General features: G+C 60.3%; 68 protein-coding genes. 33 read left to right on the top strand and 35 right to left on the bottom strand.

Annotation, left to right across the window (positions count from 1 at the left end; genetic code table 11):
• Positions 1 to 66 precede the first annotated feature (66 nt).
• The 5 genes from glgB to GSQ93_RS11285 all read right to left on the bottom strand — a co-directional run bounded on the left by glgB (position 67) and on the right by GSQ93_RS11285 (position 12,300).
• On the bottom strand, positions 67 to 2,283 hold the full coding sequence (glgB, locus tag GSQ93_RS11305; protein WP_158935735.1) for a 1,4-alpha-glucan branching protein GlgB: 2,217 nt from the start codon (positions 2,281 to 2,283) through the stop codon (positions 67 to 69).
• Positions 2,276 to 5,665 (bottom strand): maltose alpha-D-glucosyltransferase, encoded by a 3,390-nt coding sequence (gene treS / locus GSQ93_RS11300; protein ID WP_174254605.1) that lies wholly within the window; start codon positions 5,663 to 5,665, stop codon positions 2,276 to 2,278. The genes glgB and treS overlap by 8 nt, the downstream gene beginning before the upstream one ends.
• Positions 5,666 to 5,765: 100 nt before the next feature.
• Positions 5,766 to 9,161, bottom strand: coding sequence for a maltotransferase domain-containing protein (locus GSQ93_RS11295; protein ID WP_158935734.1), 3,396 nt, complete (start codon positions 9,159 to 9,161; stop codon positions 5,766 to 5,768).
• A gap of 414 nt (positions 9,162 to 9,575) precedes the next feature.
• Positions 9,576 to 11,237 carry a glycogen synthase GlgA gene (glgA, locus tag GSQ93_RS11290; protein WP_158935733.1) on the bottom strand — a complete coding sequence of 554 codons (1,662 nt, stop codon included), beginning with the start codon at positions 11,235 to 11,237 and terminating at the stop codon, positions 9,576 to 9,578.
• A gap of 406 nt (positions 11,238 to 11,643) precedes the next feature.
• The gene (locus GSQ93_RS11285) at positions 11,644 to 12,300 is read right to left on the bottom strand and encodes a DUF1345 domain-containing protein (RefSeq protein WP_158935732.1); all 657 of its coding nucleotides are present in this window, start codon (positions 12,298 to 12,300) and stop codon (positions 11,644 to 11,646) included.
• A 291-nt stretch (positions 12,301 to 12,591) separates the two neighbouring features.
• Here GSQ93_RS11285 and GSQ93_RS11280 point away from each other — a divergent pair, with 291 nt between their 5' ends.
• The 5 genes from GSQ93_RS11280 (at position 12,592) to GSQ93_RS11260 (ending at position 18,526) form a co-directional block, all read left to right on the top strand.
• Complete coding sequence (locus GSQ93_RS11280) at positions 12,592 to 13,146, top strand: sugar dehydrogenase complex small subunit (RefSeq protein ID WP_158935731.1); 555 nt, start codon at positions 12,592 to 12,594, stop codon at positions 13,144 to 13,146.
• Positions 13,147 to 13,247: 101 nt separating this feature from the next.
• Positions 13,248 to 14,849 carry a GMC family oxidoreductase gene (locus GSQ93_RS11275; RefSeq protein WP_158935730.1) on the top strand — a complete coding sequence of 534 codons (1,602 nt, stop codon included), beginning with the start codon at positions 13,248 to 13,250 and terminating at the stop codon, positions 14,847 to 14,849.
• 23 nt (positions 14,850 to 14,872) lie between these two features.
• Entirely contained in the window at positions 14,873 to 16,246 is a 1,374-nt protein-coding gene (locus GSQ93_RS11270) for a cytochrome c (protein WP_158935729.1), read from the top strand.
• A gap of 154 nt (positions 16,247 to 16,400) precedes the next feature.
• Positions 16,401 to 17,138, top strand: a complete 738-nt coding sequence (locus GSQ93_RS11265) for a metallophosphoesterase (RefSeq protein WP_158935728.1) — start codon at positions 16,401 to 16,403, stop codon at positions 17,136 to 17,138.
• Positions 17,139 to 17,209: 71 nt separating this feature from the next.
• Entirely contained in the window at positions 17,210 to 18,526 is a 1,317-nt protein-coding gene (locus GSQ93_RS11260) for a DNA topoisomerase IB (RefSeq protein ID WP_254073840.1), read from the top strand.
• A 27-nt stretch (positions 18,527 to 18,553) separates the two neighbouring features.
• Here GSQ93_RS11260 and GSQ93_RS11255 read toward each other — a convergent pair whose 3' ends face one another.
• The 3 genes from GSQ93_RS11255 to GSQ93_RS11245 form a co-directional block, all read right to left on the bottom strand.
• Positions 18,554 to 19,273 (bottom strand): RES family NAD+ phosphorylase, encoded by a 720-nt coding sequence (locus tag GSQ93_RS11255; protein ID WP_158935739.1) that lies wholly within the window; start codon positions 19,271 to 19,273, stop codon positions 18,554 to 18,556.
• A 14-nt stretch (positions 19,274 to 19,287) separates the two neighbouring features.
• The gene (locus GSQ93_RS11250) at positions 19,288 to 19,710 is read right to left on the bottom strand and encodes an MbcA/ParS/Xre antitoxin family protein (RefSeq protein ID WP_158935727.1); all 423 of its coding nucleotides are present in this window, start codon (positions 19,708 to 19,710) and stop codon (positions 19,288 to 19,290) included.
• Between the two features lie 184 nt (positions 19,711 to 19,894).
• Positions 19,895 to 20,167 carry a DUF2866 domain-containing protein gene (locus tag GSQ93_RS11245; RefSeq protein ID WP_158935726.1) on the bottom strand — a complete coding sequence of 91 codons (273 nt, stop codon included), beginning with the start codon at positions 20,165 to 20,167 and terminating at the stop codon, positions 19,895 to 19,897.
• Positions 20,168 to 20,378: 211 nt separating this feature from the next.
• On the opposite strand from GSQ93_RS11245, the gene GSQ93_RS11240 reads away from it, so the two are divergent.
• Complete coding sequence (locus tag GSQ93_RS11240; protein WP_158935725.1) at positions 20,379 to 20,600, top strand: hypothetical protein; 222 nt, start codon at positions 20,379 to 20,381, stop codon at positions 20,598 to 20,600.
• A 19-nt stretch (positions 20,601 to 20,619) separates the two neighbouring features.
• Positions 20,620 to 20,982, top strand: a complete 363-nt coding sequence (locus GSQ93_RS11235; protein ID WP_158935724.1) for a hypothetical protein — start codon at positions 20,620 to 20,622, stop codon at positions 20,980 to 20,982.
• A 24-nt stretch (positions 20,983 to 21,006) separates the two neighbouring features.
• Here GSQ93_RS11235 and GSQ93_RS11230 read toward each other — a convergent pair whose 3' ends face one another.
• From GSQ93_RS11230 to GSQ93_RS11220, 3 genes are all read right to left on the bottom strand, one after another.
• Positions 21,007 to 21,795, bottom strand: coding sequence for an SDR family NAD(P)-dependent oxidoreductase (locus tag GSQ93_RS11230; RefSeq protein ID WP_158935723.1), 789 nt, complete (start codon positions 21,793 to 21,795; stop codon positions 21,007 to 21,009).
• Between the two features lie 237 nt (positions 21,796 to 22,032).
• Positions 22,033 to 22,188, bottom strand: coding sequence for a DUF3309 family protein (locus tag GSQ93_RS11225; RefSeq protein ID WP_158935722.1), 156 nt, complete (start codon positions 22,186 to 22,188; stop codon positions 22,033 to 22,035).
• Positions 22,189 to 22,532: 344 nt separating this feature from the next.
• Complete coding sequence (locus tag GSQ93_RS11220; RefSeq protein WP_158935721.1) at positions 22,533 to 24,128, bottom strand: inorganic phosphate transporter; 1,596 nt, start codon at positions 24,126 to 24,128, stop codon at positions 22,533 to 22,535.
• 240 nt (positions 24,129 to 24,368) lie between these two features.
• On the opposite strand from GSQ93_RS11220, the gene GSQ93_RS11215 reads away from it, so the two are divergent.
• Positions 24,369 to 25,790 carry a CHAD domain-containing protein gene (locus GSQ93_RS11215; protein WP_158935720.1) on the top strand — a complete coding sequence of 474 codons (1,422 nt, stop codon included), beginning with the start codon at positions 24,369 to 24,371 and terminating at the stop codon, positions 25,788 to 25,790.
• Positions 25,791 to 25,847: 57 nt separating this feature from the next.
• Complete coding sequence (locus tag GSQ93_RS11210; RefSeq protein ID WP_158935719.1) at positions 25,848 to 26,690, top strand: TOBE domain-containing protein; 843 nt, start codon at positions 25,848 to 25,850, stop codon at positions 26,688 to 26,690.
• Here GSQ93_RS11210 and GSQ93_RS11205 read toward each other — a convergent pair.
• From GSQ93_RS11205 to GSQ93_RS11190, 4 genes are all read right to left on the bottom strand, one after another.
• Entirely contained in the window at positions 26,653 to 27,375 is a 723-nt protein-coding gene (locus GSQ93_RS11205; RefSeq protein ID WP_158935718.1) for an ATP-binding cassette domain-containing protein, read from the bottom strand. The two genes, GSQ93_RS11210 and GSQ93_RS11205, sit on opposite strands and share 38 nt — an antisense overlap.
• An 11-nt stretch (positions 27,376 to 27,386) precedes the next feature.
• Positions 27,387 to 28,061: a molybdate ABC transporter permease subunit gene (gene modB, locus GSQ93_RS11200; protein WP_158935717.1), complete on the bottom strand. Its 675-nt coding sequence runs from the start codon at positions 28,059 to 28,061 to the stop codon at positions 27,387 to 27,389.
• 35 nt (positions 28,062 to 28,096) lie between these two features.
• Entirely contained in the window at positions 28,097 to 28,858 is a 762-nt protein-coding gene (modA, locus tag GSQ93_RS11195; RefSeq protein ID WP_254073839.1) for a molybdate ABC transporter substrate-binding protein, read from the bottom strand.
• Between the two features lie 151 nt (positions 28,859 to 29,009).
• On the bottom strand, positions 29,010 to 29,705 hold the full coding sequence (locus GSQ93_RS11190) for a phosphatase PAP2 family protein (RefSeq protein ID WP_158935716.1): 696 nt from the start codon (positions 29,703 to 29,705) through the stop codon (positions 29,010 to 29,012).
• Positions 29,706 to 29,976: 271 nt separating this feature from the next.
• Here GSQ93_RS11190 and GSQ93_RS11185 point away from each other — a divergent pair, with 271 nt between their 5' ends.
• Positions 29,977 to 31,128 (top strand): PHB depolymerase family esterase, encoded by a 1,152-nt coding sequence (locus tag GSQ93_RS11185; RefSeq protein WP_158935715.1) that lies wholly within the window; start codon positions 29,977 to 29,979, stop codon positions 31,126 to 31,128.
• A 130-nt stretch (positions 31,129 to 31,258) separates the two neighbouring features.
• Positions 31,259 to 31,432: a DUF3563 family protein gene (locus GSQ93_RS11180; protein ID WP_089160376.1), complete on the top strand. Its 174-nt coding sequence runs from the start codon at positions 31,259 to 31,261 to the stop codon at positions 31,430 to 31,432.
• A 185-nt stretch (positions 31,433 to 31,617) separates the two neighbouring features.
• Here GSQ93_RS11180 and GSQ93_RS11175 read toward each other — a convergent pair whose 3' ends face one another.
• The 5 genes from GSQ93_RS11175 to GSQ93_RS11155 form a co-directional block, all read right to left on the bottom strand.
• Positions 31,618 to 32,037, bottom strand: coding sequence for an organic hydroperoxide resistance protein (locus GSQ93_RS11175; RefSeq protein ID WP_158935714.1), 420 nt, complete (start codon positions 32,035 to 32,037; stop codon positions 31,618 to 31,620).
• A gap of 159 nt (positions 32,038 to 32,196) precedes the next feature.
• Positions 32,197 to 32,649 (bottom strand): MarR family winged helix-turn-helix transcriptional regulator, encoded by a 453-nt coding sequence (locus GSQ93_RS11170; RefSeq protein WP_158935713.1) that lies wholly within the window; start codon positions 32,647 to 32,649, stop codon positions 32,197 to 32,199.
• A 169-nt stretch (positions 32,650 to 32,818) separates the two neighbouring features.
• Positions 32,819 to 33,637 (bottom strand): BPSS1780 family membrane protein, encoded by an 819-nt coding sequence (locus GSQ93_RS11165; protein ID WP_158935712.1) that lies wholly within the window; start codon positions 33,635 to 33,637, stop codon positions 32,819 to 32,821.
• Positions 33,638 to 33,640: 3 nt separating this feature from the next.
• Complete coding sequence (locus GSQ93_RS11160) at positions 33,641 to 34,618, bottom strand: homoserine kinase (protein WP_158935711.1); 978 nt, start codon at positions 34,616 to 34,618, stop codon at positions 33,641 to 33,643.
• 158 nt (positions 34,619 to 34,776) lie between these two features.
• A complete protein-coding gene (locus GSQ93_RS11155) occupies positions 34,777 to 35,175 on the bottom strand; it encodes a hypothetical protein (protein WP_158935710.1) in 399 nt (132 codons plus the stop codon).
• A gap of 211 nt (positions 35,176 to 35,386) precedes the next feature.
• Here GSQ93_RS11155 and GSQ93_RS11150 point away from each other — a divergent pair, with 211 nt between their 5' ends.
• A complete protein-coding gene (locus tag GSQ93_RS11150; RefSeq protein WP_158935709.1) occupies positions 35,387 to 36,919 on the top strand; it encodes an AMP nucleosidase in 1,533 nt (510 codons plus the stop codon).
• Between the two features lie 90 nt (positions 36,920 to 37,009).
• Here GSQ93_RS11150 and GSQ93_RS11145 read toward each other — a convergent pair whose 3' ends face one another.
• On the bottom strand, positions 37,010 to 37,759 hold the full coding sequence (locus tag GSQ93_RS11145; RefSeq protein WP_089160369.1) for a TIGR00730 family Rossman fold protein: 750 nt from the start codon (positions 37,757 to 37,759) through the stop codon (positions 37,010 to 37,012).
• 1 nt (position 37,760) lies between these two features.
• Here GSQ93_RS11145 and polA point away from each other — a divergent pair, with 1 nt between their 5' ends.
• The 3 genes from polA to GSQ93_RS11130 all read left to right on the top strand — a co-directional run bounded on the left by polA (position 37,761) and on the right by GSQ93_RS11130 (position 43,006).
• Positions 37,761 to 40,499, top strand: a complete 2,739-nt coding sequence (polA, locus tag GSQ93_RS11140) for a DNA polymerase I (protein ID WP_158935708.1) — start codon at positions 37,761 to 37,763, stop codon at positions 40,497 to 40,499.
• Between the two features lie 76 nt (positions 40,500 to 40,575).
• Positions 40,576 to 41,934, top strand: coding sequence for an NAD(P)/FAD-dependent oxidoreductase (locus GSQ93_RS11135; protein ID WP_158935707.1), 1,359 nt, complete (start codon positions 40,576 to 40,578; stop codon positions 41,932 to 41,934).
• Between the two features lie 196 nt (positions 41,935 to 42,130).
• On the top strand, positions 42,131 to 43,006 hold the full coding sequence (locus GSQ93_RS11130; RefSeq protein WP_158935706.1) for a dienelactone hydrolase family protein: 876 nt from the start codon (positions 42,131 to 42,133) through the stop codon (positions 43,004 to 43,006).
• A 243-nt stretch (positions 43,007 to 43,249) separates the two neighbouring features.
• Here GSQ93_RS11130 and GSQ93_RS11125 read toward each other — a convergent pair whose 3' ends face one another.
• Positions 43,250 to 44,119, bottom strand: coding sequence for a sulfurtransferase (locus GSQ93_RS11125; RefSeq protein ID WP_158935705.1), 870 nt, complete (start codon positions 44,117 to 44,119; stop codon positions 43,250 to 43,252).
• Between the two features lie 365 nt (positions 44,120 to 44,484).
• Between GSQ93_RS11125 and GSQ93_RS11120 the strand changes: the two genes are divergently transcribed.
• Positions 44,485 to 45,561: a hypothetical protein gene (locus tag GSQ93_RS11120; RefSeq protein WP_216857617.1), complete on the top strand. Its 1,077-nt coding sequence runs from the start codon at positions 44,485 to 44,487 to the stop codon at positions 45,559 to 45,561.
• On the opposite strand, the gene GSQ93_RS11115 is transcribed toward GSQ93_RS11120, so the two are convergent.
• Positions 45,508 to 46,614 carry an aromatic ring-hydroxylating dioxygenase subunit alpha gene (locus GSQ93_RS11115; RefSeq protein WP_158935704.1) on the bottom strand — a complete coding sequence of 369 codons (1,107 nt, stop codon included), beginning with the start codon at positions 46,612 to 46,614 and terminating at the stop codon, positions 45,508 to 45,510. The genes GSQ93_RS11120 and GSQ93_RS11115 overlap by 54 nt on opposite strands.
• A gap of 297 nt (positions 46,615 to 46,911) precedes the next feature.
• Here GSQ93_RS11115 and GSQ93_RS11110 point away from each other — a divergent pair, with 297 nt between their 5' ends.
• The 4 genes from GSQ93_RS11110 to folE2 all read left to right on the top strand — a co-directional run bounded on the left by GSQ93_RS11110 (position 46,912) and on the right by folE2 (position 51,085).
• Positions 46,912 to 47,223 (top strand): exodeoxyribonuclease VII small subunit, encoded by a 312-nt coding sequence (locus GSQ93_RS11110; protein WP_158935703.1) that lies wholly within the window; start codon positions 46,912 to 46,914, stop codon positions 47,221 to 47,223.
• Positions 47,220 to 48,104 carry a polyprenyl synthetase family protein gene (locus GSQ93_RS11105; protein ID WP_158935702.1) on the top strand — a complete coding sequence of 295 codons (885 nt, stop codon included), beginning with the start codon at positions 47,220 to 47,222 and terminating at the stop codon, positions 48,102 to 48,104. Before GSQ93_RS11110 ends, GSQ93_RS11105 begins: the two co-directional genes overlap by 4 nt.
• Before the next feature lie 126 nt (positions 48,105 to 48,230).
• Entirely contained in the window at positions 48,231 to 50,147 is a 1,917-nt protein-coding gene (dxs, locus tag GSQ93_RS11100) for a 1-deoxy-D-xylulose-5-phosphate synthase (RefSeq protein WP_158935701.1), read from the top strand.
• A 119-nt stretch (positions 50,148 to 50,266) separates the two neighbouring features.
• Positions 50,267 to 51,085 (top strand): GTP cyclohydrolase FolE2, encoded by an 819-nt coding sequence (gene folE2 / locus GSQ93_RS11095; RefSeq protein ID WP_158935700.1) that lies wholly within the window; start codon positions 50,267 to 50,269, stop codon positions 51,083 to 51,085.
• 41 nt (positions 51,086 to 51,126) lie between these two features.
• Here the strand turns inward: folE2 and tsaD are convergent, their stop codons facing one another.
• Positions 51,127 to 52,155 (bottom strand): tRNA (adenosine(37)-N6)-threonylcarbamoyltransferase complex transferase subunit TsaD, encoded by a 1,029-nt coding sequence (gene tsaD / locus GSQ93_RS11090; RefSeq protein WP_158935699.1) that lies wholly within the window; start codon positions 52,153 to 52,155, stop codon positions 51,127 to 51,129.
• Positions 52,156 to 52,303: 148 nt separating this feature from the next.
• On the opposite strand from tsaD, the gene GSQ93_RS11085 reads away from it, so the two are divergent.
• From GSQ93_RS11085 to rpoD, 4 genes are all read left to right on the top strand, one after another.
• Complete coding sequence (locus GSQ93_RS11085) at positions 52,304 to 53,515, top strand: NAD(P)/FAD-dependent oxidoreductase (RefSeq protein WP_158935698.1); 1,212 nt, start codon at positions 52,304 to 52,306, stop codon at positions 53,513 to 53,515.
• Positions 53,516 to 53,926: 411 nt separating this feature from the next.
• On the top strand, positions 53,927 to 54,373 hold the full coding sequence (locus tag GSQ93_RS11080) for a GatB/YqeY domain-containing protein (RefSeq protein ID WP_158935697.1): 447 nt from the start codon (positions 53,927 to 53,929) through the stop codon (positions 54,371 to 54,373).
• Positions 54,374 to 54,456: 83 nt separating this feature from the next.
• Positions 54,457 to 56,346 carry a DNA primase gene (gene dnaG / locus GSQ93_RS11075; protein ID WP_158935696.1) on the top strand — a complete coding sequence of 630 codons (1,890 nt, stop codon included), beginning with the start codon at positions 54,457 to 54,459 and terminating at the stop codon, positions 56,344 to 56,346.
• Positions 56,347 to 56,712: 366 nt separating this feature from the next.
• Complete coding sequence (gene rpoD / locus GSQ93_RS11070; protein ID WP_158935737.1) at positions 56,713 to 59,076, top strand: RNA polymerase sigma factor RpoD; 2,364 nt, start codon at positions 56,713 to 56,715, stop codon at positions 59,074 to 59,076.
• Between the two features lie 846 nt (positions 59,077 to 59,922).
• Here the strand turns inward: rpoD and GSQ93_RS11065 are convergent.
• The 3 genes from GSQ93_RS11065 to GSQ93_RS11055 all read right to left on the bottom strand — a co-directional run bounded on the left by GSQ93_RS11065 (position 59,923) and on the right by GSQ93_RS11055 (position 63,490).
• Entirely contained in the window at positions 59,923 to 61,695 is a 1,773-nt protein-coding gene (locus tag GSQ93_RS11065) for a chloride channel protein (protein WP_158935695.1), read from the bottom strand.
• Positions 61,696 to 61,782: 87 nt separating this feature from the next.
• Positions 61,783 to 62,196 (bottom strand): MarR family winged helix-turn-helix transcriptional regulator, encoded by a 414-nt coding sequence (locus GSQ93_RS11060; RefSeq protein WP_158935694.1) that lies wholly within the window; start codon positions 62,194 to 62,196, stop codon positions 61,783 to 61,785.
• A 154-nt stretch (positions 62,197 to 62,350) separates the two neighbouring features.
• Positions 62,351 to 63,490, bottom strand: coding sequence for an HPP family protein (locus tag GSQ93_RS11055; protein WP_158935693.1), 1,140 nt, complete (start codon positions 63,488 to 63,490; stop codon positions 62,351 to 62,353).
• 1,192 nt (positions 63,491 to 64,682) lie between these two features.
• Between GSQ93_RS11055 and GSQ93_RS11050 the strand changes: the two genes are divergently transcribed.
• The 3 genes from GSQ93_RS11050 to GSQ93_RS11040 all read left to right on the top strand — a co-directional run bounded on the left by GSQ93_RS11050 (position 64,683) and on the right by GSQ93_RS11040 (position 67,328).
• The gene (locus GSQ93_RS11050; RefSeq protein WP_158935692.1) at positions 64,683 to 65,408 is read left to right on the top strand and encodes a type IV pili methyl-accepting chemotaxis transducer N-terminal domain-containing protein; all 726 of its coding nucleotides are present in this window, start codon (positions 64,683 to 64,685) and stop codon (positions 65,406 to 65,408) included.
• 23 nt (positions 65,409 to 65,431) lie between these two features.
• Entirely contained in the window at positions 65,432 to 66,832 is a 1,401-nt protein-coding gene (locus GSQ93_RS11045; RefSeq protein ID WP_158935691.1) for an MFS transporter, read from the top strand.
• Between the two features lie 202 nt (positions 66,833 to 67,034).
• The gene (locus tag GSQ93_RS11040; RefSeq protein ID WP_158935690.1) at positions 67,035 to 67,328 is read left to right on the top strand and encodes a GYD domain-containing protein; all 294 of its coding nucleotides are present in this window, start codon (positions 67,035 to 67,037) and stop codon (positions 67,326 to 67,328) included.
• 13 nt (positions 67,329 to 67,341) lie between these two features.
• Here the strand turns inward: GSQ93_RS11040 and GSQ93_RS11035 are convergent, their stop codons facing one another.
• Positions 67,342 to 68,787, bottom strand: coding sequence for a short-chain fatty acid transporter (locus GSQ93_RS11035; RefSeq protein ID WP_158935689.1), 1,446 nt, complete (start codon positions 68,785 to 68,787; stop codon positions 67,342 to 67,344).
• A gap of 96 nt (positions 68,788 to 68,883) precedes the next feature.
• Complete coding sequence (locus tag GSQ93_RS11030) at positions 68,884 to 72,297, bottom strand: molybdopterin-dependent oxidoreductase (protein WP_254073838.1); 3,414 nt, start codon at positions 72,295 to 72,297, stop codon at positions 68,884 to 68,886.
• A gap of 74 nt (positions 72,298 to 72,371) precedes the next feature.
• Here GSQ93_RS11030 and GSQ93_RS11025 point away from each other — a divergent pair, with 74 nt between their 5' ends.
• Positions 72,372 to 73,274, top strand: coding sequence for a LysR family transcriptional regulator (locus tag GSQ93_RS11025; RefSeq protein WP_158935687.1), 903 nt, complete (start codon positions 72,372 to 72,374; stop codon positions 73,272 to 73,274).
• Positions 73,275 to 73,307: 33 nt separating this feature from the next.
• On the opposite strand, the gene ggt is transcribed toward GSQ93_RS11025, so the two are convergent.
• From ggt to GSQ93_RS11005, 4 genes are read right to left on the bottom strand one after another with little or no spacing between them, the layout of a single operon-like run.
• The gene (ggt, locus tag GSQ93_RS11020; protein ID WP_158935686.1) at positions 73,308 to 74,894 is read right to left on the bottom strand and encodes a gamma-glutamyltransferase; all 1,587 of its coding nucleotides are present in this window, start codon (positions 74,892 to 74,894) and stop codon (positions 73,308 to 73,310) included.
• Between the two features lie 15 nt (positions 74,895 to 74,909).
• Positions 74,910 to 75,500 carry a flavin reductase family protein gene (locus tag GSQ93_RS11015; protein ID WP_158935685.1) on the bottom strand — a complete coding sequence of 197 codons (591 nt, stop codon included), beginning with the start codon at positions 75,498 to 75,500 and terminating at the stop codon, positions 74,910 to 74,912.
• Between the two features lie 40 nt (positions 75,501 to 75,540).
• Positions 75,541 to 76,272 carry a GntR family transcriptional regulator gene (locus GSQ93_RS11010; protein WP_158935684.1) on the bottom strand — a complete coding sequence of 244 codons (732 nt, stop codon included), beginning with the start codon at positions 76,270 to 76,272 and terminating at the stop codon, positions 75,541 to 75,543.
• A complete protein-coding gene (locus GSQ93_RS11005; RefSeq protein WP_158935683.1) occupies positions 76,269 to 77,255 on the bottom strand; it encodes a polysaccharide deacetylase family protein in 987 nt (328 codons plus the stop codon). Before GSQ93_RS11005 ends, GSQ93_RS11010 begins: the two co-directional genes overlap by 4 nt.
• Before the next feature lie 314 nt (positions 77,256 to 77,569).
• Here GSQ93_RS11005 and GSQ93_RS11000 point away from each other — a divergent pair, with 314 nt between their 5' ends.
• The 4 genes from GSQ93_RS11000 to GSQ93_RS10985 all read left to right on the top strand — a co-directional run bounded on the left by GSQ93_RS11000 (position 77,570) and on the right by GSQ93_RS10985 (position 81,927).
• The gene (locus GSQ93_RS11000) at positions 77,570 to 78,628 is read left to right on the top strand and encodes an ABC transporter ATP-binding protein (RefSeq protein ID WP_158935682.1); all 1,059 of its coding nucleotides are present in this window, start codon (positions 77,570 to 77,572) and stop codon (positions 78,626 to 78,628) included.
• A gap of 150 nt (positions 78,629 to 78,778) precedes the next feature.
• Entirely contained in the window at positions 78,779 to 80,017 is a 1,239-nt protein-coding gene (locus GSQ93_RS10995; protein WP_158935736.1) for a PotD/PotF family extracellular solute-binding protein, read from the top strand.
• Positions 80,018 to 80,099: 82 nt separating this feature from the next.
• Complete coding sequence (locus GSQ93_RS10990; RefSeq protein WP_158935681.1) at positions 80,100 to 81,014, top strand: ABC transporter permease; 915 nt, start codon at positions 80,100 to 80,102, stop codon at positions 81,012 to 81,014.
• 1 nt (position 81,015) lies between these two features.
• Positions 81,016 to 81,927, top strand: coding sequence for an ABC transporter permease (locus tag GSQ93_RS10985; RefSeq protein ID WP_158935680.1), 912 nt, complete (start codon positions 81,016 to 81,018; stop codon positions 81,925 to 81,927).
• Positions 81,928 to 81,948: 21 nt separating this feature from the next.
• On the opposite strand, the gene GSQ93_RS10980 is transcribed toward GSQ93_RS10985, so the two are convergent.
• Together GSQ93_RS10980 and GSQ93_RS10975 are read right to left on the bottom strand one after the other, a co-directional pair.
• The gene (locus GSQ93_RS10980) at positions 81,949 to 83,187 is read right to left on the bottom strand and encodes an alanine--glyoxylate aminotransferase family protein (protein WP_158935679.1); all 1,239 of its coding nucleotides are present in this window, start codon (positions 83,185 to 83,187) and stop codon (positions 81,949 to 81,951) included.
• Between the two features lie 74 nt (positions 83,188 to 83,261).
• The gene (locus GSQ93_RS10975) at positions 83,262 to 83,570 is read right to left on the bottom strand and encodes a DUF2917 domain-containing protein (protein WP_158935678.1); all 309 of its coding nucleotides are present in this window, start codon (positions 83,568 to 83,570) and stop codon (positions 83,262 to 83,264) included.
• A gap of 146 nt (positions 83,571 to 83,716) precedes the next feature.
• Between GSQ93_RS10975 and GSQ93_RS10970 the strand changes: the two genes are divergently transcribed.
• Positions 83,717 to 85,117, top strand: a complete 1,401-nt coding sequence (locus GSQ93_RS10970; protein ID WP_158935677.1) for a PLP-dependent aminotransferase family protein — start codon at positions 83,717 to 83,719, stop codon at positions 85,115 to 85,117.
• Positions 85,118 to 85,891: the final 774 nt, after the last annotated feature.

The following is an 85,891-nucleotide window of genomic DNA, read 5'->3' as shown; positions in this document are numbered from 1 at the left end:
ACCACCCGCCCCCACCATCACCCGCCCCACCAAACCCCAAAATCAAGTGCGAACGAACCCCCCGGCCTAATCGGCCCTAAGAACGATGGTCGCCAACGGCGGTAAAGTCAAAGCAGCAGACCATTCCCGCCCATGACTCGAAACATTCTCGGCGTGAATCACGCCCCCATTCCCCATATTCGATCCGCCATACACCGACGCATCCGAATTCACAATTTCACTCCACTTCCCACCTCTCGGCAACCCGACCCGAAACCCCAGCCGCGGCACCGGCGTCATATTCGATATCACCACGCACTCTCGCCCCTCACCATCCGTACGCCGGAACGCAAACACACTATTGGCCGCGTCATCGCCGATCAACCAGTCAAACCCGTGAGGATCACTATCAAGCTTGTAAAGCGCCGGCTCCTCTCCATACACCCGGTTCAAATCGCGAACAAGCTTCTGCAAGCCACCATGAAACGCATCGTCAAGCAAATGCCAGTGCGGCGATGCATCGTGATTAAACTCGCCAAACTGACCAAACTCACCACCCATGAATAACAACTTCTTGCCCGGATGCGTCCACATAAATCCCAGATAAGCACGCAGATTCGCAAACTTCTGCCAGTGATCCCCCGGCATCTTCCCAATCAACGATCCCTTGCCATGAACCACCTCATCATGTGAAAGCGGCAACACAAATCGCTCGGAATACGCATACACCATCCCGAACGTAAACATATTGTGGTGGTACTTCCGATTGACCGGATCCTCTTCCATGTAGTGCAACGTGTCATGCATCCAGCCCATGTTCCACTTGAAATCGAAACCAAGCCCACCGTGCTCAAGCGATGCCGTGACACCCGGCCATGCTGTCGACTCCTCAGCAATCGTAATCGCCCCAGGAATCTGACGGACTTCGTGGTTAAGGCGCTTGAGAAAAGCGATCGACTCCAGATTTTCACGGCCGCCATACATGTTCGGCACCCACTCGCCCGCCTTGCGCGAATAGTCCCGATACAACATGGAAGCCACCGCGTCCACGCGCAATCCATCGACGTGATAACGCTTCAACCAAGCCAGCCCCGACGCCACGAGGAACGCGCTAACCTCGTTACGGCCGAGGTTGTAGATCATCGTGTTCCAGTCCTGGTGGTAACCCTCTCGCGGGTCCGAATGCTCGTAAAGCGGCGTGCCGTCGAACTCGATCAAGCCATGAGCGTCGTTCGGGAAATGCGCCGGAACCCAGTCGAGAATGATGCCCAGCTCCGCCTCATGCGCGCGATTCACGAACTCGGCAAATTGCTGAGGCGTCCCAAACCGCGCCGACGGCGCAAATTGCCCCAACGGCTGATAGCCCCACGAGCCGCCAAACGGATGCTCCGCAATCGGCATGAACTCCAGATGCGTGAATCCCATGCTCTTCGCGTACGGAATCAGGCGCTCGGCAAGCTCATGCCAGTTCAAACCACGATTGCCTTCCTCCGGCACCCGCAGCCACGATTCCGCATGCACCTCGTACACGGAGATCGGCGCATGCATGGTCTGCCGCGGTCCGCGTGAGTTCATCCACTCGCTATCGGTCCACGCGTATCCATCGATAGCCTCAGCATCCGCCACCACCGACGCCGTCGCTGGCGGCAACTCGCTCTGCATCGCGCACGGATCGGCCTTCAGCGGCAACGCGTGGCCTTCTCGCGTGACAATCTCATACTTGTAGCGCGTGCCCGCACCGAGTCCCGGCACGAACAGTTCCCAGACGCCGGCGCTGTGGCGCAGGCGCATGGGATGCCGGCGGCCGTCCCACGAGTTGAAGTCGCCGACCACCGAGACACGCCGCGCATTCGGTGCCCATACGGCAAAGCGCACACCGGCCACGTCGCCATGCACGACCGGCCGCGAGCCCAGGCACTCCATCACCGCATACGGGTCCCCGCCGGAGATGCGGTTCAACGCTTCATCGTTTAATACGGGGCCGAACGAATAGGTATCGGCGACTTCTTGCGGCGTGCCGTGCCAATCGATATTGAGCCGGTACGCCTGCATCTCATCGATAAACCCGATAAACAACCCCGCCGGATGAACCTGCGTCAGCGTGCCGAGCGGCTTGCTGCTGTCGCGCTCGAGCACCTGCACGCCGGTTGCGCCGGGCAACAGCACCCGAACCACGGGACCGGCATCTGTCTGATGCAGCCCGAGCTTCGAAAACGGATCGGGATGGCGAGCTTCGACCAGCGCGTCGATATCGAGCGGATGCAGACCTTCGGTCAGCAGCCTGTCGTCTGTGCGCTTATTCATGTTCGTTTCCATCAGAGGTGTCCTTGAGTGCGGCGTCCACGGGTCGCGAGCCGGGGGCGGGCGGTGCGCCCGTATCGCCAAGCAGGCGGCTCGCCAGCGACGCGAGGCCACGCAACGGCAAGCCGATCCAGGTCGGACGGTTCGCCGCTTCATAGCGGATTTCGTAGGCGGCCTTCTCGATCAGGAAAAGATCGAGCAGGGCGGCAAATGTGGCTTCATCGCCGGCAACGGGTTGCGGTGAAGCGGCCACCGCCGCTTGATATTCAAGCAGGAACGCTTCCTCGCCATGACCGCGCAGGCGCTCGAACAACGCGCGCTTACGATCGGCCGTTGCCTGCGGTGCGTTTCCGGTCGTCGGCTGCGCGGCAGCGCTGGCATAGGACAAGGAACGCAATAAGCCGGCCACGTCCCGCAATGGGCTCGATTTCTTGCGTCGTTCTTCCAGTGGACGTGCCGGTTCACCCTCGAAGTCGATCAGGAAAGCGTCGCCTTGCGCCATCAGCACCTGCCCGAGGTGGAAGTCGCCGTGGATACGGATGCGCAATGCAGTGGCGTCTTCCGGCACGAGCTTTTGCACTGCCGCGAGTAGCAAGTCGCGGCGATCGAGCAGGCTTTGCGCCATCGCCCGGTCATGCTCGCTGAATTCCAGTAATTTGGCCGCCAGGATGTCGAGCGCCGTCACGAGCAGCGTGTGCGTGCCGTCGTTCCAGCCGCGCACGTCCTTCTTCGACGCCTTTTCGGGCGCAAAAGCCGGGTCGTCGGAAGGTTGCGCGAGCGCGACATGCAGTTCGCCCAGCCGCTGCCCGATGATCCCCGTGACCTTTCTGTAGCCTTCGATACCCAGCATTTCCTTCTCGCGGTCCATCGAATGGTCGTCGGTATCCACTGCCAGCGCGAGTTCATCGACGGTGCGGCGCAGGTAATCGAGCGCGTAGTTCCATGCATCGCCCTGGTTATCGATAAACCCTTGCAAGATGCACAGCGTATGCGGCACGCCTTCCGGGTCCACACGCACGACTTCTCCGAACAACGGCCCCGTGTTCTGATAACCGAGCTTCGTCAGATGCCGGCTCATTTCGGCTTCCGGATGAATCCCGCCAACCAGGCGACGCACCAGTTTCAGCACGATCTGATCGCCGATCACAAGGGAGCTGTTGCTCTGCTCCGCCGCCAGCCAGCGAATTTCCGGCGGCGGTTCCCCCGGTCTGAAATTGGCCGCGAGTGCGTCGAGGCGTTCGGTCGGAATAAAGCGGATCTCGCTCTTCTGCACGGTGGGAACGACCGCCCGCTGCAGGAGTTTCTTCAGCACGCCATAGGTGAAGTTTGGAACAGCAAAGGCGTCGGTGATATGGCCAATATTACGCACCTGGCGCACTCGCGCGAGCGCGAGCTGCATATAAAGCGGCGAGGTAGTCTCAGTGCCCCACGCAATCGTGAGCGGCAGCACGTAGCGTTCGACGTGATCGCCGAGATCGGCTTCGATCTCCGTGAACGCGAAACCTGCTTCCGGAATGGTCGTCAACGCAGCGAGACGCACGCCGAGCAGCTTCTTGTCCTTCGATGCAAACCAGCGCCGCTTGCTCAAATAAGACGGCAGCACTTCGGATTCAAGCAAGCGTACGTTTTCCGGTGTCGGACCGGTCTGGCCGGCGCGGATCACCATCGTCACGAATTCGGGCAATTGCTCGGACGGCGCCTGGCTCCATGCCGGACGCTGATTGCCCGGGCACAACTGGAACCACAGGAAACCGTACGGCGGGAAAGTCAGCAAATACGTGAGCTGACCGATCGGCGGAAACGCGGAATCCGCCGTCATTTCGAGCGGCACCGAACCGGCGTACTCGGACAAATCGAGTTCCACGGCCTGCGGCGCGCGCGACAGATTCGCCACGCACAGGATCGGCGGTTCGCCTTCAACCTCACGCAGATACGCAAGGATCTTGCGGTTGTTCGGACGCAGGAAACGGATCGTGCCCCGGCCGAATGCCTGTTTCCCGCGACGCACCGTCAGCATCTTGCGGGTCCAGTTGAGCAGCGAGTGCGGGTCGCGGCTCTGCGATTCCACGTTTACAGCGTCATACCCGTAGAGCGCGCCCATGACGGGCGGCAGCACGAGTTGCTCCGGATCGGCGCGCGAGAATCCGCCATTTCTATCCGATGACCATTGCATCGGCGTACGCACGCCGTCACGGTCGCCCAGGTGAATGTTGTCGCCCATGCCGAGTTCATCGCCGTAATAGATCACGGGCGTACCGGGCATGGAAAGCAGCAGCGAATTGATCAGCTCAATCCGCCGACGGTCGCGTTCCATCAGCGGCGCAAGACGTCGGCGAATGCCGAGATTCAGCCGTGCGCGCCGATCGCTCGCGTACGTGTTCCACAAATAATCGCGCTCGGAATCCGTGACCATTTCCAGCGTGAGTTCGTCGTGATTGCGCAGGAAAATGGCCCACTGGTTGGTCGGCGCGAGATCCGGCGTCTGGCGCATGATGTCCGTGATCGGGAAGCGGTCCTCGCTCGCAATCGACATATAGATGCGCGGCATCAGCGGGAAGTGGAAGGCCATGTGGCATTCGTCTTCGTCGCCGAAATACTCTTTCACGTCTTCCGGCCATTGGTTCGCTTCGGCCAGCAACATACGGTTCGGGTATTCCGCGTCGATCGTCGCGCGGATCTTCTTCAAGATCGCGTGCGTTTCCGGCAGATTTTCGTTGTTCGTGCCTTCGCGTTCAACCAGATAGGGCACGGCGTCCAGCCGCAAACCGTCGATGCCCATATCGAGCCAGAAGCGCATCACCTGAAGCACTTCCTTCAGCACGGCGGGGTTATCGAAGTTCAGGTCCGGCTGGTGGTTAAAGAAGCGGTGCCAGTAATACTGGCCGGCGACCGGATCATGCGTCCAGTTGGACGGCTCCGAATCGATAAAAATAATCCGCGTGTCTTCGTACTTCTTGTCGGTATCCGACCAGACGTAGTAGTTGCGATGATTCGAGCCCGGCTTCGCGAGGCGAGCGCGCTGGAACCACGGGTGCTGGTCGGACGTGTGATTAATGACGAGTTCAGTGATCACGCGAATGCCGCGCGCGTGCGCTTCTTGAATGAACCGCTTCACGTCGGCGAGCGTGCCGTAATCGGGGTGCACGTTGCGATAATCGGCGATGTCGTAACCGTCGTCGCGCCGTGGTGACGGATAGAACGGCAGCAGCCAGATCGTATCGACGCCGAGTTCGGAGATGTAGTCGAGCTTCGCGAGCAGGCCGGGGAAATCGCCGATGCCGTCGTTGTTCGCATCGAAGAAGGACTTGATGTGGATCTGATAAATGATCGCGTCTTTGTACCAGAGCGGATCGTTGCTGAGAGTCGAGTTCTTGTTACGCTTCACGTGTCGCTCCTTGAGCCGCGACGGTGTTTTGTCCCGGCTGTATGAGTTGTTCTGTGCCACGTCGGCGAGTGCCGTCGTGATGATGACTGTCAGGTGACGCTCAGAGGGGTGTTGGTGCCCGCGGCAATCCCCAGGTCGGCGCGATTCTCCATATCGCAAACGGCCGCGTGTTTGGATCGAGGCGGATATGCTGCTTTTTGCCGCGCCATTCGAACCGCTCGCCTGTCATCTGGTCCTCCACGGCCAGCGCGTCCCATTCCTGCACGCCCCAATTATTCAACGTCTGCCACGGCAGTTCCACGTCCGCGCCTTGTTCGTTGAACGGATCAAGATTGATCGCGACCAGCACGATGTTGTCGCGTGCTGCATTCGCTTTCTCGAAGAACAGGATGTTGTCGTTGTGAGCGGGAAGGAAGCTGACGCCGAGATGCGAATGCAGCGCCGGATTCGCCTTCCTGATCCGGTTCAGCGCGGTGATTTCTCCAACAATATTCCCCGGCCGGTTCCAGTCCCATGCCCGGATCTGATACTTCTCGGAGTCGAGATATTCCTCGCTGTTCGGCAGCGCGGCAGCTTCGCAGAGTTCGAAGCCGCTATACACGCCCCACAGCCCGGATAACGTCGCGGCGAGCGCGGCGCGGATCACGAAACCGGCGCGGCCCGCGCGTTGCAGGAAGCGCGGGTTGATATCGGGCGTATTGACGAAGAAGTTCGGGCGGAAATAATCCTTCGCGTCCGTCTGCGTCAGATCATGCATGTATTCGAGGAAATCGCGCTTCGACTCGCGCCACGTGAAGTACGTGTACGACTGCGAAAAACCGAGCTTGGCGAGGCGGTTCATCACGCGCGGACGCGTGAACGCTTCGGCCAGGAACATGACATCGGGATGACGCGAACGTACATCGCCAATCACCCATTCCCAGAACGGCATGGGTTTGGTGTGCGGATTATCGACGCGGAAAATCTTCACGCCTGCCGCGATCCAGAACAGGAAAACGTCGCGCAATGAAAGCCAGAGTTCCGGCTTTGCGTCCTGCGCGTAGAAGTCAGGATTCACGATGTCCTGATACTTCTTCGGCGGATTTTCCGCATAACGCAACGTGCCGTCCGGGCGCCATGCAAACCATGTGGGATGCTCCTTTAGCCACGGATGATCCGGTGCGCATTGCACGGCGAAATCGAGTGCGATCTCCAGACCGTGGGCACGCGCCGCTTCCAGCATCTGCTTGAAGTCGTCCAGGTTGCCGAGTTCCGGATGCACGGCGTCGTGGCCGCCTTCCTTGCCGCCGATCGCGTAGGGGCTGCCCACGTCGCCGGGTAGCGCGGTGAGCGTATTGTTCTTGCCCTTGCGGTTCGCCACGCCAATGGGGTTGATCGGCGGGAAGTACAGCACGTCGAAACCCATCTCGCGAATGCGCGGCATTTTGCCGATCACATCGACGAACGTGCCGTGGCGATTTTCGTCGTCGCTCATGGAGCGCGGGAAGATCTCGTACCAGCTTGCAAAGCGCGCGGCGGCGCGTTCGGCGTCGATGCGATATGTCACAGGATCACGCGACAGGAACGGCCGGTGCCGCGCCGCCTCAATCGCCTGCGCGGTTTCCGGCGCGAGCGCCAACGTGAGGCGCGTGTCGGCGTCGGCTTTGGCGAAATGCTTGACGATCCCTTCCAGCGGTTCCGTCTGCGCGCCTTCGGTGGTTTTCACCTCGGCCAGGATCAGCGCGAATAAATGCCGCAATTCCTCCAGTTCAAGTTCAACTGTCTGGCCGGCCTTCAGCTTCTTCTGCATGTGATCGATCAGCGAAGCGAAGTCGTCACGCCACGCGATCACGGTGAATTCATGACGGCCCAGGCGATCGATTGGAATGTGCGTGATCCACAGGTCGTTGCCGAGCGGCAGGACCGGGACCATGGGCGCTTCGTGCCAGTCGGTTTCATCGGCGGCGCGCCATTGCACGGCAGCCGCGATCTTGTCGTGGCCTTCCGCGAAAATCGCCGCCGTGACTTCAACCGCTTCGCCCACGATCCGCTTCGCCGGAAAGCGGCCGTGATCGACCGATGGCGTCACGCTTTCGATCGCCACCCGCGGCGCCACTAACGCTTCGTTCACGGACTTCTTGTCGGCCGCCTTGGCACCGCGCTTGACCTGCGGCTGTGCCAGCAAGATGGGCGGCTCGGCCGCGCCGCGCAGCAGGCGCACTTCGCCGGGCTGCAACAGGAAAGGCGCGAGCGGCAGCGGCGTTTCCGTCGTGTCCTCGTCGATTGCCCGAAACCGCGTGAAGTTGCCCGGTGCGCCGTCCAGCAGATGGCGCGTATCGACATAAACCGGCGTGGTGAGATCCGGATTCAGCACAATCAACGCCGCTTCGGCCGCGACCCGCAGGTCCGGGCCGCTGCCACGCAGAATGGCTGCGTAGGGCGTGCCTGCGCCCGTCAGCGCGCGCAGTTCACCCGTGCTCGCCAGCGCCGCCGAGTTGCGTTGCAACGCGTTGGCGTGGGCCACTTCCGCCGATACATTAAAACGCGCCCCTTCCCGGGCGCGACGGAATTCTTCCGCGCTGCCGTGGTTGTAAGTGAGCGGCTGAGTGACGCCGTATTCGAAGCCCATAGGCACGAGCAGGCCCGTGCCTATGCCTGCCGCTGTGTACAACGCGCGCCGGTAGGCTCGCTCCACCAGCGACGAGTCGCCGGTGTCAGGCAGATCGTGCAGCAGGCGTGAGCCGTAAGGCTCTTCCGGAAACGCAATGGGCGGCGCGATGCGAAACAGCGCGGCGTGTTCGTCGAAGAGCCAGTTGCCCTGATAGTCCCACCATCGCGACGATGAAAACACCGAGTCGAAACCGGCGTCGGCGAGCGCGGCGAGGTCCTGACGGCTGATGCCGACGGTCCATGCAAGCCATTTCGTTTGCGGATGACGTTCACGAACAGCCGCGCCGAGCCTGCGCCATACGTGCGCCGGCACCTTGTGCGGCGCCTCGAAGCGAAAGCCGCCAATGCCGGCATCGGCCAGCAGCATCAACTCGCGCGCCCACCATTCGGTGAGCGCCTGGGCTGCTTCGCCATCGCCGAAATTTGCATGCGCAACGCTTTCTTCATGCGGCGCGTGACGCGGGTCGAGCCGGGCTTCAGCCGCTTCAAACGGATGAAACCAGTGGCGGTTGTCCTGGAACAAACCGCCTTCGGCGCTGACCTGGTCGAGCGTGATATCGACCAGCAAGGTCAGGCCGTGCTTGGTCGCCTGGCTTGCAAGCACGCGCAGGCCTTCGCTCGCGGGCGCGTCGGATTCGAATACGGAGTGAAGCTTGTGATGGTCGGCCACGGCCTGTCTGTGGCCGCTGCTGCCCGGCTGGAACGGTGCGCCGATCAGGACGTGATCGAAGCCCAGCGCGGCGGCATGCTCGAATTGTGCGGACCACTCAGGTAATGGTCCGACGAGAAGCGGGTCGATGAAATAAATTCTTGGCGCATACGCTTGAAGCATGTGATGGTGTTCCATCGGTCGTCTTTTCCAGTTCGTCCTGCTATGGCGTGGATGCGGGAAAACGCGATCGCGCTCAACCAGGCAATAAACCAAACCGCAAGAACGGCTACGGCAGACGAGCCTCAGACAGTCTTCAAAGCACCAATTCCGGGGTGACGAGTGCGGTGCGTATCGACCATGGACGACAGACGTCAAGTCATCAGGCGATACGCCGTTCGGTGCGGCGCCAGGGTCGCTTGAGGGATACAGCACGTAGCGTGCCGCGCCTCTCTCACGTTTCCTGACGTATGTCGGAGCCTGAGCGTAGCCAATGGTTCGCGACCAGCATGCGGGTTCAGTCAGACGACATGCGTTCGCCGCGCACCGCAATCAATGCACGGCGAACGGCCAACCCTGTAACCGTACCATCGAAAAGGGGTGCGTGGAACGTCAGGCGCTGCGTGCGACGAATTGCGCCAATTGTGCCTGTTGCGCTTCCCGACGATCTGCCTCGGCCACCGAAATGACCGGGACCGCCCGAACCGTGACCGGCACGCGACGTGTGCGCAACGGTGCTTTGGCAGGACGCGCGTCGGTGAGACCCGCGTATAGCTGGACATATTTCGCTACCGCCTGGTTCCATCCGTAGTCGCGTGCCATCGCGTTGCGTTGAAGCGTGCGCCATTGTTGCGGACGCATGAAGGCGTCGATGGCGCGGGCCGCGGCGGCGATCACATCCTGGACACGGTCGCCGTCGAACAGGAAACCGGTCGCCGGGCGCGAGGACATTGCGCCCTCGAAGCCGCCTAGGGGAGATGCCTGGAAACCCGTCTGATGCCCCGCCGTGTCAGCTGCTTCGGCCGCATCCACGATCGTGTCCGCCAGGCCGCCCACGCGCGATGCCACGGGCAACGTGCCATAACGCATGGCGTAGATCTGCGTGAGGCCGCAGGGCTCGAAGCGGCTGCCATGCAGCAGGATGTCAGCACCGGCATGCAGCGCATGCGCGCGGCGCTCGTCGTAACCTATATAGACACCCACGCGATCCGGCCAGGTCTGCGCCAGCCGCTGGAACGCGGCTTCTATATGCGCTTCACCTTTGCCGAGCACCGCAATCTGCAGACGCGGATACTGTTCCAGCAGCGCGGGAATGGCTTCCACGGCGACATCGGCCATTTTTTGCGATGTCATCCGGCTGCCGAGCGCGAGCACCGGCGCGAAGGGATCGGTGGGAAGGCCGAACATCTGCTGCAATTCGCGCTTGCAGGCGTGCTTGCCGCGCATATCGTCGAAACAATAATGGCGAGCGATTTGCGGATCGGTCTTGGGGTCCCAGGTATCGACATCAATACCGTTAATGATCCCCGACAGCTTGCCCGCGCAACTTTGCAGCACGCCTTCCATCAGGTGGCCGAAGCGCGGCGTGAGGATTTCGCGGGCATACGTTTCGCTGACGGTAGCAACGTGGTCGGCATGGACAATGCCGGCTTTCATCAGACTCAACGCACCATAAAATTCGATGCTTTTCGGTTCGGTCAACGCCGGCACGAGCCACTTGGCAGGCACGTTGAGCGCTGCACCAAGCGAGAGCGAATAGTTGCCCTGGAACGCCAGATTGTGGATCGTGAAAACGCTTTTTGCGTGCACGCCAGCTTGCTTCATCAAGAGCGGCGTGAGTCCTGAATGCCAGTCATGTGCGTGCACGATGTCCGGCTTCTTGAAGCCTCGAACGCCTTCCGCGATCTTCACCGCCGCCGCCGATAACGACGCGAAACGAATCGCGTTGTCTTCGTAGTCGCGTCCTTTCGCGTCTTGATAGAGCCCTTCTCGAGCATACAAATGATCCATGCGCAGCAGGATCACTGGCACGCCGGTATCGGGCATGCGGCCGCGATACAACGCGCCATCTCCGCCCGGGAGCCCCGTCACTGAAGCAACCTTCTGTAATCCCTCGACCATCTGCAGCGCGTTCGGATAGGCCGGAATGAGGATCGCGGCATCGACTCCGGCTTCACGCAATGCAACGGCATACGCGCTGACCATGTCACCCAGTCCGCCGGTTTTGGCTAGCGGTACAGCCTCGGAAGCGACAAGCAAGACGTTCAAGGACAAGGCTGACTCCTGGCGTTTGATGGATGAAAAGCGATGGGATGCGCTCGCGGCAGAAGAATCTGCGGCGCATGCGTCCGGTGCTTTTATCGGAGGGAAGAGGGATGCGGAATAGCTAGAGCAAGGCGTGTGCCATGTTCTTGAAATTCTGTTGAAACCGGGGGAAAGCGATAGGCTCTGATGCGCGTCGTGGGTCGACCTCATGCGGAACTGCAGAGCCGTGTAAAAAAGCACGCGCTGCCAGCGGCGTTTTTACACGGGGTGTTCGGGAATCGTTATACGAAAGACGGGCTTGCGGTGCGCTAGCCCGTTGTCAAAAATTGTCAGCCATCCCGACTAATTTATTCCATACGGAAATTACGCCCGAAGCCAACCATACGTGACGGCAATATTTGCTTCTCTGATCGTCTCAAGGTCCAAGCAAACTGGCTGCCGTGTTGACACATAAACCAATCACCGCAGCATTAAAGAAGAACGAAAGGACGGACTGGGCGAGCGCCGCCCGCCGGACTTCGTTGGAGCAGAGCACGACATCCGAAGTCTGCGACGCCACGGCGATCGTGAACGAGAAATAGAGGAAGTCCCAATAGTCCGGCTTGAGATGGGCATCGGGAAATTTCAGCGATGTCTCCTCGCCCGCTGACTGATAGTAGTGGCGCGCGTAGTGGAGCGTGAAGATGGTCGGGATGAGGAACCACGCCCCCAGCATGGTGAATGCTGTCAGCAGATAGTGGAGCAACGCGCCGTGCCCGCCGAGGTTCTTCGCAGCGGCCAGTTCGAAAACAATAGCGATAAGACTGGCGATGGCGGCCAGGCTGATGATCAGCAATACCATGCCTGCGTTTTCATCCTCGCGTTCAGCGAGCTTCTGCACTTTGTCCTGACGCGCAAGTCCCATCTGAATCCAGATAAGCGCGAGATACAGCCATACGGTACTGTCCCATCCGATGAGTCCGCGCACGATCGGTGTGAAGTCATGTGGAACCAAAAGCGCCACGATCACACCAACCACGAGGGCAATCACCGCCCGCGGGCGATAGCGAAGTACCTGGGGAACGAAATTCATTTTTTATAGTGGTCTGGTTATAGCGTTAAGCGGGTTCGGCGCGGTATCGTGCAAGCGATCGAAAGATGCCGGCGTGTCTTATGCTTCAAGTGCCGCGATTATTGCCCGTGCGCCTTTCAATTGCCAACGACCAAAGGGCTGGTTGTTATCCGCTTCATCGTGCATGCTTCGGCCGCGCGCAATGAGTCGCAATGAGTGCTCAAGGCAAGCCTTCAAAAAATTAGTCGGGGGATATCGACAGGTGCAATCGATCATCACCTCTTTGAACAACGCGAATTGGGACCTCACCACATGACACAACTCGACCACCCCATAACGCACGCACAGTCGGCCGCTCGCCGGCGTTTTGTTCTTGGCGCGTGTGCGTCAGCAGTCGCGCTCGCGTTCACTTCCGCGGGGTTCGGTTTCCCAACATTCTTCACCCAGGCTTTCGCCGATACCCCGCCTGCGGGTCTGGACGGCTTCCTGCTGCTCTCGCGCAAACTGACCGGCCGCACCGCCTTCGATCCTGCGCTGGCTCAGCGCGTGTATGACGCGCTGTCGAAGTCGGACAGCGAGTTTGCCGGCAACGTGAGCGCCCTGAATGTCTGGCTCGCGGCGCATGGCGGCGTGCCGTCGGATACGGTGACGCAGGCGCTCAAGGCTGACACGCCCAAGCTCGCCGGCACGGTCACCGCGATCATGCGGGCGTGGTATCTCGGTCTTGTCGGCGATGCCCCGCGCGTGAGCGTGGTCGCCTACGAACGCGCGCTGATGTTCGATCCCGTCAACGACGTGCTGACCATTCCATCGTATTGCCGCGACGTGCCGTTCTACTGGACGCAGAAGCCGCCCGGCGCGGCCTGAACACATCAAGAGAACAGCATCAAGCCGGCGCGCTGCCTGGCAAACAGCATTGACAGCGCGACCGAAGCAAATAAAAACCACCCCTCACAGGACAACAACAAATGGCAAATTCGAATTCGGCCGATGTCGTGGTCGTCGGATCGGGGGTTGCGGGCGGACTCGTCGCGCATCAGCTCGCGACCGCGGGCGCATCCGTAATCCTGCTCGAAGGCGGGCCGCGCATTCCGCGCTGGCAGATCGTCGAGAATTTTCGTAACTCGCCGGCGAAAGCCGATTTCGCTACACCGTATCCGTCGACGCTTTACGCGCCGCATCCCGAGTATTCGCCCGAGAACAACTACCTGATCCAGAAGGGCGAGTACCCGTACGCGTCGCAATACTTGCGGCTCGTAGGGGGGACGACCTGGCACTGGGCCGCTGCTGCATGGCGCTTGCTGCCTGCCGATTTCAAGCTGAAGACGCTGTATGGCGTAGGTCGTGACTGGCCGATCCCGTATGAGACCATTGAGCCGTGGTACTTCGCCGCCGAGGTACAGCTTGGCGTGTCGGGGCCGGGCAACAACGTTGATCTTGGCTCGCCGCGTTCCAAGCCCTACCCCATGGATATGCTGCCGCTGTCCTACATGGACCAGCGTTTCGCCGATGTCCTCAACGCACAGAATTATCACGTGGTGCCGGAGCCGGTCGCGCGCAACAGCCGCCCGTATGACGCCCGCCCGACTTGCTGCGGCAATAACAATTGCATGCCGATCTGCCCGATCGCCGCCATGTACAACGGCATCACGCATGCGGAGAAAGCCGAGCGCGCGGGTGCGAAGCTGATCGCGCAAGCGGTCGTCTACAAGATCGAGAGCGACGATAAAGGCCTGATCACCGCCGTCCATTACAAGGACCCGAACGGCAACAGCACGCGTGTCACGGGCAAGCTCTTCGTGCTCGCGGCTAACGGTATTGAAACGCCGAAGCTGATGTTGCAGTCGGTGTCCGACCGGTTCAAGAGCGGCATTGGCAACAGTTCGGATCAGGTCGGACGCAACCTGATGGATCACCCCGGCACCGGCGTGACCTTCCTCGCCAATGAACCGGTGTGGCCAGGACGCGGGCCGATGGAAATGACCTCCGTCGTGAATTTCCGTGACGGCGCTTTCCGCTCGGAATACTCGGCGAAGAAGCTGCATTTGTCGAATGGCGTACCCACCATGTCGGTCACGGCTGACTTGATCGCGAAGGGCATGACGGGGGCCGAGCTCGACCGGCAGATCCGCGACCGTGCCGCGCGCACGATGAACATCAACAGCTTCCATGAGCATCTGGCCGAGCCGCAGAACCGTGTGATTCCCTCGTCGGATCACAAGGATTCGCTTGGCATCCCGCAGCCCGAGATCTATTACTCGATCAACGACTACGTGAAGAAAAGCGCAGTGGACACCCGTGCGCAGTATGCGCGGATCGCGGAATTGTTCGGCGGCACGGAGATTACCTTCGACGATAAATTCGCTCCGAACAACCACATCATGGGGACGACCATCATGGGGGCGGACCCGAAGGATTCCGTCGTGGATTCCGAATGCCGCACGCACGACCACGCGAACCTCTTCATTGCCGGCAGCGCGGTAATGCCGACGGCGGCATCGGTGAATTGCACGCTGACGTTGTCCGCGTTGTCGCTGCGTCTCGCCGACAAGCTGAAGAAAGAACTTTGATAGCGCGCCGACGGAGATCCACGATGAAGAACCCCAAACCTCGCGACGCGAAACGCTGTAACACACTCGGCAAACGCCTGGGCGGCGCGCTCGCCGTTCTTGCGCTCGCCATCACGGGCGTGAGTTTTCACACGCTGATTCAGTCCGCGCACGCGCAGACCACCGCGACGGAGCCCATGGTCGTGCAGCGCGACACGCTGGCCGGCGCGGACCTGATCAAGCGCGGCGAATACCTTGCGCGCGCGGGCGATTGCGTGGCGTGCCACACCGCCGATAAAGGCCGTCCGTTCGCGGGCGGTCTGCCGATCAGCACGCCGTTCGGGACGATCTATACGCCCAATATCACGAGCGATCCGGATACCGGCATTGGCCGATGGAGCGACACCGACTTCCTCCGCGCAATGCATGAAGGCATTGGCAAGAGCGGTGAGCGCTTGTACCCGGCTTTCCCGTACGCCGAATATACGAAGGTCACCGACGCAGACGTCCTCGCGATCCGTGCCTATCTGAACACGCTTACGCCAATCCACTACACGCCGCCTCGCAACGCGCTGTCGTTTCCGTTCAACCAGCGCTGGCTGATGGTGTTCTGGAACATGTTCAATTTCAAGGAAGGCCGTTTTGTGCCCGACCCGCAGCAGAGCGCGGAATGGAATCGGGGCGCTTATCTGGTTGGCGGTCTCGCGCATTGCGAGGAATGCCATACGCCTAGAAATGTGATGCAGGGCCTGAAGACCAGCGAGCGTCTCAGCGGCGCCGAACTATCCGGCTGGCACGCGTTCAATGTCACGCCGGACAAGAACGCGGGCGTTGGCGGATGGACCGACGACGAGCTGACGCAATATCTCGCGACGGGCGTGGCACATGGCCGGGCGAATGCGGCTGGCCCGATGGCGGATGTCGTGCAGAACAGCACGCAGTACATGACGCCCGAGGATTTGCGTTCGATCGTGGTGTACCTGCGTTCGGTGCCGGCGCAGAGCGGTGGCGACATCCATCCGCGTGATTCCTTCGGTAAGCCAACTAATGCGGACGTCACGGCAATGCGCGGCACGGCGATCAGCGGCGTGAACGGTGCGCAATTGTTTATCGCCAACTGTGCGACGTGCCATAGCTGGACGGGCGAAGGACGGGGCGGCAGCGCGGCGGGGGCTTATCCGTCGCTGATTCATAACAGCGTGGTCGGGACATCAGCAGCTAACAATCTGACAATGGTCATGCTGCACGGCGTGAGTCGTCAGACGAAAGATGCCAACGTTTTTATGCCCGCGTTCGCGAATGAACTCAATGATGAACAGATTGCCGCGATCAGCAACTATGTGACAAAGACATTTGGCAATCCACAATCGACGACGTCCGCCGATCAGGTCGCCAAACTCCGTTCAACGCCGCAATAAATGCGCTGTCGTCCATCTGAGCGCGGCAATTATTGCCGCGCTCAGATGGACGTATTGCGCATTGGTATTGGCCGTTCCAGAATGTGGGCTGTTAATTGCTGGTAAGCGGGTTGGTGCGCGTAACCCTGTGTTTTGTAAGCTTAAAATTGCTGCTATGACTGCTTCTACTCATCCTGTCGTTTGCTGGCATCCGGCGAACAAAGTTGGTCGTGACCTTGTGGTCGGCGATCTGCATGGCTGCGTCGACGCCCTGCGTTATCTGCTCAGCGAAATTGGTTTCGACGGATCGCGTGATCGCCTGTTTTCCGTCGGCGATCTGGTCGATCGCGGCAGTGATTCGCTTGGCGGTATCGACCTGCTCGACAAACCCTGGTTCTACCCTGTGCTTGGCAATCACGAAGACGCGTTGTGCGCGGTCGCGGCGGGCAAGATGCAGCGCCATGTGTGGTATTCAATTGGCGGAGCGTGGGCGGCGAACCTGACCGACGATCAATTGCAGGGGATTGCCGCGAAGCTGGCGAGCGTTCCTTTGGTGCGAATTGTGGGTGACGGTCCGACGCGGTTCAACGTGCTGCATGCCGAGTTTTTTGGCAGCGACGCTGATCTGGAAGTCGCGTATTTTCCCGACGATGTCCGCCAGCAGATGCTGTGGGGACGCTCGCTTGCGCTGGGAACAGCGAAGGCTGCATGGCAGCGGGGGTTATCGCCGACCTATTGCGGGCACACGCCCATGAAGGCGATCAAGCAGATCGGGTCGCAGATTTTTATCGACACGGGTGCTTATACCGACGACGGGCGTCTCACGATTGTCGAGGCCGGCACGGAGCAGCGCTGGTCGGTCAAGCAGGGTTGGGCGAGTGCGGAAGGGGCAAAAGAGCTGGCATTACCGTAGGTTGATAGAGCCGTAGGTATGGGCTTTGCTTGAATCCCGGCTAATCGAGCGAGATCCAAGCGAGGCACGCAGTGACATCAACCCTGGACCCACAACCGCAGAGCGAGATCAAGGGCTGTCCGGAAGACCTGCCCCCAGGTTTGCGCTACGTCGATGACGCCCGCCCCGGCTACACGCGGGCGTGGAAAAACGGCGCCTTCGTCTACTTCAATACCCAGGGCAATCCCCTCTCTGACGACGCCGACATCAAGCGGATCAACGCACTCGCCATCCCGCCTGCTTATACCGACGTCTGGATTTGCCCCGACTCACGCGGGTATCTGCAAGCTACCGGCCGCGATGCCCGCGGCCGCAAGCAATATCGATATCACCCGCATTGGCGCGAAACCCGCGACGCAACCAAGTACGAACGGATGCTGGCGTTCAGCGCCGTACTACCAAAACTGCGTGCACGCGTCACCCGGGACCTCGAACTCGACGGCATGCCCCGCGACAAGGTCTTGGCCACAGTGGTCAGGCTCCTCGACACCACGCTGATTCGCGTAGGCAGCGAAGAATACGCGCGCGACAATAAATCGTATGGACTCACCACGCTGCGCAAGAAACACCTGAGCGTCAAATCGGGCACGCTGCGCTTCCAGTTCCGCGGCAAGAGCGGGATCGAACACGATGTCTCGGTGAGCGACCCGCGCATTGCCAGGATCATAAAACGCTGCATGGACCTGCCGGGCCACGACTTGTTCCAGTACCTCGATGCGAGCGGCGAACGCCACACGGTCAGTTCCTCCGATATCAACGACTACCTTCACGACATCACCGGCGCCGACTTTACTGCTAAGGACTACCGGACATGGGCCGGCAGCGTGTTCGCCCTGGCGGCGTTGCGCAAGCTTGCGTGGGAAACCGTGACCGAAGCGCGCAAGCATGTGGTCGGCACGATCAAGGAAGTATCGAAGATATTGCGCAACACACCGGCCGTGTGCCGCAAATGTTATGTCCATCCGGCGGTGATCGAAGCGTTCGAAGCCGGTGAGCTTGCCGATGAACTGCCGCCTTCCCGCCGATCCGGCCTGAAAACCGACGAAGCTGTGCTCGCTATTTTTCTGGAGAAAGACGCAAAGCGCCGCGCTCGCGAAGCAGCCCGAGGTCGCAAGAGTCAGGCGAATGGCGCGGATCCACGGCTCGCCCGGCTGCTCGCCAAGTCCAGTCAAAAGGCGAAAGCGGCTGCGCTAAAGAACTCGTCGAAAGACGTCAGGACGGAATCGCTGGCGATGGTGTCAAAACGCGCTGCATCGAAAAGCGCATCAAAAACCGCGTCGACGGCCGCACGTCCTGCGACCAAGAAGATCGCGCGCGTACGGTCGTCGACGGCGGTGGCTATCAGTTAGTTCGATCAGCGAGTTGAGACGTCCGGCTTAACCGACCTTGCTCATTTCGAAGACGTTGGTCACGGCCTCGCCATTCCACTCGTATTCCAGGTACGCGGCGTGATGGCAATCGCGCAGCAGGGTAGTGCGGAAAGCGGCGAGGCATTCGCCGCCGTGGTCCCGCACCGACGGATACGCGATCCCCGGTGCGCCCGCTTCCCGTGCAGCCCGTCCCATCGCTTGGCCCGCGACGTAACTGGATGGCGAAAGAATCGCGGGATCGAGCGCGGCTTGTTCCAGTCGACCCTTGCATAGATCGATGACATCGCCCTGCGCCAATACCGTGTAGAGCCGCATCTGCTGACGCAGCGGCGCTTGTTTCGTATCCGCGAGGAACAGCGCCGAGTGATAACGGGTCTCCTCAATCGCCGTGCGCCGGTCGCGTGCGCAATAAAACACGCCGTAGCTGCCATCGGAGAAACGGCTGCCGTTCGGGTTCAGATGGGTGAAGGCGGCCATGATCGGGCCGTAACCCGCGCCGAACTGGCGCTCGGCGAGCGGCACCAGATCCAGGTCGCCCACTTCCGTACGCAGGCGGTCATTGGTCATGGCCTCGAGCGCGTAAAGGGCATCGAAATCCTGGGGTGACGCAACCCGATCGAACAGGTTCACGGCGGGAAAACGCGTGGGAATCACCCGATAGGCTGGCGACCAGTTGAGGTCGGTGTGCGGCCACTCAGCATGCCAGTCGTTTTCGGCTTGCGGCAAATTGGATAGATCGCTCACGCCCAGCCGCCTCGCATCGCATCGAGATATTGGCGAACCGCCACAAGATCGCTCACGTTGCCCGCGAGCATGCGGTCGAGGGCACGCCGTCCGCCAAATGGTGGCGCGGTATTTGCGCGCTTGATCCAGCCATCGGCGGCTTCGGCTTGCGGCAACAGGATCTGAAGGGCCTTGTAAATGCCGAGAATCAGCGAGAGCCGCTCTAGCGTGTCGCGCCCGAGACGCGCCGTCTGCGGCGTGGCTTTCCACTTGAAGAACGTGGACCGCCCGGGCGAGCCGAGCAAAACAATCTGCTCATCGGCCGACAAGGTCCAGTCGCGCGCGATATTGAAAAACGCACGCAAGCCCGCTGCGGACATGTCCGCTATGGAAGGCTGTGGCGGCGGAATGGGGCGCGGGACGCGTTGAGCGCGTGGCATAGATAAGTCTCGTTAAGAACTTGATTCACATATTAGTCCATTTGTGGACTATATCAAGTTTTAACTATAACCCGGAGCCGCGTCGAACGCTGCGTCCGTCTTTATCCCGTTTTTATCCGCCTTTTCCGTTGCGCAGCGGCCAAAAGCGCCGCTGCTGGTGTTTAATTCGCACTCGGAAGCGTGGTCATTCCTGGACCGTTCCGTCCGAGTCCGTGGGACCGTAGCGCCGCCCCGAAACGTGGGCGCGCAATACTTCCGCAATCTCGGAGGTGGTGAACTCTGCCGGCACGACGCTCAACTGACTGCAGGGATCGCTTTTGCGCGCCCATTCGACCATTCGATATGGCTTGCCCCACGGCCTTTCCACGGCCTCGGAAAGCCGGCATTCGTGCAGCGGCAGGGCGTGATCGGTTTTCATCGTGGACTTGATGTTCTGAAACGATGCGCTGGCGGCCATGACGTGTCCTCGCGGTGAAAGCCTTGATTCAAAAGCCGCCATTGGTGACGGCGATAAAAGCTCGCGTTTGTAATGTGCCCTCAGACAATTAAGTGCAACTTAAAACCAGACGGGTTTACGTGCACACTGCTCATCGCCGCACGAATCCTTTTCGGTCGTGCGCCATTACTGTATATTCATACAGGTGAATGCTTATGCATGGACACGAAACATGAACAGTCATTCTTCTGCTGAAGCCGCTGCGCTCGTGCGATACGTGCAGGCTACGCGCGCGGTATCGGCTGCTTTTGACGCTACGCGCAGCGAACCGGAACTGAACGCGGACGGCTGCACGGTCGCGTTGGCGCTGCAACGGCTGGACAGCGCGTTGCTTGAACTCGACACATCGCAGCGCTCGCTGGACGCTATACTTTCGCGCGCTGGCGGACACTGAACACTCTGGAGCACTTGTTGTGAGATCTGCTTTATCCACATTTTCTTCGAACGTCGTGCTTGTGGTCCTGGCCGCATTCATGGGTTTGGGCTCGCTCGCAGCGGTCGCCGCTCAGCGGTACGTCGAAGTCTGGAATCCGCCCGAAGCGCAGATGCATAAATCGAAGGCCAAGCCGCGTGGGGTGCAGTCCGCGCAGGTAAAGAAGAAGCGCAAGAGCGGCCCGGCCGTCAAGCAAGTCGCCGATAAAACCAACCTCGCGCCCCCGGCGCTCACCTCTGCCCCGGCGAACCCGGGACACGCAAAAACGGCGCCCAAAGGCACGGACTCAACACCGCGCCTGCCGCCGCTCATCGGGCCGGACGGACGTGTATTGCGCGTGTGATTGCGCTTGCGCGGCGCCCATCGCCTAAAAAGCAGACCGCACAACGCCGCCGTCCACTCGCAGCGCAGCGCCATTTGTAGCCGACGACGCTTCCGAGCACACATACACCACCATATTTGCTACTTCCTCCGTCGTGGCAAATCGCTTGAGCAGCGAACTCGGTCGTTCGGTTTCGAAGAAGCCTTTCTCGAACTCCGCGAACGACTTGTTGCCCATGCCCTTCGCGGCCATTTCGTCGAGACCATCGGAATGCGTCGGACCGGGTAATACCGCGTTCACCGTTACGCCCGTGCCTGCACAATGTTCGGCAAGGCCACGGGACAATCCCAGTTGCGCCGTTTTCGTCACGCCGTAATGAATCATTTCGACGGGAATCTGAATGCCGCTCTCGCTGCTGATGAACACCACACGGCCCCAGTTCTTCGCTTTCATCTTCGGCAGATAGGCGCGCGCCAAGCGTACGCCGGACATCACGTTGGTATCGAAGAAACGCAGCCATTCGTCGTCCGGAATTTCCTCGAACGGCTTTGGATCGAAGATACCCAGGTTGTTCACCAGAATGTCGACGGCCGGATAGCGCGTAACCAGCGCATCGATCTGGCTGGCGTCGGAGAGATCACCGGCGAAACCTTCCGCGTTCGCGCCGGACACTTGGGCACGTAGTTTTGCCAGGGCTTCATCTACGGATGTTTGCTTGCGCCCGTTCACGATCACGCGCGCGCCTTCACGCGCCAGTCCGGTGGCAATGGCGAGGCCAATGCCCTTCGTCGATCCCGAGACGAGTGCGAGTTTCCCTTCCAAGTGGAGGTCCATGAAATGTGTACTCCTTGATTGGCGGATATTGATGAGCTGCCAGCGGCTAATGAAAATCGGCCAAGTAAAACGGCCAATTGAAAACCGCCCGCCATGAGGGATGCTCTCCTTCTGGCGGGCGATAACACATCGGTTTAGAGCATTCTGTTAAGGCGCAGCTACGCTCAAAGCGCCTCCGGTTTCGAGCCAGCGCCGGACCACAGGCCGAGCGGCTGACACACTGGTCCGACTGCCACGCTAGATTCGTCCCATGAGCAGCAGCACGATCACGATGATCACGACCACGCCCAGGATCCCGCTTGGGCCATACCCCCAGCTACGGCTGTGCGGCCATGAGGGGAAAGCGCCGAGCAACAGCAGGACCAACACGACAAGCAAGATTGTTCCGATCATTCCACTTCTCCTTAGTTATTAAAGTCTGCTGAAGAGTGAATGGCGATGCCGCGTTTGGTGCGGCGTGAGTATCGGCGGATTGCTTCAGGTTACGTGTCCGCAGCGCCAATACCCTCGCGATTGCCGCTTTCATTGAGCAAGCGCTGTGCCTACACGTGGGATGAACGCTGCGTCAGGAGGGTGGCCGGAGGAGGGAACCAGCCGGTGGCTATCGGCAAATTCTGCAAGCGCGAGCGATTTGAAAAAATCGCTCGCGCTTTAACGTGAGGCTAACGTGCAGCGGGCTAAACCGCGTTTGGAATAGCCCGCACTGGCTACCTATGCTCGGCGTTGAAGACCCGCACTTAGAACAACCCGCGGAACACCCAGAACAATCCTGCCGCGAGTGCGATCGAAACGGGCAAGGTCAAGATCCAGGCAAGCGCGAGGCTGCGCACCGTGCGCCATTGCAGCCCGGAACCGTTTGCCGCCATGGTCCCGGCCACGCCCGACGACAGCACGTGAGTCGTACTGACCGGCAAGCCGTAGACGTCCGCCGCGCCAATGGTCAACATGGCGACGAGTTCCGCCGACGCCCCTTGCCCGTATGTTAAATGGGTCTTGCCGATCCGCTCACCGACCGTCACCACGATCCGCTTCCAGCCAACCATGGTGCCCAAACCGAGCGCCACCGCCACGGCCACTTTCACCCACGTCGGAATGAACTTGGTCGAATGGTCGAGCTGGCCTTTGAAGTTCTTGAGCACGGCGGCGTCATCGGCGGCAAAACTGGGGGCGTTTTGCTTGTCCATCAGGCGCAGCGCTTCGGAGGCCACATACATGTTGTTGCGCACGTTATTCACAATATTTTGCGGCACGGTCGCCATCGACGAAGACGGCCCGACTTGTCCGTCGATGATATCGGTGAGCTGCTTGAGCGCGACCACGGTGTCCGGCTCGACCGTCTTGGTCTGCACATAGTGCTGCACCGTTGCGCGCGGGTCGGCGACGGGCGCGGCGCCGTTGGTGTACTTGCCAAGCACTTCGGACGCGTGATGGCCGACCGACAGGAAGGTCTGCGTCTCAGCGGGCGTAACGGCCTTGTTCAGCGCATAGGCGGTCGGCACGGTGCCGATCAGGATCAGCATGATGAGGCCCATGCCTTTCTGGCCGTCATTCGAACCGTGCGCGAACGACACGCCCGTGCAGGTCAGGATCAACAGGCAGCGAATCCAGAACGGCGGCGGCGTGTTTTTCTTCGGCTCTTTATAGAGCGCGGGAACGCGCACCACGAGCTTCATCACGTAGAGCAGCAAGCCCGCCAGGACGAAGCCGACCAGCGGCGAGAACAGCAGCGATTTGCCGACCGCGAGCGCCTGGCCCCAGTCGACGCCCGATGTTCCCGACGGCCCGTGCATCATCTGGTTCATCAGGCCGACGCCGATCACCGAGCCAATCAGCGTATGGGAGCTCGATGAAGGAATGCCGAGCGCCCAGGTGCCGAGGTTCCAGATGATCGCGGCGATCAGCAAGGCGAAGACCATCGCGAAACCCTGCGATGTCCCCACGCCAAGGATCAGTTCCACCGGCAGCAGTTGCAGGATGCCGAACGCCACGGCACCGCTCGATACCAGCACGCCGAGAAAATTCCATGCACCCGACCAGACGACGGCGAGGTTCGGCGCGAGCGAATGCGTATAGATGACGGTGGCGACGGCGTTTGCCGTATCGTGGAAACCATTTACGAATTCGAACCCAAGCGCGATCATCAAGGCGACGCCGAGCAGGAGGTACGGCAGTATTGAAGACTGTTGGACCGACTCCAGATCGTGCATCAGGTGCGTCACGCAATAGATAATGCCAACGCCGATCACGACAAGGAATATCGGCATGCTCAGCCGTCGTCCGAGCGAGCGGGGTCCGTTGCTGTCGTTGCTGTCGGGGAGAGTCAGGTCAGGCATGGAACGTCCTTTGAGCTAGAGGCTGCGCGTGTAACGTAAGGGGATTCAGGCGTAAGGAAACACTGAAAGGCGTTGCTTCTGGCATGGCGCCGACCATGTTTGCACACGGTTTATGGCGTTTTGATGACACGTGAAAGAATTGAAATTCGTCTGATCTGAAGGTGCGGCGTGGCGACTTGCTGCCCGGCAAGGACACCCGCTCATGATGGGGAAGTTATGTTGCAACTCGTCGAGTTGAGGATGGTTTCTTTGGATGCGCTGAACGGTCCGCCGGACGAAGCGCTGGCGCGACTGAGCCGTTTCGCTACGGCGCGCCGGACGGATTTCGTGCTGCGATCACAAAAAGCCGGGACGAATCTGGCTTCGAATCTGACCGAGTGGGAAGTCGGGATCGAGACGCATGATGACCATCGGGTTTTCGTGGCAATGCACCGTGACTGGCCGCTGATCCGGCGGATCGAAACCGAGGCGGGGCCGTTTGACACGCTGCATGGCTGGATCAAGTCGGAGGCAGTGCTGAGCGATCTGAAGACCCTGCTCGGCGATGCCAGCTTTACATTGAGTGAGGCCACCGAGACGGCGATCGTCGAGTGGGATACGCCCGGTGAGATGGATACCGGGGTGCACGTGCGCGCCACGCTGCAGCTTGACCCGGATCGCCCGGCCATGCTGACGCTGACGGCTGCCCCCGACGCACGCGAGGCGCTGTTCGCGACCGCGCATGAGATTGCAGAGACGCTGCCGTTCCTGATCGTGCCGATTGTTATCGACAGCTCCTTGCGCGAGCCGGTCAAGGCCAACAAGCTGAAGTTGCCGAAAGACGCGAGTCCGACCGATGCTTTCGTCGCGATCGGCCAGTCAGTTGCGGCGCAGTGGTTCGGCAACGACGCTGCGTCGCGCAGCGGGCTCGAGGTGGAGCATGTGCATCAATTGCGTGTCGCGCAGCGCCGCTTGAAGACGGCGCTCAAGCTTTTCCCCGAATGGATCGACAACACGTGGACTACCCGTGTCGCACCCGATATGAAATGGTTCGGCGATTTGCTAGGCGATGCCCGCGATTGGGACGTCTTCACCGACACCACGCTTGCTGCCTACGCGGCGTCAGATGACCCTCAGCACAAGGACGCGTGGAAACCAACGCAACTCGCCGCCGAGAGCGACCGCATCGCTGCACGCCAACGCCTGCAAGACGCAATGAATTCCCCGCGCTACGCTCGGCTCGCGCTGTCGTTTGTCGAGTGGTTCGGCACGCTTGAAGCGCCCCCGGACCAAGCGGACCAGACACTCGCCGCGTATGCGCAGAAGCGCATCACGAAGCATTATCGGAAGATCGAACGTGCGCCGGATCTCACCACGCTCGATGCCCGCACGCGGCACAAAGTGCGGATACATGCCAAGCGCTTGCGTTACGCGCTCGAATTTTTCCGCTCGCTGCTGACCCGGAAAACGCGCAAGCAAGTTGAAGAGGCATTGGGGAATCTGCAAAGTGTCCTGGGCGATGGCAACGATGCCGCCGTCGCTGCGCAACGCCTGGCCGATCTGAAAGAAGCTGGCGATTTCCAGAAGGGTTTGGCGAAGGGCTTCGCCGTCAACGCGCAACGGATGAGCGCGATGGAAGGCGAACGCATTCTGCGCAAGATAAAACCACCGCGGATCAAGTGAATGCATGCATCGATATAATCGTCGCACTCTCTTATCACTCTGCTCGGCGTTCGCCCCATGACCGAAGAATCCTGTAGTACACCGCACGATGCTATCGAAGTAGACGGATCAGTCTGGTTCCGCAGCGGCGCGGCCACGCTCGGCGGCGCGGCGCGCATCGCGTTGCTCGCGGCCATCCAGCAGACCGGGTCGATCACGGGCGCGGCGAAGGCCGTCGGCATGAGTTATAAGGCGGCGTGGGACGCCATCGACACCATGAACAACCTCGCCGGCACCTCGCTCGTCGTGCGTGCCACGGGTGGGAAGGGCGGCGGCGGGACCACGCTGACGGCGAAGGCGCTGAGACTGATCGATACCTATCGGATGATCGAACGGGAGCATCAGGCGTTTCTGGCGCGCGCGGGCGCGGCCATTGAAGGTTTCGCGCAGGACTGGCGGCTCATTGGAAGGATCGGCATGAAAACCAGCGCACGCAACCAGCTGTTTGGCACGGTTCGGAAAGTCACGCGCGGTTCTGTTAACCACGAGGTCGAGCTGACGTTGTCCGGTGGCCAATCGATTGTCGCTGTGGTCACGCACGAAAGTACCGAGTCGCTCGGTCTCAAGGAAGGCGTTGAGGCGTTCGCGCTCGTGAAGGCGTCATGGGTGATGCTGATGGTCGATGAAGGCAATGAATCCGCTGCGCCCATGCGGATCTCGGCGCGAAACCAGTTGCGCGGCAAGGTGTCGAGCGTGACGCCGGGCGCGGTGAATGCGGAGGTTTCTCTGGCACTCGACGACGCCACTACCGTCACGGCCATCATCACCAACGAGAGCGTGACGGCGCTCGGCCTCGCGCAAGGTCGGGCTGCCATCGCCGCGTTCAAGGCGTCGAGCGTGATTCTTGGCGTGACGGACTGAGGGTGTTGAGGGCATCGTCTGGTTGCACGATGCCTTCGCGCAAACTCACGACCTGATCGCCGAACATGGCGACGTCGTCGGGATCGTGCGTGATGAGCACCATCGGAATATCCAGGCGGCTTTGAAGGTCAGCCAGTTCCTGGCGCATGCGCTGGCGCAAGGTCATGTCGAGCGCTGAAAAAGGCTCGTCGAGCAGCAGCAATTGCGGATGCGGAACCAGCGCACGCGCCAGCGCAACACGTTGCTTTTGCCCACCCGATAATTGCGCCGGAAACTGCCGCGCAACCTGCATCAGATCGAACGCATTCAGCCAGTAGTCGACATCGGCGTGCGCCACGTGTTTCGATGGATTCCACCAGCCGCGTTTGAGCCCAAAGGCGATGTTCTGGCGCACGTTCAAGTGCGGAAACAGCGCGTAGTCCTGAAACAGATACGCGATCCGACGCGCTTGCGGGCTCAGGTCGATTGCGTTGGCCGTATCCAGCAACGTTGTTCCGTTCAGGACGATCTCGCCCTCGTCCGGCGTGATCAGACCAGCGATGGTTTGCAGCGTCAGGCTTTTGCCCGCACCCGATGGCCCGAACAGCACGATGCGCTGACTGCTTGAACGAAACGCGATATCGAGCATGAAATCGCGCTCGGGCGTGATGAAATGCTTGCGCAGGCGGACGGTGAGAGCGGTCATGGCGGTCATCTTCAGCGCACCGACGCCGTGGAGCGCTGCGGCAGCAGCCGTCCGGCTGCGAGCAGGATGACCACGCACGTAACCGAGGTGACGATCACGAGGATGTTCGCGGTGCCGTCGTCGCCGGCCTGGACTGCGGCATAGACGGCGACCGAGAGCGTTTGCGTCCTGCCGGGCAAGTTCCCCGCGATCATCAGCGTGGCACCGAATTCACCCAATGCCCGCGCAAATGCGAGCAGCGCGCCGGCCAGGATGCCGCGTGCGGCGAGCGGGAGCGTCACGCGGAAGAACACAGCGGCTTCACTGACGCCAAGTGTGCGTGCGGCGCGTTCGAATTGTGGATCGACAGTTTCAAACGCAGTACGCGCCGACTTCAGCACGAGCGGAAATGCGACCACGGCGGACGCGATCACCGCGCCTTGCCAGGTGAACACCAACTGGATGTCGAACTTGTCGAGCCATGCCCCGATCACGCCGCGTCGGCCTAGCAGCACGAGCAGGTAATAACCGAGCACGGTGGGTGGCATGACCAGCGGCAGCGTCAGCAACGAGTCGACAAGCTCACGCGCCGACGAACGCCAGCGCGACAAACCGAATGCCACCGCGACGCCGAGCACGACATCGATTGCTGTCGCCCATCCCGCTACTTTGAGCGACAACAGCAGTGGGATCCACGCCTGGTCCATGGTCTTCGTTCGGTGGTTCTACGTTATAAGCAGCGTTATTTCACCGGCGGTTTGAAGCCGAATTGCGCGAGCGTTTTCTGCCCGTCCGGTGACAACACGTACGCGATGAACTGCTGGGCATCGGCGGCGTGTTTGCTCTGCGCAACTTGAGCGATAGGGTAGGTAATCGATGTTTGTGTCGGCACGCTCAGCGCCACTTTCACGCGATCCGGCATCACGGCGGCGTCGGTGCTGAATACGAAGCCGGCGTCCACTTCGCCGCGCGCCACGTAGTCCAGGCTTTGACGCACGTTGGCCGCGAGCACGCCCTTGGCGCTGACCGCGTCCCATACGCCCGCTTCCTTCAACGCGCCTTCGGTATAGCGGCCGACCGGCACCGATGCCGGATCGCCGTAAGCCACGCGTTTCACGCTGGCGGCCGTGAGGTCCTTGACGCTGGCGGGCGCAAACATGCTGTCTTTCGGCACGATCAGGACGAGCGAGTTGGCGGCAAAGTCGCGGCGCGAGTCCGTGACGATAACCTTTTCGTCGATGGCCTTGTCCATGGCTTTCTTATCGGCTGAGGCGAACACATCGGCCGGTGCGCCCTTCACGATTTGCTGCATCAATACATCGGAGGCGCCGAAGTTCATCAGGACTTTGGTGCCGGGATGCTGTTTCTCATAGGCATCGCCGATGGCTTTGAACGCATTGGTCAGGCTTGCCGCGGCGGACACGACGATTTCATCGGCGTGGGCGGCGGATTGCAGCGTGAAGGCGAAGACAGCGACGATCAGCGAGCGTTTGAGATTGAACACGATGGACAGGTCGAAGGAAATGGAAAGCGTATCGTAATATAATTGGGGTTATAACGATAGGCGGTTCATTTCCACTGTTTGGCGGGTGCTCGGTTGCATTGAACCTTGAAGCGGGCATCGGCCTGGCACCCGTTCAACGAGCGAAAGCCCCCTACGATTCCGACGTCCCCGAAAACCGCACATCGATACGTTGTGCCGGATGTGCAACCGGCTTGTCATAGCGACCCGCTTTCCATCGAGCGCGAATATAAGGTTGCTCGCGGCCGGACAAATGCAGGGCGATATCCGTGATCCAGCGCTGCGTTGGCACCGAAACCCCATGCAGCGTGATAGCCACCAGCGCGAGACTCACCGCAACCGGCGCCCCCGACAGTTTGCCGGGTTCCGCGCGCCAGGCGAACGCCACGAACACCAGCGCGGCGAGCGCGCCGAGCCCGCATCCTGTCACCACTTCCGACACCGAATGGGCATTCAGCAAGATCCGCGACACGCCGACCACGATTCCGATCAGCACCCCCGCCGACACTCCGAGCGCGCGCACCCACCGACGTCCCGGCAAACACGCGACAAATAACGCCACCGGCAATACCGCCGACGACACCATGGCATGACCGCTGATGCCGGTGAAATCCAGGTCACGCACCCCGACGCCCCATCCCATGAACGCGATCTTCGTCAACGCCACGAGTCCGCTGGCAGCGCCGAGCACAGCAAGCCAGCACGCGGCGTAACGCCAGGGATATCCAAGCGCCAGCCACGCGGCCACCGCGAGCGCGAGCGGAATCATGACGCCGACGCTGCCGAGCGAAGTAATGGAGAGCCAAAGCGAATGCGGCAAGTCAGGCATGAAGATTGATTCTGCAGAGCGGGGGAAAGCCGACAGTATACCTGCCAACTGGCCCTCTCAATTTTTTAGAGGGAGTCTAAAAATAACAACGGATCGAATCAAAATTGCTGCAACGTACCGCATCAACCGGCTTCATGACTGCAACGTGACGCAATGTGAAATTCAGTGGTGCGCGCACGGTGCCGGAATAGATGCTATTGTGCACTGCACAACATTCGTCGTTCCCAGAAGGGTTTGACGATCCAATTCTTCTGTGCGGACCCTTAATTCGATGCCAAAAAGCCTGACAAAACTCTGGCTACGAGGCTTGAAACGCCTTGTAGCGACTCAGATCGCTCCGCCCCGAGCGCCGAAAGCACGCGCTCCGGCGCAGCCTGTTCGTGCCAAGGTGGCCAAACCCAAGGTAGCCAGACCGAGCGCGGTGAAACCCAAGATCCCGGCCAAACCGCGCGTTGCGCGCGAGTCGCGGGTCAGGCCGCGTGCCTCCGCATGGGCGTCGGGCAAGTGGAGCCGGTCGTTCCATTCGGCGGCGCCAACAGCGGGCCGGTTCGTTAATCACCTGGCGTACGCGCTGTATCTCCCCACCGGCGCATCTCTCGTGGACATGCCGCTCGTCGTGATGATGCACGGCTGCCAGCAATCGGCTGAAGAGTTTGCGCAGGGCACGCGCATCAATTTGCTCGCGGACCGTTTCGGATTTGCCGTGCTGTATCCCGAGCAATCGAAAACGGCGCACGTTCACCGCTGCTGGCACTGGTACGAAGATTCCGCCAATTCAGGCGGAGGCGAGGCTACGGCGGTCGTTTCCCTGGTGCGCGAGGTTGTCGCGCGTCATCATTTCGACCCCGAACGTATCTATCTGGCCGGTATGTCGGCCGGTGCGGGGCTCGCAGCCATGCTCGCCGTTAAATATCCGTCGGTGTTCGCGGCTGTTGGATTGCACTCAGGCGTGGTTTTCGGCGACGCAAACTCCGCGATCGGTGCCATGGACGCCATGCGGCGCGGCAGTCGCAGCGACCCTGTCGGCTTGATCGACGCCGCGGTCGACGTCGCCGATTACCCTGGCATGCCGGCCATCATCGTGCACGGCGAGCTGGATTCGGTCGTATCGAAGACCAATGCAGAGCAACTGACAACTGAATTCCTGCGCCTGAACCGTTTCATCGATGCTAACGGCGCCTGGCGCAACGGCGAACGCCGCGAGGAAATTCAAGCCGACGGCACGGTGACGGACTATGTAAAAGGCGGCCGACGCGTTATCAAGACCTGCATCGTGCGCGGGTTGGGCCATGCCTGGAGCGGCGGTGACGACACCGTTCAGTTCCATTCGTCCAAGGGACCGGACGCATCGGCCATGCTCTGGGAATTCTTCAAGTACCAACGCCGCGTGCAATCGGCGGTACGTGACGAGACGCTGGTTTAGCGCCAAGTGTTGTAAAAAAGTCTTTCGTATCAATGAGATTCTTTTTTGAGCGCTAGCATTTGCTTAGGGATTACCCTATACTTCGATCAAGCACTAGGTAATTACCCTAATCATTTAAGCGAGGTTCACCATGTATCTGCTCAGCCGCCTCTTCCTGTTCCTGACCAAATCCGCCGACCAGCGTGACAAGGAGCGCAACGACGCTTATCTGGCCGAAGCCACTGACATTTACGACCTCGAATACCGCATGCAGAAGTTGGATCGTCGCGCCACGTCGCGTCATCCCTCGTGGCTCGCACAGTAATTCCGGCGGCGGTAATTCGATAGTCGGAAGAAGGACAAGCAGGATTCGTCACGCTGAAAACGGCGTTGTCGAAGCAAAAAAATGCCGGCCACGAAGGCCGGCATTTTTGCGTCTGGCGGTTGCTGAAGCTTTGCTGGAGCGGCAGGCGCGGGCTTTTCACCGCACCAGCGCGCCACGCTCTGGGCTCAGACCAACTTGACGCGTACGTCGACGTTACCGCGCGTCGCGTTCGAGTACGGGCACACTTGGTGAGCCGTCTCTACCAGCGTTTGGGCTTCCGCCACGTCCAGTCCCGGCAAAGAAACCCGCAATTCAACGTCCAGTGCAAAGCCACCCTTGTCGTTCGGGCCCACGCCCACGTCGGCGGTGACGGTCGTGTCGGCGGGAATGGTCTTCTTTTGCTGACCGGCAACAAACTTCATCGCGCTCAGGAAACAGGCCGAATAGCCAGCGGCAAACAGTTGCTCCGGGTTCGTGCCGGCAGCGCCCGAGCCGCCCAATTCCTTCGGCGCGCTCAATTTCACATCCAGGTTTTCATCAGACGATACTGCCCGGCCGTCGCGGCCACCCGTGCTCGTTGCAGTTGCTGTGTAAAGGATGCTCATGATGTTCTCCTGTTTAATGGTTGCCGCTCGGCGGCAGAAATAGGGTACTGCAGGTTTAAGTCCGGTAACGCGGTGCCAACAGGAATAAATATATCGCACTAATCATTAGTGTGCAAATTAAATGGACATGCGAGCAATTGATTGTGACTATCGGGTTTTTTAGGCTTCGTTGTATTCGATCAGCGATGCACGCAGACGCATCAGGTCGTCGCGCAACTTGATAAGCCGGTCGGCGTCTGATCCGGCTGCACAGTAGATCTCGCCGGGAATATCGCGGATAGCGTTTTTCAGTTCACGGCCGGCATCGGTCAGGTGGATATGCACTTGCCGCTCGTCTTCAATGCCGCGCACGCGCTTGACGTACCCTTGCGCTTCGAGACGCTTGAGCAGCGGTGTCATGGTGGCCGAATCGAGGCTCAGCCGTTCGGCCATCTGCTTGACGGTCAGGTCGTCGCTTTGCCACAGGACTAGCATGGTCAGGTACTGCGGATAGGTCAGTCCGACTTTATCCAGCAGCGGTTTGTACGTCTTGGTCATCGCGAGTGAAGTCGAGTACAGCGCGAAGCAAAGCTGGGCGTCGAGTTCGAGCGGGAATTGCGGGGCAGAGGTCATGGCGGTCGCGCATGAATACGCTGAAAACGGATATAGCGTTAGTGTACGCAAATATTTAGCGTACGAAGGAAACGGCAAACCCCAACTTCGCAGCACACCACAAAACAAAACGTCGATGACTGGGCGGTCATCGACGTTCGATCATCGGGATTCGTTCATCCGGGAAGACTCACACCGGCGGTTGGGACGGATCCGGGATATCAGGTGAATCTTCCGATTGCACGCCGAAACAGCCGCGATACGTCGCGTAAAACGAGCAGTACAACGCGGTTGTCACAAGGATGGACGCCGGCATCAGCACCGCGAGCGCCATTTCCTGTGCCGCGCCAAGCACCTGCATCAACGCGCTGAGTCCGAAGGACACGGCGAGCGCAATACCAATCCACAACACGCCGTAAATCACAAATGCGCCGCGATTGCGCCAGCAGCTGACAAAGCTGAAAAACAGCGCTTTCACCGGCGGCACGTCGTGCCAAGCGACCAAAATAGGCGCGAACCAGAACAGCATGGCGACTGGCAGATAGCAGACCATGGCGACCAGCACCGCAAGCGGGTTGAAACTTGCCGCCACGGTTTCCGGATCACCGGCCGGACCGTTGCCGAGCATCATGTTGAGCAGCAGGCCGTCATCGACCAGCGCGGACGCGGCGAAGATCAGGCCCATCGCAACGACATAGATCACGCCGAGCACGAGCAGGCGGCGCGCGACGATCTGTCCGTAAGCACGAAAGCCGTCGATGAGCACCGTCGGCCAGACCGGTTTCTTCGCGATGGTATTGCGGCAAGCCGCCATGAACCCCACGGCCACGCCCGGAATCAGCAGCAGCGGCAGCACCGGACCGATCAGCGGCAGCCGCGAGATCAGCGTCATGGCAAACAGATAGGCGAAGAACACCGTGAGAAACGCGAGCGGATTCCGGCGAAACAGCCAGATACCCTGGCGGAACCACACATAACCGGTTTTAGCGGGGACTTCGATCAATTGCATTGATTAATTACCGTGAACGGGAGGAGGCGCAACTTTGATGCGCTCGCGCAAAATGCGTTCGAAATGGCCGGGATCGTGCGGTTTTAGCATCTCAGCTTCGCGTGGCCGGTAAAAATCATAAAGACGCGATACCCAGAAGCGCAGCGCGCCGGCGCGCAGCATGTCGTTCCAGTGATGCGCTTCAGCCGGCGTGAACGGCCGAACGGTCTGATAGGCACGCAACAACGCGTCGACCCGGGCGATATCCAGCGCGCCGCTTGCCAGATCGACGCACCAGTCGTTCACGCACACGGCGACATCGAAGAGCCATTTGTCGTTGCCGGCGAAATAGAAGTCGAAGAACCCGCCGAGCCGCGTTTCATCGGCTGTTGGATGGGCGAACAGCACGTTGTCGCGGAACAGGTCGCAATGGCACGGGCCTTCGGGTAGCGCCCGATACTCGTCCGATGCAAAAAACGCCGCCTGATGGGCGAGTTCGCCGTTGATCAGCGTGCGCTGTGCGTCGCTCAAATGCGATAGCACGGCGGGCACGTTCTCCTGCCACCACGCGAGGCTGCGCAAATTCGGTTGATGCGTGGGGAAATCCCGGCCCGCCAAATGAAGCCGCGCCAGCATCCGGCCCACTTCGATGCAATGGAGCGGCCCCGGCGCCAGTTCCGGAGCGCCGTCCAGCTTCGTCACGATCGCCGCCGGCTTGCCGTTCAGCGTGCCGAAAAGCGTGCCGTCGCGACGTTGCATGGGGTCGGGTACCGGCACGGCGTGCGACGCCAGATGGCGCATCAAATCGAGATAAAACGGCAATTGCGTGGCCGTGAGGTTCTCGAAGATCGTCAGCACATACGCGCCGCGCGTGGTCGTCAGGAAGAAGTTGCTGTTCTCGATGCCGGATGCAATGCCACGGAAATCGACGGCTTCGCCGAGTTCGTAGTGTTGCAGCCAGTCGGTGAGCTGGGAATCGGTGACAGCGGTGAATACGGCCATGCGGGAGAGCGTCGGTGAGGTTGAACTTGCAGGATGACCGACGGGCGCGTCAGTCACGCGTTGCGTTGCCGAAATACGGCGGCGCGGCGCAGGGCTCAGCGGATGAAACGGGCAGAGGTCACAGGTTGCTGAGCGCTCAACAACCCTTCAATTAACGCTCAGTACGTCAGGTTCCACGATGGCAGGCGCGTGCTGGGCTTGCCGTTATCGCGGACGGTCGGTGACGTGTCGGCAGGCGCGCTCATCTGATAACGCGTGCCGAAATTCGAGCGCACGTTGATTTCGACGGGTTTGCCTTTGTCGCGGTATTCCGTGATTTCGGTGCCGTTCGTGCTCTCTTCGTGATAGCTCGGCAGGCGCGGCGGCGAAATTTCGACCTTCGACGTAACCTGTGCGGCGGGCCGGTTGATGGCCTTCAGGTCCGGCAGCCCGGCATTCTCTTCAGGCGACATGACGTGCGCCGGAGGAGCATCCGTCGCGACGGCCGATTGCGCGTAGGCGCCCATGCTGGCTGCGGCGAGAATGGCCGCGATGGCGACAGATTGAAGCGGCTTCATGATGTTTCTCCAGATGAGTGCCCGAATTTTAGCAAAACGCACTCGCTAAAGGGACGTTGAACCCCGCCTAAAAGCCTTATTTTGCGCTGGTTTCATTGAAAGCGTGTTGGCGCGGTGGAACGTGTTGAAGAAACGCATCGCCGGGAGGGGTGTTCATGGGCGTGTGGTTCTTCCGTGTTAATGTCGATTCATCACAAGAGCGCAGAAGATCATGACAAACGACCGGACTCAAGCAAGCCATTCCACGCCTGCCAACAACTTCCCCACGGAATCTTTCGACGACCCCGTGGCCGCGGTCGCGCGGGTATCGGCAATCTACGAAGCCAACACCTCTTTCCTGCGCGACGCTTTCGCGCGTTATAGAAAGAACGAACCTTTTTCACATCGCGTGCGGGCGTGTTATCCGTTCGTGCGCGTGCGTACCGAGTTGAATACGCAAATTGATTCACGCCGTTCATATGGCTTTGTCGCAGGGCCGGGTATTTTCGAAACCACGCTCACGCGGCCTGATTTATTTGGTCATTATTATCGCGAGCAATTGCGGCTGCTTACCAAGAATCATCATGTCGGGATTGAGGTGGGTGTGTCGGCGCAACCCGTGCCCATTCACTTCGCGTTTGCGGAAGGCATTCACCTGGAAGGCGACCTGGATCGCGACCGGCTGCTCGCCATGCGCAATATCTTCGATATGCCCGATCTCGCGCGGCTCGACGACCGCATTGTGAACGGCACCTACGAACCGGCTCCGGGCGAACCGCATCCGCTCGCGTTGTTTACGGCAGCGCGGGTGGATTTCTCTTTGCATCGGCTGAAGCATTACACCGCGACTGCGCCTACGCATTTCCAGAACTATGTGCTCTACACGAACTACCAGTTTTATATCGATGAATTCGTGAAGCTCGGACGCACGATCATGTCACGCGCGGACGATGAAGAAACCCGGGCGTATAGAAGCGAATATACGTCGTTCGTGGAACCCGGCGACGTGATTACGGGCAACGAGAACCTGGGCGACTCGCAAGAGGAGCAGCAGGGCGTCGCGCCTCCCCGCTTGCCGCAAATGCCCGCCTATCATCTGAAACGAGCCGATGGCAGCGGCATCACCATGGTCAATATCGGCGTCGGACCGTCGAACGCGAAGACGATCACGGACCATATAGCGGTGCTTCGTCCGCATGCGTGGATCATGCTCGGGCATTGCGCGGGATTGAGGAATACGCAACGCCTGGGCGACTATGTATTGGCGCATGGTTACGTGCGTGAAGACCATGTGCTCGACGCCGATTTGCCGCTCTGGATTCCGATTCCCGCCTTGGCTGAAGTCCAGGTTGCGCTGGAGAAAGCGGTCGCGCAAGTGACGAAGCTCGAAGGCATTGATCTGAAGCACGTCATGCGCACGGGAACCGTGGCGAGCGTGGATAACCGTAACTGGGAGTTACGCGATCACCGTGAGCCGGTACAGCGTTTGTCGCAAAGCCGGGCGATTGCGCTCGATATGGAAAGTGCAACCATTGCGGCCAATGGATTCCGTTTTCGCGTGCCTTACGGAACCTTGCTTTGCGTCTCCGATAAACCTCTGCACGGCGAATTGAAATTGCCGGGCATGGCGGACCAGTTTTATCGCGCGCAAGTGGATCAGCACTTGCAGATTGGCGTCAAGGCGATGGAGTTGCTGCGGATGAACGGGCTATCGAAATTGCATAGCCGGAAGTTGCGGGGTTTTGCGGAAGTTGCATTCCAATAGGGCTTTGCCATAACGCAAAAAAGCGGCTCCGAAAGGAGCCGCTCATCGAGCGCATACGTTATTGAAGTTATCGAATCCGCTATCAACCCATCACAGATAGAACATCCGGTCTTCGTCCGACTTGCCTTCGGCCGGCTGTTCTTCCGCGGTCTCGCGGTCTTCATAGAACTGCAGCACCGCTTCGAGCACCTGGTCCGGGTCGTCGATCACTTGCATCAGGTCGAGATCCTTCGCGCTGATCACGCCAGTCGGGATCAGCGTGTTGCGGAACCACGAGAGCAAGCCTTCCCAGAACTCGGCGCCGACCAGCACGATGGGCACATGCCGCGACTTCTTGGTCTGGATCAGCGTCAGCACTTCCGCCATTTCATCCAGCGTACCGAAACCGCCCGGCATGACGACCACCGCATCCGAATTCTTCACGAACGTGACCTTACGCGTGAAGAAGTGCCGGAAACGCAACGAGATATCCTGCCACTGGTTGCCCGACTGCTCGTGCGGCAACTCGATGTTCAGCCCCACCGACGGCGACTTTCCCGCGTGAGCACCCTTGTTGGCCGCCTCCATGATGCCGGGACCACCGCCGGAGATGACGGCGAAGCCCGCGTCAGAGAATTTCTGCGCGATTTCCATGGTGAGCTTGTAGTACGGCGACTCCGGTTTCAAGCGCGCCGAACCATAGATGCTGATGGCAGGGCGGATCTCCGACAGGTACTCCGTCGCCTCGATAAACTCTGCCATAATCGTGAACATCTGCCACGATGCGCGGGCCTTCTTGGCCGTCGCGCGCTCTTGATCTGCGAGCGATCGCAGACTCGGAATCACTTTTCTTTTGTTCATAATGCCTGAAGAACTTAATCTTGAAGGTAAGACCCTGCTATTGGTCGACGGATCCAGCTATCTCTATCGGGCCTACCACGCCATGCCGGATTTACGCGGCCCCGACGGCGGTCCAACCGGCGCGCTGTACGGAATGATCAACATGCTGCGGCGGTTGCGAAAAGACATCAACGCAGAGTATAGCGCGTGCGTATTCGACGCCAAAGGCAAGACATTTCGTGACGACTGGTATCCAGATTACAAGGCAAACCGGGCGTCGATGCCCGAGGACCTCTCTAAACAGATAGAGCCCATCCACGTGATCGTGCGAGCGCTCGGCTGGCCGCTGGTGATGATCGAAGGCGTGGAGGCCGACGACGTCATTGGCACGCTTGCAGTTGCCGCCGAAAAGCGCGGCATGAAAGTGGTCGTGTCGACCGGGGACAAGGATCTGGCGCAGCTTGTGACGAATCATGTCACCCTCATCAACACAATGTCCAACGAGACGCTCGATCGCGCCGGGGTGCTGAATAAGTTCGGCGTGCCGCCGGAGCGGATCGTCGACTATCTCTCGCTCATCGGCGATACGGTCGATAACGTACCGGGTGTCGAAAAATGCGGGCCGAAGACGGCGTTGAAATGGCTTGCACAATACGAAACCCTCGATGGCATCGTGGCACATGCGGAAGAAATCAAAGGTGCGGTGGGAGACAATCTGCGCAAGGCTCTCACCTTCCTCCCCATGGCGAAACAGCTCGTTACCGTACAGACGGAGTGCGACCTGACGGAGCAGATCGTGTCGATCGAGGAAACGCTTCCGGCGCGGCCCGAGGCCCGCGACGAATTGCGCGACCTGTTCACGCGCCACGGTTTCAAGACCTGGCTGCGAGAAGTGGAGATCGCGGACGCGGTGGAAGGTCCGGTCGACACCCCACCTGCTGCGGCCACTGAAATTGAGCGGCATTATGAAACCGTCCAGACGTGGGAGCAATTCGACGAATGGCTCGCGCGCATCAACGCCGCCGAGCTGACTTCGTTCGATACCGAAACGACTGCGCTCGACCCCATGCTCGCGCAACTGGTCGGATTGTCCGTGTCGGTCGAGTCGGGGCACGCGGCTTATATTCCGGTCGCGCATCGCGGGCCGGACGCGCCGCTGCAATTGCCGCGCGACGAAGTCCTGCAAAAGCTTAAATCGTGGCTTGAAGATCCGTCGAAGAAGAAGGTCGGCCAGCATCTGAAATACGATGAACAAGTGCTGGCGAATTACGGCATCGAACTGAATGGTGTCGAGCACGACACGTTGTTGCAATCGTATGTTTTAGAATCGCACCGGCCGCACGACATGGACAATCTCGCGCTTCGGCATCTGGGCGCGAAGACCATCAAGTACGAAGAGGTGGCGGGCAAGGGCGCGTCGCAGATTGGCTTTGATGAAGTGGCGCTGGAGCAGGCCGCGCCCTACGCAGCGGAAGATGCGGACATTACGTTGCGGTTGCATCAGGCGCTTTATCCCCAACTCGCCGATGAAGCGCAATTGCTGAAGGTTTACCGCGATATTGAAATGCCGACATCGCGCGTGCTGCGCAAGATGGAGCGCAATGGCGTACTGATCGACGGCGAATTGCTGCGCGTTCAAAGCGGCCAGATCGCCACGCGCCTGATTCAGTTGGAAGCCGAGGCGTACATGCTCGCGGGCGGCGAATTCAACCTGGGTTCGCCGAAACAGATCGGCCAGATTTTCTTCGAGAAGCTGCAATTGCCGGTGGTCAAAAAGACGCCGAGCGGTGCGCCTTCCACTGACGAAGAAGTGCTGCAGAAGCTCGCTGAAGACTATCCGCTGCCGAAGATTTTGCTTGAACATCGCGGCTTGTCGAAGCTGAAGTCTACTTACACCGACAAGCTGCCGCGCATGGTCAATGCCAGGACCGGCCGCGTGCATACGAACTATGCGCAGGCCGTGGCAGTGACGGGGCGGCTCTCGTCGAATGAACCGAACTTGCAGAACATCCCGGTGCGGACCGCCGAAGGACGGCGGATTCGCGAGGCGTTTATCGCGCCGCCGGGCAGCAAGATCGTGTCGGCGGATTACTCGCAGATCGAGTTGCGAATCATGGCGCATATCTCCGGCGATCCGTCGCTCATGCGCTCGTTCGCCGAGGGCGAAGACGTGCATCGGGCGACTGCCTCGGAGATTTTCGGCGTCACCCCTATCGAGGTGTCGAACGACCAGCGGCGCATCGCGAAGGTGATCAACTTCGGCTTGATCTATGGCATGAGCGCGTTCGGATTGGCATCGAATATCGGCATTTCGCGCGATGCGGCGAAGCTGTATATCGATAAATATTTTCAGCGCTATCCGGGTGTCGCCAGCTACATGGACGAAACGCGCACGAAGGCGAAGCGCGATGGTTTCGTCGAGACCGTGTTCGGACGACGCTTGTGGCTGCCCGAGATCAACGGCGGCAGCGGACCGCGCCGGCAAGGCGCCGAGCGCGCGGCAATCAATGCGCCGATGCAAGGCACGGCCGCCGACCTGATCAAGCTTTCCATGGTCGCGGTGCAGGACTGGCTGGAAGCATCGAAGATTGAAAGCAAGATGATCATGCAGGTCCACGATGAACTCGTGCTCGAAGTGCCCGAAGCCGAGTTGTCCGAAGTCCGCAAGCGCCTGCCGGAGTTGATGTGCGGCGTGGCCAAACTGAAGGTGCCGCTGGTGGCGGAAGTCGGCGTGGGTAATAACTGGGAAGAGGCTCACTGAGCACGTATTGAGCATGTATTGAGCGTGCCGGGTGGCCCATCCAGCTAGTTTTGAATGATGTCATAGGGGAGTTTGAATGCACCGTTTCATCATCGTTGGCGGCGGAGCGGGTGGGCTTGAACTGGCCACGCGTCTAGGTGACAAGTTCGGCAATGCAGACGGCAAACGCACGGCGCGTGCGCAAGTCACGTTGATTGACCGCAATTCCACGCATATCTGGAAGCCGTTGCTGCACGAGGTCGCGGCCGGCAGCATGGACCCGTTCTCGCAGGAATTGCCGTATGCGGCGCAGGCGCGCTGGCATGGTTTCGAGTTCCAGCAGGGCGATTTGCTCGGCATCGACCGGACGGCCAAACGCGTCACGCTCGGCCCCCTTCTCGACGATGAAGCCGGCGAGTTGATGCCGCAACGGGATCTGGAATACGACACGCTGATTGTGGCGATCGGCAGCACGACGGCCTTTTTCGGCGTTCAGGGTGCGCAAGAAAATTCGCTCGCCCTCGATACCGTCGATCAGGCCGAGTTGTTCCGCAAACGGCTGATCGCGGCGTGTATTCGCGCGGAATATCGGGCGCCGGAACCGGCGACGGCGAGCACCGCCGATGCCGGGCCGAGGCAGCCGCGCATCCAGGTGGCGATTGTCGGCGGCGGCGCGACGGGCGTGGAGTTATCGGCGGAATTGCGCAACACGGCGCAAGTGCTGCACGCTTACGGGCTGCACAAGCTCGATCCGAAACACGATATCGGGATCGTATTGATCGAAGCCGGACCGCGCATTCTCCCCGCGTTGCCCGAGCGTGTATCCACCGCGACCGCCGACTTGCTGGACAAGCTTGGCGTCGCGCTGATGACCAGCGAGACGGTGGCGGAGGTATCGCGCGGGTCCATCCGTACGGCGAGCGGCAAGACCATCGCGGCCGATCTGACTGTATGGGCGGCGGGTATTCGCGCGCCGGGCGTGCTCGCGAAACTCGATGGCTTGGCCACCAACCGGCTCGGCCAGTTGATCGTGCGCCGCACGCTGCAGACTGAAACCGATGACAACATTTTCGCGCTCGGCGATTGCGCCGCGTGCCCGTGGCCCGGCGGCGAGAAAGAAGGGCGCAACGTGCCGCCGCGTGCGCAGGCCGCGCACCAGCAGGCAAGTTTCCTGCTGAAATCGCTTGAGCGCCGGCTTGAAGACAAGCCGCTGCCCGACTATACGTATCGCGACTTTGGATCGCTGGTGTCGCTTGGGCATTTCAGCGCGGTCGGAAGTCTGATGGGTGGGTTGATCGGCGGCAACATGCTGATTGAAGGGCTGTTCGCGCGCTTCATGTATCAGTCGCTGTACCGCATGCATATTGCGGCGCTGCATGGCTGGGCGCGCATGGCGCTTGATACGGTCGCTCACTGGCTGCGGCGCTCCACCGCGCCACGCGTCAAGCTCCACTAAAGCTGTTTAGAATGGGCCGCCGGCTTTGCAGCGCAGCGCGCGCTTCAAAGCCGGTTGTCGTGTAGTGATTGCGTAGTCGTTGCCGTGCTTTCGGCTGGCTTTGCGGGCCGGTAGCGCGGCTTACCCATACCGGACGTCTGGTTCGCTAGCACCGTGTGCCAGTGGTCCTTCGCGGCCCATGCCGCTGGAGCTTTGCATGCTTACGCCTGATATTGACAGCCTCGTTCCGCATGTCCCGTTCAACCGGCGCACGTTTATCAAGGCCGCGGTCGGTAGCGGTTTTGCCGCTTGCGTGATGCCGGTGTCCGCGCAAACTATCATTACAGATACCGAAGGTCTGGAAGCCGGCCCGGTCGGGTTCAAGGCCGCCGACGGCACGCTTATTCCCGCGTATCGAGCGCAACCGAAAGGCAAGACGCACTTGCCGGTGATCATCGTGATTCACGAGATTTTCGGCGTGCACGAACATATTGCCGATGTCTGCCGGCGCTTCGCCAAACTCGGCTATCTGGCCGTCGCGCCTGATCTTTATGTGCGCGAAGGCGATGCATCGAAATTCCCGTCGATGCAGCAGTTGAACGACCAACTCGTCTCAAAGGTGCCGGACGACCAGGTCCTCTCCGATATCGACTCGACGGTCGCCTGGGCGGGCGAACATGGCGGCGATTTGCATCGGCTGGGGATCAATGGTTTTTGCTGGGGTGGCCGGATCACATGGCTTTATGCCGAGCGCAATCCGCAACTCAAAGCAGCGGTGGTTTGGTACGGACGTGTGGTGGGGCCAAAGACGCAGAACAATCCGGCGAATCCGCTCGATCTCGCGTCAAACTTGAAAGCTCCGGTGCTCGGCCTGTTCGGCAAGCTGGATCCAAGCATCCCGCAGGACTCGCTCGAGCAGATGAAGCAGGCGATTGCGTCGGGACCGCCGGTGGCGCGTGGCTCGCAGATCGTGGTCTACGACGACGCGCCGCATGCGTTTTTCGCGGATTACCGGCCGAGTTACCGGAAAGCCGATGCGGAAGATGGCTGGAAGCGCGCTTTGGCGTGGTTCAGTGAACATGGGGTGAAGTGAAGGGGCAAGATTGCGGCGGCGCGGCCCGTTCCTAAAACCACACAAGAGCGTGATTGCACCGCTGTTTTCGCCCCAAGCGCGGCGCTTGGCTATTTGCTATGGGCAGCGAGGCACCGCCCATCCCTACTGTTGCTGCTTTCTCCACGCCTGGCAGAGAAAAAACGCAAATTCTTGCAAGGCGCGGAGGGCTAGTTTCCCACCCGCACCGCTGCGCACTCTTTCACCCCTGGCAGAGCAACAGCCTTAAGCCGTCGCGCCCGTTACCACCGGCCGCGATGCATCCGCGCACCATTCGCTCCATGATCCCCCGTAAAGTGCCGCACCATGCAGGCCGGCGATTTCCATCGCCAGTGCGTTGTGACAGGCCGTCACGCCCGAGCCGCATTGCAGCACCACCCGATCCGGCGATGTCGCCCCGAGCAGCCCGCTAAATGTCTCCCGCAGCTCGTGCGCGGTTTTGAAGCGGCCATCGGCGGTCAGGTTGTCCTTGAAAAAGCGGTTCAGCGCGCCTGGAATATGGCCGCCGACCGGATCGAGCGTCTCGTTCTCTCCGCGATACCGGTCCGCCGAACGGGCATCGATCAGTACATGGTCATGCGTGCTCAGGTTGCGCACGACGGCGTCGACGTCGAACGTGACGGCCAGCGGCGCGCCCGCCTTGAACGTGCCTTCGGATTCTTCTGGGGTAGCCGTGTCGAGGGGCTGGCCGGCTGCTTGCCATGCGTTGAGGCCGCCGTCGAGCAGGGCGACCGAATCGTGCCCGAGCCAGCGCAATAGCCACCACAGACGTGCCGCGTACATGCCGCCCTGGGCGTCGTAGGTCACGACTTGCTGGCCTTCCTTCAGGCCCACGCGCTTGAGTGCGGCGACCAGTGCCGTGCGTTCCGGCAGCGGATGGCGGCCGTTCTTGCCTGTCTTTGCGCTCGACAAATCGCGGTCGAGATGCAGATAGTGCGCGCCCGGAATATGTCCTGCCGCGTAGGCGGCTTGCCCGGCTTCGGGGGCGGCTAGGTCAAAGCGGCAATCGACGATAAGCACGCTACCGGGCGCGGCGGCGAGGCGTTCGACAAGATTGGTCGCGGAAATAAGCGTGGTGTGGTGCGTGTGCGGCATGACAGCTCCCGGAGCGAACGCGCGGCTTGGTAGGCCGAGGGACGGCGCGTCGCGGTAGTTAAGTTTCAAGTCTAAACAAAAACGACAAGGGATTGAGCACATCGTCAATGTTTGTGTCTGCTAGTCGCTCGGAACGGCCAGTTCGTGGCGCTATGCCGCCTGACGCGCGTTGGGGTATTTAAAAAAATCATGACTGGATTAGGACATTTCGCGTATCGAGGTCCGTCCTTCGTCGCCAGTATCAATCAGCGCGCAACTGTTCCGGCGCGGGCAATCCATGCGCGTAACGCGTTCGACACCGGGCTTGCTCCGAGTCGAGCGTGCCACTTCACGTTACGCAACTAGCCGAAAACCAAGGATTGCGAATGGCGTCAAAATCACCCGGTGTTCCCACCACTCCCGTTATAAACTCCGGCTCAATGAGCAACCACGAACAATTCCACGTCGTCTACGACGGCCCGGCGCTCGACGAGCACCGGATGAATGTCCGCGACCTTGCGCCCGCGCTCGTCGCCATCGCCGATTTGTTCTCTGCGGCGAATACCGAACTCAACGGCAATTCCGCGGATGTCCGCGTCGAGGTCAAGGGCAACTTCAAGTCGGGTTCGTTCCAGATCGAATTGATCTTCACGCAGGCGCTGCTTGTTCAACTGCGTGACATGTTTGCCAGTTCGACCGCGACAGCGGTGTCCAACGCTTCGGCCATTTTGGCGGTAGTCGGTCTTGTCGGTGGAGGTGGTCTCATCGGCTTTCTCCGGCAAATGCGTGGTCGCCGCCCTGAACAGGTTGAAGACAACGGGGAATCCTTCAGCGTCTGGATGACGGAAACTGAGGTGATGGAGGTTTCGAGGCCGGTTTTTCGGCTTTATAAAACGCGAGCAGTACGCGTTTTCTTGCAAAAGGCGCTGTCTCCGCTCGAACTTGACGGCATCACGAGCTTTGGCGTGGTCCGAGGCAACGATATCGACTTGGACATCGAGAGCGCGGAACTGGCGGCGTTCGTCTTTTCGGATGAGCAAGAGGATGTGGTCTCTGATTCCACTACGAGAAAGATGTTGCTGATCGAGTCGGTGACATTTAAAGACCAGAACAAATGGCGTGTACACGATGGTCAGTCGGCGTTCTTTACCGCCATGGATGACAGCGAGTTCCTGAAGGAAGTCAACGCAGGCGAGCGCTTCGGAAAGGGCGACGTGCTTGTAGTGGATCTTCAGCAAATCCAGACCGTGGCCAACGGCACCCTACGCACGGAGTTTCGCATCCTGAAGGTCTACGAGCATCGCGCGCCGTTGCAGGCCGTATTGATCTATGTGCAGCCGAAAAAATGCCCATCAATACGCGATGGGCATTTCCTTTTCAAGGCCTGCGTTGGTGACCTAGCGATCCCCTCAAATCTCGCCCAACTGCCGTCGCAAGAACTCATGGAAGTGCTGCATCCCTGACTCCATCGGGCTCTGATACGGCCCGACTTGCGACTCGCCGCGATTCATCAGCGCGCGCCTTCCGGCGTCCATGCGCTCGGCGATCTCGTCGTCCTCGCTCGCCGTTTCCATATACGCCGCCCGTTCCGCCTCGATGAATTCACGCTCGAACAGTGCGATTTCCTCTGGATAATAGAATTCGACGATATTCGTCGTCTTCTGCGGGCCTTGCGGAATCAGCCACGACACCACCAGCACATGGGGATACCACTCGATCATGATGCCGGGGTAATACACCATCCAGATCGCGCCGAACTCGGGCGGTTTGCCGCCACGAAAGCGCAGCACTTCGTCGTGCCACTTGCGGTACGTCGGGCTGCCCGGCTTTTCCAGGTTCTTGTGCACGCCAACCGTCTGAACGCTATACCAGTCGCCGAATTCCCACGTCAGGTCGTCGCAGGAAACAAAGCTCCCCAGACCCGGATGGAACGGTGCGACGTGATAATCCTCGAGGTACACCTCGATAAAGCTCTTCCAGTTGTAATTGCACTCGTGCACTTCGACGTGATCGAACATGAAGCCCGAAAAGTCGAAATGTTTCGCCGGGCCGAGCTTCGCCAGATCGGCGGCAACGTCGCGGCCGCTGGACTCGAACAGCAGTCCCTGCCAGTTCTGCAACGCAGATTTACCGAGGTTGAGGCACGGGTTGTCAGCGAAATGCGGCGCGCCGAGCAACTGGCCGTCGAGGTCGTAAGTCCAGCGGTGTAGCGGACACACAATGTTCTCCGCCGTGCCCCGCCCGTTGAGCATGATGGCCTGGCGGTGACGGCACACGTTGGAGAGCAACTCGATTTCGTCCTGCTTGTTACGGACGAGCAGACGCCCTTCGCCTTCGCCGGGCAAAGCAAAATAACTTCCCGCCTCGGGCACCATGAGTTCATGGCCGATATAGCGGGGACCGCGTTTGAACAGCGTGTCGATTTCGCGCTTGAGAAGCGCTTCGTCAAAGTAAGCCGTGACTGGCAACTGACTGTGGATGGCGTTCAGTTGCAATGCATTGCTCAGATTGGACATTCCCACTCCCGTGAAGACGTGAAAGCAGTGAACAACCCAACCATCGAAAATTCGATTTAGGGAGCCCGCGATTATACCGAAAACCCCATCAATGGGGCACCTAGGGCCTTGATTTGGGTCAACTCCTGCTGAGGAGTTCCGCAAGGCGACACCCTTTCTCCACTTTTTCAGAGATAGGCGGTAATGGCCTGAGACAGGCCACAGGCATGGGTGAGAGCACGCTGAAGGTCGGAAAAGCAGCTTTTGCCGTAGAATGTCCGACTTGTTTCCCAAAATCCGACATTACACCCACGATTCATGGCGAAGACCGCAACGCAGGAAGGCTCGGCTAGCGCGGACAACGCGCCGCTCCCGGAGAATTACGAAACGGCGCTGGCCGAACTGGAGGGGCTCGTGGCGCGCATGGAGGGCGGCGCGCTGAGCCTCGAAGAGTCGCTGGCGGCGTACAGGCGCGGCGCCGCGCTGGTCGGCTTTTGCCAGCAACAACTAGAGAAGGTCGAGCAGCAAGTTCGCGTGCTCGACGGCGACACACTAAAACCGCTGCCCGCCGAGGTCCAGCGCGCCACTCAGGGCGCCGGCACAACGGCAGATAACGGGGACGACTTATGACTTTCGATCAATGGATGCGCGCGAGCCTTGACCGCGTTGAAACGGCGCTGGAGCATTATTTGCCGGGAACGGACATCGCGCCGGCCAAACTGCATGAAGCCATGCGCTACGCGGTGCTCGGCGGCGGCAAGCGGGTTCGCCCGCTGTTGTGCCACGCAGCCGGCGAGCTGACCGGCGCGGGTTCGCAGCAACTGGAAGCGGCGAGCGCGGCGCTCGAGATGATTCATGTGTATTCGCTGGTGCATGACGACATGCCGGCTATGGACGACGACGCGTTGCGTCGCGGAAAACCAACGGTACATGTGCAATATGACGAAGCGACGGCATTATTGGTCGGCGACGCTTTGCAGTCGCAGGCTTTCGTTGTGCTGACGGCGGACAATGGCCTGAACGCGGCGCAGCAGGCGTCGCTTACGCGCGAACTGGCGCTGGCAAGCGGTTCGGTCGGTATGGCGGGCGGCCAGGCAATCGATCTGGAAAGCGTGGGCCGCAAGCTGTCGCGCCCGGAACTTGAAACCATGCATCGCAAGAAAACCGGTGCATTGCTGCGCGCGGCCGTGCGAATGGGTGCACTCTGTGGCGAAGCCCCTGATGCAGCCGCCATGAATGCGCTAGACGCGTACGCAGCCGCAGTCGGACTTGCGTTCCAGGTGGTAGACGACATTCTCGACGTCACGGCCGACTCGGCTACGCTGGGCAAAACGGCAGGTAAGGACGCGAAGGATGACAAGCCGACCTACGTGTCGATCATCGGACTCGATGCATCGCGCGAGCTGGCGGCACAACTGGGCCGCGATGCGCACGCCGCGCTCGCGCCTTTTGGCCCGCGTGCCGGTCGGCTCGGGGAATTAGCTGACCTGGTTGTGAACCGGGTGCACTGAAACATACGATAAAACGCGGGACCGGCGGGCGTGCCTGGTGCAATTTGCGCTCCTTACACAGGCTGTTTTAAACAGCGCCGGGTAACAACCGAACGGCTTCCGCCAGTTTTCCTAAATGGGACGACGATGTACGACTTGCTGAAAACCATCGACGATCCGGCCGCCTTGCGCGCCCTGGACCGCCACGAACTAAAACCGCTGGCCGAAGAGCTGCGTGCCTACGTGCTCGATAGCGTGTCGCAGACGGGCGGGCACTTGTCGTCGAACCTCGGAACGGTCGAACTGACGATCGCGCTCCATTACGTCTTCGACACCCCGCACGATCGAATTGTGTGGGACGTGGGTCATCAGACTTATCCGCACAAGATCCTGACCGGCCGTCGCGACCAGATGAAGACGCTGCGCCAGGCCGGCGGTATTTCCGGCTTCCCGCGCCGCAGCGAATCGAAATACGACACCTTTGGCACCGCGCATTCCAGCACGTCGATTTCGGCGGCGCTCGGCATGGCGATCGCCAGCAAACTGCAGGGCGACAACCGTTATTCGATCGCGGTGATCGGCGACGGTGCGATGACCGCCGGCATGGCATTCGAGGCCATGAACAATGCAGGCGTGGCCGACGACGTGCCGCTGCTCGTGATCCTGAACGACAACGACATGTCGATCTCCCCGCCGGTGGGCGCGTTGAATCGCCATCTCGCGCGCTTGATGTCCGGGCGTTTCTACGCAGCGGCGCGTGCCGGCGTTGAACGCGTGCTGCGCGTGGCTCCTCCTATGCTGGACCTCGCGCGCAAGCTCGAGGAACACGCGAAGGGCATGATTGTTCCGGCCACGTTGTTCGAAGAATTTGGCTTCAACTACATCGGTCCGATTGATGGGCACGATCTGGAATCGCTGATTCCGACGCTGCAAAACATCAAGGAATTGCGCGGCCCGCAGTTCCTGCACGTCGTGACGAAGAAGGGGCAGGGTTACAAACTCGCCGAAGCCGATCCGGTGCTCTATCACGGTCCCGGCAAGTTCAATCCGGCAGAAGGCATCAAGCCTTCGACGGCGCCATCGAAGAAGACTTATACGCAAGTCTTCGGCGAATGGCTGTGCGACGCCGCCGAGCAGGATTCGCGGGTCGTCGGCATCACGCCGGCCATGCGCGAAGGCTCGGGCATGGTGGAGTTTGAAAAGCGTTTTCCTGATCGTTATTTCGATGTCGGTATAGCGGAACAACACGCCGTGACGTTCGCGGGCGGTCTTGCCGCCGACGGCATGCGCCCGGTTGTCGCAATCTATTCCACCTTCTTGCAGCGCGCCTACGATCAGTTGATCCATGACGTCGCGTTACAGAACCTGCCGGTGGTATTCGCTATCGATCGCGCCGGTCTGGTGGGAGCGGACGGCGCGACGCACGCGGGTAATTACGATCTCGCGTTCCTGCGCTGCATCCCGAACATGACGGTGATGGCGGCTTCAGACGAAGACGAATGTCGTCAGATGCTTTACACGGCGTTGCAGCAGCCCAATCCTTCCGCCGTGCGTTATCCGCGCGGTGCCGGCACGGGCGTGAAGATCGTCAAGAAAATGACCGCTATTCCTCTCGGCAAGGGCGAAGTTCGCCGCGACTCGACGCAGAAAATGGGTTCCGGCAAGCGCATCGCGATCCTTGCGTTCGGCACCATGGTCGCCCCCGCGTTGGCGGCGGCTGAGGAACTGGACGCCACCGTCGCGAACATGCGCTTCGTGAAGCCAATCGATGCCGAATTGCTGCGTGAACTCGCCGCCACCCACGACGCGCTCGTGACCGTGGAAGAAGGCGCGATCATGGGCGGCGCGGGCTCGGCATGCGTGGAAAGCCTGTTGGCGAGCGCGGTCATCAAGCCTGTGCTGCAGTTGGGCTTGCCCGATCTTTTCATCGATCACGGCGATCCGGTCAAGCTGCTGGCATCGTGCGGGCTGGATGGTGCTGGCATTGCCAACTCGATTCGCGAGCGCTTCCTGAATAACGCCGTCGAAACCGATGCAGGCAAGCTGACGAAACGCGTCGCCTGATTGCAGAACGTGATTGAAGAACGTGTGGTGAAGACGGGCGTCGGGGACGCCTGTCTGGTTTCATCCGTGGGCGTCCAAGGTTCGCGCGACGAGATTTACGCCACGGACAAGGAAAAAGAATGAATCAGATGAATCCCGCCTTTGCGATGCCCGATGTTCAGAGTTCGCTCGACGTCCGGCAGATCCCAATCCAGCGCGTGGGCGTAAAAGCAGTTCGATACCCGCTGACTATCCGCACCTCCAGCGGCGAATTGCAGCCGGGCGTTGGTCTCTGGAATCTTGACGTTCATCTTCCCGCCGATCAAAAAGGCACGCACATGTCGCGCTTCGTCGCCTTGCTCGACGAACATCGCGCGCCGCTCGACCAGGCCGCATTCCGCATCATGCTCGCGTCGATGCTGGCGAAGCTTGAAGCGCATTCGGGTCGTATCGAGGTTTCGCTTCCGTACTTCGTCATGAAGACCGCGCCGGTGTCTGGCGTGCAAAGCCTGATGGATTATGAGGTTACGTTGACTGGCGAAGTGCGTGGCGGCGAAACGCGGATCTCGCTGAAAGTGCTCGTGCCGGTCACCAGCCTCTGCCCTTGCTCGAAGCAGATTTCTCAGTACGGCGCGCATAACCAGCGCTCGCACGTGACTATCGCGGCGGAGTTCGAGGGTGATGTCGCAATTGAGGACTTGATCCGGATCGCGGAAGAGGAAGCGTCGTGCGAGTTGTGGGGTTTGCTGAAGCGGCCCGACGAGAAGTTCGTGACCGAGCGTGCTTACGAGAATCCCAAATTCGTTGAAGACCTCGTCCGCGATGTCGCCACGCGACTGAATGCGGACGAACGGATTGTGTCGTATGTGCTGGAAGCCGAGAACTTCGAGTCGATCCACAACCACAGCGCCTACGCCGTGATCGAGCATGACAAGCGGGTTTCAGCTCTGGCTGTTTGAGGCGCTGAGACGGTGATGGCGCCTCACGTTGGTGCAGCCACTTACGCAGCCGCCAGCGATGTCAGGTCCCAGCGCGGTTTCACCGTGAACGCATAATCGCGCACGGCCTGATCAGGCCAGCGCGCGAGACGCAATGCTCCGGCGAGGGCGATCATGGCGCCGTTATCGGTACATAGCGCCAAATCCGGGTAATGCACTTCGAAGCGACGCTTTTTCGCGGCGGCGGACAGTGCCTCGCGCAATTGCCGGTTCGCGCCCACTCCGCCGGCCACGACCAGCCGGTTCAGGCCCGTCTGCTTTAATGCCGCGATCGATTTCGTAGTCAGCACATCGACGGCCGCATCGACAAAACCTCGCGCCAGATCCGCTTTCGATTGCTCGCAGATGTTCGCGCCAAGCTTGCGGCTGTGCGTCAGTACTGCGGTTTTTAATCCGCTGAAGCTGAAATCCAGATCGCCGGAATGCAGCATCGGGCGCGGCAGTTTAACTGCGCCGGATGTACCGAATTCGGCGAGCCGCGAGACTTCCGGGCCGCCCGGATAACCGAGGCCCAGCAGTTTTGCGGTTTTGTCGAAGGCTTCGCCGGCGGCGTCGTCCAGCGTCTCTCCGAGCGTTTCATACTCACCTACGTCGGTTACGCGCATCAATTGCGTATGGCCGCCCGACACCAATAACGCGACGAACGGAAACGGCGGCGGCTCGCTCACCAGCAGCGGCGACAGCAGATGCCCTTCCAGATGATGAATCCCGACGGTCGGCAAGTCCCACGCCATGGCTAATGCATTGGCAATGCTCGCGCCCACCAGCAGCGCTCCGGCTAGACCAGGTCCTTGCGTGAACGCAATAGCGTCGATATCCGTTGGCACCGTGCCGGCTTCCGCCATGACCTGTTCGAGGAGTGGCAATGCCCGGCGGATGTGGTCGCGAGAGGCGAGTTCCGGCACTACACCGCCGTATTCCCGATGCATGGCGATTTGCGAATGCAGCGCGTGCGAAAGCAGGCCGCGGTCGGTGTCGTAGAGCGCAAGGCCGGTTTCGTCGCAGGAACTTTCGATGCCTAGAACAAGCATGGGGCAGAGGTGTTTGGATTAACAAACGAGTATAGCAGTGGGCGGGTTTAGGCTCGTTCGCCCGACGGCGTTGCTCCAGGACGATTACACCGTCGCCCGCAGTCCAATCCCCTCGAACCCAAGCACACCACCCGTTACAATGCGCGCCATGGAAACCTACGATATTGCAGTCATTGGCGCGGGCGCTGCGGGCATGATGTGCGCCGCGGTAGCCGCGCAAAGCGGCCGCCGGGTGGTCCTGATCGACCACGCGGAACGGCTCGCGGAAAAAATCCGCATCTCGGGTGGCGGCCGCTGCAACTTCACGAATATCAATGCCGGACCGGCCAACTTCCTCTCGGCGAATCCGCATTTTTGCCGCTCGGCGCTTGCTCGCTACACGCCGCAGAATTTTCTCGCGCTGCTCAAGCGTCATCGTGTGGATTGGCATGAGAAACACAAGGGCCAGCTTTTCTGCGATGACTCCAGCGAATCGATCATCCAGCTTCTGAAAAGCGAATGCGACGCGGGCGGCGTGACGTGGCGCCGGCCAGTCACCGTCGATACGATTCGCCACGACGGCGCCCGGTTTTTCCTCGACAGCAACGCGGGCACGATTTCAAGCGCCGCGCTTGTCGTCGCAACCGGCGGCCTGTCGATCCCGAAAATCGGCGCGACGGATTTCGCGTATCGGCTGGCGAAGCAATTCGGCCACAAGCTCATTGATACCCGTCCCGCCCTGGTGCCACTGACCTTCGCGCCGGCCGACTGGGAGCCGTTCGCGGCGTTATCCGGCTTGTCGGTGCCGGTCGAACTCAGCGCGGGCGCGGGTCGCGGGCGTGGGGAATTCAACGAGGACCTGCTGCTCACGCACCGCGGTTTATCGGGGCCGGGCGTGCTGCAGATTTCGAGCTACTGGAACCCGTCGGAGCCCATTTGCATTGACCTGTTACCCGGCGTCGACGCCACCAGCGAACTGATCGCGGCCAAGCGGGAATCGCGCAAGCAAGTCGGCACGTTTCTCGCCGAACGTGTGCCGGCAAGGCTCGCCCAAACCTGGCTCGACGTGCAGCGTGTCCCCACCGATGCCCGTCTCGCCGATCTTCCCGACAAAACGCTGCGCCAGATTGGCGAATCGCTGTCGCGCTGGACGCTCACGCCGAACGGCACGGAGGGGTATCGGAAGGCCGAGGTCACGCGCGGCGGCGTGGACACCCGGGAACTGTCATCCACGACCATGATGAGTTCGCGCGTTTCGGGTTTATATTTCATCGGCGAGGCGGTCGATGTTACCGGCTGGCTCGGCGGCTACAACTTCCAGTGGGCATGGGCGTCGGGCGTGGCGGCGGGCAAAGCGGCGGCCGAACTAGTTCGTGCCTAGAACCGCAAAGGCATGACCAGTATGGTTTTTAGCCGTAAGGGCCGGTATCCGTGCAAGGCCGTTTCCCCTGGGAAATCCTGGTTTCGACCTGCTATACTGCTTCGTTCGTAGCGGCAATTGACAGGCAATCTGTAGGCAATTGACGGGCAATTGGCACAAGCGGGGCGCGAGCGCAAATGAGTGAAACCGGGCGGTGATCCATGAAGATAGAAGACGATCCCTGCCGCGAGCGGCCACTCGACCAGTCTCGGGACCCTGCCTATGCGTCGTTCCGGCCAGCTTCAAAAAGTACCCGAATCACCCCGTTCATGATCCCGCTTGAGGAAACGTCCCAAGCGGGTTTTTGCTTTAGCGCCATGAACGGCTGACGTCCGCATTCTTTCAACACAGCACCAGCAGAGTTCCCAAGCGATGAGCCTCAAAGACCAGATCACCGACGACATGAAAACCGCGATGCGCGCCCGCGAAACCGATCGCCTCGGCACCATCCGGCTGCTGCTTTCGGCAATCAAGCAGCGCGAAGTCGACGAGCGCGTGACGCTGGACGACGCAGCCATCACGGCAGTCATCGACAAAATGATCAAGCAGCGCAAGGACTCGATCAGCCAGTTCCAGACGGCCGGACGCGACGACCTGGTGGCGAAGGAACAAGCCGAGCTGGGCGTGCTGGCAGCCTATATGCCTGAGCAGATGTCGAATGAAGCGATCAACGCCGAGATTCAGGCAGCTGTGACGGCGACCGGCGCCGCAGGACCCCAGGACATGGGCAAGGTGATGGCCGTGCTGAAATCAAAGCTGGCGGGCCGTGCAGATATGACGGCGGTGTCGGGCCTGGTCAAAGCAGCGCTCGCCAAATAAGCTTACGAAATAAGCTTGAAAATGAGTTTGCCAAATAAGCCTGCTTAAGTGCTTAAGAAAGTCTGACCAAGAAAACTCACTAAGTGATTCCGCATTCGTTTCTTCAGGACTTGCTGAACCGCGTCGATATCGTCGACGTGGTGGGCAAGTCCGTCCAGTTGAAGAAGGGCGGCGCGAACTTCATGGGCCTGTGCCCGTTCCATAACGAGAAGAGCCCGTCGTTCACCGTCAGCCCGACGAAGCAGTTCTATCACTGCTTTGGCTGCGGCGCGCATGGCACGGCAATCAGTTTTCTCATGGAGCACGCCGGGCTCACGTTCCCCGAAGCAGTCAAGGATCTCGCCCAGTCGTGCGGTCTGACCGTGCCGCAGGAACCGTCGATGCGCGGTGGAGTGGGCGGCGGGTCGGGCGGCGAAGGTTACGCGCCCGCGCCGAGCAAAGCCGTCAGCGTCGCGTTGACTGAAGTCATGCAGACCGCCTGCGAGTTCTATCGCAAGCAGTTGCGGGGCGCGCCCAACGCGATCGAATATTTGAAAAAGCGTGGCCTGACGGGCGAAATTGCGTTGCGCTTCGGGCTCGGTTACGCGCCGGACGGCTGGCAGAGCCTTGAAACGGCTTTCCCCGATTACAAGAACGACAATCTGGTGGAAGCGGGTCTGGTGATCGTCAGCGAGAAAAGCGACAACCAGGGCCAGTCTCGTCGATACGATCGCTTCCGCGAACGCGTCATGTTCCCTATCCGGAACGTGAAGGGCAATGTGATCGGCTTTGGCGGCCGCGTGCTCGACGGCGGCGAGCCGAAGTACCTGAATTCGCCCGAAACGCCGTTATTCAGCAAGGGCAGCGAGTTATACGGCCTTTTTGAAGCGCGGCTGGCGATTCGTGAACTCGGCTATGCGCTGGTCGTCGAAGGGTATATGGATGTGGTCGCGCTGGCGCAATTGGGTTTTGCGAACGCGGTTGCCACGCTCGGCACGGCTTGCACGCCAATCCACGTACAAAAGCTGTTTCGTCAGACAGATACTGTCGTATTCAGTTTCGATGGCGATTCGGCTGGCCGTCGCGCGGCGCGCCGTGCACTGGACGCCTGTTTGCCGCATGCCGCCGACAACCGCACGATCCGCTTCCTGTTCCTGCCGAAGGAACACGACCCGGACAGCTATGTGCGGGAATTCGGCACTGATGGTTTCGGCGAACAGGTCGATCGCGCGATGCCGCTGTCGCAGTTCCTGCTGAACGAAGTCCTGAACGACAAGGAACTCGACCAGCCGGAAGGCCGCGCCAAGGCGCTCTTTGACGCCAAGCCGCTGCTTCAGGCGTTACCGGCGAACGCGTTGCGCGTGCAGATCCTGCACATGCTGGCCGATCGGCTGAGTACACCGTTTGGCGAAATCGCGGCATTGTGTGACATCGATTCGCGAGCAGCGGCCGTTGCCCGGGCTGCGCTGCCAAAGAGCGAGCGACGTCGCGTAAAGGGCCATGAACAGCGCGCGCTGCGTAACCTGGTGATGTACCCGGCCATCTACGCCACGCTCGATCACGAAAGCGAGCAGACGCTGGTCGCCATGACCGAGCACGGCGAGTTGTTCAGCGAGGTGATCGGGCACGCGCGGGAACTGGGAGAAACGGCGGAATTCCAGATGCTGTCGGATCTGTTGCGAAACGCCGCAAATGCCCCGACTTACGAGGATATCTTCCAGGAAATTCTCGCCTATGATGAAAATGTACGGGACCTGTTGATGCGCGATCCGGCCGACGAAGGCGCAAACGAACGCGTACAAGAGCAGAAAAAGCTGCTCGCGGAAGAGTTGCATGCAACGGTTGTCAAGTTGCGTCACGACAGCTATAGGAATCGGCTGGATCAACTGGCGCAGCAATCGAGCTTGACTGCGGAAGAAATTGCCGAATTTTCAGATTTATCGGCTAAAGCTGCTCAAATTAAGGCCTTGCGCGGGGTGAGTCGGGACATTTAAGACACGCATGCTACAATTAAAGGTTTTCAGCAAGTTGTTTTTTTGACTTTTGTGCTCATTTGCGAAAGAGGTGAGGCACGCATGGTTAAGACTGCTAGCGGGAAGAAAACGACGGTACGCGGCTCGAGCGAGTCGAAACGGGCAGTGGCCCATAGCCGTTCAGTTCCTTCCCCCGGAGCGTCGAAGACCAGGGCAATCGCCATTCCCTCTCCGCCATTTGGTACAAGTAAAAAAAACTCGATTGCGTCGGCAGTGAGTAGAGGGTCTACGGGGTCTACGGGGTCTACAGGGTCGGTCAGAACGGCGAAAGTCGTGAGGCCGGTGGGCAAGCAGACGCCGGGTCAGTCGAAGGATCAGGTTGGCCTGATGGCGGATGAGACTGGCAGGAGTGGCAAGGCCGGAAATTCGGCCGGCAAGCAAGCGAGTGCAACGGAAGCGGCTGCTAATGCGGGCCGGAAACGCAACACGATGCAGGAGTCGAAGCTGGCTCGCGTGCGCGTTGTGAAGCGGGGACCGGCGCAGGACTCGGGGCGACGCACTGCCAAGGGGACGCAGGACAAGGCAGCGCGCGCATATTCTGTATCCACGGTTCCATCGGCTGTCGTCCAGCAGCCGCGAGTCGAGACTAAAGCCGGTACGGCGAACTCCATGACGAAAAAGCTGAACGAAGTACCCGTCGATGACGACGCAACGCAGAACGCGCAAAACGTGCAGGCCGACCCGGCCGCGGCCCCTGCTGCGGATGCTGTAGCCGCGCCTCCGGTCAAGGTCGAAAAGGTCAAGGCGCGCGACCGGCGTGCGAAGGAAAAAGCGCTGTTGAAGGACGCGTTCGCCTCAAGCGCGCCCGGTACGGTTGAAGAGCTCGAGGAGCGGCGTGCGAAGCTGCGCGCGCTGATTAAACTCGGCAAGGAACGCGGCTTCCTGACCTACGCTGAAATCAACGATCACCTGCCCGATAACTTCACGGAAACGGAAGCTATCGAAGGGATCATCAGCACGTTCAACGACATGGGCGTGGCGGTCTACGAGCAAGCGCCCGACGCTGAAACGCTGCTGCTCAACGACAACGCCCCGGCGGCTTCATCGGACGATGAAGTCGAAGAGGAAGCCGAAGTTGCGCTTTCCACTGTCGACTCCGAGTTTGGCCGAACGACCGATCCGGTCCGCATGTACATGCGTGAAATGGGCACGGTCGAACTGCTGACGCGCGAAGGCGAAATCGAGATCGCGAAGCGGATTGAAGACGGCCTCAAGCACATGGTCATGGCCATTTCTGCTTGCCCGACGACCATCGCTGACATCCTGGCCATGGCCGAGCGCGTGCAGAACGAAGAAACGCGCGTGGACGAACTGGTCGACGGCCTGATCGACCCGAACGCCGCCGATGCTGATGGTTTCTCCGAGCAGGAAGCGGAAGCTATCGAAAGCGAAGAGGAAGAAGAGGAAGAGCCGAGCGAGGACGAGGAAGAAGTCGACGAAACCACCGCTCAGGCCAACGCCAACGCCGCTCAGCTGGAAGCGCTCAAGCGTGCGTCGCTCGAGAAGTTCTCGCTGATCAGCGAGTGGTTCGACAAGATGCGTCGCGCGTACGAGAAGGAAGGTTATAAGTCGAAGGCTTATCTGAAGGCGCAAGAAGCCATTCAGACCGAGCTGATGACCATCCGCTTCACCGCGCGGACTGTCGAGCGTTTGTGCGACACATTGCGCGCGCAAGTGGACGAAGTGCGTCAGGTGGAACGTCAGATCCTGCATACCGTCGTCGATAAATGTGGCATGCCCCGTGCCGAATTCATCGCCCGTTTCCCGGGTAGCGAAACGGACCTCGAGTGGTCGGAGAAGGTCGTCGCCGAGAACCATGGCTATAGCGTGATTTTGGCGCGTAACGTGCCGGCAATTCGCGAACAGCAGCAACGTTTGCTCGACTTGCAAGCGCGGGTTGTGTTGCCGTTGAAGGACCTGAAGGAAACCAATCGCCAGATGGCGGCGGGTGAACTGAAGGCGCGTCAGGCGAAGCGCGAAATGACGGAAGCGAACTTGCGTCTCGTGATTTCGATCGCCAAGAAGTACACGAACCGCGGTCTGCAATTCCTGGATCTGATCCAGGAAGGCAACATCGGGTTGATGAAGGCGGTGGACAAGTTCGAATATCGTCGCGGTTATAAGTTCTCGACGTATGCAACGTGGTGGATTCGTCAGGCCATCACGCGGTCGATTGCCGACCAGGCGCGCACCATCCGGATTCCGGTTCATATGATCGAAACGATCAACAAGATGAACCGTATTTCGCGGCAGATCCTGCAGGAAACCGGGCTTGAGCCGGATCCGGCAACGCTCGCTGAAAAGATGGAAATGCCGGAAGACAAGATCCGCAAGATCATGAAGATCGCGAAAGAGCCGATCTCCATGGAAACGCCGATCGGGGACGACGACGATTCGCATCTTGGCGACTTTATCGAAGATACGAACACGGTGGCGCCGGCCGATGCCGCGCTGCACGCCAGCATGCGCGACGTGGTGAAGGACGTGCTCGATTCACTGACGCCGCGCGAGGCGAAGGTGTTGCGGATGCGTTTCGGTATCGAGATGAGCACGGACCACACGCTCGAGGAAGTGGGCAAGCAGTTCGACGTGACGCGTGAGCGGATTCGCCAGATCGAGGCGAAGGCGCTGCGCAAGCTTCGTCATCCGAGCCGTTCGGACAAGCTGAAGTCGTTCCTGGAAGGGAATTGAGGTCGGGTTGGTGAAGTTAAGCGCGGCGGGCCGAATGGGTCCGCCGCGCTTGTTTTATAGGCCGTTTCAAGGCAAACTCGCAGACCTTCGCGAGCGCAAGTTCAATCGAATTCGATGCATGCCGGAAGCGTCAGTCGATGTCTTTGCTTAGTTGTTCGTTGACTCGCGGCAGGGCGTTTTCTGCCCACGGGCCGGAAGCTTGATTGATATAAGTTGTCGGCTCGGAAGACTCTGCAGTAAATCACGAAGCCGTGCTGGATCAGGGGTTTCGTGCAGTAAAAAAGCTGCTATGTGATTTCGCTTACGTCTGGACCACGCAAGGTCCTTACGTCGATAGTCATCACATACGGTAAAATGTTCGACTTTCAGGGCCTCTAGCTCATGCTTGGTTAGAGCAGCGGACTTAGCAAGGACTCGCCTAAACCATGTAGCACGGCACGGTGAGTCATGAATGGGTTGCCTTGGGGTAAGTTAGCTCTGCCCCTCGGTAGAATTGCTCAAATTCGGGGAAACCTCTGTTGCTCTCGCAGCGTGGCAATCCCGAGCGAAGCTCTCTTAGAGAGAACGTGTAGAGACTGAACGGGCAGGTCGTAAAGACAAGAGACAGTCCAGACCACAAACCCGAAAGGGGCGGTGAAAACCGTAGCTGGTAAGCATAATCCGTTGGTGCCGTGTTCGACTCACGGGAGGCCCACCAAACACTTGAAAGCCACCCTTTATGGGTGGCTTTTTCATTTATGTGCGGGGTACGGCCAAGATTCGCAATCCGTCTACGGCAGAGTCCCTTCGGCCCGGCCTGCCGGGAGGTTTATGAGTGCTCCCGGGTTGCGTCGCCTTAATGCCTGTTCACCGGTGCAACCGTTTCTTCAAGTGATGCAGGGGAGAGCGCCGGAACATCTCGCGTCGCTCCTCTTCCTCGAAGAACGCGAGCGACGGTTTCACGAGATCGCTGCGGCTGATCAAGCCCACCAGACGACGCGACTGCGGATCCGACACCACGGGCAAGCGCTCGAGTCCATGCACAGCCAGCCGATTAGACACGATCCGGCAAGTCTCCCCGGGCAATGCGACGATCGGTGTGTTTGCGCCGAACAGGTCGCTCATGACTTGAATGGCCGGATTGCCGGTTTGTGCGATCAATCCCTCACGCTCGATCATTCCTACCAACGCGCCATCTCGTATGACGGGAAACGCGCGATGGTTTTGCTTTTCCCCAAAGTATTTCGCCAGCACTTCGGCGACCGGCACATCTGCATCGATCGTCTCGACTCTTTGCGTCATCACCTCTTCGACGAAATGGCATTCAAGCGGGTCAATGCCGTACTCCCGGTAGATGTGATAACCGCGGCGCGCGATCTTCTCGGTTAGGATGGAGCGCCGCATTAGCAGCACCGTGAATCCATAGGCGACAGCCGACGCCATGAGCAGCGGCAGCAGTACGTTGGCGTCATGGGTGAGTTCGAACGCGAACACGGTTGCCATGATCGGTGCGCGCATCATGCCGCCGAGGGTCGCCGCCATGAAGACCAGCGGCCATACTGCGGGCTCTCCGCCCGGCAAGAATGGTCCGAAGATGGTTCCCATGGCCGCGCCCATCATCAGCAGCGGAGCGAGTACACCCCCGGACGTGCCGGAGCCGAGGGCGATGACCCAGATGATCGCCTTCACCAGTATCAAGCCGGCCACGACGCTGATAGCAAGATGGTTATTCAGCAGGTCGCCTATGACGTCATAGCCCACGCCGAGCGCGCGTGGCTCGACATATCCGCCGATGCCGACCGCAATACCGCCCAGCGCCGGCCACCACATCCAGTGGATGCGCAATTTGCCGAAGAGATCCTCGACCTTGTATAGCGCCGACGACAAACCCCAGGACATCGCACCGGCCATGAGACCCGCGACCACGCATGAAATGAGGCCGAGCGGACCCAGCGGGAGGGTTTGCAACGGGAACAGGGCGCCGCTCCCGATCAGAAGGGGACGCGTGAAACCGGCCACCGCGCACGCGACGGCAACGGGCAGCAGGCTACGCGGGCGCAGTTCAAACAGCAACAGTTCGACCGCGAGCAGGACCGCCGCCACAGGCGTACCGAAAACCGCCGTCATCCCGGCAACGGCGCCCGCGACGAGCAGCGTTTTGCGCTCACCAGCGGTCAAATGGAAATACTGTGCGAGCAGCGACCCCAGTGCACCGCCCGTCATGATGATGGGCCCTTCCGCACCGAACGGGCCGCCGCTGCCGATGGCGATCGCGGACGAAAAGGGCTTGAGCACAGCGACCTTCGGCGACATCTTGCTCTTACCGAACAGGATGGCTTCGATCGCTTCCGGAATGCCGTGTCCACGGATGGCTTCGCTGCCATAGCGTGCGATCAGTCCGATCACCAGTCCGCCGATGACAGGAATCACGATCACCCATAGACCGAGCGTATTTCCCGCAGGCGAGCGACCGTCGAAGGACATCGACTGGAAGAAGAAAAGGTTGGTGAAAAAGTTGATCAGGTGGAGCAGGACATACGCCGTGACCGTGCTTAATGCGCCGATCACTACGGCAATGGCGGTGATGCGCAACAGGTGAGCGTTTGCTGCAAAATCCCCTCTCGAAGCGTTTTCTTGCACACCAACTCCTCATCAATTCAGATTCGCGTTGCATCGGTGACCGGAGCGGCGCGACCTTGCTGACATGCTGCGAAGGCGGGCAGCGACTTACAAATCGATCTGCGGAATGCGGAAGGTGCCCGCAAGCGACTTCAGTTCAGCCCGATGCAGTTCCGCTAGCCGCGAGAGGATTTTCTCTCCGGGTTTAAGCAGATGAATCTCGACCTGGCGGCGATCAATTTCGCTCGGCTTTCGCTTGACCAGACCTAGCGCTTCGCACCGTGTGACGAGCGCAACTATTCCGTGGTGATGCGCCTGAAGCCGCTCAGCCAGTTCGCCAACGGTTGCCCAATCCCGGTCCGGATAACCCTTGATATGCAACAACAGCAAATATTGCAGCGGCGTAATACCTTCGTCCTGAGCGGCCTGTTCGGAGAAGCGCTCGAACCGCCGCATCTGATATCGAAACTCGGACAGCTGTTCAAAATCTTCTTTTCTCAGCGAGCGAGAAGGTTCTTTCATGGGGATAGTCCGGTCAGGGTTCTAGATCGAAATTGTATCACAGAGTGATATATATGAGCGTGTCTCGCATGCGCAGGACCGTGACGCCTTGGAGTGACGAGCGCTTGTCTGTGGATCACAGAGCACGCCAGCGATAGAAGCTTCAAGGGTGAAGCTAGGCGTGAGTTTGCCGATAAAGGCCCAGTATCAGGTCTGCCTGGGTGATCATGCCGGCGAGTTTCTCCTGCGTGTCCAGCACCGGAATATGGTGATGGCCATAAGCGGCGAATATCGGCACCAGCTTCGCAATCGAAGTGGTGACGCAGACCGTGGACACGTCGCTGGTCATGATGGATGCAACCGTCAGCGCTGAACCGGGAGCGGCGAGCCATCGCTCAATGAATGTCGCCAGCCCCTGAAGCTTTCCGGCCGCCCTATTTCTCGCGATGTCAGCAGGGGTGAGGATGCCGATCACGAACGCGTGGTCGTCGATGACGGGAAGCGCCTTGATGTTATGACGCTGGATTATGGAGGCGGCTCGTGCCACCGTCGTGCCGGATGTGACCGAAACGACGGGGCTGGACATGATTTCCGCGCAACTCAGTCCGCTGAAGCCGCGCACGTACGATTGCAGCTGTATTTCCAGCAGCAGTGATTCGAGATCCGCCGGGTCGATGTCCAGCAATTCGTTGCGACGACCGAGCACTTCCTTGAGGTCTTCTCGCGTGAATCCAGGGCTGGCCGCTGGGGATCGGGCGACTGTTTCCCTGGCTGAGCGCGCTGCATGCGGATAACGATGCCCGGTCGATGCGTGAAACACGATCGCGACTCCCAGTAGTGCGAACGACTGCGCTGCTATCGGTGCGAAGACGAATCCGAATCCGAGGGCATGCACGGCCGGCCCACCGAGCACGGCAGTGAGCGCGACGGCACCCGAGGGCGGATGCACGCACCTGAACGCGAACATTGCACCAATCGACATTGCCACTGCAATCGGCGCTGCGTCGATCGGATTGGTGATCCAGGTTGCACACGCCACGCCGATAATCGCGGAAACCATATTGCCGCCGATGATTGACCAGGGTTGGGCGAGAGGGCTTGCAGGCACAGCGAACAGCAGCACTGCGGAGGCGCCCATCGGCGCGACCAGAAGGGGGATGAACGCGTTCTCGCCCAGAAAAACATGCATCACCCCCGCGGTGAAAGCTATGCCGAGCAACGCACCGAGACAGGACCTGAATCGTTCGGGCCAAGCCAGCGCGACGGGTGCAGGGGAGAAGCTGAGAAGCCAACGTGCGAGAGCAGATCGGACCATAACGTGGAAGATAGTGTGAGCGGGCGAGGTCCCGTGAAACGTCCTCGCCGTCAGGCAGCGTCTCCTGCCGAACGCATTGAAAAAGTATGTGATTATGACATATTTTGACGTTTTCTCCAGGACGATGCCGGACGGTCATGGTAGCGCTGCCGTGACCAGGTCATGGTCCGATCATCGTCCGATACCCGGCGCAGACTAAAATAAGGTCCTCGGCAGTATCTTCGTTAATTGGATATATGATTAGAAATCCTATTTATCAATGTCAAAGATCTGGCTATTTTCCGACAGTCCCGCGATGCGGCAGATCGGGATTGGGACCGCTCTTTTCGCTCCTGCGGTGACGATTTGCGTACCTATGCGATATGTTTCTGGCGCTACGCACGTACGGTAGGCGTCATTCCAATTCTTACTCTATCTGGTTGAGACTAGTAGATTCCCCAATCCCCTTAAGTTCGACCGATTCGTGCCGTTAGTACCTTCAAGTATCGGATCATCTCCAAGTCACCACTGTAATGGCTTCAATTCACTTATTGAGGCGCCGTCGGCATTTGGGGCCCGTGCGAGAGAGACCAAAAACCATAACAAGATTCACTTTAAGGCACCTTCGGGTGCCTTTTTTGTGTGCGCGGTAATTGGCCGGTTCACCGTTAAGCCAACGTCACGCAACGGGGCGTCAGTGCCTCTTTCACTGCAGCCTGGATCGACGCGGCGCACAGTCGTAGTGCAGTGCACCATTGCATCGCACCAACTCAGGTCGCAAATCTGTGCTCAACCGCAAGCGACGAACGATCGCTTGAACGCGATGAACCCGCGACCTTCATTGAATTAGACGACCCGGCGATACGTCGTTGATTGGTAAGCCCCGCTGGGCGCAGTAATAGCCGATCAGCGCAACCTTGAAGCGTGCCAAAGAAATTACTGTCGATCCGCGTCACGCGGATTTTGGCACGGCTATTGCATTGCTTCGGTCCGGGGCCAACGGAGGCCTCAGCGTATCGAATCTACCTCGGCTGCTCGTGTAGAGCAGCCAGCAGGGACAACGGCGTCCCGAGCGTCAACTATGCGACCGAGCAATCGGGGCGCGGTTGCTGCTCGGGACGTTTTTTTTTGCGCGCTCGATCAACCATCACGAGTCTCGTTCCGGTTCACGCTTGGTGATCGGGTCAACGGTCTCGGAATATCGGCCTTAAACATGAAGCAGTGGACACACTCAAGCCGCGAAGACATTTCTGCGCAGACCATCGGACAGCTCATCAATCTGTCGGGGAGGCAGCGGATGCTCTCGCAGCGGATCGTTCTGCATGTGCTGCTTGCGTCCCACGGCGATAGGGCCGCACTGATGGTGGTCAAGGACTGCCTGGTTACGTTTGCGCAAACGCACGCCGACCTCGTAAGCAGCGATGGTTCGTTGAGGGGCGTATTTTCGGAAGCCCTGCATCAGCTGTATTTCGGCACTCGAAACGCAGACGAAAGGATCCAGCGATTCATCGCGCAAGCGCATCAAGCAGTTCTGTGTATGGAGTCGGGCACGACAGACGGGCGCGAGAAGACCGACGCACTCGTTGTTCAGGCCACGCCGCTGCTCGAACTCCTGCAGGAAATAACGCTCGCGTATCAACAGGAGATGCGCAGCATCGAGACTGCTTCACTCAAGCGTCAGCGTGACATTGCTGAACAGCTCGGAAGCATCTCCATGCAGGCGAACATCGTGGCCCTCAATGCGCGCATTGCAGCCGCGCGTGCGGGGCAATTCGGCCGGGAATTTGCGGTGATCACCACGGTACTCGCCGACATCATCAAGGAGATGGACCAGCTGATCCACAGCGTTGTCAACACGCGTAGCGCCGACGAGGCGTCGCCTCAAAGCAGCGTTCACCCGCAAGGTCGGCACATCCGTGCTGATCGCGCTTTTCAATAGCCTTCGCCCCGTGAGAGAGACCCATGAAAACCTTGTTGAATTCGCTATCGAGCGGTAACTGGCGCGCGTTGCTGGCGTGCTTCCTCTACTTCGATACCGGTTTCACCGTGTGGGTGATGTTCGGCCCGCTCGCGCCGTTCATCCACAAAGATATCGCGATGTCTCCCGCCGAACTGGGCTTCCTGGTAGCAGTTCCGGTACTGGGCGCAGCCATTCTGCGGGTGACGCTCGGCAACTTGTATCAGGCTTACGACGGCCGGCGCATTGCGTTAATGGGTATCGCGCTGTCGGCTTTGCCTTCTGTCATCTTGCTGCTGTCGCCGTCTGCTCCGTCCTACACGTTGCTGCTCGTGCTCGGCGTGTTTCTCGGCGTCGGCGGTGCAAGCTTCGCCGTCGCGCTACCGATGGCCGGAAGCAATTATCCACCCAAGGTGCAGGGCCTCGTGCTTGGGCTTGCCGCAGCGGGCAACATTGGCGCGGTGCTCGACGGATTCATGTTCCCGGGTCTCGCAGACCATTTCGGCTGGGCGAAAGCGACCGGCGCTGCGCTGCCGTTGCTAGCGTTGGCCGCTACGGCGATATTCTTTTGGGCGAAGGATCTTGGACCCAAGTCGGGCAGTGCACCGCACGCTTTTCTCAGCTTCTGCATTACGCTGGGCGGACTTGTCGCGCTCGTGCTTGCCGTGCATTGGGGCATTTTCGGCGCAGGAAAAACGGGCGTATTGCTGCTGCCGGTACTGGGTGCCCTACTGGCCATCGCGGTATTGCCGAAGCACTACCGCAGCGTGCTGGTGGAGGGGGATACGTGGGTTGTGATGCTGGTCTATAGCATCACTTTCGGCGGCTTCGTCGGCATGTCGTCTTATGTGACTACGCTGCTGATTTCGCTGTATCAGTTGCCGAAACTTGAAGCGGGTCTCTTCATGTCGCTGCTCGCGTTCATGGGTGCGCTGGTGCGTCCTATCGGCGGGCTGATCGCAGACCGGATTTCCGGCGTGCGTGCGCTCGTCTTGCTGCTTGCCGGAATCTCTGTGTGCGACTTCACGTTCGCAGCGTGGATGCCGCCGCTGCCGGCCGGGATTGCGCTGCTGCTGGTCACCTATCTGTGCTTTGGGCTTGGCAATGGTGCGACGTTTCAACTGGTGCCGCAACGTTGGAAGGGCAAGACCGGACTGATGTCCGGCATCATCGGCGCAGCAGGGGGGATTGGTGGATTCTATCTGCCAGTAATCATGGGGATAGCTAAGGAAAGCACCGGCAGCTATCAGATGGGTTTCGCTACCTTCGGCGGCCTGTCGGCCGTCGCATTCGCGCTCGTGGTCCTGCAGCGCACCCGCTGGATGGAATGGGCGCTGCCCAAGGAGAGTTCTGTTGTGGCGGACACAATGCGCGGGGCAGCGGTACGCGTAGACAGCGGAGCGTGATTCAAGCAGGAATCGTTGTTCCCAGTGCCGTGCCGCCGAGGTCATCGGCGGACACGACTCGCGCAGCCGCGATGCAATGCATGCAGACCTTTGGAAAACGGCCGATCGTGCTCGATTTCATTGCCTAGAATCAAGTTACGCGCAAACGGTTCCCGCTAGCGCCGAGGTATCCCGATACGCAACAATCGTAGGGAGAATTGTCATGGCGACTTATGTGGTTCTTTCAAACTACACTGACCAAGGAATCCGCTCCGTCAAGAACAGCCCGCAACGGGCGGCTCAGACGGCGGAAATGGCCAAGGGTTTTGGCTGCGAAATGAAAGAAATCTACTGGACGTTGGGACAGTACGATATTGTCGCGATCGTTGAGGCTCCGGACGATCGCACCCTTGCTGCCTTCGGCCTCGCGCTTGGCTCAGGCGGCAATATTCGTACAGAGGCGCTGCGTGCTTTCACGAGGGATGAAGTCGGCCCGATCTTCGGCAGGCTGCCCTAAAGCGACGCACCTTCTAGGGCATGGCTGGCGGTACAAACTCGAGCGTGCCCGCCAGCACCGTCAGAAGAATCAGCACCAGTGGCACATGCACGATCAACTGCGTGAACGTGAAGCCCACGACATCGCGAGCCCGCAAACCCAGTACGCCGAGCAGCGGCAACATCCAGAACGGATTGATCAGGTTCGGCAACGCTTCGGCAGCGTTATAAACCTGCACGGCCCAGCCCAAATGCACACGCAGATCGTTGGCCGCCTGCATCACGTACGGTGCTTCGATAATCCATTTGCCGCCGCCTGACGGTACGAAGAAACCGAGTATGGCGGAGTAGGCACCCATCACGGCAGGGAACGTTGCATGTGACGAGACCGATACGAAAAAAGCGGCCAGCACATGCGACAACGCTTCACCGCCGGGCGCTGCCGCCTTCGTCAGGATGAACGCGATACCGCCATACAGCGGAAACTGGATCAGCACGCCGGCCACCGATGGCACCGACATCTTGACCGCTTGAAGGAAGCGGTACGGGCGCCAATGAAGCAGCATGCCGAGCATCAAGAAGAGGAAGTTGTACGTGTTCAGGTTGGAGATGGCGAGCAACGGATCTTTAGTCGTGAATTCGTGCGCAAGCCATCCCGCGCCCAACGCGACCAGGACGAGGGTCAGCAGCGGGCTGTATTCCAGCCAGTCGCCCGGACGTTGCGCACGCGCCGGCGGCGTGGCCGGTTCGGACAAATCCACGTCCAGATCACGAGCCGTGACTACGCGTGTGTCGCGAGGCGCCGAGAACCATGCGATCGCCAGGGAGACGAGCCCAAGCACGAGCGCCATGATCATCGATTGCGGCAGGAAGATGGTCTGTGAAAACGGCAGTACACCCGTGATGTCGCTGATGGCCTTGGGCAAGCTTGCAGGGTTGGCCTGCAGTTGCGCCGCCGCCGAGCTGAGTCCCAGCGCCCAGGTCGCGCCCATGCCGAGATACGCGGCCGCGCCGGCTGCCCGGTAATCCATCTCGAGATCGTCGCGGCGTGCGAGTGCGCGGACCAGCAAGCCGCTGAACACGAGGCTGATCGCCCAGTTGAACAGCGACAGCACAATGCTGATCAACGCTACGAACGTGATCGCCGCGCGGCCCGAGCGCGGGACGCGCGCAAGGGCTGCAATCAGCTTCGATGCCGGGGCGGAGACGGCGACCACGTAACCGGTGATCGCGATCATCGCCATCTGCATGGTGAAGGGGATCAGGCTCCAGAAGCCATCGCCGAAACTGCGCGCAACCTGCGTGGCCGGTGCGCCAATCGCCAGCGCGCCCAGCGCAACCGCCGCAACGGCGATGGCCGCGAAGACATACGCATCCGGGAACCAGCGTTCGGACCAGCGAGCGACGCCGATGGCGATGCGTTCAAGGAAGCCGCTATCCGATGTCGGCTCGACACGGTCCAAGGCAGTGGTGTTTTTCATGGCGATCTCGCTTGGGGCTGGTTTGGATTGGTGAGATTGAGGGAAAGTAAAAGTCAGGCAAAGCTGCGATACACAAGCGTCGCAGCGCCGAGGTTTTCAAGCGTCGAGTTCGAGGTCGGAGAGCGGAATTGCCTGGCAGCCGAGCAGGATGGCGGGGTCGTCCGGCTCCTCCCCGTGCAGGTGCATGGCCGCACCGTTCAGCACGCGCACTGCGCAGCTCTCGCACTGGCCCACGCGGCAACCGCTCGGCATTGCAATACCGAGCTTTTCCGCAAATTCCAGCAAGGTGCCAGACGACGCCTGCCAGCCCACCGTGCGGCCGCTGCGGCGAAACGTGACCTGATGGGTCCGGTCATCGCCTAAAGCCACCCGTGCCGGCGAGCGGAACTCCTCGTGGAAGATGTCGAAGTCCGGCACGCCACGCGCGACGAGGCCGGCGCGCACCGCGCGCATCATGGGCACGGGGCCGCACATGTACACGCGCACGCGCCGCTCGATCTCGTGATCGGTGACCACGGCGTCCGTGATGCGCGTGCGGAGCGCGTACGAGCCTGCGCTGGCGTCCGTGTCAGGCTCCGCGTAGTAGTCGACCACCCGCAGGGTAGGCAGCACCTTGCAGAGCGCCTGCAAGCGCTGCCTGAACGCGTGCGACGCTGCCTGGCGGTTGGCGTAGTGCAACGTGATCTCCGGCGGCGCGCCATAGCGGCGCACGATGGTTTCCAGTTGGCTGATGAATGGCGTAATGCCAATGCCGCCCGCGATCAGCACGACGGGTTGCGGCGATTCGAGCGGTAACGTGAAGCGTCCCGACGGCGCACGCAGATCCACGCGAGCGCCCGGCGTGATCCGCGTATGCAGATGCGTTGAAAGCGCGCCTTGCCATTCGGCACCGGCGGCATCGACACCGCGTTGATGGCGTACCGCGATCGAATAATCGCGGCGTGTTTCCAGCACCGCGGGACCAGTCAGTGAATACGCGCGTGAAAGCGCTTCGGCATCTTGTTCCGTCTCGATGCGAACCGACACGTGCTGCCCCGGCTTGAAGTCGGGCAAACTGCCATCGTCGAGTGGCTTGAAATGAATGCCGACCACGCCGTCGGCCAGCGCTTTTACCTCACTGACGATGAACGGCCGCCAGCCGCTCCAGCCGCGCCGCGCGATATCGAATAGCGGATCCCGCGCGATGTTGCAGCGAAACGACCGGTGCGGCACGGACCCGCTCACCGGGTCGGCACTTTCCGACGAAATCAACCCGTTGTAATGGCTGTTGTCCGGACCGTCGAGCGAGAAGGCCGGTGCGCCAATTTCCGGGCATGCTTGCCACCAGCCGAACTCGGCGACCACGCAGTCCGGCTGCATGGACTCGGACAGATGCGCGATAAAACGCGCGTGGCCATTGCGCGTAGTGACAATGACCGGATCGCCGTCCTCGATGCCCCGCTCGCGCGCAAGCGACGCGGCGATCTCGAGCATAGGATTCGTCGAACGTTTCCTCAGCGATACCAATCCGCGATGCTGGCTATGACAGAAATGCCCGTTCTTCGCCGATGACAACACGATCGGAAAACGTCTTCCCCCAGCCAGGTTTTCCGCCGGTTCGATAAAAGCCGGCAAGGGCGGCTGGCCGTGTCGAAGCAGGAGCTCCGAATAGAGCTCGACGCGTCCTGTCTCTGTCGCGAAGCCCGAGGTCTCATAGAAACGCTGTCGTTCCGGCAAGGGCAGGTTGATACCTTCGGGCGCCGCGCGCAATTGCTCGACGCTCACGTTTAGCGGCGCGAGCATGTGATTCCATCCCGCTTCAAGGCTGCCTCCGAAGAACGCATCGCGCATGCCGAGCCGGCAAGCGAGGTCAAAGATGATGTCGTTGTCGGAGCGTGCTTCGCCTTGCGGCTCGATCATCCTTTTTCGCAATTGCACTAATCCCAGGGACGCCGCGTTGAGTTCGAAACCCACACGCAAACCTTCACGTTCCCAAGGCGTGCCGACGGGCAGCAGGATGTCGGCGTAACGCGCGGTCGGGGTCTCGAACAGGTCGCAGTGGACATGGAATTCGAGCGCTTCGAACGCACGGCGTGCCAGCGCGGTATCGGCTTGCGAGGAGAGAGGATTCGAGCCGAAACCGAATAGAGCGCGCACCTTGTAAGGCTCGCCATCCAGGATTGCTCGATAGGTGTCGCGTGCGGTCACCCAGCCACGCGCGGGAGGACCGAGGGGACGCTCTGCCAGTCCAAGCGCCTTCGCGCGCTGTGCCGGCGCGAGTTGCGAGAGTTCGCTGATCGCGTTGACCGCATGAGTTGGATAAAGGCGATTGCCGCCGGGTTGATCGAAGCAGCCGGTGAGCGCGTAGAGCACAGCGATCGCGCGTTCGGTTTGCGTCGCGTTGGTATGTTGCGCGACGCCTGACCATGCGTGATACGCCACACGTTCCGATCGTCCGATAAGGTGCGCCGCATCGACAATGGCCACTGCGGGGATTGTCGTCAACGACGACACGTGTTCCGGCGTATAGTTCGCGACCTCGCGCACCAGCAGTTCGAACGCGGGATGGCAGCGCACGCGTCCGCTGGTTGTCTCGATGTCGAACGTGCCGCGTAACGCCGCCTGTATTTCTTCGGTGCACGCATGCGGGCTGCCCGTAAGGGCGTCCGCTATGACGAAGCGGTTGTCGTCGGCTTGGGCATCGAGATCGCGTGCGCGCAGGAACAAGCCGTTGTCCGCTCGGACCAGTAACGGACCGTTGGTCCAGCGGCGCACGAAGGTTTCATCGAAGCTGTCCGCTTCAATCAGCACATGGATCAACCCGAGCGCGAGCGCCGCGTCGGTGCCGGGGCGTACACGGAGCCAACTGTCAGCCTGCTGGGCGAGTGCGGTTGCGCGTGGATCGATCACCATCAGGCGTGCGCCGTTCACCCGGCCGCCACCCACTGCATTTGCCTGCGCTAGCCACGCGGCGGCAGGGTTATGGCCCCACAGGATGATGAGGTCGGCGTGCTCCCAATCGGGCGTCGGCATGCCGCATCCGAACGTGAACGCGTGGGCAAAATCCTTGTGCCAGTTGCAGATCTCGGTCGCGTAACAAATGTTCGGACTCCCGAAGTAACGTACGAACCGCTCGATCCAGTCGATGCTGTCCGACAACGGCGTGCCGCTTGGCGTGGTCACGCCGAATACCACGGCCTCCGCGCCGCTTTCCCGGCGAATGGCGCCGAGCCGCTCGCTGACTTCGGCGAGCGCTTCGTCCCATGAAATACGCTGCCAGCCGGGATCGGCGGCGCCCTTGGGCTGAGTGCGGCGCATGGGATAACGCAGCCGATGCGGGCTATGGACCAGTTCGGGCGCGGCCCGCCCCTTCATGCACATCGCGCTTCCGGTCGGATGTGCGGGGTTCGGGCGAACGCTGACAAACTGCCCGCCGCGCACCGTGTGCAAGGTGCCGCAGCGCGAGCGGCAAAGCGTGCAATAACCCGGTATTTCGATTGTTTCCATCGTGCCGACTACCCCTAAAACCATCCGGCCGATCCTAGAGTGGCAAAAATAATATTGGTAATTCAATATTCAGAACTTGCGATATTGAAAAAACCAATATGGACTTTACGCTTCGACAAGTTCGTTATTTCGTCGCTGTTGCCGAGACCGGACAGATCTCGAAGGCTGCGCTTCGCTGCAACATTTCCCAGTCGTCGATGACCATCGCGTTGAAGGCGCTTGAGGAAATCGTCGGGGCGCCGCTGTTCATTCGCCATGCCAAGGGTCTGCGTTTAAGCGACGCCGGCGAGCGTTTCCTGCGCCACGCACAGCAATTAAGCGCCGGCGTGCAACGGGCGGTCGAAGATATGCGCGCGGCGCCCGCCACGCTGTCAGGGACCTTGCGCATTGGCGTCACCGATACGATCTCCGCTTACCTCATGCCGTCGCTGGGACTGAAGTTGAAACGCCGCTTTCCTGATTTGTCGGTCGTGTTGCACGAGCGCGAGCGTTCCGACGTCGAGCAGGCAATCGCCGACGGCGAGCTGGATCTTGGCATCGTGCTGGTGTCGAATGCGGCGCGGCGCGAAGACATTGACGGCGAGACGTTGCTGCGCTCGCCGAGGCATTTATGGGTATCGCCGGAACACGCATTGGCGGGAGCCGATAGCGTCACGCTTGCCGAGGTTGCCCGTCAGGACTTCCTGCTGCTCGACATGGACGAACACGTCCACACCGCGAAACTGTATTGGACGCGGCATGGTTTGCAGCCCACCGTCGCGTTCCAGAGCAAGTCGATCGAATGTATTCGCAGCATGGTGGCGCTCGGCAGCGGTGTCACGATCCTGTCGGACCTGGTGTACCGGCCGTGGTCACTGGAGGGCGGGCGCATTGTCCGCCGGCCGGTGACCGATGCCGTGCCGACGATGGATGTCGGCGTGATCTGGTCGAAAGCAACCGGACTGCCGCGCGACAGCGAACCGGTGAGGGACTTTCTCCGTGCAACGTTGCGCGAAAGCTGATGGGTCGTCCAGCGGCCATGCGAAACCTGAAGCTTAAAGTCCCATCGCCTTGCCGTCGCTACGTGGATCATGCGCCCCGGACAGTGCGCCATCCGATTCAATTCGAATCACGCCCGGATGACCCGCAAGCGGACTCTGCGCTGCAATAGCGCTCACTTCATGTCCGCGCGCCGCTAGCGCGGCGAACACCTCGGCACCGGCGTCTTCCTCAAGCTTCAACGCATCGCGGGCATCCGAGAAGGTCTTGCCCAGCAGGAAACGCGGACGAGACAGCGCGCTCAACGGGTCCATGCCGTAGTCAATCAGCCGCGTCAATACCGCTGCCAGTGTCTGCGGCTGACCGTCCGCGCCCTGCGTGCCGTACAGCAGATGCGGCCGGCCATCCTTCAAATACATGCCGGGATTGAGCGTATGAAATGGCCGCTTGCCTGGCTGCACCGCATTGTGATGCGCCGGATCAACGCTGAACGACGCGCCGCGGTTGTGCCAGAGAATGCCGGTGTCGCCAGCCACAACACCGCTGCCCCAATCGAAGTAGACCGTCTGCAGCAGACTCACACTGCGGCCTTGCCCGTCCGACGCACCGACGAACGCCGTGTCGCCGGGGCGGAATACGTGCGGCCAGGCCCGCGCTTGGTGAAGGTTGATCGAGCGCGCATGAGCGTCGAGCGTGTCGGTCGAGAGCATGTCAGCGACGGGAACGCGGTTGAACTCCGGGTCAGAGACCCAACGGTCCCGATCCACGAACGCGCATTTCACTGCCTCCACCAGCAAGTGATAGTAGTCGGCGCTGCCCTCGGCGATAGACGACAGATCGAAGCGTGCGAGCGTGCCCATGATCTGCAGCGTGGTGACGCCTTGCGTGGGCGGTTGCAGGCTCACGAGTTCTCCGCCGCGATACGCCACGCGCAGCGGTGCTTCATCACGTGCATGGGTCTTGGCGAGGTCTGCTTGCGTCAGCGGCGAGCCGGCCTCTTGCAGGCCGCGTGCAATGCGCTCTGCGAGTTCGCCTTCGTAGAACTCGCGCGCGCCGTAGGTGGCGATGCGTTCAAGGCTGCGCGCGAGCGCCGGTTGTACGAAGCGCTCGCCAATTGCAGGAGCGTGGCCGCCGGGTGCAAATACCGCTGAAAAGCCCGGCATTGCACGCAATTCATCGGCGCGAAACTGCTGCCAGAAGTGTTGCGATGGCGTGACCGGAAATCCCTCCGACGCATAGTCGATAGCGCGATCGAACAGAGACGACCACGTGCGTTGGCCGCCCCACGACGTCTGGCTGATTGCGTACGCCTGGTGCCAGGTATCGACCGTTGCTGCAGTGGTCAGCGTTGAACCGGCGCCGCGCAACGGGATGGCGTCAGAGAACACCGGCAATCTCTGCGCTGCCTGTCCGATGCCCGACAACGTACGCAACATGCCCGTCCGGTCGCCGATGACCCAGAACGCATCGCCGCCGAGACCGGTGAAATGCGGATAAGTCACGCTCAGCGCGGCACCGATCGCAATGGCTGCTTCAATCGCGTTGCCGCCCGCGCGCAGCACTTCGAGTCCCGCTTCGCTTGCAAGCCCGTGGGGACTGGTGACCATGCCTTGGGTTGACGTGTCGAGGGTTGTGTTGTGCATGGATTCCGTCGCCGATCAACCGAGCGTGAAGCGCTCGCGGGTGGTCACATAGTCGCTCGCGCCAAACCGTCCGACCGGGAAATAGTGTTGAAGTCGCACTCGCCATGTTTCGGTATCGATCAATTCATCGCGTGCATGCAGCCTGTGCACGCATCCAATGAAGATCTGGCGGCTCGTGGTTTCCAGCGTCTCCCACAACGTGCATTCGAATGCCACCGGTGCTTCCGCGATCCGTGGCGGCGCGACCCGCGAGCTTGGCGTCGGCGTCAGTCCGACCTTCTCTAGTTCGCTGACGTTGGGCGGAAGACGTTCCCCGCATCGATGCATTTTTTCGGCCATCGCTTCGTCGCAGAGATGCACGACGAACTCGCGGCTGCGGGCAATATTCACGGCCGTGTCCTTGAGCGAGCCATCGTCGAGACGGTTGATGCTGATCATCACAATGGGCGGTTCCTCGCCCAGCATGTTGAACATCGAGAAGGGCGCGGCGTTGACCGTGCCGCTTGCACTCAAGGTTGTCACCAGCGCGATCGGACGCGGCACGATCAGGCTCGCCATGAGTTTGTATCGCTGATATTCGGTGATCGCTTCGAAGTCTATTTCCATGATGATGTGGATCGCCAGGCTTAAGGTTTGTCGTTCGGATTCAACTCATGCCGAGCAGTTGCCCAAGGCTCTTTTCGCCCAGCATGCGCGACGTCTCAATCCGCTCTTCCAGTTCGCGGAGATGCGCTTCCATGCGCGCGATGGCGCCGGCTGCATCGCGCGCCTCGATGCAGTCGACAATTGCCGCATGTTCCTCGTGCTCGCACGGGGCGTGGCCCGGCGGCTCGTAGACGCCCACGATCAGCGAGCATCGCGACACCAGTTCCGTCAGGTAGCGTTGCAGAATCGAGTTGCCGCCAAGCGCCGCGATACGCAGATGAAAGTCGCTTGCAAGCCGCGCCCACGAGGGCTGGTCGAAGCGATGCATGGCTTCGTGTTCATCGGCTAGCTGACGGCGCAGTTCCTTGATGTCGCGGGCGGTCGCACGTTGCACGGCGAGCTCCACCAGCACGCGCTCCATCGAGCGGCGCGCTTCGAAAATCTCGCGGGTCTCCTCGGGTGTCGGCTCGGCGATTACCGCGCCCTTGTTCGGCCGCAATGCAACGATGCCGTCGTAGGCGAGCTTCTCCAGCACGCGCCGAACGACCGCACGGCCGACGCCGAACAACTGGCACAACTCTGGCTCTGGAAGTTTGGTGCCGGGCGTCAGGCGATGGTTCAGCACACCGTCGAAGATGGCTTGGTAGAGGCGGGCGTCGGCATCCTGCGCTGCTTCAGGCGCGGTTTCTTTTCGGGGCTTCGCAGCCACCTTCAATGCGGGTTTCGGAGTCATTTTTCTGCTGGAGGGTGGGTCTGCCGCGGCATACCGACAAGTCCTGGACGCTCTATCTCGTCCATATGCCGGGCGATTGCGCCGGGTGTCGTCATCCACACGTCGCCGTTCGCGCGGGCGGCGGCAATGTGCTGCAGGGCACGACGTAAATGGCGCAGCCGGTAGGGCTGTCCGACGAGATAGGGATGCAGCGCGATGCCCATCACGAGCGCCTGCGGATGGCGGCTGTGGTTCGCCTGTTCGAGCATTTCGTCGAACTGGTCGATGATCATGTCGGCGAAGTCGCGCGCGTCGAGATGACGGCCGACCATCATCGGCAAGTCGTTGAGTTCTTGCGGGTAGGGGATGGACCACAACGAGCCCGAGCGTGTCGCCATGCGCACCGGGCGGTCGTCGTGGCACCAGTTGAGCGTGTAGCCGTAGCCGGTTTCCGCGAGCAGGTCGGGCGTGACGCGGGACTCGGAGATCCATGGCGAGAGCCAGCCCGAAGGCGGCGTGCCGGCGTGCGCGGTGATGCGTTCGCGGCAGTGCAGCAACAACGCGCGTTCGCTGGTTTCGTCCAGGTCGCTCTGGCGCTGCGCGTTCGTATGGCCGTGTGCGATCAGTTCGTCGCCGCGTGCGAGGCAGGCGTCGATGACCTCCGGGCAGTGGTCATACAGCGATGTATTGATCAGCGTGCCCGACGGCAGGTCGAGTTGATCGAAGAGCTCGATACAGCGCCAGACGCCGACGCGGTTGCCGTATTCGCGCCAGCTGTAATTGAGCACGTCGGGCTGCGGCGAGATCGGGCCGAGGGCCGCGCCAAGGCCCTCACCGAACGCAAAATGTTCGATGTTGAAGCCGAGATAGACGGCGAGGCCGGTGTCGCCCGGCCAACGAAACGCGTCGGTGTCGGTGATTGGGCGGTACGGAAAACGGCCATGCGTGGCGAGCGGGCCGAACGCCGGATCGAGCGACGCGCGAGCGTGGCGGATGGTATCCATGTGCAAAAAGCCTTGAGTGACAAACGTGCCGCGCCTGACCCTTTTTGGGGATCGCGCCCCGCGACGGACCGGCGGCGCACTGCGATTGTGCGGAATGGCGGGTTTGATCGCCAACAGTCAGGTTTAGGATTGTGTGCAATTTACACGCCATATCGTCGACGTTCAATAGATTCGATGGTTCGCAATAAAGTTATCGATATGCAAACAAAGTGGCATATGTCTTGCATTCATCGCCTTGCAGACACCTTGCTCCCGTCTTCGTTTGCTGCTTGCTGCGCTCTTATCGAGGAAACGCCCTGCATGAGTTCGTACCCATGAGTCCGTCCACTTCCGCCGTGCTTAAAACCGAGCCCGCCGATATCGAACTGGTGCATGTATCGAAGCAATATGGCGATTCGCTCGCCGTCGATTCGATCGACCTGCGGATTCCCGGCGGCCAGTACTGCTGCCTGCTCGGGCCGTCGGGCTGCGGCAAGACATCCACATTGCGAATGATCGCCGGCCACGAGTCGATCAGCGACGGCGACATCCTTATCGGCCAGCGCAACGTCACGCGCGCGCAACCCGCCACGCGCGGCACCGCGATGGTCTTCCAGAGTTATGCGCTATTCCCGCATCTGTCCGCGCTCGACAACGTCGCATTCAGCCTGAAGATGCGCGGCGTCGCCAAGGACGCACGCCGCAAGCGGGCGGGTGAGCTGCTGGAACTTGTCGCGATGAGCGCCTATGCCGAACGCAAGCCGTCGCAACTATCGGGCGGCCAGCAGCAGCGTGTTGCACTCGCCCGCGCGCTGCTTAATGAGCCACGCTGCCTGTTGCTCGATGAACCCTTGTCCGCACTCGATCCGTTCCTCCGTGTGCAGATGCGAGCCGAACTCAAGCGCTGGCAGAAGGAACTGGGCATCACGTTCGTACACGTTACGCACTCGCAGGAAGAGGCGCTGGCGCTTGCGGATATGGTCGTTGTCATGAGTCACGGACGCATTGAGCAAAGCGGCTCGCCGCACGAAGTCTTCAACCGGCCGCGCACGGAATTCGTCGCGCGTTTCCTTGGCGGACATAACGTGCTTGATGCGAACGGCCGCGCGTTTACCGTACGCGCCGATCATTTGCGAATTGCGCCGCATGGTTTCACGCCGGTCCAATCACCTGCGAGCGAAAGCGGCTTCAGCAGGATTGGCGGGATACCGTGCACGGTCCGCGAAACCGAATATCAGGGCACTCATTTGCGCATGACGCTCGCCCCGATCGACGGTTCACCCGATCTTGTTTCACTGCTCCCCGATAACGAATACGACCAGCAGCGCCTGGGACCCGATGCGCGTGTCGTGGTCTGGTGGAACGAGCAGGACGCCCATGCATTGGCGGCATAAGAGACCGCTTATCCGTTGCACCAAACGACAATTTCAACCGAGGGAGATATTGCAATGACCGAGCGTTACGAACACCCGTCCGATCCCAGCACGAGCGAGACGCCGGCGAGCGCCGCCGCGACCGAATCTGATCTCGTCACGGGCAAGGGCATGTCACGCCGTACCCTGCTCAAGGGCGCGGTAGCCGCGGTGGGTATCTCCGGGTTTCCGTACGTGCACGCGCAGGAAAAGATCACGCTTCGCTACCTGGGCACGGCGGTGAATCAGAGTTCGGATATCGCCAAGAAATTCCAGGAAGATACCGGCATCCAGATCCAGTACATCCCGGTGACCACCGACGACGTCGCCAAGCGCATCATCACGCAGCCGAATTCATTCGATATTGTCGACACCGAGTACTTCTCGCTGAAGAAGCTGATCCCCGCCGGCACGCTGGCCGGCATGGACGCAAGGAAGATCAAGCTCGCCGACAAGATCACGCCGGTGCTCACGCGAGGCGAGGTCGACGGCAAGAAAATCGGCGACCAGGGCACGGCCCCCAAGAAGGTGATGTTCCTGACGGGCGCGCACTCGACTGAGTTTTCCGCGACGCCCACCGAATGGATGACGCTGATCCCGACCACCTACAATGCGGATACGCTTGGCATCCGTCCTGACCTGATCAAGCGCCCGATTACTAGCTGGGCCGAGTTGCTTAACCCTGAATTCAAGGGACGTGCCGCACTCCTGAACATTCCGGCAATCGGTATCATGGATTCCGCCATGGCGATCGAGGCAATGGGTCATGTCAAGTATGGCGACAAGGGCAATATGACCAAGGCCGAGATCGACCAGACTATCAAGATCCTGATCGAAGCGAAGCGTGCCGGGCAGTTCCGTGCGTTCTGGAAGGACTTCAATGAGAGCGTGAACCTGATGGCGTCCGGAGAAGTAGTGATCCAGTCGATGTGGTCGCCCGCCGTCACGAAGGTCCGCACGATGGGCATTGCGTGCAAGTTCCAGCCGCTGAAGGAGGGGTATCGCTCGTGGGCGTCGGGCTTCGGACTGCCGCGTTCGTTGCAGGGCCGAAAGCTCGATGCTGCTTATGAATTCATCAACTGGTTCCAGGACGGCTGGGCCGGTGCTTACCTCATGCGGCAGGGCTATTACGCGGGCGTGCTCGAGACCGCCAAGACCCATATGCAGCCGTATGAATGGGACTACTGGATTGAAGGCAAGCCGGCCGCCCAGGACATCAAGGCGCCCGACGGCCAGTTGCTCGAAAAAGTCGGCACGGTGCGCGACGGCGGTTCGTACAACCAGCGCATGGGGGCGATCGCGTGCTGGAACGCGGTGATGGACGAGAACATCTACATGGTCCAGAAGTGGAACGAGTTCATCGCGGCTTAATGTGGCTTAGTGTGATTTAGCGCAAGGCCGGCGTTTGTTGATGCGCGCCGGCCGCCTCTGTTTATCCAATAGGTAATTCGCGATGGCATCGATCGAGCTTCCCATCCAACCGTTGGAGGCGAACGTCAAGCACCGGCGTGCGGCCGCATGGCTGCAGGCGACGCCGCTTACGCTGACCTTCGTCCTGTTCTTTATCGTGCCGCTGGTTATCACGCTGATCGTGAGTTTCTGGGACTTCAACGAATACCAGATCATCCCGGCGTTTACGTTAAAGAACTACGCGGCGATCTTCGACGGCTGTTCTTCGATGACCGATGTTTGCGTGACCTTCAAGACCTACTGGTCGACGATCAAGTTCTGCGCAATCGTCTGGGCGGTGACACTGGTGATCGGTTTTACGATCGCGTACTTCCTTTCGTTTCACGTCCGTTCATCAGGTATGCAGACGGTCTTGTTCCTCGTCTGCACGATTCCATTCTGGACGTCGAACGTGATCCGGATGATCTCGTGGATACCGCTGCTCGGCCGCAACGGGCTTGTCAACCAGGCGCTGCTGTCATCGCACATGATCGACAAGCCGCTTGACTGGCTGCTCTATTCGAACTTTTCGGTCGTGCTCGCCTTTGTGCATCTCTATACGTTCTTCATGATCGTACCGATCTTCAACGCCATGATGCGCATCGACCGGTCGTTGCTCGAAGCCGCGCGCGACGCGGGCGCGAGCGGTTGGCAAGTGATCCGCGAAGTCGTGTTGCCGTTGTCGAAGACGGGGATTGTGATCGGCTCGATCTTCGTGATCACCATCGTCATGGGCGATTTCCTGACGGTCGGCGTGATGGGCGGACAGCAGATTGCGTCGGTCGGAAAAATTATTCAGGTGCAGACCGGCTATCTTCAGTTCCCCGCTGCTGCAGCCAACGCGATCATCCTGCTGGCCGTCGTGCTGATGATTGTCTGGGCTCTCACGCGTGTAGTCGATATCCGCAAGGAGCTTTGACATGGCTGCGACTGGTTTGAACTTGAAGCACCGCGAGCGGCGCCCCGCCAGTTTCTACTGGCTCGCGCTCGTGTTCGGGCTGTTCGTATTGTTTCTCTACGGACCCGTTATCACGATCTTTATCCTGTCGTTCCAGGGGCCGGAAGGCGGCCTCACGTTCCCCATGCGCGGTGTTTCGTTGCACTGGTTCGCGGTGTTGCGCCAAGGCGTGGGCGACATCGATATCTGGGCCGCGTTCGGACGCTCGGTGCGTCTTGCTGCAGTCGTCACGGTGTTGACGGTGCTGTTTTCGGTCGCAGCCGGCCTCGCGTTTCGCAAGCGCTTTCGCGGCGATACGGCCGTGTTCTACGTGTCCGTCGCGAGCCTGATCATGCCCTCGATCATCGTATCGCTCGGAATCGGGTTGACGTTCCGGCTGCTGGACAACGGCGTAAAGTATCTAGCCGGCGCGTGGGGATACCAATCATTCGTCGACAACTACACCACGTCGATGGGTCTTTATACCTCGGCGCTCGGCGCGCATTTGACGTGGACGCTGCCCTTCGGGCTGCTTGTGATGTTTGCTGTTTTCAACCGCTTCAACCCCGCGTATGAAGAGGCGGCTCGCGACCTTGGCGCGTCGCCATGGCAAAGTTTTCGCCACGTGGTGTTGCCGATCATCGGGCCATCGGTGATCGGTGTGGGGATGTTCGGCTTCACGCTGTCGTGGGACGAGATCGCGCGCACGTCGCAGGCGATCGGCGACCAGAACACGCTGCCGCTGGAGCTACAGGGGCTCACGACGTCCGTCACCACGCCCGTGATCTATGCGCTCGGCACGATGACCACGATGCTGTCGCTGACGGTGATGGTGGTGGGACTGCTGACGGTGCAGTGGCTAAGCCGGCGACGTTCAAGAGCGCTTGCAGGTTGACTGTCGAAGCACCCTCGCAGATCAAGCCGCCGATAACGACCGCTCCAGCGCCGCCACGCCCGCGGGAAGATCCACCGGCACGCCGAGATCGATCATCGTCCGGCCGAGCGCATGGATGGTCCTGAAGAGATGATGCTCGCGGCATTGCTCGCCCATCTGACCGATCCGTACGATCGGCGCACCGAACGAGCCCGCAATCTCGACATGATGATGGCGCGAGATATGGGCGCAGACATCTGAACCGCTGATGCCTTGAGGCAACGCAATCCCCACGACCGAATTTAACCGGCTCGGCTTCGGCACATGGAGCTTCAGGGCAAGCGCTTCAACGCCCGCTTGCAGCGCGTTCGAACAGCGCTGATGACGCGCGAACCGGCGCTCGAGCGTCTCCGCGCACACCAGTCGCAGCGCTTCGTGGAGCGCGAGCACGCCCGACACCGGCGCCGTGTAATGGTAGGACGCGTTATGCCAGAAGTTCGTTGCCAGCGCCGCGTCGAGGCACCAGTGCGTCGGGGGCACAGGACGCGTCATGATGCGTTGCCACGCCGTTTCGGAGAACGCGAGCAGTGAGACCCCGGGAATGGACGACAGCCCTTTCTGGCCTCCGGTAATCACCGCGTCGATACCCCATGCGTCCATCGGCAGCGGCATGGTGCTCAGCGTGCAGACCGCGTCGACAATCATCAGCGCGCCCGCGTCACGGGCGACCGAGGCGATCGATTCGAGGCTGCGATTCCAGACGGTATTCGATGTCTCGCCATGCACGATCGTCACGATCTCCGGGCGAAACCGTTCAATCGCTTGTGCCGCTTGCTGCGTGTCCGCGGCGGTACCATCAACCACGGTCAGCGTTTCCACCTGAGCGCCGGTTCGCCTCGCCATCTCCGCCATGCGCTCGCTGAAGAAGCCGTTGCAGATGCAGAGCACGCGCGTGCCTTTCCACGCGAGATTCGTGATGGCCATTTCCATGGCCGCCGATCCCGGTCCCGCCACGCCCATTACCCATTTCGATTCGGTCTGGAACACATACCGGGCCATCGCCTTGACCTGACCGATGACTGCGGCCATGGTCGAGCCAAGATGGTTGATCACGACGCCGTTGGCTTTCGCCACGGCGTCGGGAATCGGTACGGGGCCGGCGCCCATCATCAGCAGAGGTTCTTCGGGAAGAATTGAAGAGAGCGGCAGGACCGTCGGACACGCGATGCTGAACGTATCCGGCGTGCCGGACTCTGCGGAGAAGGTGTGTCGGTCGTTCATCGAAACTCGTTTAATAAGGGCGTTGTTGGGTGGCTAAGCGACCGGCCGTCTGACCGAACATGGCCGCGGCCCGTTCACATTGCCCGCGTCCTGCGCTGGCCGAAACGGATCGGCAACCAGTAGAAAGCGAATCGCCGAGTGGGTGAGAATACCGGTGCCGAGGCCAAAACGAAACGGCTATTCGGCTCGGATGCGCTGATCCAGACCTTCGAACGCGGCGCAAGCTCAAGCGTTTCGCCCGCCCGCAGCCACCAGTCTTCGGACTCGCCTTCAATGGTCAGCCATACCGTACCCCGGCAAACCGTCAGGGTATGAGGCCGATCGATGAGCCAGCAGGCTGGCGCATCATGGGGTTCCTGCTCCAAGGTCCGGATTTCACGCATGTCGCTCTCCCATCACGGCCGCTCACAGAGAGACGGCCTCTTGACTGCATTATTTATTTAAACTCCAATCTTAGGAATGTACAGTCGCGAACAGTTGTGCCGCACTGTTCAGTGATTTTCCCTGCACACTTCCACGAGTTCTCGCAATGAACCTAGTCATCGATCCGCGAAATGGCGTCCCCATGACCGATCAGCTTGTGACCGGCATTTCGGGTCTGATCCGCTCGCGGCAGCTTTTGGCTGGCGTGAAGCTGCCGTCGATCCGGGCACTCGCGGCCAGCCAGCAGATCAGCCGCTTTCCGGTTATCGAGGCGTATGACCGGCTTTCGTCGCTGGGTTTTATCGTGCCGAAACATGGTTCGGGCTTCTACGTGGCAAAACACATGGGAGGTGAGAGCGGCGCATCGGGCGGTTCCGACCCTCGTCTTGCCGAGGAGGAGTCGCATCAGATCCTGCAGCAGTTCAACTATCCCGGTGAGTCTTTGAAGCTGAGCAGCGGGTTCGTGCCCGAAGCGTGGCGAGACATCGAGGGCATCGCTCAGACCGTGCGCCAGGTCATGCGGATGGACCCGAGTTGCGTTATCGACTACGCCATGCCGCATGGCGACGCGAACCTGAGGCATCAGATCCAGATGCGCCTCGCGATCGTCGGCATTGAGGCGGACATCTCGAACGTCATAGTCACGAGCGGTGCGAGCCAGGCGCTCGACCTCGTTGTCCGGTTCATGCTGAAGCCGGGCGATACCGTATTTGTGGAAGATCCCGGGTACTACAATCTATTCGGATTACTAAAGCTTCAGGGTGTCAGGATTGTCGGCGTACCGCGTTTGGCTAGCGGACCGGATGTCGATGTTGCCGAGCATCTTCTCAAGACCATCAAGCCGAAACTGTTCTTCATCAATACCGTCTTTCATAACCCGACTGCGACAAACGTCGCACCGCAAGTCGCGTTCAAGTTGCTGCAACTCGCGCAGCAGCACGAGTTCATGATTGTGGAAGATGACATCTATGCAGACTTCCAGGCAACGCCGACTCAACGTCTTGCATCGCTCGATCAGCTCGATCATGTGATCTACGTGGGCGGGTTGTCGAAGACGTTGTCGTCGTCGTTGCGGATTGGTTATCTGGCGGCCAAGCGCGACCTGATCAAGGATTTGGTCGATGTGAAGGTGCTCACGAGCCTGGGCGGTTCGCGTTTTAGCGAATGTGTCGTGGCGGCGTTGCTTGAGCGGGGCACGTACCGCAAGTATCTTGAGCGCTTGCGGCGCCGCATTCACGACACGTTGTCAACGGCGGTTCAGCGTCTTGAGGAGAACGGCTGGGAAGTCTTCGATGAACCTAGCGGCGGCAATTTCATTTGGGCGCGCGTGCCGGGTATAGAAGACTCGATGGTCCTCGTCGATCATGCGTTGAAGTTTGGCATCACGCTTGCGCCGGGGAGCTATTATCGTCCCAACGGCGAGGTGTCGGCGTGGGTGCGGATCAATACTGCCCATACCGACGATGCCCGTGCTGTCAGGTTTTTTGAGCATATGGGGCGCAAGTGATTTTCGCTCGTGACGGGGGCGGGGGCGGGGGGGGTGGGGTCGATCGGCGGCTAGGTTTTGGCGTTAGCGGTTCTGGGTCCATGCCGGGTTGGTGCTTTCAGTGTTAGTGGTCTGCGAGAGTCGGATTTTCTCTTTATCACTGTTAACCACTGTGCGTGGCGCCCGTCATTTCTTTGTCCAAAGCGACAAAGAAACGAAGCAAAGAAAACGCTTTTAACCGCACTACCCTAAGTGTCCACAGCGTGCAGTTTTGATTCATAGGTGCCCCAAAAGCACGGTGCTCGCCAGAGCGGAGGATGTGTGAAACCCTCCTTCTCCGAACACGGGTTTTGACGCGCTTCGCCACCAGTGACTGAACCTGCCCATGGTTCATCCCGCGCTATCCGCGGCAAACCTCCTTCCGAATTCGTACGTAGGACGAACCACTTCGCTAACCTACCCCGAAACGAGGCCGCAGAATGCGGGAGGTTTTTACCGAGGTATAACCGTCCAACTCCAAGAGACGAAGTTGTAAATGTGCCCTGCCGTGTCGCCAAGGAAGATCGCAGCGGAGACTACACAACCGACCAACAAAAAATTGAGCCGAAAAGACGCGTAGATCCGGGCGGGTTCCTTGGCAATTGTGCTTGCCCGAGAGCACTGGTGGCGAAGCGTGTCTATGTCAGGATTCGCGAGAAGGAGGGGTTCACACATTCTCCGCTCTGGCGAGCACCGTGCTTTTGGGGCACCTATGAATGGGAACTGCACGCTGTGGACACTTAGGGTAGCGTGGTT

It is taken from the genome of Burkholderia sp. S171 (assembly GCF_009766085.1).
In the GTDB taxonomy this organism is placed as follows: domain Bacteria; phylum Pseudomonadota; class Gammaproteobacteria; order Burkholderiales; family Burkholderiaceae; genus Caballeronia.
The sequence above is the reverse complement of the archived record's forward strand: the minus strand, read 5'-3'. Positions and strand labels throughout refer to the sequence as shown.

Bases quoted from the DNA above. Each gene is read 5' to 3' on its own strand.
- glgB (WP_158935735.1), bottom strand. From the start codon at position 2,283: ATGAATAAGCGCACAGACGACAGGCTGCTGACCGAAGGTCTGCATCCG.
- GSQ93_RS11295 (WP_158935734.1), bottom strand. From the start codon at position 9,161: ATGGAACACCATCACATGCTTCAAGCGTATGCGCCAAGAATTTATTTC.
- GSQ93_RS11285 (WP_158935732.1), bottom strand. From the start codon at position 12,300: ATGAATTTCGTTCCCCAGGTACTTCGCTATCGCCCGCGGGCGGTGATT.
- GSQ93_RS11280 (WP_158935731.1), top strand. From the start codon at position 12,592: ATGACACAACTCGACCACCCCATAACGCACGCACAGTCGGCCGCTCGC.
- GSQ93_RS11275 (WP_158935730.1), top strand. From the start codon at position 13,248: ATGGCAAATTCGAATTCGGCCGATGTCGTGGTCGTCGGATCGGGGGTT.
- GSQ93_RS11270 (WP_158935729.1), top strand. From the start codon at position 14,873: ATGAAGAACCCCAAACCTCGCGACGCGAAACGCTGTAACACACTCGGC.
- GSQ93_RS11265 (WP_158935728.1), top strand. From the start codon at position 16,401: ATGACTGCTTCTACTCATCCTGTCGTTTGCTGGCATCCGGCGAACAAA.
- GSQ93_RS11250 (WP_158935727.1), bottom strand. From the start codon at position 19,710: ATGCCACGCGCTCAACGCGTCCCGCGCCCCATTCCGCCGCCACAGCCT.
- GSQ93_RS11245 (WP_158935726.1), bottom strand. From the start codon at position 20,167: ATGGCCGCCAGCGCATCGTTTCAGAACATCAAGTCCACGATGAAAACC.
- GSQ93_RS11240 (WP_158935725.1), top strand. From the start codon at position 20,379: ATGAACAGTCATTCTTCTGCTGAAGCCGCTGCGCTCGTGCGATACGTG.
- GSQ93_RS11230 (WP_158935723.1), bottom strand. From the start codon at position 21,795: ATGGACCTCCACTTGGAAGGGAAACTCGCACTCGTCTCGGGATCGACG.
- GSQ93_RS11225 (WP_158935722.1), bottom strand. From the start codon at position 22,188: ATGATCGGAACAATCTTGCTTGTCGTGTTGGTCCTGCTGTTGCTCGGC.
- GSQ93_RS11220 (WP_158935721.1), bottom strand. From the start codon at position 24,128: ATGCCTGACCTGACTCTCCCCGACAGCAACGACAGCAACGGACCCCGC.
- GSQ93_RS11215 (WP_158935720.1), top strand. From the start codon at position 24,369: ATGGTTTCTTTGGATGCGCTGAACGGTCCGCCGGACGAAGCGCTGGCG.
- GSQ93_RS11210 (WP_158935719.1), top strand. From the start codon at position 25,848: ATGACCGAAGAATCCTGTAGTACACCGCACGATGCTATCGAAGTAGAC.
- GSQ93_RS11205 (WP_158935718.1), bottom strand. From the start codon at position 27,375: ATGACCGCTCTCACCGTCCGCCTGCGCAAGCATTTCATCACGCCCGAG.
- modB (WP_158935717.1), bottom strand. From the start codon at position 28,061: ATGGACCAGGCGTGGATCCCACTGCTGTTGTCGCTCAAAGTAGCGGGA.
- GSQ93_RS11190 (WP_158935716.1), bottom strand. From the start codon at position 29,705: ATGCCTGACTTGCCGCATTCGCTTTGGCTCTCCATTACTTCGCTCGGC.
- GSQ93_RS11185 (WP_158935715.1), top strand. From the start codon at position 29,977: ATGCCAAAAAGCCTGACAAAACTCTGGCTACGAGGCTTGAAACGCCTT.
- GSQ93_RS11180 (WP_089160376.1), top strand. From the start codon at position 31,259: ATGTATCTGCTCAGCCGCCTCTTCCTGTTCCTGACCAAATCCGCCGAC.
- GSQ93_RS11175 (WP_158935714.1), bottom strand. From the start codon at position 32,037: ATGAGCATCCTTTACACAGCAACTGCAACGAGCACGGGTGGCCGCGAC.
- GSQ93_RS11170 (WP_158935713.1), bottom strand. From the start codon at position 32,649: ATGACCTCTGCCCCGCAATTCCCGCTCGAACTCGACGCCCAGCTTTGC.
- GSQ93_RS11165 (WP_158935712.1), bottom strand. From the start codon at position 33,637: ATGCAATTGATCGAAGTCCCCGCTAAAACCGGTTATGTGTGGTTCCGC.
- GSQ93_RS11160 (WP_158935711.1), bottom strand. From the start codon at position 34,618: ATGGCCGTATTCACCGCTGTCACCGATTCCCAGCTCACCGACTGGCTG.
- GSQ93_RS11155 (WP_158935710.1), bottom strand. From the start codon at position 35,175: ATGAAGCCGCTTCAATCTGTCGCCATCGCGGCCATTCTCGCCGCAGCC.
- GSQ93_RS11150 (WP_158935709.1), top strand. From the start codon at position 35,387: ATGACAAACGACCGGACTCAAGCAAGCCATTCCACGCCTGCCAACAAC.
- GSQ93_RS11145 (WP_089160369.1), bottom strand. From the start codon at position 37,759: ATGAACAAAAGAAAAGTGATTCCGAGTCTGCGATCGCTCGCAGATCAA.
- polA (WP_158935708.1), top strand. From the start codon at position 37,761: ATGCCTGAAGAACTTAATCTTGAAGGTAAGACCCTGCTATTGGTCGAC.
- GSQ93_RS11135 (WP_158935707.1), top strand. From the start codon at position 40,576: ATGCACCGTTTCATCATCGTTGGCGGCGGAGCGGGTGGGCTTGAACTG.
- GSQ93_RS11130 (WP_158935706.1), top strand. From the start codon at position 42,131: ATGCTTACGCCTGATATTGACAGCCTCGTTCCGCATGTCCCGTTCAAC.
- GSQ93_RS11125 (WP_158935705.1), bottom strand. From the start codon at position 44,119: ATGCCGCACACGCACCACACCACGCTTATTTCCGCGACCAATCTTGTC.
- GSQ93_RS11120 (WP_216857617.1), top strand. From the start codon at position 44,485: ATGGCGTCAAAATCACCCGGTGTTCCCACCACTCCCGTTATAAACTCC.
- GSQ93_RS11115 (WP_158935704.1), bottom strand. From the start codon at position 46,614: ATGTCCAATCTGAGCAATGCATTGCAACTGAACGCCATCCACAGTCAG.
- GSQ93_RS11110 (WP_158935703.1), top strand. From the start codon at position 46,912: ATGGCGAAGACCGCAACGCAGGAAGGCTCGGCTAGCGCGGACAACGCG.
- GSQ93_RS11105 (WP_158935702.1), top strand. From the start codon at position 47,220: ATGACTTTCGATCAATGGATGCGCGCGAGCCTTGACCGCGTTGAAACG.
- dxs (WP_158935701.1), top strand. From the start codon at position 48,231: ATGTACGACTTGCTGAAAACCATCGACGATCCGGCCGCCTTGCGCGCC.
- folE2 (WP_158935700.1), top strand. From the start codon at position 50,267: ATGAATCAGATGAATCCCGCCTTTGCGATGCCCGATGTTCAGAGTTCG.
- tsaD (WP_158935699.1), bottom strand. From the start codon at position 52,155: ATGCTTGTTCTAGGCATCGAAAGTTCCTGCGACGAAACCGGCCTTGCG.
- GSQ93_RS11085 (WP_158935698.1), top strand. From the start codon at position 52,304: ATGGAAACCTACGATATTGCAGTCATTGGCGCGGGCGCTGCGGGCATG.
- GSQ93_RS11080 (WP_158935697.1), top strand. From the start codon at position 53,927: ATGAGCCTCAAAGACCAGATCACCGACGACATGAAAACCGCGATGCGC.
- rpoD (WP_158935737.1), top strand. From the start codon at position 56,713: ATGGCGGATGAGACTGGCAGGAGTGGCAAGGCCGGAAATTCGGCCGGC.
- GSQ93_RS11060 (WP_158935694.1), bottom strand. From the start codon at position 62,196: ATGAAAGAACCTTCTCGCTCGCTGAGAAAAGAAGATTTTGAACAGCTG.
- GSQ93_RS11055 (WP_158935693.1), bottom strand. From the start codon at position 63,490: ATGGTCCGATCTGCTCTCGCACGTTGGCTTCTCAGCTTCTCCCCTGCA.
- GSQ93_RS11050 (WP_158935692.1), top strand. From the start codon at position 64,683: ATGAAGCAGTGGACACACTCAAGCCGCGAAGACATTTCTGCGCAGACC.
- GSQ93_RS11045 (WP_158935691.1), top strand. From the start codon at position 65,432: ATGAAAACCTTGTTGAATTCGCTATCGAGCGGTAACTGGCGCGCGTTG.
- GSQ93_RS11040 (WP_158935690.1), top strand. From the start codon at position 67,035: ATGGCGACTTATGTGGTTCTTTCAAACTACACTGACCAAGGAATCCGC.
- GSQ93_RS11035 (WP_158935689.1), bottom strand. From the start codon at position 68,787: ATGAAAAACACCACTGCCTTGGACCGTGTCGAGCCGACATCGGATAGC.
- GSQ93_RS11030 (WP_254073838.1), bottom strand. From the start codon at position 72,297: ATGGTTTTAGGGGTAGTCGGCACGATGGAAACAATCGAAATACCGGGT.
- GSQ93_RS11025 (WP_158935687.1), top strand. From the start codon at position 72,372: ATGGACTTTACGCTTCGACAAGTTCGTTATTTCGTCGCTGTTGCCGAG.
- ggt (WP_158935686.1), bottom strand. From the start codon at position 74,894: ATGCACAACACAACCCTCGACACGTCAACCCAAGGCATGGTCACCAGT.
- GSQ93_RS11015 (WP_158935685.1), bottom strand. From the start codon at position 75,500: ATGGAAATAGACTTCGAAGCGATCACCGAATATCAGCGATACAAACTC.
- GSQ93_RS11010 (WP_158935684.1), bottom strand. From the start codon at position 76,272: ATGACTCCGAAACCCGCATTGAAGGTGGCTGCGAAGCCCCGAAAAGAA.
- GSQ93_RS11005 (WP_158935683.1), bottom strand. From the start codon at position 77,255: ATGGATACCATCCGCCACGCTCGCGCGTCGCTCGATCCGGCGTTCGGC.
- GSQ93_RS11000 (WP_158935682.1), top strand. From the start codon at position 77,570: ATGAGTCCGTCCACTTCCGCCGTGCTTAAAACCGAGCCCGCCGATATC.
- GSQ93_RS10995 (WP_158935736.1), top strand. From the start codon at position 78,779: ATGTCACGCCGTACCCTGCTCAAGGGCGCGGTAGCCGCGGTGGGTATC.
- GSQ93_RS10990 (WP_158935681.1), top strand. From the start codon at position 80,100: ATGGCATCGATCGAGCTTCCCATCCAACCGTTGGAGGCGAACGTCAAG.
- GSQ93_RS10985 (WP_158935680.1), top strand. From the start codon at position 81,016: ATGGCTGCGACTGGTTTGAACTTGAAGCACCGCGAGCGGCGCCCCGCC.
- GSQ93_RS10980 (WP_158935679.1), bottom strand. From the start codon at position 83,187: ATGAACGACCGACACACCTTCTCCGCAGAGTCCGGCACGCCGGATACG.
- GSQ93_RS10975 (WP_158935678.1), bottom strand. From the start codon at position 83,570: ATGCGTGAAATCCGGACCTTGGAGCAGGAACCCCATGATGCGCCAGCC.
- GSQ93_RS10970 (WP_158935677.1), top strand. From the start codon at position 83,717: ATGAACCTAGTCATCGATCCGCGAAATGGCGTCCCCATGACCGATCAG.